Annotated in this window: 118 protein-coding genes, 1 other RNA gene, 4 pseudogenes and 1 other annotated feature (2 of these 124 only partly in view); of the genes and pseudogenes, 38 read left to right on the top strand and 85 right to left on the bottom strand. The window is 47.6% G+C overall.

What is annotated here, in order from left to right; all coding sequences use genetic code 11:
- Positions 1-106, top strand: the final stretch of a protein-coding gene (comER, locus tag C7R91_RS18205; protein ID WP_047072615.1) for a late competence protein ComER. It extends 728 nt beyond the left edge of the window; the window shows 106 of its 834 coding nt (coding positions 729-834); the start codon falls outside the window, past its left edge; it ends in the stop codon at positions 104-106.
- 94 nt (positions 107-200) lie between these two features.
- Here the strand turns inward: comER and leuS are convergent, their stop codons facing one another.
- The 9 genes from leuS to C7R91_RS18250 form a co-directional block, all read right to left on the bottom strand.
- Positions 201-2,618, bottom strand: coding sequence for a leucine--tRNA ligase (leuS, locus tag C7R91_RS18210; RefSeq protein WP_047072618.1), 2,418 nt, complete (start codon positions 2,616-2,618; stop codon positions 201-203).
- 131 nt (positions 2,619-2,749) lie between these two features.
- Positions 2,750-2,995: a binding site (T-box leader), on the bottom strand.
- Positions 2,996-3,034: 39 nt separating this feature from the next.
- Positions 3,035-3,784 carry a class I SAM-dependent DNA methyltransferase gene (locus C7R91_RS18215; RefSeq protein ID WP_047072620.1) on the bottom strand — a complete coding sequence of 250 codons (750 nt, stop codon included), beginning with the start codon at positions 3,782-3,784 and terminating at the stop codon, positions 3,035-3,037.
- A 6-nt stretch (positions 3,785-3,790) separates the two neighbouring features.
- The gene (gene rsfS / locus C7R91_RS18220) at positions 3,791-4,147 is read right to left on the bottom strand and encodes a ribosome silencing factor (RefSeq protein ID WP_047072622.1); all 357 of its coding nucleotides are present in this window, start codon (positions 4,145-4,147) and stop codon (positions 3,791-3,793) included.
- On the bottom strand, positions 4,147-4,737 hold the full coding sequence (gene yqeK / locus C7R91_RS18225) for a bis(5'-nucleosyl)-tetraphosphatase (symmetrical) YqeK (RefSeq protein ID WP_047072624.1): 591 nt from the start codon (positions 4,735-4,737) through the stop codon (positions 4,147-4,149). Before yqeK ends, rsfS begins: the two co-directional genes overlap by 1 nt.
- Positions 4,721-5,314: a nicotinate-nucleotide adenylyltransferase gene (locus C7R91_RS18230; RefSeq protein ID WP_047072626.1), complete on the bottom strand. Its 594-nt coding sequence runs from the start codon at positions 5,312-5,314 to the stop codon at positions 4,721-4,723. Before C7R91_RS18230 ends, yqeK begins: the two co-directional genes overlap by 17 nt.
- A 14-nt stretch (positions 5,315-5,328) precedes the next feature.
- Positions 5,329-5,619, bottom strand: coding sequence for a ribosome assembly RNA-binding protein YhbY (gene yhbY / locus C7R91_RS18235; protein ID WP_007727776.1), 291 nt, complete (start codon positions 5,617-5,619; stop codon positions 5,329-5,331).
- A gap of 29 nt (positions 5,620-5,648) precedes the next feature.
- Positions 5,649-6,500 carry a shikimate dehydrogenase gene (locus C7R91_RS18240; protein WP_047072628.1) on the bottom strand — a complete coding sequence of 284 codons (852 nt, stop codon included), beginning with the start codon at positions 6,498-6,500 and terminating at the stop codon, positions 5,649-5,651.
- A gap of 74 nt (positions 6,501-6,574) precedes the next feature.
- Positions 6,575-7,696 carry a ribosome biogenesis GTPase YqeH gene (gene yqeH / locus C7R91_RS18245; protein ID WP_047072630.1) on the bottom strand — a complete coding sequence of 374 codons (1,122 nt, stop codon included), beginning with the start codon at positions 7,694-7,696 and terminating at the stop codon, positions 6,575-6,577.
- Positions 7,693-8,217 (bottom strand): YqeG family HAD IIIA-type phosphatase, encoded by a 525-nt coding sequence (locus tag C7R91_RS18250; protein ID WP_047072631.1) that lies wholly within the window; start codon positions 8,215-8,217, stop codon positions 7,693-7,695. Before C7R91_RS18250 ends, yqeH begins: the two co-directional genes overlap by 4 nt.
- 214 nt (positions 8,218-8,431) lie before the next feature.
- On the opposite strand from C7R91_RS18250, the gene C7R91_RS18255 reads away from it, so the two are divergent.
- The 3 genes from C7R91_RS18255 (at position 8,432) to C7R91_RS18265 (ending at position 10,747) form a co-directional block, all read left to right on the top strand.
- Positions 8,432-8,980, top strand: a complete 549-nt coding sequence (locus C7R91_RS18255; RefSeq protein WP_174769379.1) for a TetR/AcrR family transcriptional regulator — start codon at positions 8,432-8,434, stop codon at positions 8,978-8,980.
- A gap of 106 nt (positions 8,981-9,086) precedes the next feature.
- Positions 9,087-10,304, top strand: coding sequence for an MFS transporter (locus tag C7R91_RS18260; protein WP_047072633.1), 1,218 nt, complete (start codon positions 9,087-9,089; stop codon positions 10,302-10,304).
- Positions 10,301-10,747, top strand: a complete 447-nt coding sequence (locus C7R91_RS18265) for a GNAT family N-acetyltransferase (protein ID WP_047072635.1) — start codon at positions 10,301-10,303, stop codon at positions 10,745-10,747. Before C7R91_RS18260 ends, C7R91_RS18265 begins: the two co-directional genes overlap by 4 nt.
- 51 nt (positions 10,748-10,798) lie before the next feature.
- Here C7R91_RS18265 and C7R91_RS29740 read toward each other — a convergent pair whose 3' ends face one another.
- From C7R91_RS29740 to C7R91_RS18295, 6 genes are all read right to left on the bottom strand, one after another.
- On the bottom strand, positions 10,799-10,987 hold the full coding sequence (locus tag C7R91_RS29740; RefSeq protein WP_083995171.1) for a hypothetical protein: 189 nt from the start codon (positions 10,985-10,987) through the stop codon (positions 10,799-10,801).
- 13 nt (positions 10,988-11,000) lie between these two features.
- Positions 11,001-12,053: a DNA polymerase IV gene (locus C7R91_RS18275; protein ID WP_047072637.1), complete on the bottom strand. Its 1,053-nt coding sequence runs from the start codon at positions 12,051-12,053 to the stop codon at positions 11,001-11,003.
- 73 nt (positions 12,054-12,126) lie between these two features.
- Positions 12,127-12,567, bottom strand: a complete 441-nt coding sequence (locus C7R91_RS18280; protein WP_047072639.1) for a peroxiredoxin — start codon at positions 12,565-12,567, stop codon at positions 12,127-12,129.
- Between the two features lie 17 nt (positions 12,568-12,584).
- Entirely contained in the window at positions 12,585-13,076 is a 492-nt protein-coding gene (locus tag C7R91_RS18285; protein ID WP_047072641.1) for a hypothetical protein, read from the bottom strand.
- Positions 13,077-13,248: 172 nt separating this feature from the next.
- Entirely contained in the window at positions 13,249-13,986 is a 738-nt protein-coding gene (locus C7R91_RS18290) for a gamma-glutamyl-gamma-aminobutyrate hydrolase family protein (protein ID WP_047072643.1), read from the bottom strand.
- Between the two features lie 27 nt (positions 13,987-14,013).
- Positions 14,014-15,639, bottom strand: coding sequence for a peptide ABC transporter substrate-binding protein (locus tag C7R91_RS18295; protein ID WP_047072933.1), 1,626 nt, complete (start codon positions 15,637-15,639; stop codon positions 14,014-14,016).
- A 111-nt stretch (positions 15,640-15,750) separates the two neighbouring features.
- Here C7R91_RS18295 and C7R91_RS18300 point away from each other — a divergent pair, with 111 nt between their 5' ends.
- A complete protein-coding gene (locus C7R91_RS18300) occupies positions 15,751-16,563 on the top strand; it encodes a serine hydrolase (protein WP_047072644.1) in 813 nt (270 codons plus the stop codon).
- 104 nt (positions 16,564-16,667) lie between these two features.
- Here the strand turns inward: C7R91_RS18300 and C7R91_RS18305 are convergent, their stop codons facing one another.
- From C7R91_RS18305 to C7R91_RS18320, 4 genes are all read right to left on the bottom strand, one after another.
- Positions 16,668-17,963 (bottom strand): phytoene desaturase family protein, encoded by a 1,296-nt coding sequence (locus C7R91_RS18305; RefSeq protein ID WP_047072646.1) that lies wholly within the window; start codon positions 17,961-17,963, stop codon positions 16,668-16,670.
- 280 nt (positions 17,964-18,243) lie between these two features.
- Positions 18,244-19,374, bottom strand: a complete 1,131-nt coding sequence (locus tag C7R91_RS18310; RefSeq protein WP_047072648.1) for a virulence factor — start codon at positions 19,372-19,374, stop codon at positions 18,244-18,246.
- 162 nt (positions 19,375-19,536) lie between these two features.
- Complete coding sequence (locus C7R91_RS18315; RefSeq protein WP_236697949.1) at positions 19,537-20,394, bottom strand: GNAT family N-acetyltransferase; 858 nt, start codon at positions 20,392-20,394, stop codon at positions 19,537-19,539.
- Between the two features lie 25 nt (positions 20,395-20,419).
- Entirely contained in the window at positions 20,420-21,178 is a 759-nt protein-coding gene (locus C7R91_RS18320) for a DUF4931 domain-containing protein (protein WP_047072651.1), read from the bottom strand.
- 202 nt (positions 21,179-21,380) lie between these two features.
- On the opposite strand from C7R91_RS18320, the gene C7R91_RS18325 reads away from it, so the two are divergent.
- On the top strand, positions 21,381-21,626 hold the full coding sequence (locus tag C7R91_RS18325) for a hypothetical protein (protein WP_012685685.1): 246 nt from the start codon (positions 21,381-21,383) through the stop codon (positions 21,624-21,626).
- A gap of 78 nt (positions 21,627-21,704) precedes the next feature.
- Positions 21,705-22,076, top strand: coding sequence for a L,D-transpeptidase (locus tag C7R91_RS18330; protein ID WP_047072653.1), 372 nt, complete (start codon positions 21,705-21,707; stop codon positions 22,074-22,076).
- A gap of 48 nt (positions 22,077-22,124) precedes the next feature.
- Here C7R91_RS18330 and C7R91_RS18335 read toward each other — a convergent pair whose 3' ends face one another.
- The 4 genes and pseudogenes from C7R91_RS18335 to C7R91_RS18350 all read right to left on the bottom strand — a co-directional run bounded on the left by C7R91_RS18335 (position 22,125) and on the right by C7R91_RS18350 (position 26,204).
- Positions 22,125-22,352 carry a hypothetical protein gene (locus C7R91_RS18335; RefSeq protein WP_047072655.1) on the bottom strand — a complete coding sequence of 76 codons (228 nt, stop codon included), beginning with the start codon at positions 22,350-22,352 and terminating at the stop codon, positions 22,125-22,127.
- Between the two features lie 90 nt (positions 22,353-22,442).
- Positions 22,443-24,359 (bottom strand): ABC transporter ATP-binding protein, encoded by a 1,917-nt coding sequence (locus C7R91_RS18340; RefSeq protein ID WP_047072657.1) that lies wholly within the window; start codon positions 24,357-24,359, stop codon positions 22,443-22,445.
- 265 nt (positions 24,360-24,624) lie between these two features.
- Positions 24,625-25,349, bottom strand: a pseudogene (locus tag C7R91_RS18345) (NAD-dependent deacylase).
- A gap of 99 nt (positions 25,350-25,448) precedes the next feature.
- Positions 25,449-26,204, bottom strand: a complete 756-nt coding sequence (locus tag C7R91_RS18350) for a cupin domain-containing protein (RefSeq protein WP_047072661.1) — start codon at positions 26,202-26,204, stop codon at positions 25,449-25,451.
- 179 nt (positions 26,205-26,383) lie between these two features.
- On the opposite strand from C7R91_RS18350, the gene C7R91_RS18355 reads away from it, so the two are divergent.
- From C7R91_RS18355 to C7R91_RS18380, 6 genes are all read left to right on the top strand, one after another.
- Positions 26,384-27,169, top strand: coding sequence for a metallophosphoesterase family protein (locus tag C7R91_RS18355; RefSeq protein WP_047072663.1), 786 nt, complete (start codon positions 26,384-26,386; stop codon positions 27,167-27,169).
- A 170-nt stretch (positions 27,170-27,339) separates the two neighbouring features.
- Positions 27,340-27,768: a disulfide oxidoreductase gene (locus C7R91_RS18360; protein ID WP_047072664.1), complete on the top strand. Its 429-nt coding sequence runs from the start codon at positions 27,340-27,342 to the stop codon at positions 27,766-27,768.
- 3 nt (positions 27,769-27,771) lie between these two features.
- Entirely contained in the window at positions 27,772-28,242 is a 471-nt protein-coding gene (locus tag C7R91_RS18365; protein ID WP_047072666.1) for a thioredoxin family protein, read from the top strand.
- A gap of 178 nt (positions 28,243-28,420) precedes the next feature.
- On the top strand, positions 28,421-29,290 hold the full coding sequence (ctaG, locus tag C7R91_RS18370) for a cytochrome c oxidase assembly factor CtaG (protein WP_047072668.1): 870 nt from the start codon (positions 28,421-28,423) through the stop codon (positions 29,288-29,290).
- Between the two features lie 33 nt (positions 29,291-29,323).
- Positions 29,324-29,935, top strand: coding sequence for an SCO family protein (locus tag C7R91_RS18375; protein WP_047072670.1), 612 nt, complete (start codon positions 29,324-29,326; stop codon positions 29,933-29,935).
- Positions 29,936-29,941: 6 nt separating this feature from the next.
- Positions 29,942-30,703 (top strand): FixH family protein, encoded by a 762-nt coding sequence (locus C7R91_RS18380; RefSeq protein ID WP_047072671.1) that lies wholly within the window; start codon positions 29,942-29,944, stop codon positions 30,701-30,703.
- Between the two features lie 59 nt (positions 30,704-30,762).
- Here the strand turns inward: C7R91_RS18380 and C7R91_RS18385 are convergent, their stop codons facing one another.
- Both C7R91_RS18385 and C7R91_RS18390 read right to left on the bottom strand, forming a co-directional pair.
- Complete coding sequence (locus C7R91_RS18385) at positions 30,763-31,095, bottom strand: transporter (RefSeq protein WP_083995156.1); 333 nt, start codon at positions 31,093-31,095, stop codon at positions 30,763-30,765.
- Between the two features lie 146 nt (positions 31,096-31,241).
- Entirely contained in the window at positions 31,242-32,408 is a 1,167-nt protein-coding gene (locus tag C7R91_RS18390; protein WP_047072935.1) for a UDP-N-acetylmuramoyl-tripeptide--D-alanyl-D-alanine ligase, read from the bottom strand.
- Between the two features lie 154 nt (positions 32,409-32,562).
- On the opposite strand from C7R91_RS18390, the gene C7R91_RS18395 reads away from it, so the two are divergent.
- Both C7R91_RS18395 and C7R91_RS18400 read left to right on the top strand, forming a co-directional pair.
- Positions 32,563-33,630, top strand: a complete 1,068-nt coding sequence (locus tag C7R91_RS18395; protein WP_047072673.1) for a CapA family protein — start codon at positions 32,563-32,565, stop codon at positions 33,628-33,630.
- A gap of 150 nt (positions 33,631-33,780) precedes the next feature.
- Positions 33,781-34,749: a GNAT family N-acetyltransferase gene (locus tag C7R91_RS18400; RefSeq protein WP_047072674.1), complete on the top strand. Its 969-nt coding sequence runs from the start codon at positions 33,781-33,783 to the stop codon at positions 34,747-34,749.
- 70 nt (positions 34,750-34,819) lie between these two features.
- Here C7R91_RS18400 and C7R91_RS18405 read toward each other — a convergent pair whose 3' ends face one another.
- The 4 genes and pseudogenes from C7R91_RS18405 to C7R91_RS18420 all read right to left on the bottom strand — a co-directional run.
- Positions 34,820-35,323 (bottom strand): CarD family transcriptional regulator, encoded by a 504-nt coding sequence (locus C7R91_RS18405; RefSeq protein WP_047072677.1) that lies wholly within the window; start codon positions 35,321-35,323, stop codon positions 34,820-34,822.
- Between the two features lie 102 nt (positions 35,324-35,425).
- On the bottom strand, positions 35,426-35,893 hold the full coding sequence (locus tag C7R91_RS18410; protein ID WP_047072678.1) for a DMT family transporter: 468 nt from the start codon (positions 35,891-35,893) through the stop codon (positions 35,426-35,428).
- Between the two features lie 21 nt (positions 35,894-35,914).
- Positions 35,915-36,319 (bottom strand): annotated as a pseudogene (locus C7R91_RS18415) (Crp/Fnr family transcriptional regulator); the annotation flags it as partial.
- Positions 36,312-36,719, bottom strand: a pseudogene (locus tag C7R91_RS18420) (DUF1648 domain-containing protein); the annotation flags it as partial. The pseudogenes C7R91_RS18415 and C7R91_RS18420, both read right to left, overlap by 8 nt.
- A gap of 107 nt (positions 36,720-36,826) precedes the next feature.
- Between C7R91_RS18420 and C7R91_RS18425 the strand changes: the two are divergent.
- The 3 genes from C7R91_RS18425 (at position 36,827) to C7R91_RS18435 (ending at position 38,839) form a co-directional block, all read left to right on the top strand.
- On the top strand, positions 36,827-37,657 hold the full coding sequence (locus C7R91_RS18425) for a DUF2935 domain-containing protein (RefSeq protein WP_047072680.1): 831 nt from the start codon (positions 36,827-36,829) through the stop codon (positions 37,655-37,657).
- A gap of 144 nt (positions 37,658-37,801) precedes the next feature.
- Entirely contained in the window at positions 37,802-37,990 is a 189-nt protein-coding gene (locus tag C7R91_RS18430) for a hypothetical protein (protein ID WP_047072682.1), read from the top strand.
- Between the two features lie 114 nt (positions 37,991-38,104).
- Complete coding sequence (locus C7R91_RS18435; protein ID WP_052773429.1) at positions 38,105-38,839, top strand: DUF2935 domain-containing protein; 735 nt, start codon at positions 38,105-38,107, stop codon at positions 38,837-38,839.
- Between the two features lie 235 nt (positions 38,840-39,074).
- On the opposite strand, the gene C7R91_RS18440 is transcribed toward C7R91_RS18435, so the two are convergent.
- Entirely contained in the window at positions 39,075-39,464 is a 390-nt protein-coding gene (locus C7R91_RS18440) for a hypothetical protein (protein WP_047072686.1), read from the bottom strand.
- 238 nt (positions 39,465-39,702) lie between these two features.
- On the opposite strand from C7R91_RS18440, the gene C7R91_RS18445 reads away from it, so the two are divergent.
- From C7R91_RS18445 to C7R91_RS18460, 3 genes are all read left to right on the top strand, one after another.
- Positions 39,703-39,948, top strand: coding sequence for a hypothetical protein (locus C7R91_RS18445; RefSeq protein WP_047072688.1), 246 nt, complete (start codon positions 39,703-39,705; stop codon positions 39,946-39,948).
- Positions 39,949-40,642: 694 nt separating this feature from the next.
- Positions 40,643-41,071, top strand: a complete 429-nt coding sequence (locus tag C7R91_RS18455; RefSeq protein ID WP_047072690.1) for a NucA/NucB deoxyribonuclease domain-containing protein — start codon at positions 40,643-40,645, stop codon at positions 41,069-41,071.
- Positions 41,072-41,225: 154 nt separating this feature from the next.
- Entirely contained in the window at positions 41,226-41,906 is a 681-nt protein-coding gene (locus C7R91_RS18460) for a hypothetical protein (protein ID WP_047072691.1), read from the top strand.
- 185 nt (positions 41,907-42,091) lie between these two features.
- Here C7R91_RS18460 and C7R91_RS29900 read toward each other — a convergent pair whose 3' ends face one another.
- Entirely contained in the window at positions 42,092-42,181 is a 90-nt protein-coding gene (locus C7R91_RS29900; protein WP_307723628.1) for a GNAT family N-acetyltransferase, read from the bottom strand.
- A gap of 997 nt (positions 42,182-43,178) precedes the next feature.
- Between C7R91_RS29900 and C7R91_RS29410 the strand changes: the two genes are divergently transcribed.
- Positions 43,179-43,325 (top strand): hypothetical protein, encoded by a 147-nt coding sequence (locus C7R91_RS29410; protein WP_162837765.1) that lies wholly within the window; start codon positions 43,179-43,181, stop codon positions 43,323-43,325.
- 85 nt (positions 43,326-43,410) lie between these two features.
- On the opposite strand, the pseudogene C7R91_RS18475 reads toward C7R91_RS29410, so the two are convergent.
- Positions 43,411-43,801, bottom strand: a pseudogene (locus C7R91_RS18475) (recombinase family protein); the annotation flags it as partial.
- Between the two features lie 147 nt (positions 43,802-43,948).
- Positions 43,949-45,139 carry a hypothetical protein gene (locus C7R91_RS18480; protein ID WP_047072694.1) on the bottom strand — a complete coding sequence of 397 codons (1,191 nt, stop codon included), beginning with the start codon at positions 45,137-45,139 and terminating at the stop codon, positions 43,949-43,951.
- 735 nt (positions 45,140-45,874) lie between these two features.
- Between C7R91_RS18480 and C7R91_RS18485 the strand changes: the two genes are divergently transcribed.
- The 3 genes from C7R91_RS18485 to C7R91_RS18505 all read left to right on the top strand — a co-directional run bounded on the left by C7R91_RS18485 (position 45,875) and on the right by C7R91_RS18505 (position 48,724).
- Positions 45,875-46,342 carry a hypothetical protein gene (locus tag C7R91_RS18485; protein ID WP_047072696.1) on the top strand — a complete coding sequence of 156 codons (468 nt, stop codon included), beginning with the start codon at positions 45,875-45,877 and terminating at the stop codon, positions 46,340-46,342.
- Between the two features lie 373 nt (positions 46,343-46,715).
- On the top strand, positions 46,716-47,183 hold the full coding sequence (locus C7R91_RS18490; protein ID WP_047072698.1) for a hypothetical protein: 468 nt from the start codon (positions 46,716-46,718) through the stop codon (positions 47,181-47,183).
- A gap of 1,220 nt (positions 47,184-48,403) precedes the next feature.
- Positions 48,404-48,724: a DUF2834 domain-containing protein gene (locus C7R91_RS18505; RefSeq protein ID WP_047072700.1), complete on the top strand. Its 321-nt coding sequence runs from the start codon at positions 48,404-48,406 to the stop codon at positions 48,722-48,724.
- Positions 48,725-49,166: 442 nt separating this feature from the next.
- Here the strand turns inward: C7R91_RS18505 and sigK are convergent, their stop codons facing one another.
- Positions 49,167-49,877 (bottom strand): RNA polymerase sporulation sigma factor SigK, encoded by a 711-nt coding sequence (gene sigK / locus C7R91_RS18510; protein ID WP_047072702.1) that lies wholly within the window; start codon positions 49,875-49,877, stop codon positions 49,167-49,169.
- Positions 49,878-50,060: 183 nt separating this feature from the next.
- Between sigK and C7R91_RS18515 the strand changes: the two genes are divergently transcribed.
- Positions 50,061-50,258, top strand: a complete 198-nt coding sequence (locus tag C7R91_RS18515) for a hypothetical protein (protein WP_047072705.1) — start codon at positions 50,061-50,063, stop codon at positions 50,256-50,258.
- 20 nt (positions 50,259-50,278) lie between these two features.
- Here the strand turns inward: C7R91_RS18515 and C7R91_RS29750 are convergent, their stop codons facing one another.
- Genes C7R91_RS29750 through C7R91_RS18530 form a run of 4 tightly spaced genes read right to left on the bottom strand, consistent with a single transcriptional unit; the run spans position 50,279 to position 52,545 of the window.
- Positions 50,279-50,470 (bottom strand): ankyrin repeat domain-containing protein, encoded by a 192-nt coding sequence (locus C7R91_RS29750; protein WP_308812366.1) that lies wholly within the window; start codon positions 50,468-50,470, stop codon positions 50,279-50,281.
- Positions 50,422-50,736 carry an ankyrin repeat domain-containing protein gene (locus C7R91_RS18520; RefSeq protein ID WP_236697945.1) on the bottom strand — a complete coding sequence of 105 codons (315 nt, stop codon included), beginning with the start codon at positions 50,734-50,736 and terminating at the stop codon, positions 50,422-50,424. Before C7R91_RS18520 ends, C7R91_RS29750 begins: the two co-directional genes overlap by 49 nt.
- 37 nt (positions 50,737-50,773) lie before the next feature.
- Positions 50,774-51,202, bottom strand: a complete 429-nt coding sequence (locus C7R91_RS18525) for an immunity 22 family protein (RefSeq protein ID WP_047072706.1) — start codon at positions 51,200-51,202, stop codon at positions 50,774-50,776.
- A 17-nt stretch (positions 51,203-51,219) separates the two neighbouring features.
- Positions 51,220-52,545, bottom strand: a complete 1,326-nt coding sequence (locus C7R91_RS18530) for an SMI1/KNR4 family protein (protein ID WP_047072707.1) — start codon at positions 52,543-52,545, stop codon at positions 51,220-51,222.
- 184 nt (positions 52,546-52,729) lie between these two features.
- On the opposite strand from C7R91_RS18530, the gene C7R91_RS18535 reads away from it, so the two are divergent.
- The 3 genes from C7R91_RS18535 to C7R91_RS18545 are packed head-to-tail and all read left to right on the top strand — an operon-like array spanning position 52,730 to position 57,065.
- Complete coding sequence (locus C7R91_RS18535) at positions 52,730-54,430, top strand: molecular chaperone HscC (RefSeq protein WP_047072708.1); 1,701 nt, start codon at positions 52,730-52,732, stop codon at positions 54,428-54,430.
- Positions 54,430-56,325 carry a J domain-containing protein gene (locus tag C7R91_RS18540; protein WP_047072710.1) on the top strand — a complete coding sequence of 632 codons (1,896 nt, stop codon included), beginning with the start codon at positions 54,430-54,432 and terminating at the stop codon, positions 56,323-56,325. The genes C7R91_RS18535 and C7R91_RS18540 overlap by 1 nt, the downstream gene beginning before the upstream one ends.
- A 20-nt stretch (positions 56,326-56,345) precedes the next feature.
- Positions 56,346-57,065: a DUF1266 domain-containing protein gene (locus C7R91_RS18545; protein ID WP_047072712.1), complete on the top strand. Its 720-nt coding sequence runs from the start codon at positions 56,346-56,348 to the stop codon at positions 57,063-57,065.
- An 88-nt stretch (positions 57,066-57,153) separates the two neighbouring features.
- On the opposite strand, the gene C7R91_RS18550 is transcribed toward C7R91_RS18545, so the two are convergent.
- The gene (locus tag C7R91_RS18550; RefSeq protein ID WP_047072713.1) at positions 57,154-57,720 is read right to left on the bottom strand and encodes a GNAT family N-acetyltransferase; all 567 of its coding nucleotides are present in this window, start codon (positions 57,718-57,720) and stop codon (positions 57,154-57,156) included.
- Positions 57,721-57,916: 196 nt separating this feature from the next.
- Complete coding sequence (locus C7R91_RS18555) at positions 57,917-58,981, bottom strand: HD-GYP domain-containing protein (protein ID WP_047072715.1); 1,065 nt, start codon at positions 58,979-58,981, stop codon at positions 57,917-57,919.
- A gap of 176 nt (positions 58,982-59,157) precedes the next feature.
- On the opposite strand from C7R91_RS18555, the gene C7R91_RS18560 reads away from it, so the two are divergent.
- Positions 59,158-59,649 carry a Mov34/MPN/PAD-1 family protein gene (locus tag C7R91_RS18560; protein WP_047072716.1) on the top strand — a complete coding sequence of 164 codons (492 nt, stop codon included), beginning with the start codon at positions 59,158-59,160 and terminating at the stop codon, positions 59,647-59,649.
- Here C7R91_RS18560 and C7R91_RS18565 read toward each other — a convergent pair.
- The 9 genes from C7R91_RS18565 to C7R91_RS18605 all read right to left on the bottom strand — a co-directional run bounded on the left by C7R91_RS18565 (position 59,561) and on the right by C7R91_RS18605 (position 69,299).
- Complete coding sequence (locus C7R91_RS18565) at positions 59,561-61,387, bottom strand: peptidoglycan D,D-transpeptidase FtsI family protein (RefSeq protein WP_047072719.1); 1,827 nt, start codon at positions 61,385-61,387, stop codon at positions 59,561-59,563. The two genes, C7R91_RS18560 and C7R91_RS18565, sit on opposite strands and share 89 nt — an antisense overlap.
- A 107-nt stretch (positions 61,388-61,494) precedes the next feature.
- Entirely contained in the window at positions 61,495-62,139 is a 645-nt protein-coding gene (udk, locus tag C7R91_RS18570) for a uridine kinase (protein WP_047072721.1), read from the bottom strand.
- A 51-nt stretch (positions 62,140-62,190) separates the two neighbouring features.
- Positions 62,191-62,826, bottom strand: a complete 636-nt coding sequence (locus C7R91_RS18575) for an O-methyltransferase (RefSeq protein ID WP_007727930.1) — start codon at positions 62,824-62,826, stop codon at positions 62,191-62,193.
- 106 nt (positions 62,827-62,932) lie between these two features.
- The gene (gene mltG / locus C7R91_RS18580; protein WP_047072724.1) at positions 62,933-64,033 is read right to left on the bottom strand and encodes an endolytic transglycosylase MltG; all 1,101 of its coding nucleotides are present in this window, start codon (positions 64,031-64,033) and stop codon (positions 62,933-62,935) included.
- A 147-nt stretch (positions 64,034-64,180) separates the two neighbouring features.
- Positions 64,181-64,471, bottom strand: a complete 291-nt coding sequence (locus C7R91_RS18585) for a DUF1292 domain-containing protein (protein ID WP_005832492.1) — start codon at positions 64,469-64,471, stop codon at positions 64,181-64,183.
- A gap of 5 nt (positions 64,472-64,476) precedes the next feature.
- The gene (gene ruvX, locus C7R91_RS18590; protein ID WP_047072727.1) at positions 64,477-64,893 is read right to left on the bottom strand and encodes a Holliday junction resolvase RuvX; all 417 of its coding nucleotides are present in this window, start codon (positions 64,891-64,893) and stop codon (positions 64,477-64,479) included.
- Between the two features lie 9 nt (positions 64,894-64,902).
- Positions 64,903-65,163 (bottom strand): IreB family regulatory phosphoprotein, encoded by a 261-nt coding sequence (locus C7R91_RS18595; protein ID WP_007727936.1) that lies wholly within the window; start codon positions 65,161-65,163, stop codon positions 64,903-64,905.
- A gap of 110 nt (positions 65,164-65,273) precedes the next feature.
- Entirely contained in the window at positions 65,274-67,922 is a 2,649-nt protein-coding gene (gene alaS, locus C7R91_RS18600) for an alanine--tRNA ligase (RefSeq protein ID WP_047072728.1), read from the bottom strand.
- 312 nt (positions 67,923-68,234) lie between these two features.
- Positions 68,235-69,299 (bottom strand): AI-2E family transporter, encoded by a 1,065-nt coding sequence (locus tag C7R91_RS18605; protein ID WP_047072731.1) that lies wholly within the window; start codon positions 69,297-69,299, stop codon positions 68,235-68,237.
- Positions 69,300-69,678: 379 nt separating this feature from the next.
- Here C7R91_RS18605 and C7R91_RS18610 point away from each other — a divergent pair, with 379 nt between their 5' ends.
- The gene (locus C7R91_RS18610) at positions 69,679-70,365 is read left to right on the top strand and encodes a TerC family protein (RefSeq protein ID WP_047072733.1); all 687 of its coding nucleotides are present in this window, start codon (positions 69,679-69,681) and stop codon (positions 70,363-70,365) included.
- Positions 70,366-70,482: 117 nt separating this feature from the next.
- Here the strand turns inward: C7R91_RS18610 and C7R91_RS18615 are convergent, their stop codons facing one another.
- The 7 genes from C7R91_RS18615 to cymR all read right to left on the bottom strand — a co-directional run bounded on the left by C7R91_RS18615 (position 70,483) and on the right by cymR (position 77,454).
- On the bottom strand, positions 70,483-70,677 hold the full coding sequence (locus tag C7R91_RS18615; RefSeq protein WP_229088206.1) for a hypothetical protein: 195 nt from the start codon (positions 70,675-70,677) through the stop codon (positions 70,483-70,485).
- A 27-nt stretch (positions 70,678-70,704) separates the two neighbouring features.
- Positions 70,705-70,911, bottom strand: a complete 207-nt coding sequence (locus tag C7R91_RS18620) for a YrzR-like zinc ribbon domain (protein WP_007717618.1) — start codon at positions 70,909-70,911, stop codon at positions 70,705-70,707.
- A gap of 34 nt (positions 70,912-70,945) precedes the next feature.
- Positions 70,946-71,425 (bottom strand): PRC-barrel domain-containing protein, encoded by a 480-nt coding sequence (locus C7R91_RS18625; RefSeq protein ID WP_047072735.1) that lies wholly within the window; start codon positions 71,423-71,425, stop codon positions 70,946-70,948.
- A gap of 74 nt (positions 71,426-71,499) precedes the next feature.
- Entirely contained in the window at positions 71,500-73,761 is a 2,262-nt protein-coding gene (gene recD2, locus C7R91_RS18630) for an SF1B family DNA helicase RecD2 (protein WP_047072736.1), read from the bottom strand.
- An 80-nt stretch (positions 73,762-73,841) separates the two neighbouring features.
- Entirely contained in the window at positions 73,842-75,506 is a 1,665-nt protein-coding gene (locus C7R91_RS18635) for a methyl-accepting chemotaxis protein (protein ID WP_047072737.1), read from the bottom strand.
- A 172-nt stretch (positions 75,507-75,678) separates the two neighbouring features.
- Positions 75,679-76,824 (bottom strand): cysteine desulfurase family protein, encoded by a 1,146-nt coding sequence (locus C7R91_RS18640; RefSeq protein WP_047072738.1) that lies wholly within the window; start codon positions 76,822-76,824, stop codon positions 75,679-75,681.
- 210 nt (positions 76,825-77,034) lie between these two features.
- Positions 77,035-77,454: a cysteine metabolism transcriptional regulator CymR gene (cymR, locus tag C7R91_RS18645; protein WP_017247589.1), complete on the bottom strand. Its 420-nt coding sequence runs from the start codon at positions 77,452-77,454 to the stop codon at positions 77,035-77,037.
- A gap of 97 nt (positions 77,455-77,551) precedes the next feature.
- Between cymR and C7R91_RS29415 the strand changes: the two genes are divergently transcribed.
- Complete coding sequence (locus C7R91_RS29415; RefSeq protein ID WP_162837766.1) at positions 77,552-77,725, top strand: hypothetical protein; 174 nt, start codon at positions 77,552-77,554, stop codon at positions 77,723-77,725.
- Between the two features lie 16 nt (positions 77,726-77,741).
- On the opposite strand, the gene C7R91_RS18650 is transcribed toward C7R91_RS29415, so the two are convergent.
- The 7 genes from C7R91_RS18650 to C7R91_RS29420 all read right to left on the bottom strand — a co-directional run bounded on the left by C7R91_RS18650 (position 77,742) and on the right by C7R91_RS29420 (position 85,560).
- A complete protein-coding gene (locus C7R91_RS18650) occupies positions 77,742-79,100 on the bottom strand; it encodes a replication-associated recombination protein A (RefSeq protein WP_047072740.1) in 1,359 nt (452 codons plus the stop codon).
- Positions 79,101-79,106: 6 nt separating this feature from the next.
- Positions 79,107-79,862: a tRNA threonylcarbamoyladenosine dehydratase gene (locus C7R91_RS18655; protein WP_017247587.1), complete on the bottom strand. Its 756-nt coding sequence runs from the start codon at positions 79,860-79,862 to the stop codon at positions 79,107-79,109.
- Between the two features lie 93 nt (positions 79,863-79,955).
- A non-coding RNA gene (ssrS, locus tag C7R91_RS18660) (6S RNA) lies at positions 79,956-80,138 on the bottom strand.
- Between the two features lie 51 nt (positions 80,139-80,189).
- The gene (gene aspS, locus C7R91_RS18665; protein WP_047072742.1) at positions 80,190-81,980 is read right to left on the bottom strand and encodes an aspartate--tRNA ligase; all 1,791 of its coding nucleotides are present in this window, start codon (positions 81,978-81,980) and stop codon (positions 80,190-80,192) included.
- A 24-nt stretch (positions 81,981-82,004) separates the two neighbouring features.
- Positions 82,005-83,279, bottom strand: coding sequence for a histidine--tRNA ligase (hisS, locus tag C7R91_RS18670; RefSeq protein ID WP_047072743.1), 1,275 nt, complete (start codon positions 83,277-83,279; stop codon positions 82,005-82,007).
- Between the two features lie 491 nt (positions 83,280-83,770).
- On the bottom strand, positions 83,771-85,294 hold the full coding sequence (locus C7R91_RS18675; RefSeq protein WP_047072745.1) for a coproporphyrinogen III oxidase: 1,524 nt from the start codon (positions 85,292-85,294) through the stop codon (positions 83,771-83,773).
- A gap of 95 nt (positions 85,295-85,389) precedes the next feature.
- Entirely contained in the window at positions 85,390-85,560 is a 171-nt protein-coding gene (locus C7R91_RS29420) for a hypothetical protein (RefSeq protein WP_162837767.1), read from the bottom strand.
- Positions 85,561-85,715: 155 nt separating this feature from the next.
- Here C7R91_RS29420 and C7R91_RS18680 point away from each other — a divergent pair, with 155 nt between their 5' ends.
- Positions 85,716-87,617 carry an N-acetylmuramoyl-L-alanine amidase family protein gene (locus tag C7R91_RS18680; RefSeq protein ID WP_047072746.1) on the top strand — a complete coding sequence of 634 codons (1,902 nt, stop codon included), beginning with the start codon at positions 85,716-85,718 and terminating at the stop codon, positions 87,615-87,617.
- 239 nt (positions 87,618-87,856) lie between these two features.
- Positions 87,857-88,351: a DinB family protein gene (locus tag C7R91_RS18685; RefSeq protein ID WP_047072940.1), complete on the top strand. Its 495-nt coding sequence runs from the start codon at positions 87,857-87,859 to the stop codon at positions 88,349-88,351.
- Between the two features lie 73 nt (positions 88,352-88,424).
- Here the strand turns inward: C7R91_RS18685 and C7R91_RS18690 are convergent, their stop codons facing one another.
- The 8 genes from C7R91_RS18690 to C7R91_RS18725 all read right to left on the bottom strand — a co-directional run bounded on the left by C7R91_RS18690 (position 88,425) and on the right by C7R91_RS18725 (position 97,653).
- Positions 88,425-88,976: a short-chain dehydrogenase gene (locus tag C7R91_RS18690; RefSeq protein WP_047072748.1), complete on the bottom strand. Its 552-nt coding sequence runs from the start codon at positions 88,974-88,976 to the stop codon at positions 88,425-88,427.
- Between the two features lie 22 nt (positions 88,977-88,998).
- Positions 88,999-89,436, bottom strand: coding sequence for a D-aminoacyl-tRNA deacylase (dtd, locus tag C7R91_RS18695; protein ID WP_047072750.1), 438 nt, complete (start codon positions 89,434-89,436; stop codon positions 88,999-89,001).
- A 51-nt stretch (positions 89,437-89,487) separates the two neighbouring features.
- Positions 89,488-91,659, bottom strand: a complete 2,172-nt coding sequence (locus C7R91_RS18700; protein WP_047072752.1) for a RelA/SpoT family protein — start codon at positions 91,657-91,659, stop codon at positions 89,488-89,490.
- Positions 91,660-92,041: 382 nt separating this feature from the next.
- On the bottom strand, positions 92,042-92,554 hold the full coding sequence (locus tag C7R91_RS18705; RefSeq protein WP_047072754.1) for an adenine phosphoribosyltransferase: 513 nt from the start codon (positions 92,552-92,554) through the stop codon (positions 92,042-92,044).
- A gap of 12 nt (positions 92,555-92,566) precedes the next feature.
- Positions 92,567-94,915 carry a single-stranded-DNA-specific exonuclease RecJ gene (gene recJ / locus C7R91_RS18710; RefSeq protein WP_047072755.1) on the bottom strand — a complete coding sequence of 783 codons (2,349 nt, stop codon included), beginning with the start codon at positions 94,913-94,915 and terminating at the stop codon, positions 92,567-92,569.
- Between the two features lie 164 nt (positions 94,916-95,079).
- Positions 95,080-96,003, bottom strand: a complete 924-nt coding sequence (secF, locus tag C7R91_RS18715) for a protein translocase subunit SecF (protein ID WP_083995160.1) — start codon at positions 96,001-96,003, stop codon at positions 95,080-95,082.
- Positions 95,993-97,231: a protein translocase subunit SecD gene (gene secD, locus C7R91_RS18720; RefSeq protein ID WP_083995162.1), complete on the bottom strand. Its 1,239-nt coding sequence runs from the start codon at positions 97,229-97,231 to the stop codon at positions 95,993-95,995. The genes secF and secD overlap by 11 nt, the downstream gene beginning before the upstream one ends.
- Positions 97,232-97,416: 185 nt before the next feature.
- Positions 97,417-97,653 (bottom strand): post-transcriptional regulator, encoded by a 237-nt coding sequence (locus C7R91_RS18725; protein WP_047072757.1) that lies wholly within the window; start codon positions 97,651-97,653, stop codon positions 97,417-97,419.
- Between the two features lie 87 nt (positions 97,654-97,740).
- Here C7R91_RS18725 and spoVB point away from each other — a divergent pair, with 87 nt between their 5' ends.
- Entirely contained in the window at positions 97,741-99,327 is a 1,587-nt protein-coding gene (spoVB, locus tag C7R91_RS18730; RefSeq protein WP_047072758.1) for a stage V sporulation protein B, read from the top strand.
- A gap of 3 nt (positions 99,328-99,330) precedes the next feature.
- On the opposite strand, the gene C7R91_RS18735 is transcribed toward spoVB, so the two are convergent.
- Positions 99,331-100,044 carry a DUF421 domain-containing protein gene (locus C7R91_RS18735; RefSeq protein WP_047072760.1) on the bottom strand — a complete coding sequence of 238 codons (714 nt, stop codon included), beginning with the start codon at positions 100,042-100,044 and terminating at the stop codon, positions 99,331-99,333.
- 68 nt (positions 100,045-100,112) lie between these two features.
- On the bottom strand, positions 100,113-101,090 hold the full coding sequence (gene corA, locus C7R91_RS18740) for a magnesium/cobalt transporter CorA (protein ID WP_007717563.1): 978 nt from the start codon (positions 101,088-101,090) through the stop codon (positions 100,113-100,115).
- Between the two features lie 130 nt (positions 101,091-101,220).
- Between corA and C7R91_RS18745 the strand changes: the two genes are divergently transcribed.
- Positions 101,221-101,637, top strand: a complete 417-nt coding sequence (locus C7R91_RS18745) for a TIGR04086 family membrane protein (RefSeq protein ID WP_047072761.1) — start codon at positions 101,221-101,223, stop codon at positions 101,635-101,637.
- 49 nt (positions 101,638-101,686) lie between these two features.
- On the opposite strand, the gene yajC is transcribed toward C7R91_RS18745, so the two are convergent.
- The 9 genes from yajC to C7R91_RS18790 all read right to left on the bottom strand — a co-directional run bounded on the left by yajC (position 101,687) and on the right by C7R91_RS18790 (position 109,083).
- Positions 101,687-102,007: a preprotein translocase subunit YajC gene (gene yajC, locus C7R91_RS18750; protein ID WP_047072763.1), complete on the bottom strand. Its 321-nt coding sequence runs from the start codon at positions 102,005-102,007 to the stop codon at positions 101,687-101,689.
- Positions 102,008-102,025: 18 nt separating this feature from the next.
- Positions 102,026-103,156 carry a tRNA guanosine(34) transglycosylase Tgt gene (tgt, locus tag C7R91_RS18755; protein ID WP_047072764.1) on the bottom strand — a complete coding sequence of 377 codons (1,131 nt, stop codon included), beginning with the start codon at positions 103,154-103,156 and terminating at the stop codon, positions 102,026-102,028.
- A gap of 117 nt (positions 103,157-103,273) precedes the next feature.
- Positions 103,274-104,302, bottom strand: a complete 1,029-nt coding sequence (gene queA, locus C7R91_RS18760; protein WP_047072766.1) for a tRNA preQ1(34) S-adenosylmethionine ribosyltransferase-isomerase QueA — start codon at positions 104,300-104,302, stop codon at positions 103,274-103,276.
- 43 nt (positions 104,303-104,345) lie between these two features.
- On the bottom strand, positions 104,346-106,280 hold the full coding sequence (locus C7R91_RS18765; RefSeq protein WP_047072768.1) for a SpoIID/LytB domain-containing protein: 1,935 nt from the start codon (positions 106,278-106,280) through the stop codon (positions 104,346-104,348).
- 158 nt (positions 106,281-106,438) lie between these two features.
- Positions 106,439-106,657, bottom strand: a complete 219-nt coding sequence (locus C7R91_RS18770; protein WP_047072769.1) for a DUF2905 domain-containing protein — start codon at positions 106,655-106,657, stop codon at positions 106,439-106,441.
- Positions 106,654-107,652, bottom strand: a complete 999-nt coding sequence (gene ruvB, locus C7R91_RS18775) for a Holliday junction branch migration DNA helicase RuvB (protein ID WP_012685582.1) — start codon at positions 107,650-107,652, stop codon at positions 106,654-106,656. Before ruvB ends, C7R91_RS18770 begins: the two co-directional genes overlap by 4 nt.
- 4 nt (positions 107,653-107,656) lie before the next feature.
- On the bottom strand, positions 107,657-108,274 hold the full coding sequence (gene ruvA, locus C7R91_RS18780) for a Holliday junction branch migration protein RuvA (RefSeq protein WP_047072771.1): 618 nt from the start codon (positions 108,272-108,274) through the stop codon (positions 107,657-107,659).
- Positions 108,271-108,771 carry a crossover junction endodeoxyribonuclease RuvC gene (ruvC, locus tag C7R91_RS18785; protein ID WP_047072773.1) on the bottom strand — a complete coding sequence of 167 codons (501 nt, stop codon included), beginning with the start codon at positions 108,769-108,771 and terminating at the stop codon, positions 108,271-108,273. The genes ruvA and ruvC overlap by 4 nt, the downstream gene beginning before the upstream one ends.
- Before the next feature lie 120 nt (positions 108,772-108,891).
- On the bottom strand, positions 108,892-109,083 hold the full coding sequence (locus C7R91_RS18790; protein ID WP_047072775.1) for a hypothetical protein: 192 nt from the start codon (positions 109,081-109,083) through the stop codon (positions 108,892-108,894).
- 132 nt (positions 109,084-109,215) lie between these two features.
- Here C7R91_RS18790 and C7R91_RS18795 point away from each other — a divergent pair, with 132 nt between their 5' ends.
- Positions 109,216-110,301: a hypothetical protein gene (locus tag C7R91_RS18795; RefSeq protein WP_236697946.1), complete on the top strand. Its 1,086-nt coding sequence runs from the start codon at positions 109,216-109,218 to the stop codon at positions 110,299-110,301.
- Positions 110,302-110,386: 85 nt separating this feature from the next.
- Here C7R91_RS18795 and C7R91_RS18800 read toward each other — a convergent pair whose 3' ends face one another.
- A complete protein-coding gene (locus tag C7R91_RS18800) occupies positions 110,387-110,959 on the bottom strand; it encodes a BofC C-terminal domain-containing protein (protein WP_047072779.1) in 573 nt (190 codons plus the stop codon).
- A gap of 215 nt (positions 110,960-111,174) precedes the next feature.
- Between C7R91_RS18800 and C7R91_RS18805 the strand changes: the two genes are divergently transcribed.
- Positions 111,175-113,163 (top strand): bifunctional 2',3'-cyclic-nucleotide 2'-phosphodiesterase/3'-nucleotidase, encoded by a 1,989-nt coding sequence (locus C7R91_RS18805; RefSeq protein WP_047072781.1) that lies wholly within the window; start codon positions 111,175-111,177, stop codon positions 113,161-113,163.
- A 55-nt stretch (positions 113,164-113,218) separates the two neighbouring features.
- Here the strand turns inward: C7R91_RS18805 and C7R91_RS18810 are convergent, their stop codons facing one another.
- Together C7R91_RS18810 and C7R91_RS18815 are read right to left on the bottom strand one after the other, a co-directional pair.
- Positions 113,219-114,247 carry a YutH/CotS family kinase-like spore coat protein gene (locus C7R91_RS18810; RefSeq protein ID WP_047072783.1) on the bottom strand — a complete coding sequence of 343 codons (1,029 nt, stop codon included), beginning with the start codon at positions 114,245-114,247 and terminating at the stop codon, positions 113,219-113,221.
- A gap of 11 nt (positions 114,248-114,258) precedes the next feature.
- On the bottom strand, positions 114,259-114,832 hold the end of the coding sequence (locus tag C7R91_RS18815; protein WP_083995164.1) for a LysM peptidoglycan-binding domain-containing protein. The gene runs 1,070 nt beyond the window's last position; only the last 574 of its 1,644 coding nucleotides appear in the window; the start codon falls outside the window, past its right edge — the gene reads right to left on this strand; it ends in the stop codon at positions 114,259-114,261.

Here is a 114,832-nt window from a genome sequence, read left to right on the forward strand (position 1 = left end):
AGAAGGTATTCCCGGTCTTTTCGCCCAAGTATTTCGTCGTACACAAGCAAAGTTTGCCGAGGATAAGGAACTGGTTGCGCGAAAGTTGAACAATCAGCCGCATTAGCGTACGACCATATAAGCGTTGATTGACGAAAAAAGGAGTGGACACCTGTCACTCGCAGGCTCCACTCCTCTTCTTTTTTCTTGCCGTCCTTTTCTTAACGAACGACGATATTCACCAGTTTGCCTGGAACAGCGATGACTTTGACGATCGTTTTTCCTTCGATCAGCTCTTTAATCATCTCGTTGTTTTTCGCCATCTCTTCCATCTGTTCTTTCGTTGAATCAGAAGCAATGAGCAGCTTCTCTTTGTTTTTGCCGTTAATTTGCAGGACGATTTCTACCTCGTCTTCAACCAGCTTCGCTTCGTCATACGTTGGCCATGCTTCGTATGCCAGGCTCTCGCTGTGACCGAGTTTTTCCCACAGCTCTTCACCCAAGTGCGGAGCGATTGGAGACAGCATTTTTACAAAGTCCTCCATGAATTTCTTCGGCAGAACTTCTGCTTTGTATGCTTCGTTAACGAATACCATCAACTGAGAGATACCTGTGTTGAATCGCAGGCCCTCGTAGTCTTCCGTTACTTTTTTCACAGTTTGGTGGTACACGCGCTCCATGCCAGCCACGTTGGAGGTTTCCACGATTTTTTCGTTTAGCTCACCGTTGTCACCCACAAACAGACGATATACGCGATCCAGGAAGCGACGTGCGCCATCCAAGCCTTTTGTCGACCAAGCGATCGAAGCATCCAGTGGTCCCATGAACATTTCGTACATGCGCAGTGTGTCGGCACCATGGCTGTTGATGATATCGTCTGGATTTACGACGTTGCCTTTGGACTTACTCATTTTCTCGTTGTTTTCACCCAGGATCATCCCTTGGTTAAACAGCTTTTGGAATGGTTCCTTGGTTGGTACGACACCGATATCGTACAGGAACTTGTGCCAGAAACGGGAGTAGAGCAAGTGCAGTACCGCATGCTCTGCACCACCAATGTAAATGTCGATTGGCAACCATTCTTTCAGTTTGTCTGGATCAGCCAATGCCTTGTCGTTGTGTGGATCGATGAAGCGCAGGAAGTACCAGCAGCTACCCGCCCATTGCGGCATCGTGTTTGTCTCACGGCGCGCTTTCATGCCTGTTTCCGGATCGACAGTGTTAACCCACTCCGAGATGTTTGCCAATGGCGATTCACCTGTACCGGATGGTTTGATTTCTTTTGTTTTTGGCAACACGATTGGCAGTTCGGATTCTGGAACGACTTTCATCGTGCCGTCTTCCAGATGGAGAATCGGAATTGGCTCACCCCAGTAGCGTTGACGGCTGAACAGCCAGTCGCGCAGACGGTACGTTACCTTCCGATTTCCTTTGCCTTCCGCTTCCAGCCACTCGATCATTTTGCTGATAGCCTGTTCTTTGTTCAAACCATCGAGCATACCGGAGTTAATGTGCTCTCCATCTCCTGTATACGCTTCTTTGGAGATATCTCCACCAGCGATTACTTGCTTGATTGGCAGATCGAATGTTTTCGCGAACTCATAGTCGCGTTCGTCGTGGGCTGGAACCGCCATGATAGAGCCTGTTCCGTAGCTGATCAGCACGTAATCTGCAATCCAGATTGGCAGACGCTCGCCGTTAACCGGGTTGATCGCATACGCTCCGGTAAACACTCCTGTCTTTTCTTTCGCCAGATCAGTACGCTCCAGATCGCTCTTGCGCTTCGCTTGATCCAGGTACGCTTCCACTGCTTCTTTTTGAGCTGGTACGGTAATTTGCTCAACCAGCTTGTGCTCAGGAGCCAGTACCGCATAGGTTGCTCCGTAGAGAGTGTCTGGACGAGTCGTAAAGACGGTAAAGGATTCGTCATGACCTTCGATACCAAAGGTTACTTCTGCCCCTTCAGAACGACCGATCCAGTTGCGTTGCATTTCCTTGATGCTCTCTGGCCAATCCAGTTCATCCAGGTCAGCGAGCAGTCTTTCCGCATACGCAGTAATTTTCAAGACCCATTGTTTCATTGGGCGGCGTTCTACTGGGTGTCCGCCACGCTCACTTTTTCCGTCAATGACTTCTTCGTTCGCCAAAACCGTTCCCAAAGCAGGGCACCAGTTTACAGCTACCTCGTCAATATAAGCCAAGCCGTGCTCATACAGCTTCGTAAAAATCCATTGTGTCCACTTGTAGTAATTCGGATCGGTTGTATTGATTTCGCGATCCCAGTCGTAGGAAAATCCGAGTGACTTGATTTGGCGACGGAAGGTGTTGATATTGTGCTCGGTGAATTCTGCCGGATCGTTTCCTGTATCGAGCGCGTACTGCTCCGCTGGCAAACCAAACGCATCCCAGCCCATTGGATGGAGAACGTTATATCCTTGCATCCGCTTCATGCGGGACAAAATATCGGTAGCCGTATAGCCTTCCGGATGTCCTACGTGCAGGCCAGCTCCAGATGGATACGGGAACATGTCGAGTGCATAAAACTTTTTCTTGCCTTCATCCTCGGAGGTTTTGAAGGTCTTGTTCTGCTCCCAATATTGCTGCCACTTCTTTTCGACATTTTGATGACTGAATACCATGGTAAAGCACTCCCATCTTAAAATAGGTGAAGATACGAAAACCTCTATCGAGGATTGCTCAAGGATGAGCGATCGCGTATTAGCGGAATGTTTTCCGTATAAAAAAACCTCACATCCCAGATCGCACTTGCGAAAGGGACGAGAGGTTGTTAACATTCCCGCGGTACCACCCAGATTGGCAAATGACTAAGCATTTGCCCACTTGTTTCATCCGTATCGGGGATAAGCCGCTCACCCTTACACAGTCACGGCGTAAATGACCTTGGGGGCAAGTGCTGGGAGGTGAGTTCAGATAGATCCGGGTTGACTTGCACCATCCGTCAACTCTCTGTGAATGCTCGAATCCTATTCCTACTATTCCTCTTAAACGCGTCGAAATCTGTAGTTATAACGCCATTATAGTCAATCCGAACCAATCATGTCAAACTTTTCGGCTTGCGGGCTGAGAAAAATAGGCGCTCACTCGCTTCATGCGGCGGCAAATCCGAATAATCAGCGGTAATGACGATGTCAGTGAAGCCGGCATCTGTCAGCCAACGCATCAGTTGGACAGGCTGGTAAGCCCGTTGCCAATGCTCTTCTTCCATCCGCTCGTACAATCCGTTTGGCTGACGAATGAAAAACGTTAACTGATGCTCTACCTCTAGTCGCAGCGGGTCGCAATAACATTGCCAAATGTACGAAACTTCATCTTCTACATGTGTGAATGTCTCGTCTCCGAATATGTGCAACATCTTGTACGGACTGTGCACATCAAACAGAAAGCTCCCACCAGGCGCGAGATGAGCGAAAACACGCTTGAACGTTTCCTGTACATCCGCTTCTTCTGTAAGATAGCTCAATGAATCACACAAGGAGATGACCGCATCCGCTTCCGGCAAGGACAGCTCCCGCATATCCTGCTCCACCCACGCTACATCCACTTGCTCCTGTCTCATTTTGTCATAGGCGATCGCAAGCATTTCTGTTGAGAGATCCACTCCAGTAACACGGTATCCCCGCTTGGCGAGTGGGATCGCAATCGTGCCAGTCCCACAGCCAAGATCAATGACCCGCACAGGCTTCTCTCCCTTTGCCCAATGACGCTCGACCCAGTCAAGCCACTGGTCATAAGGAGTATCCGCCATCAGCCTGTCATATACAGCGGCCATGTGTGCGTATGCCATCTGACCTTACCCTTGCGCGCTGAAGGAAACTTCCTCTGCGTCCTTCCACAGGCGCTCCAGGTTGTAAAACTCGCGATCTTCGCGATGGAAAACGTGAATGACGATATCGCCCAGATCAACCAGTACCCAGCGACCTTCATCCGCTCCCTCGATACCGCGGACGTCAAAGCCGTTTTTGTGGGCTTGATCACGGATTTCTCGAACAATTGCCTGTACTTGACGCTCGTTGTTTCCGTGGCAAATCATGAAATAGTCTGCGATCACGGACAGCTTTTTAATATCGAGCACCTTCAAGTTCTCTGCTTTCTTGTCCTCTGCTGCCTTTACAACCAACTGGGCCAAATCTTCTACTGTTTTAACCATCAAAACCCTCCTTCTCTCCCTTTGCGGGAAACCAAATCGTTATAGGCCGTTAATGTCAACGGGAAAACCGTCTTCTGCTTCTCTATCAAAAATTGAATCGTGCCTCCCAAGGCGAGTGCCAGGGCGGCATCCAAATCATACATGGCTTTGGCGCGAATAAAATCGACACCAGGGTAATCCCGGTTTGGTTCTATATAGTCTGCCACACAAACGACTTTTTCTAACAGGGACATGCCAGCCCGACCCGTTGTGTGGTAACGAACGGCTTGTAAAATATCTGCATCCGTTACACCTAGATCAGTCTGGATCACAATGGCTGCTGCAAAGGCGTGCCACAGCTCTTTTTCCCCTTCCAAAAGCTCTGTAGGCATATCGTGGCGAACGAGAATCTCGAACATTTTTTCCACAGGCCAGCACTTACAGTAATCGTGCAACAGACCAGCAAGCTCGGCTTTGTCAGGATCAGCCCCGAATCTCTCTGCCAGCTCGCGAGCCGACGCAGCGACCCCAAGCGTGTGCTTGTAGCGTTTTTCATGCATTTGTTGCCGTACGCGAACGAGAAGTTCTTCCCGATTATCCAAAAGTCTCATAGATTCGGTTCTCCTTTATATAGCGCTCCACGGCATCAGGCACAAGATAACGGATGCTTTTCCTGGCAGCTGCCTTCTCGCGAATCATCGTGGAGGAAATGTCCCAAACAGGCATCTCCACAAATGTGACGTCCTCGCTCGAATTTAGGTCCAGTTCGGTTCCTGGCCTCGCTAGACCTATAAAGCGTACCATATGAATCAGCTCTTGGTACTGGTACCATTTGGGCAAGATTTTTACCATATCTCCCCCCATGATAAAGGAAAACCGGCAATCCGGGAACTGCCTGATGAGCTGAGCCATCGTATCATAGGTGTACGATGGACCTTTTCTTTCGAACTCCACATCTGTTACACGAAACACCTCGTGATCAGACACAGCAAGCTGAACCATTTGCAAGCGGTGATGCGCCAGCGTCAGACTTTCTCTCTTTTTGTGTGGTGGAACATGTGTAGGCATAAACCAGACTTCATCCAGGCCCGCTTGCTCTCTGGCTTGTTCGGCCGCCAGCAAGTGCCCGCAATGAATCGGGTCAAACGTTCCTCCCATGATCCCTACTTGCTTGATTGGCTGTCTCATCGCATGCAGGTCACTTATGGCAGCTTGATCGTCTTGTTCTCCCGAGACTCTTTGTACAAGACAACTGTATGGCCAATCAACTGCACAAGCTCTGCTCCAGCGCCTGCTGCCAGATCTTCTGCCACTTGATGTTTATCGTCATTATTGTTTTGCAAGATCGCTACCTTGATCAATTCACGTACTTCCAACGCTTCTTTGATCTGCGTAATCATATTTTCGTTTACGCCGCCTTTTCCTACTTGGAAAATCGGGGTGAGATGATGTGCTTCTGCGCGCAAAAAGCGCTTTTGCTTGCCGGTCAACATCGGCAATGCCTCCTTTTACATCCTGCCAATCAGGTTGTTTTCTTTAATTGTTGCAAGACGACCTCACGCATAACCCCAGTCGGTGCTCGTTCTCCCGTCCACAGCTCGAAAGCCAGTGCACCTTGATTCACGAACATGCCGATTCCGGAATGAACAGTGGCTCCGATGGCACGCGCTTCTTTGAGCAGACGTGTTTCGAGCGGGTTATAAATCAGATCGCTCACGGTTAAACCAGAATGAAGCCATTCTGCTGGCACAGGTGTCTCCTGCACATTTGGCAGCATTCCGATCGATGTCGTATTAATCAACAGCGAAGAATCCGCGATAGCTGCTTCACCTTCGCCCTGTTCTACGATTTTCGTAGGCACAATCGTTCCGACATGCTCAGCCAATACGGCGGCTCTTTCGCGGGAACGATTAATGATGCGAATTTCCTTGACTCCTTGTTCAGCCAAGGTAAACGCGACTGCACGGGCAGCGCCTCCAGCCCCTACCATGGTTACCACTTGCTTTTCAAGAACGATTCCCGTCTCTTCCACAAGCGAACGAACATAGCCCATACCATCTGTGTTATAGCCGATCAAGCGCCCATCACGAGAAACGACGGTATTGACGGCACCGATGCGTTTGGCAAGCGGATCAATTTCATCCAGCATCGGCATGATAGCGACCTTGTGGGGGATCGTGACGTTAATCCCTTTCAAGCCTAACGCGCGAATACCCGCAACTGCATCTTCCAGATTTTCCGGTTCCACATCGAACGCAGCATAGGCAAATCCCAACCCGGTCTCTGAAAAAGCTGTATTGTGCATCATCGGTGATTGCGAGTGGGAAACTGGATGCCCAAACAGGCCAACCAGTTGTGTTTTGCTTGTAATCATGGAGCTTTTCCTCCCCGGACGTCTCTCTATAGCATATGGCAAGGGGCAAGGCTAACTCGACTTTTTTGTTTAAGCTAGATCAGCCCTTTGCGCATCCCAACACTTACGCCTTTAGGTGCATGCACGACAACACTCGCTTCGTGTTTTCCTTGAATGCTGACCCAGCCCAAACCGGAAATTACGATGTCAGTCGTCGTCGTGGACTTGTTGATTTTAAAGGTGTGCTTCACAAATGGTGGAAGTGCTTTCGCAGCTTCCTCCCCTGTTGGCGGCACCAGCAAGGTTCCATGGTGCTTTTGCATCACTTCGTCTGCTTTCTCCAGCTTCGTCCGATGAATGTACAGGTCGTTGTCGACATAGATGATGAACGGCTGTCTTTCTCCGCGTACGAAGTCGATCCGGGCTAAACCACCCAAAAAGAGCGATTGTCCATCATCGAGCTGATACACCTTGGAGTTGATCCGGCTAGTCGGGGTAATCTTTCTCAGATCGGTCGGGGATACCATATGTCCAATCTGGTCGCGATTAATGATCCCCGGCGTATCAAAAATGGAGCGGTCATCCTCGAGCGGAATCTCGATTTTGTCCAGTGTCGTTCCAGGGAATGGAGAAGTCGTAATCTCCAGCTCAGCCGCACCATAGTCATGCAAGATGCGGTTGATCATGGTGGACTTTCCTACGTTGGTCACACCGACAATGTAAACATCTCGGCCTTTGCGCAGCTCTCCAATGCGATTCAACAGTTCATCGATATGAAGTCCTTTTTGCGCGCTGATCAGTACGACATCCTCCGGGCGCAGTCCGCGTTCTTTTGCTTCGTGCTGCATCCAGTTGCGTACGCGGTTCAGGTTGATGTTTCTCGGCAGCAGATCAACCTTGTTACCCACGAGCAAAATCGGATTTTTCCCGACAAAACGTGGCAAACCTTTGAGCCAGGAGCCTTGGAAATCAAAGATATCGACAACCATCACGACAAGAGACTCCGTAGAACCGATGCCATCCAAAATCTTGAGGAAGTCGTCATCGCCCATTCCAACGGGAGCTACTTCATTATAATGCTTGATACGATAACACCGCTGGCAAATGACTACCTTTCTGCCAAGCGCGGACTCCGGTGCATAGCCAGGTTTTTTTGCATCTGCTGTCTGAATGGCAATCCCACATCCAGCACAAGAGCCATGCATTTGTTCCGTCATGCTTTTCTCCTCCACGAAACCATTCCTTTCCTCTCCATCCAATTAAGGGCCACACGCTCCATCTGACGATTAAAGCGCGTCCAAAAACCATCCGTCTGGGCTACAGGAACGACCAGGATCGTATGAAATCCTAATCGATTTCCTCCCAGCACATCGGTAAACAATTGATCGCCAATGACAACGGTCTCAGCGATGGTTACATTCATCTGCCGCACTGCCTGCAAAAAGGCACGGTTTGTCGGCTTTTTGGCCGCATAAATAAACCCGAGATTTAATGGGGCACAGAAGCGGTCTACACGCTCCTTGTTGTTGTTGGAGACAACCGTGACCTGTATGCCAGCCTCATGCATGCGAGCAAGCCAGTTGATGACCTCCTGGGTTGCATGTGGCCTGTCCCATTCCACCAAGGTGTTATCCAAGTCTGTAATCACCGCACGGATGTTATTTCGTTTCAATTGATCTATGTCAATGTGATGGATTGATTCGACGAACTGACTAGGCATCAGCTTCTCTAAAAACACGGGGCACCTCCAAATGATGTGAAGCAATCAACCGCGATTTCGGCACCTACTATACCATAATCGACCACTTGGTTGCAAAACAAAAAGCATGATCACCACTTGCCTTGCTCTGTCATCCAGTGTAAAATGGCGTTACCAAGAAAACTGTTTTTGTTTTTACAGTTTTCTATTATGCTGTTTTGGCTGGGGGTCGATTGCAATTAGAAACCGGATCATGAAAGGTTTTATTGAAGAGATTCGCGATAAAGGCATGAAATTTTCCATGGATGATTTGGCGAAGCGGCTTGGGATCAGTAAGCGCACGTTATACGAGCACTTCTCATCCAAGGTGGAAATTCTGGAAACGATCATTCAGCAGTCCTTTGAAGAGGGCGATGAAAAAACACAGCAAATTCTCGCAGACGACAGTCTCTCTCTTATTGATAAAATCAAAGGTGTCATGATGGTTTTACCGACACACTATGAATTTTATGATTTGCGCATCCTCGAACAGATGAAGCGATATTATCCTGAGCAATATGCCCAAGTCGAGGCTTCTCTATCCGAGGATTGGCAAACACTTCGCGTCCTTCTTGAGCAAGCGATTCGAGAAGGACTCATCATCAATATGGACGTCACGCTCATGCTGAAGGTTATTGTCGATGCGTTGAATTCTACACTCGACCAGCGCTTTTACATGAAAAACCAGATTACAGTCTCAGAGGCGCTCTCTGCTATTGTAGATGTCCTCTTGTTTGGGTTGGTACCAGCGGATAAACGGTAACAAATGACTCGTGGTCATTCCACTATCTTTGGAAGACCACGATACCGTTTTTTGCAAGAAAACCAATAAAACAAAAATAGTTTTTATAGTTAAGAGGTGTTTTATCATGTCCATTTTTACACAAATGACCAAACAACAACGAATCGGACTTTTGTTTGTCATCCTGATCCTTTTCATCGACATGCTGCTGTACAGCTTGTTGATTCCGATTGTTCCTTATTTTACGGAATTGCTTGCGCCCTCCTCGACCATAATGGGCGTGCTGTTTAGCAGCTATGCAGTCGCGATGCTCATTGCCACCCCCATTTTCGGGCCGATATCCGATCGGGTTGGGAGACGGACAATGCTTTTGATCGGCTTGCTCGGTCTCGTCGCTTCCACGTTTTTGTTTGCTTTCTCTGAAACAATGGCCTTGTTGATTACCGCGCGTTTTGTTCAAGGTATTGCTGCTGCGGCTACATGGCCAACTGCTCTTGCCCTCTTGGCGGATTTGTTCCCATCCAAAATGCGCGGAGCTGTAATGGGAATTGCATTGACGGCGATTTCGACCGGTACATTGCTCGGAGCGCCGATTGGCGGATGGTTGTTTGAAATCAGCGACCATCGCATGCCTTTCCTGGCAGCAGCAGCCTTTACCGCGATCAACATTGTGCTGGTTTACTTGTTCTTGAAGGAAGACACGGCGAGAACTGTCAGTGAAAAGCTTCATGTCGGTGGATTCATCCGCAATCCGCAAGTCATTTTTATCGCTGGAATCGTCCTGTTGGCCGAGATTTCCCTTTGTTTGCTGGAACCGACGTTGCCCGTATTTTTTACAGAGAAGCTCAGCATGACGCCGACAACCATCGGTCTTTTGTTTGGGATCATGACACTCGCCTACGGACTGATCGCCCCAGTTTCCGGCTCCCTTTCCAGCCGCATGAATCCGTATAAGCTCATGTTTGGGGGAATCATGACGCTGGCTGTGTTTCTGCCATTTTTGGCGTGGACGGACTCCCTCTGGCAGGCAATGCTTGCAATGGCATTGGTCGGGGCTAGTATTGGCTTTACCTTATCACCTACCTTGGCTACGTTGGGGGCCATCATTGACCAAGGAGGAAGCGGCGCATACGGCACGGCGTACTCTCTCTTTAATATGTTTCACGGAATCGGAATGGTGGCAGGCCCACTGGCAGGGGGAATTTTGACGGATTTACTTCCTGTATCCTCTGTCCTCCTGATCGTGGCAGCATCCATCCTTGGCTTCGGCATTTTCCTTTTTGTCCAATTAAAAGCAAGCAAATCCGCCAGTCATTACACCAAGGAAAGCGAGATGAAATTTTGAGCTTGTCTATTCGTGAAATTACGAAAGAAAATTGGCGCCAAATTGCCTGCTTGACTGTAACGGAAGGTCAACAAGCCTTCATTGAGAGCAACGCTTTTTCCATCGCCCAATCGGGTTTTGAACCGGAATGGGTATCATGCGGTCTGTATGATAAGGATATCGCTGTCGGTTATGCCATGCACGGAATCGATGTAGAGAATGGCCGAATTTGGCTGGATCGCTTTATGATTGATAGCAGCCATCAGGGTAAGGGTTACGCCAAAAAGTTTCTGCACATACTCGTTGAGGAAGTGTGCAGACGATATGGCTGTACGCGCATTTACTTGAGTATTCATCCTGAAAACGAGTTCGCTCGCAAGCTGTATGAGTCGTTTGGCTTTGCCTCAAATGGCGAAATGGATGGTCCGGAGGAAGTGATGGTCCTCGACCTGACATATGAATAGAACAGGCACCTCCTCTGTCGGTACTGACGAAGGGGGTGCCTCTTTATGTCTTTATGGTTGACTTTTACGTGCTTCCATCAGTCTCTTGACCTTCTCTGTCGGAGTCCAGCATTGGAAGCGATAGTCCGGACGAGTCTCATAGGTTAGACGAGAACATCGATAGCTGACTCCGCCCGAGCCTTTCTCCACACGAAAATGAATACAGGTCGCACAGCAATGAAAGGAATTCTCTGTCTCCACCATTCTCCCTCCCTTACTTCCCCAGCTTCCACGAAAACATTGAGAGCTGTTCGTACCGCTCCCCTTGCTGCTCGGCAAAATTCGAAAAGCCTACGCCAACTAATCGAACGCCCGCTGTATAGTCAAAGGCGTCGAGCAAATCATCCAACAGTTCCTGCCAGTTAGCCCCAGCAATAGCCTTATGCTGCTTGGTCCGTTGGGTAAAGTCCGCGTACTTGATTTTGAGCGTTATCGTCTGGGGCTCGACCCCTTCTTCGCGGATGTCCTCTTCGACCTCACGCAAAAGGGATGTGGCAATCGGAGAAATCGCATCCCTGTCAAACAAATCGAAGGGCAGTGTCGTTTCGCGGCTCAATGATTTCGGAGCGCGGTCCATTTCGATCTCGCGGTTGTCTTCCCCTCTCGCCCGGTAATAGAGGGAACGACCGAACTTCCCAAATAACGTAGTGGCTTCATCGATTGAAAGCCGCCAAAAATCCTCTACCGTTTCAATCCCCTTTTTCGCGAGCAGCTCTTGTGACTTTTTTCCGACTCCATGCAAGGTGCCAATTGGCAACGACCGCAGCACATCCAGAGCCTGCTCTGGTCGGATGATTACAAAGGCATCCGGCTTTTTTAAGTCACTGGCAATCTTAGCCAACGACATATTGTAGGAGAGTCCGATGCTGCAAGTAAGTCCGGTCTCCCGTTTGATTCGTCTCTTGATATCGCGGGCGATGGGTACCGCATTCTCATAATGGGACACGTCTAAATAAGCCTCGTCTAGACCCACTGTTTGATAACGCTCTGTATAAGAAGTAAATATCTGTCTGACTTCAGCAGATTTTTCAATATAACGGTTATAGCGGACAGGCAGATAAAAGCCTTGCGGACATTTTTTCCTCGCCATGGCGACAGGCATTGCGGAACGAACACCGTATTTGCGTGCCTCGTAGCTACAGGTCGATACGACACCGCGATTGCCAGTTCCCCCGACAATGACCGGCTTCCCCCGCAATTCAGGGCGATCTAACTGCTCTACACTCGCAAAAAATGCGTCAATATCCAAGTGAAGAATTTTTTTCATAGGGATACCCACCAAACATACATTCTCATTTCTATTATCCCTGTTTTGTTCCATTGACGCAAGCGAGAACGTCCTAAGCCTGGTTTTCGATTACTTGTAGCAGCTCTGATACTGGAGGATTTCCTTTTTTGGCATATAAGATTGTTCCGTTTTTTCCGATGATGTACACGATGCGTTGCTGAAAAAACAACCCGAGAACTTTTCCAACATCGTACGCTTTTCGAATGGATTCATCTTCATCCATGATCAATGGAAATTCATAGCGGAATTTTTCTGCAAATGAGCGCTTTTTGTCCATAGCACCTGGATTGACACCAAAAACGACCGTATTTGCTTGTTCGATTTTGGCGTAATGATCCTGGACTGCACATAGCTGTTTCGTACAAATCGGGGTATCATCTCCCGGATAGAAAATGAGGACGATATTTTCTTTGCCGATGTAATCCCTAAGATTAATGGTTCCTTTTGTGCTCGCCGCCGTAAAGACGGGAGCCGAGTCTCCGACCTTTAACATTTCTCTCACCTCTATGCTCAGTATACAGGGGCTTCCGGAATGTCAAAATTCATTCTCCCATCCCGATACTTTGTGAACGGATCCTCCTCCTCCCCCATAATCCATACCTTTCCTTCCCATACATGTACGGTTTCAGCATATTCAAATCTTTGTCCACTCTGCTCAACTTCAAGCTTCATTTCAAGAAAGGCAGTATGCCCATCTTCGTATCTAATCTTTGTGATCTCAAAGTTTTTCATTTTATACTGTTGAGCTTGTAAGAAGGCGATCTTTTTCATGTAAAATTCTTTCGCTTCCTGTTCACTTAACATTGTGCCATCAACTGGATGCCTGCCGTTTGCATCATACAGATAAAGCGTCTCGAAAGCTGTTGCGTAGTCTTCATCGATAAGCGCTTGATAATACTTCGTGGTTATCATTTTCATGTCGCGTTCAGCAAAATACTCTGTGAAGAGGAACCTTGGAAAAATGAGCAGAAAAAGCAAAATAACTACAATTATTTTCTTCAAAAACTCACCTCACAAAAATCCATTCTCTTACGTGAAGTTCGATTCTGCCTGTCATTTATCCTTGTTTGACTACACTTCTACCATTGGCATGAGCAACCCGTACGCGGAAGCCCTCCCGCATGCAAAAAAACCGCTCTGGGCAATCCCAGAACGGTTTCTCACATTTTCTATTCTATTTAGTCGCTTGCAGCTTCAACTGCTTTACCCGGGCAACAAATGCCTCGGCAATCTTCAACATGTCGTCGTCGTGTGCCCACATCCGTTCTGGATGCCACTGTACGCCTACATGTAGCCCGTCGAGGCTTTCCATCGCCTCAATCACACCGTCAGCCGCGCATCCTGTGACTTTGAAGCCCGGTGCTATGTCTTTGACTGCTTGGTGGTGAGAGGTGTTCACGAGCACCTCTGTCTTTCCGAGGGCATCCGCTACAAAGCCAGGTTGCAGCGTAATCTTATGCGCCCCGTATTGCCGTGAACCCCTCTGCGCATGCTGCAGCGCTCCTGGTACTTGGCTCGGGATATCTTGAATGAGGGTGCCGCCACACGCCACATTCAAAATTTGCATCCCGCGGCAAATGCCGAGAATTGGCTTTTTCAGCTCCAGCGCAATCTTGATAATCTCAAGCTCTGTGATGTCTCTTTCGTAATTGATATCGCCCAACCCTTGCAGCGGGTCTTCACCATACAAATGCGGCGCGGGATCTTCACCACCAGACAAAATCAAGCCGTCCAGGGATTCGATCATCTCACGAAACGGAGCATCCTGAATCGTCAGCAGTGGCAAGATCAGTGGAGTACCGCCACTGCGCGCAATTCCGTTCACATAGCCTGAACCTACATAGAAAAACTGGTCGAGATCGTTCTTCGGGAAATACATTTTCGTACAAGCCACACCAATGATCGGACGCACGCCAGTCACTCCCTCATAGACTCATGATTACTTTTGATTGGAAGCGTACTTGAAGTCGATGAACCCGAGTGCATCTACTACCACATCTTTTACGCTATCCTGCTTCACCCACGCATAGGTGAAATAGTAGATTGGCAACGCAGGCATTTCATCCATGACGATTTGTTCAGCTTTCTTGAGAATTTCCTTGCGCTTCGCTACATCCCCTTCTTTGGCAGATTGGGCGAGCAAATCAAGGAACTCCTTGTTTTCCCATTTGGATGTATTGAGTCCACCCTTGAAGACTTCCAGGAAGTTGATCGGATCGTTGAAATCGCCAATCCAGCTACCACGGCCAATTGTGAAGTTTCCTTGCTTCATGTCCTCACGGTGAACCTTGTTCTCTTTGTTAACCAGTTTGACTTCAATGCCAAATGCTTTGCGCCATTGATCCTGGATGACTGTCGCAATACGTGAATTGACCTCTGACGTATTGTATGCAATCGTGATCGATGGCAACTCCTTGATCCCCGCTTCTTTCATACCTTCTGCCAAGAGCTTCTTCGCGGTCTCTACATCGCCGTCTTTGATGTAACCCTCTGGCGTGAGTGCCATGGTCGGCGGGAGAATACCCGTCGCTGGCGTGCTCTTGTATGGTACGACATTATCGGAGATTTCCTGACGATTAACTGCCGTAGCAAATGCCTGACGAATCTTTTTGTTGTCAAACGGCTTTTGCGTCGTATTGAAAATGTACCAGTACGTACCCGCTGTTGCTTGAGCTTGCATCTTTCCGGATTCTTTCAGAGCATCCAGCGCATCCAGTGGCAAATCGCCAAGTGGTGAACCTGCCCAATCCAGATCACCTTTTTCAAACATCGACAGCTCTGTATTGGCATCCTCGATCATATTCAACGTCAGCTTCGACAATTTGACGGCGTCCTTATCCCAGTAAGAATCGCTCTTTTCGAATTCAATCTTTGATTTGTGCTCCCAATTTTTCAAGGTGAATGGCCCGTTTGTAATGTACGTCTCTGGCTTCGAAGCCCACTCTTTGTTGCCCTCAACTGCTTTTTTGTTGACCGGGAAATAGGTGACAGACGCAACCAGTTCCGGGAAAAACGGTGCCGGGTTTTCCAGCGTAACAACCAGTGTCTTGTCGTCTGTTGCCTTCACGCCTACATCTTCGGCTTTTGCCTTGTTGGCGTTAAAGGCTTGCCCATTTTTCAAATAGTACATCTGATACGCGTAACTGGAAGCGGTTTTCGGGTCGAGAACCCGTTTCCATGCGTATTCGAAGTCATGAGCCGTAACCGGATCTCCATTGGTCCATTTGGACTCCCGCAGATGGAAGGTGTACGTGAGACCATCAGCAGAAACCTCGTACTTCTCTGCGACCGCCTCTTTTAGCTCGCCTTTTTCATTCAAGCGCAGGAGGCCATCAAATGCTGCACGGGCAACAGACATCGAAGGGATATCTTCTGCCAGTCCAGGGTCGATCGTGCTTGGCTCACCAGTGTTCAGGTTAACCTGCATCGCTTGGGGGGCGCTACTCTGCTCCTGCTTCGCACCTGTCGTCTCCCCCGTGGTGCTTGCTTGCGGTGTTCCACAACCAGCGAACGCTAAACTCGTTAACAGAACAGCACAAAATGATAGTTTCTTCCACTTATGCAACAGCAAAACCCCCATCTTAGGAATAATTCTTCTTGATTGTTAGGAGCATGACTAAATAATATTATCTTGAGAAAATTTTGTCTACATCGAAACAAAAGGAGATGGGTCTACATGTTATCCAGTCTTTTTGCCCAAATATCCAGTCTAATCAAGGACGCTGGAGGGGAATGGGGAATCTTTTTCGAAGATTTGCAAACCGGTGAAACATTATCCATCAACGAAGACCAACGCTTCTATGCGGCCAGTGTGATCAAAGTCCCGATCATGACAGCTGTTTTTGCAGAGGCGTACGCAGGCAAGTTTGCCTTAGAGGACAGGATCAAGCTGCGTGCAGAGGATCTCGTTGGCGGTGCAGGTGTTCTTCAGCATATGACTCCCGGCACTGAATTTACGATTCGCGACCTGGTTACCCTGATGATCATCCAAAGCGACAATACAGCGACGAACATGATGATTGATCTCGTCGGAACAGAGAGCATTCGAAACGCGATGCAAAAAACCGAAATGACAAACAGTCACTTCTACAACAAGCTCATGGTCGTCCCGGCCGAATTGGAAGGATACAATGAGGTGACGGCTAAAGACATGGGAAGCCACCTCCGATACTTGGCAACAGGAAAAGTCATCTCCTACGACAGCTGTTTAAAAATGATCGCCATCTTGAAGACTCAGCAGCACCGTGACCGCATTCCCTTCCTTTTGCCTGACCCGGACGGCGATGTGATCGGGATGATTCCGAAATGGGAATTCGCCAACAAGACTGGCTCTGTAACCAAAATCACGCATGATGTCGGCATCCTCTACATCGGTTCTCATGCTGTCACCTTGTCCATTTTAAACAAGGGACTCGAGCAAAAGGATGCTGCAAACGTCATGGCGCAAATCGGCAATCTCGTTTATCACGTATATAGTCAGAAGGCGTAATCCATGTGGCCTGCCATCTCCATTGGCGGGCTTTTTTTAAAACGCTGAAGGAGAAAAAACAAGCAGGCATTCCTTTCTCCAAGGAACACCCGCTCGTGATCGACCTATTCTTTTTCCAAAATCAGCTTGGCAACGTTCATTGCGCTAGAGAAAGACAGCTCAGACAGCTGGCCTTGTCCTTCACACCAGTCACCCGCGAAGAACAGGTTGCGGTAATCCGGCATGAAAATTGGCATTGGCTTCTGATTCATGGTCCACTTGATCTCCTGTACGACTGCACGAGCAGAAACGCGCGGCACAACGAGTTGTTCACGCCAGCCTGGGAAGTGCTTGTCATACAGGTTTTCAATCTCTTGTTTGCGGATTTCGGCCGCTTCCTTGTTTCCTACTTCATCCTGACGCATGTATGCAGTCGCCTGCAGCAACTGCCCGCCTTCAGGTACACAAGTGCGGTCATAATACGAAATATCGGTAATGAAAATATTGTTTGCTTTTTCGTAGATGTAGGAGAACGGTACGTCAATTCGTTCTTTCAAGCCAATGTCATACACCATAACAACCGTTGGCTCGTATTCAGCATGCTGTGCAATCGCATGCTCCAGGCGCGTCTCCGCAAAGACCTTCGCCATCTCCTTCGGCGGAATACAGCAAATAAATTCATCCGCCGTAAATTCTCCCTCCGGTGTCACCACTCCAACCACACGATCGTTCTCTACTTGGAACTTTTCTACTTTGGTTTTGATCAGAATCGTACCTTGATTTGCTTCAATCACACGCACGAATTCATTGATCAATGCTTGCCAGCCGCCACCGATATACGCTACCGGTTTATTCGTTGTAAACAAACGGCTGTAGTACTCAAAGAATACGTCAGAAGGAATCTTTTCAGGCTCACGTGTGAAGAAGTTGGAAGAAGCAAGCGTCAACATCATTTCTCGCACTTCTTCGTTGACTTGCTTTTTCTCCATCCACTTTTGAATCGACATATGTGGATGGCCTTTCTCCATTTTTAGCATCGTTTTCAAAATCTCAAACGTGAACAATACTTTGTCCATGCCTTTTAAGAGCTTCGTTTGGAAAAGTCCTTGTACATTCGCCGGAACTGCAGTCAGATCGCTACCAATATCGTACTTGGCTTTTGTCGGATTGAAATCCTGCCAATCGATGTTCAGACCCAATTCTTTTTCAAACGTTCTCAAAACGGAGCTGTCGCGAGCATAAATGGCATGGGCACCGAAGTTGAAGTTAAATCCTTTGATCTTCAGTGTAACCGCACGTCCACCCAATTGACCGCGTTCCAAAACTGCAACTTTTTTGCCTTTCGACGACAGGTAGGCGGCACTGGAAAGACCAGCAAGTCCCCCACCTACAATAACAACGTCATAGTGATTGGTTGTCATACACAATCTCCCCTACGCACTAGCGATGTTGATACATAAGCTAAACCCTATCCTAGTCTAAGGGATGGATAAGGTGGAAGTCAACTATTATTGAACTGTGTCTATTTTTATACTGACTTATACCAATATTTACCTAATAAACCAACTTGTTTACCGCTCTTCTTGAAGCAGTATGCCCCGCTATTCGCCGTATATCCAACCAACAAAAACACGTACAAAAAAGCCCCCTGTAACAGTCATCTGCTTGATAGAGGGCTCATATGCAACTGGAAGCAGCGAACTAATCGTTTCGGCGAGTCATTTGCTGCCAAACGGTACCGCTAGCCGCCTCGCCGCTTTCAATGCGCTGCACGGCCATTTGGACTTGCAAGCTGACCTCGAACTCGGGATCGTTCTGTGCGGCACGCAAAGCGTCCAAGGCGGTTTCATCCCCCACCTCAAACAAGTAGCGAGCAGCGCGCCAGCGTACCAGCTTGTTTTTATCCTTCAACGCCTCACACATCGGCAGAATTGCGCGCGTATCACCTAAGTCAGACAAGGTATCCCCCGCTGTGCGTCGTACAGAGACGGATTCATCGCGGAGCGCTTCAAACAGCAGCGGGAAGACGTCATCCCCGCCAATCATGCCCAGATACACAACCGCCAGCCTGCGAATCGACGGCTTGCCATCACGAAGCGCTTTTTCCAAAACAGGCAAATCCGCTTCAGTAGGCTCCATCCGATCCAGTGCTTCATATCTTTTTTGCCAATCCGGATCATCGAGCATCTCTAGCGTAACGACTTTCTTTTCACGCACGACTGGCTCCGGAGTTTCCCCTGGACCAAGCGCCATGGCCTGTTCCACGATTTCTTCCACACGGCTCTGCGGATAGGAGGCATCGACTTCCAATGCGACCTCCTCGCCAATCTCGCGCAAATCGCCATAGCGCACGCCATGCTCGACCCATTTTCGCTCCATGATGAGGTTGGGCGAAGCGGATCCGGCACGCACAGCTGCCTGTCCAAAACGCTCTGGCAGCGCCGCACGAATCTGTTCCGTTCCCATCGTCACTTTGACCTGCATCGGTACACCGCGGAACATTTGAATGTACACTTGCGCCTCTCCAAATGCCCCCGCATCCTCCGCAGACATGTCAGGAACAGCCGCTCCTCCGCCTGCTTGCAAAACCTCGCGCGCGACAGTCAAAATACGCTGCCAATCTGCATTGGACTTTCGCTCCAGCGCGAGAAAGTCTGCCGTATGAAAAATTGAGGTAACCCCTTCGATCTCCAAGAGCTTGTTCATGAGTTCGGGTGCTTTACTCGCATCTTTCTTTGTATACACATGTTGTACCCCATCCGGCAAACGCTCGTCTACATTCAGCTTCATGACGTTTGGACTCGGCGTCGGTTCGATGGACAACAGTTTCATAGTGAGTCACTCCTTATTATGCATGTTCAAAAAGTCACGAACACCTCGTGATCAAAAGACGGCTTTTTGAACAACCTTTTTACAACACTGCTTGCCCTTCTATCGTAGCATGGAACTTCATTCGTTTTCCAACCCGAGAGATCGTGAAAAGCAGTTTGCCCGCTACAACGCCAGCTTGTAGTAATCATTGGCTGACTTTACAAAAAAGCCGCATGATTCATACAGCCCCAGAGCATTGCTGTTTTCACAGGCTACCTCCAGTGATACATCTTGATATCCCTCTTCCTCCAGCCTCTCAATCGTTTGTGCCAAAGCCTGGCGTCCGTATCCTTTTCCTTGGTAATCTGGGTGGACACAAAATCCATAAATAAACGCCTTGCCCTCATCCTTGTTCACGCTTATTTTGCCAATGGCCTTATCATCGACAATCATCAAATGCGTGGTTGCCTTAGGATTACCCGCCATGTTTTCGGCCATTTCCCTCGCGCGTTCTTCCTCCATTTGAAAACCATGGACGTTTAGCCAAATCAATGTTTCGTAGTCACTGGCGGTCTCCGGTCGAAGCAGCACGTTTCCTGAGACCGTTGCTCTTTGTTTCTCTCCTAAATCCATCCAATATTCCGAGAATTGATATTCCCCGCCGATTCGCTCCATATATGACTTGCCGTTTTCCGAATCTCGCTGAACGATAAACAACTGCGCCGGAATCCCTCTTCGTCTGCATGCATCTGCGGCTTGTGCTTGCAACGCTGTGAATATGCCTTTTCTTCGGTAGGCTGGGTGGACCATGCCGCTCACTTCTGCCTCACCGCCATGAAACACGTAGAGCCCTAGAAAGCCAACCAGCTTTCCATCCGCATAGCATACAAAGTCTTCTTCATGCTCTCCTGAACGCTTTTCCAGCATCCCCGGGTTTACTTTGAGATCAATCCCATCCTGCTCATTGCAAATCGCAACCAGCTCTTTAATCTGTGCCAGTTCCTCTGAGGACAGTGTTTTTCTTGCCGTGATCGTATACATCAAAGCGCACGCACCCTTTCTATGATTAGAAGTATCGTCGTTGCAATTCTGCGACCATATCTTCCAAATTATTAGCGACCTGCGGAATCGAATAGCCTACGAAAAGAGGTGAGGTAACAAACCTCGGAACCACTTTGGCGATCAGCTTTTCTCCCCAATGGTAAAAGAAAAAATTGTAGCTTTGGTTACGCGGATTGACATGAGTCAGTATCCAATGTGCTAAAATTTGTAAGTAGTCTGCCATTTTCGGCAGTCTATCCAAGTCCGATAGAATGACATTGTATTCAAAAAAACCCGCACGCGGATGCGTAGACAGATTGCATTCAACCCCTGCCTCTTGATCGATGGTCATGCCAATAAAATCACTGTCTTTTACTTGATCCAGATAGTTGTAGTCGTTTAATCCGACGATCTGCATGTGCGGATGACGGATGCTCCCTCCGGAATACGGACCGTGGTTTTTGAAAAACAGAACGGAACGATAAGATTTGCTTTGCTCCATTTCAAGCCACTTCTCTACCCCGAATGCCAGCAATGCTCGTACATGTTCCTTGGAATAAACAGACCAATCCCCTTGGCATTCATCCGACTCAATCAAAACAGTTTGATGTGTATCCTCCAGAACAGGGAATTTGTTCATGAGCCAAATCATGGAGCCCCGCTGCTCCAAAACATCGGTGAGACTGTTTCGATCACAAAAAGGACAGGCCGTTTCTGTGTTGTTTACACTCACTGGCTTTTTTCTGCCGATTTGCATGTTAAAGTGCAAGTGCGTCTGCTTCATTCCCTTGTCCCTCCAGTTTGTGCTTACTTCCACTTTACACGCATTTTCTGGGAAAATCATGACGTTTTTTGCCCAGACGACACTTTTGCACCCTCAATTGGGCTGCCTATTTTTCAATGCCTGTGGCGTTTGTTTCTTTTTTTATCTCAAATGTTTTACATACAATGGGAAGCAGTGAAACCTGGAAAGGTGTTGGAAATGGATGGAGAGATCATTTTATTATCCTGTTAGCTGGAGCGAGGCCCAACATTACAAAACGTTGCTTGATCAAGAAGGAGTCCCCTATGAAATTCAATCCCCGCTCGATTTGCCTGTCTTGGAAGAAGGTAAGCTCGCCATTGTCTTTCCTTCCATTCCTTTACGGATGTACGTCTGGGTGCGAACCTTGTTCTATCGTGACGGACTGCGCTATCCGGATACGTTTTCGTTAGATTTCAAATTACATTAATCATCAGAGGAAAGGTACCAGTTCCGTTGGTTTTCATAAGATGGTAAGAGCGGCATTTCGTATCGTTTGTGGGGGGAGGTGAAGAAGCTGCCGTCCTACAACATCCGCATCTCGATTGCGAGGCTACGTCTCGAGCTATTCGATGGAAACCAACTCATCCGCTCTTATCCTGTTGCCCTGGGCAAAATTGCCACATCGACACCACGAGGGGATTTTACCATCATCAACAAAGTCCCCCATCCGAACTCCTATCCGGGAGGTCCTTTGAGTGTATTCGGCACCTTCTGGATGGGACTGAGCAAGCCTCACTACGGCATTCACGGCACGAACAATCCTTCCTCGATCGGCAAGTATGTATCTCGCGGCTGTATTCGCATGTACAATAAGGACGTGAATGCTCTGGCAAAAATCGTGCCCATCGGTACGCCCGTTCGAATCCGACAGCAATAAACATAGACATGCAAAGACCCGCCTCTCTAATTCCAAGGCGGGCCTTCTTTACATAAGATGAGTCTTTTTCTTTTTCGTTCTTTCCGCTTCCGTTTCATCCGCTTCCAAGTATACAAGAAATCTTCTCGCTTGCTTGTACATGATCGATAACGTCATTTCCCTGATCTTGTTCATGATCACTTCTTTATCCTTTGGATGAACTTCGGAAGAGAGCTGTTGTTCTTGCAGCTCCAGGTAAGACATCACCCATTCCGGGTCTAACTTATAGGCAGGCAACGACAGCGACTCCTCTACTCTAGTAATCTACTCTAGTCTACAGGTGGAAGCGCCGCATTCCCAGCCCTCAATTACTGGCTACACCACTAATTATTTCCCTTGCTCCAATTCCTCTACCAATGCAGATAATTCCGCCCAACGCTCAATGGTTGCTTCCAGCTCTGTCGCCACTTGCTGTTCTTCTGCATAGAGCTTTTCAATTTTGCCGTAATCGCTGCCAGATGCTGCAATCTCTTGCTTTAGCTTGGCGCTGCGCTCTTCCAAAGCCGCGATCTTGCCATCAATCGAATCCCATTCCTTCTGATCCTTATAGGACAGCTTGCGCGTGCGATTGTTGCCGCGATTAGCGCCGCTGTTGCTTTGCGTCTTTTCTGCCTGTTGATCCGCTTCTTGCACCTGTGTTGCTTTTTCCTGGCGTCTTTCTTCCAGGTACTCGGAGTAGTTGCCGTAGTAATGACGAATGTTTCCTTGCCCCTCAAAAGCAAACAAATGGTCAACGGTACGATCAAGGAAATAGCGGTCATGCGATACCGTGATGACTGCGCCTGGGAACTGCTCGAGATAGTCTTCCAAAATACTGAGCGTCTGAATATCCAAATCATTCGTAGGCTCATCTAAAAACAGTACATTTGGCTCTCCCATCAGCGTCCGAAGCAGATAGAGACGTCTGCGCTCTCCCCCAGACAGACGGGAAATCGGTGTCCATTGCATATGTGGTGAAAACAAGAACCGCTCCAGCATTTGCGAAGCCGTGATCGATTCACCGTTGCTCGTCTGAATGACCTCTGCGGCTTCCTTTACATATTCGATGACGCGCAGCTTTTCATCCATCTCGACATTATCCTGCGTATAGTAAGCGATTTTAACGGTCGTCCCGATTTCCAATGAACCGCTATCCGGTTGAATTCTTCCTGCGAGCATGTTCAATAGCGTCGTTTTTCCGCTTCCATTTGGCCCGATAATCCCCACACGATCACCTGGCAGGACAATATAGCTGAAATCGTTGATCAGTTTTCGCTCACCGTACGCCTTATGGATGTTTGTAAGCTCGATCACCTTTTTGCCGAGACGGCTGGCCCCGAGTGCCATTTCCATCTTGGCAGCAGGTCCATCTACGACTTTATCTCGCAACTCCTCAGCACGTTGCACACGCGCCTTTTGTTTGGTCGTCCGCGCTTTTGCTCCGCGACGAAGCCATGCCAGCTCGCGTCGAAGCAGATTTTGCCGCTTGCTCTCTACAGCCGCTTCATTTTCTTCACGCTCCGCCTTTTTCTCCAGGAACATCGCGTAGTTGCCTTCATAGCTGTAGAGTTTGCCGCGATCCAGCTCAAACGTGCGGTTCGTCACGCGATCCAGGAAGTAACGATCATGGGTGACGAGCAGCAATGCACCCTTGTATCGGGACAAATACTCTTCCAGCCACTCGACTGTCTCATTGTCAATATGGTTCGTAGGCTCATCCAAAATGAGCAGGTCTGCTGGTTGGATCAAAGCACGTGCCATTGCTACCCGCTTTTTTTGTCCACCAGAGAGCTCTCCTACCTTTTGCGAGAAATTGTGCAGGCCAAGTTTCGTCAGAATCATTTTGGCTTGCGTATTGCTCTCCCACGCATCAGCCGCATCCATCCTGTTTTGAACAGCAAACAAGCGCGCTTGCTTTTTCTCGTCGTCAGGCGATTCCTGAACAGCCTCTAGCGCTGTTTCATAATCACGCAATAGCTGAATGAGCGGAGAATCACCGTAAAATACTTGTTCCAGTACTGTGGAGTTTTCGTCAAAATCGGGATTTTGCGGCAAATACTCCACATGGAAATGATTCGCGTGAACAATTTTCCCGTTATCCGCTGTATCCAAGCCCGCGACGATTTTCAAGAGCGAGGATTTTCCCGTCCCGTTTACACCGATCAGACCAATGCGCTCTTGCTCGGCAATATGAAAGGAAATGTTATCAAACAATACTTTTTCTCCATAGCCCTTGGAGAGGTTTTCTACTGATAATATTTGCATGAACGTCACCTGTTCTTTTCTATTTGCTTATCGAGAAGCCATATGAATCTTACCCTCGATGGTATCATGTTTTTTGCGCAAGCTCTAGGGTGATTCAAATGGATGGAGTAAATATTGGAATGTTTTTCATATTAATGGTAAAATATTGAATACTCAGTAATAATGGAACTTGCACGAAAATAAAATAGGAAGCGTCACTAGCAATATGGCATGTCAACGAGTCCAAACAGAAGAGGCGTACTCTTTTCATCGAGCACGCCTGCTTTTATTCTCCTAATGACTGTCCTACTCTTTGCAGCACATTGCCGATCCGTTCATTTTGGATGACCTCATCTGCCCACGCATCCAATGGGGTTGGTTCCTGATTGACAATGACTAGTTTGGCTCCTTTTTCTTTTGCATGCTGCGGAAACCAATTGGCTGGACTCACGGTAAGTGAAGAACCTAATACGATGAACAAATCGGCTTGTTCCGTCCACGAGATGGCCTGGTCGACTTGCGATTGCGGCAATGATTCGCCAAACAGGACAACACCCGGGCGCAAAAATCCTCCGCATGTGCAAATTGTCCCTTTATCCTCCAGATAGCGTGTGTTCGCATATTCGGTCCCGCAGGCAAGACAGCGGATTTTTGCAAGGGAGCCATGGAGTTCAGCTACAGCCAAGCTTCCCGCCGCTTGATGAAAGCCATCTACATTTTGTGTAATAACTCCATGAACCAATCCACGCCGCTCCCATTCAGCTAAGCATTCGTGCCCGGCGTGTGGCTTGCAAGACAGTAGTCCTTGAATGCGCATCTGATAAAATTCCACAAACGCTTCCCGATTCTCCATCATCGCGCGTGTACTCGCGAGTTGCATCGGATCTTTGCCGCGCCATAGCCCAGACTGTGAACGAAAATCAAGCAAGCCACTCTCTGTCGACATGCCTGCTCCGGTGAATACAACGGTAAAGGAAGATGTCCGCAACCATGTGCCAGATGATCCATCATGGTCTCCCCTTTTTCTTTGAAAATGTTCTTCTCCTGATTGTAATAGAAGAACACTGGATTTGGGAGACCTGGCGATCAGGACACTATCTGTCTTTCCCTTCAATAGGATGGATAAACGGATTGTGGCGGATATCCGGTATCGTAGGGATTCGTGCCGTATTGCGGATATCCGGTCGGCTGTTGATAGACTGGGTGCTGTCCATACCCACCCTGTTGCACATAGTTGGCATCGTAGTAACCGTAGCTGTCTGGCAACTGGCCCGAGTAGCCATAGTACGGGTAGTGGCTGGAAGCAGCTCTATCTGGCAACTGCCCCTGCTGCTGACATCCTAATGGCGGGCCAATCACAACTGTTTTGGTAATAGGTGCAAGCGTTTCTTTTACCTTTGCTTCGTCTAAACAATACGTATGTGCCCACACACTCGCTGGAGTCAAGCGCAAAATATCGGAGCCAAAGATCACCTCAGGAACAGGCGCATCAAAAATAGCCAGTAGATGCGTGTCGTCTGTCAAAGCCATTTCATAATGCCACCAGCCCTGCGGGATATTGGCAACTTGCCTCGGTTTAATATGGTAGTTGAGCAATTGATTGGTAAAAGGATTGATCAAGGATACAATGGCCTCACCAGCGATGCAATACACCAGTTCTGCTGCATTTTGATGAATGTGTGGCTCGACAACATTTCCGGTTGTCAGGAAAATATCCAGCAGCGAGCTGTTGCCCAATGTATTTAATTGTGCGATCCCCAAGGCATCGATGAAATTGCGATCGTCCTTTTTGAAAAACAGATTATTTCTCATATCGTACGTGAACTGAGTATTTGGCGAAGTATAGTCGCGATAGGAAGTAGCCATCTGTCGTTTGATCCTCCCACCCGAATGGGTATTTGACTCATTATGCATCTCTATTCCCGTTCACAAAATAGGTGCACCCATTTATACGCCCGAGAAAGAGACACACCCTTTCACCCTCCACTTTGCACAAACATATCCTACTAAAAGGCATAACGGGTAATCGAGGAGGGTGATCTTGTTTGGCTACTTATTTAGTCTCCGACATACATGGTCAGAATCAGGCATTCCAAAAAGCGCTGCGGGACGTTTCCTTCTCCCCCCAAGCTGGTGATCGTCTGTTCGTATTGGGGGACATGATCGATCGAGGACCTGAATCAAAGGAAGTATTGCTCGATTTACTCGCTCTTCGACAGGCGTATCCTAACCAAATCTTTCTCATAAAAGGCAACCATGAGCAAATGCTTGAAGATTGGCTATCCGGCAACGGCAACCCGGAGTTATACCTGCGCTACAACGGCGGTGATGCCACCATACGTTCTTTCTTAGGGAATCACCCGCTTCGGCGGGCTTTTCTTAACCGGATGCCTTCTTTACCGGAACAAGAAGAAGCGCGACAATTCATCCTTTCTCGCTATCCAACAATTTTGCCAGCCTTGTCGTCTCTTCCTTTGTATATAGAGCTGCCCGCCGATCCGCGAACAGGAGCTCCAGCTGCACTTTTGGTACACGCAGGCATTCGACCCGGCATCCCCTTGCCGGAACAAAATCCGCAAGATTTACTATGGATTCGCGAGCCTTTCTACCTTTATTATGATGGAGAACTCCCTGTCATTTTTGGCCATACCCCTGTTCCAGGATTACCTCAATACGCAGGCAGCGGTCCTTGGCGCAGAGACAATATGGTCGGTATTGATGGTGGCGCAGGATATTGGCGCGGCGTCATGTTAGTCGAGTGGCCTTCTCTTCAAACTATTTTCGTACCGATTCGGGATAGGCAATCCTCTCCACAAGTACGGGTTTACTAATCTTGCTCGGAAAACTGGGAGCTTTCGGACTGGTGCTCCTACCTGCTGCAAGCGCATCGGGTAGTGCATCCAGTATGATGCAGGAGACAAGCCCATCCGTTCAACAAATTATTACTTTTTATAATCTACTTTCGATTTGTAATATGTTAAGATATGGACGAGGTGTTTATATGAAACGTCAGCAAATCGTGGAACAAGCCATGTTTGCCGCATGGGGAGTCTCCCTCATCGCAACAGGAGGCAGTTTGTTTTTTTCAGAGGTCTTAAAGTACATACCGTGTGACCTGTGCTGGTACCAGCGAATCTTGATGTACCCGCTCGTCATCTTGCTCGGGGTTGCTTCCGCTAAGAAAGATGACAAAATCGCGTCGTACGCCTTGATTCTCTCCATCATCGGAGGACTCACATCGCTGTATCATTACTCGATTCAAAAAATACCTGCCCTGCAAGATCTCGGCAGCGCTTGCGGCATTGTGCCATGCAACACGGATTATATTAACTGGCTAGGGTTTATCACTATTCCGTTCCTTGCTCTCATTGCCTTCACCTTGATCAGCATCCTGCTTGTCATCGTAATGAAAAATGCAAAGGAGAAATGATTCATGAAGAAAGTCATCTTTCTATCCATCCTTGTGGCTGCGCTCCTGATCGGTGCGATCGTGTACGCTGACATTTCGAACCGTCAGCTTGCGGAAGGAAACCCTTACGGTAAAGCCAATTTGCACCCCGCTACTCTCGAACAATTGAGTGACCCGCTGTACGATAATCTCATTATGCCTGATGAGCTCAAAGGTAAGCTCGATAATCAGGAGGACGCGTTTGTTTACTTTTACAGCCCGGTTTGTGAGCATTGCAAAGCAACTACCCCCGTCCTTGTACCGATCGTGAAAAGCTTGGACATCGATATGAAAAAGCTCAATCTGCTAGAATTTAACGCCAGCTATGGTGAATACAACATCGAATTCACTCCGACCCTCGTTCATTACAAAGGCGGCAAGGAAGTAGCCCGACTCGTCGGAGGACGCGAAGCAAGCGAATGGAAAGCTTGGTTGGAGGAACAGAAAAAATCATAACGTGTGGCAGCCTCCCTCTTTTCTTTGCGGGAGGCTCCTTTTTTATTTGGACATACGTGACAAATATGTGAAGAATTCCGTTCCCTTGGAAGAAATAGCCCGAACGAGTCATTAGGCTTTTCCAGTTATTTGCCTATAATGAGTACTGGGGATAATCCTTGAAAACGGAGGTAATCGCATGACCCTCACTTATTTCACTGAAACCTTTGGCTTTCGGGCGACATGGAATCCAGAGCTGATTCTTTTGACTTTCTTGATTGGTCTGGCTTATTTCTCACTGACTGGACCATTACGCCAAACTTTTCAAGATTCCACACCTGTTACACGCAAGCAAAAGACTTTTTTTACTCTCGGCTTACTTGGTTTTTACTTTAGTATGGGAAGTCCCTTGAACGTAGCTGGGCATTTTTTGTTTAGCGCCCACATGCTGCAGCAATCGTTGCTTTATCTCGTAATGCCCTTGCTGCTCTTGGCAGGGACCCCGTCCTGGTTGATCCGCTCCCTGTTTTATCGCCGGGGGCTCAAGCTTTTCATGCGTATAGCGAGTCACCCGATACCTGCTATTCTCATGTTTAATGCCCTGTTCTCGTTTTACCATATGCCTGTTATTTTAGACTTGGCAATGAACAACCTGGCCCTACATAATTTGATTCATTTACTGCTGCTGGTGGCTGCGATTTTGATGTGGATGCCCGTTGTCGCACCGATACCGGAAATTCACCGTCTGTCCGAACTGCAAAAGCTTGCCTACATCTTTGCTAACGGTGTTTTGATTACGCCTGCATGCGCACTGATTATTTTTTCAGCAACACCTTTGTATACGACATATGTAGACGGTCCTTCCATGCTCTGCGCTCCATTCTTTTCCACGCCGATCGACAAATCGATGTTCGCCGTTCCACTTCTCCCTCTGGAGGATCAACGGCTGGGCGGAATTGTGATGAAGCTCATGCAGGAGCTGACGTACGGAGTCGTCCTGGCTTACATTTTCTCTACCTGGTATCGAAAAGAAAAGAATCAGGAAGAGGACGGCCTCCTAACGCCATAGCCAAAAGAATCTGAAAGGAGGCGCTACACACACGTGGATATCGCCCCTGCTACCGCTATCCGAATCAGACGGTTGCTCTTGTTGTTACCGGTCCTTGTCCTTGTTGCTCTTGTCGCTTCTTGGTTTTGGTTCGGGCCAAAAAACACCCAGGCGAAATTGCCTGATGTGACTCTGCAAACCATTGATGGACAACCTTATTCGCTAGCACCGCAAAAGAAAAAGGTTCGCTTGGTGGAGTTGATTTATACCCGTTGCCCGGATATCTGTCCCACGACAACGGTAAAAATGGTTCAGCTGCAAAAGCGCTTGCTCGAAGCAAACCTGATGGGGCAAGACGTTGAGTTTTTGACCATCACGATTGATCCGCAAAACGATACCCCGGATGTCATGCGTTACTATGCCAAGCAATTGGGGATTCAAGAAAAAGGCTGGAACCTGCTTCGTGGTGATGACGAAACGATCAAATCGGTTACAAATTCGCTTGGCTTTTTTGCCAATAAGATGGATGATGGATTTATCTCTCATACATCGAGTACGTATCTCGTGGATGATAGCAATGCCGTCATTCAAAAATTCGGCATGGGTGACGATTTTGATCCCGAACGAATTTATCAGGAACTGTTGAAATTGAAAAAGGAAGGGTAATCCAACATGAAACGTACGATGATTCTGCTCTTATCCATGCTTATGCTCCTTTTAGCCGCTTGTGGAAAAGAGACCGAGCAACCAGCTTTTCAACCCGGAGCTCCAGTTAAAGCTGCCTTTACATTGGAACCAAAGGAGCTTGTAGCGGGCGACACAGTTACCTTCTCCGTTAAAGTCACACAAGACGGCCAACCCGTAGATGACGCCAAGGAAGTGAAATTCGAATGGTGGAAAGATGGGCAAGAAAAGCATGAAACGATCCCGGCTTCGCTGCAAGGAGACGGTGTCTACACGGCCCAACAAACCATTAGCGAGCCAGGTTCTTATTTTGTCTACTACCATGTAACAGCACGGGATTTCCACAATATGCAGAAGACCCCGTTTACCGTTAACAGCAAGACTGGGGCGACGCCATCCGCACCTCAAGCTGACGCAGGTCAGTCACACGATCATGGGGCGGCAGGTCACACGAACGGGGAAACCGTTGATTATCATTTCTCTCCAGCCGACAATATTCAAGTCGCAACACCAGCTGCTCTCACTGTTCATCTGATGAAAGACAACAAAGCGTTGGACAAAGCGACAGTCAAATTCGAGTTCTGGCGGGGAAATGACGAGAAGCACAGCTTCGTCGATGCAACGGAAACTGCGGCAGGCCAGTATGAAGGCAACGCACAATTCCCTACTGCCGGGGATTATACAGTGAAGATCCATGTGGAAAAAGGAGACATACATGATCACAAGGACTTCTCACTCTCCATAAAATAAGTCCTTCAAAATAAAAAGGCCATCCTCCCGGGGAATGGCCTTTTTGCTCATGAATGGCGCTAGCATGTAAAATAGGCGATTCGATCCAAGTCTGTCCCGTAATACTCCCATCGATATCCTCTCCAGCGATAGCCGGTTACAGAGTGACGACTGACATAGACGGGGTAAAACCAGAAAGAGCGACCATTTCGCAGCCAAACGTACGTGTAACGATATAAACAGGGATAGAATCCGCCAGCATCAATCCGGCGTGTTCCCCCATAGCCTCTTGCTCCCGGTGCACTTGGCGTCCTGCTCGGTGGAGGACCTGGTGGCGGAGGGGGAAAACCTCCCGGGGAACCTGGATAACCTGGGGAACCTTCTGGACCGCCAGGGGGAAATTGATATGACATGACGTGTCACCTCCTACTAGTCTCCCTATAGGAAATGCAGCAAACGCACAGATGGTATGTGCGTTTGCCCGCCGTCATTCACCTATTTTTTCCGCAATAGCCTGTATATAAATCCTTGTCTGCCCCCCGCAAGCGTTCCCGCTCTTTCACCCTTTCCCAATGCTTTGATTGGCAGTTACCCTACACAAAAATTGTACAGTCTCTCCCATTTTCAACCGATTTGAACCTTTTACGAGAAAGGCTGTATTTGGCTTCAGCTGTTTTGCTAGACGCCGATGCAAGCCTGCCTTACTCAAGCAATGCCTCACCCGATTTGCCGGAAATCCGGAGCGAATCGCTGCTCTTGCAATATACCTAGCACTACTTCCCAGCGTATATAAATAGTCTACATTTTTTTGACTCAAATATCTCCCGACATCCTCATGACCTTTTACGTCGTATTTGCCCATTTCCAGCATGCTGGCGAGCACGGCGATCTTTGTGGTATGCCCGACCTGGCTTAGCACATCAATCGCTGCCTTGGCCGCATCCGGATTCGAGCTATAGGTATCATCCAGCACCTGAATGTTATTCGCGAGCCGATAGCTGGTAAGGCGTTTTCGCTGTCCGCGAAACTGACTTAACCCGCGACGAATGTCATCGACGGGAATCCCCATCGTATGTGCGACTGCGATAGCAGCCAATGCGTTGTATAAATTATGCTCGCCAGGAATAGGAACAAAAAATGACTCCTTTTCTCCACGCAAAGAACATTCGAATCGAAACCCATTGCCTTCTATTTTCGTTCGCCCCGCCTTATAGTCCGCCTCCTGCTCCTTGCCAAATGTCACGATTTTTCCCGTGAACGACCCCAGGTAAGGCTGTTGAATAAACTCGCGAGAATAAGGACAATCCCAATTCAGAAAAATGGTGCCCGTGGGTTTCATATGGCGAATTAACTCCGTTTTTGCTAACGCCAGCTGCCTGGCATCACCGCCAAAATTTCCGATATGAGCCGTTCCAATATTCGTGATGACTCCCATCGACGGCTGGATGATTTTGCAGTGCTGGCGCAAATGACCGCTTCGATAAATTCCATACTCAAGCACTACGGCCTTGTGCTCGTCCCGAATTCTTTTGGTATGCGCTCTTGTATTTCCCAGGAAGTTCTTGTTGTACATCGATTTATATGTGGGCATGCGCAGATTCAGGATGGTGTAGATCATTTCCTTTGTCGTGGTCTTCCCTGCGCTTCCCGTCACAGCGATAACTGGCTTGTCGAGAATCAGCGTCTTTACAGGTGCTACAGCTCTTCTCTTCTTTTTCACGGGTATCACCCCTTTGCCTCGTTCTTCTTCTCTCGATCAGCTTTCCTATTGTATGAACGACATAGACAGCCTGTATAGACCATTATCTATGAAAACGTTCCGCTACTATCCAAATCAGACGGACGACTTCTGGAATAGAGTAGGAGGGGAGGTGAAGCGCATGAAAAAGAAGGCCACCATCGCCGCTGTAGGCGACATCCTGATGTGGAAAGAGCAGGTGGCAACTGCCAGACTGCCTGGTACAGATCAATTCTCTTTTACAGATATGTTTCACCCCGTGACACCGATTCTCTCAGCGGCAGATCTCACAATAGGCAATTTAGAAACCACTTTTTCCGGGAAAACACAGCCCTATCAAATCGGTTCGGCACGAACCGGTTACCCTCGCTTCAACTGTCCAGATGAATTGGCTCGGGACTTGAAAACATCTGGATTTGACGTATTGACTACAGTGAATAATCACTGTCTGGATGGCGGGGTAACCGGACTATGCCGAACCCTTGATGTTTTGGATCGATACAAGCTTGCCCATACCGGAACCTATCGAAGCCCCGAGGAGGCAAATACCTACCTGATCAAGGAGGTAAACGGCATTCGCATCGCCCTGCTTGCTTACACCTACGGGACAAACAAGCAGGTGATCCCCGCTCATACGCCATGGATCGTACGACTTCTTCATCTTGACACGATATTATCCGACCTGAGAAAAGTCCGTCCTCTCGTCGACGTTGTGATCATCTCCCTTCATTTTGGGATTGAATTCCGCTATACTCCAACGACTCGCCAGCGGCAGCTCGTACAAAGCCTGCTCGACAACGGTGCTGATGTCATACTCGGCGCTCACCCACATGTTCTGCAGCCTGTTGTCACTCCGAGTATCATGACTCCTCACGGGACAAAAAGACAAACATTGGTCGCGTATTCTTTAGGTAATTTTATATCAGAGAAAATGCTCTCGTTTGATCAATCACAGTGCGGGGCAATCCTTCGATTTACTGTCGAAAAAGATGAGAGAAATCAGATCTCACTCGAGCAAATTTCGGTCATCCCGACATTTTCGCAACGATATGTGAGTCAGGGACGTATATGTTTTCGTGTCATCCCCATGCGTTCCTATCTGAAAAGCCCTGATCTGTATGTGCGCCCCCTGCAGAGAAAAAAGCTCCAGTTGCTGTGGAGTCGCGCCATCCGCATCATAGGTAGAGCGCGGGGTGTATTAATTGAATAACACTGGAGCAAACGAGGGAGGGGGCAGTGCGCTCCCTACCCTTCCTATTTTTCTACATAGACGACGATTGACGATTCACAGAACATTTTGGTAAAATCCCCTTGTAACTAACGAACTTATTTTAGATAGTTACAAAGGAGAGATGACTGCATGATCACCGTTCGCCGTATCCCCTCGGAAGATTTACCTGCATTTCTTGCCTTCCCGGACCACCCTGCGTCTGTTCGGAATGATATCGCTGCTTACCTCGATAAAATGTTCACACAAGGAGCCATGCGTCAGGACTGGTGCTTCGTTCTGGAGGTACAGGGTAAGATCGCTGGTCGTCTAGCCTTCTGGACATTGCCTGGCAGTAAACAAGCGACAGATTTGGTATTGTGGGAGCTTCCATGGAAAGAAACAGAATGTGTTTCGCTCGGCTCTCATTTCTTACGCGAAGTCTTTACACTCATGGCAGGGAATCTTTCGGAGAAAATCGGCTATGTTCTGGATTCACCTTCCTCCCCTCCCCATTGGCAAATGGACCCCCAAGAGCGTAGAAATGTTCTGGAAGCGCTCGGCTTTCGGATTAGCCGGGAAACAAACCGCTTCGAATGGCATGCTCCGATTGAGACAACTGCTATACCGCCAAACGAAGCGCATGATCCGATCGTGTACCGCAGTCTTCCTGAAGTTGGCGAGGCTGCCTTTGTGGATGCCATCATGCACGTCTCGCAATTCACCCATGATCAACAGATTACAGAGGAGCGCTTGGAAAAAGGCCCTCTAGCCCAAGCGCAGGAAATGTTCCAAGACTTGCAACAAATGAAGTACGAACCGGAATGGTGGCAGCTTGCCTATACAGCAAAAAATGAGCTCATTGGATTTTTGATGCCTACGGTCAGCCCAACCTTTGCTACGATTGGATACATAGGTGTTCTCCCCAAGCAAAGAGGACACGGCTATATAGATCAATTGCTGAAGCAGGCCACAGACGTTCTTGTCCAAGCAGGCGAAACATACATCCGCGCGGATACCGATATTAAAAATACACCAATGGCCAAAGCCTTTTTACGTGCTGGATACCAGCAGTTTGCCAGTCGCCAAGAATTTTCCCTCAATCATGGCTTGCGGCGCTAACGGACATACAAAAAAAAGGGGGCGATTGCCGTAACAATCACTCCCCTTACTTCCCTTGTATGGACAATATTTATGGGACAATTTCAGACATTTCTTCTGGGCATACAGCTTGCTTTAGCAATTCTGTTGCCTGTTCCGTATCTACGTCTTTTACCAGTTCAATCTCACTAATGAGGAGCTGCTGCGCATTATCCAGCATCACTTTGTCACTCGTGCCCAATACTTTTTCTTTACTCATACCAACCAAATCGCGAATGACCTCAGATTGCTCGTAAATATCGCCACTCTTCATTTTTTCTGTATGAAGCTTGTAGCGCTGCGCTGCATTCAAGGCGGTGTCGCGTTGCCCCTCTCGCAGGGCGGCCAAAACATTCTCCAAAATGTCGGCTTCGACCACCTTTCGAATACCAAGAGCGGACATCTTTTCAACCGGGACCATGATGTTTAACTCTTTCAGCAGCATGTTGAGCACATAATAGAGGTGTTTTTCACCCAGAAATTCTTTCTCCTCCATCGCCTCAATTACGCCTGCCCCGTGCATTGGATAAAAAACCTTGTCTCCAACTTGAAACATACGTCCACCTCCTTCAAAGCAATCTATATCTATTATAACACAAAAATTGAATTTAAAATTTTTTATTTTATCATGACGTTTAAAATTAAGTCAACAAAAAATTTACATCTTACTCATAGAGCGTTTCTGTTGCCATTCGCCACCCAGTTTAAATACGATCACACCCCCGACAATGACCAGAACCCCAAACAATTGCGTAAACGTCATCGGCACTTGAACCAGCCCTAACCAGCCGATTGAATCCGACCATAAAGCAAAGCCAAGCTGGGCAGTGAGAACGATGGAGATGGCATACGTAGGGCCAAGCAGCCTCATCCCTTGCACCAGACAAAAGACCACCCCAACGCCGATCATGCCGCTGAACCAGTACCACGGCTGCATAGCTGGAAGCGAAAACAACTGATTTCCTTCAAAAATGAGGCCCATCGTCAAAGACGACAGAAATCCCATCCCTAGCACAAGAGTCGTCGTAGACCATGTTCCTGCCTGTTCACTTACTTTCCTGTTGAAAATATTTTGCAGGCTGACCAACAAGCCAGCCACTAACGCGAAGAATAGCCCGACTACCATGATTTTGCCACTCCTGTCTCATTATTCGCTTGGAGTCCCGCTCGCCACTTTAGTTAAACCTTCCTTATCCTTGATCAGCAGGAATCCATTGGCACGCTCAATCAGTCCCTCCTTGCAGAACTGTTGAATGACCCGATTCAAATGTCTGTAGCTCGTTCCAATCATATTCGCTGCATCCAAGAGATTGCTCGTACTGATCTGTTCTTTGTTGGCAGAATCCCACTCTTCTATCGGAACGGACAACAAATAACGAGCGAATCGTACTTCTACTGGATACAGAAGGTTGATGCTTAATGTGTTGGACTTCACACAAAATTTGTGCGTAATGATTTGCAGTAAAAATTGCAGGAGTGGAGCGTAGTCTGTTCCGTATTTTTTCAACCAGCGATAATGAATCCCGATCATCTGAACAGACGAGGCCGCCTCCCCATCCTAGAGCAATGGAAACCGACTCCAACAAAATTAAGGAAAAAATAATTAAGCAACTATTTTTTATTTGGTTCACGATTTTTCGACTGTGCAAATAAAACTGCTCGGCATTCGATTCAGAGAAGCGTGCAGGATAGTTATGGAGCTCCGGATGTTTTTCGAGCACCTGCATGAGGAAAATGATAAAGACGCCAATCCCAGGTAAAAGAAGCAGTTCCCATTTTGAGCCCCAGCGATCTACTTCCCCCAAAGCATTGTAATGAGCAGGCACCTCGTCAGGAAGCTTATTCCATGCAAAGACTAAAAAGAGTAGTGATCCCACGAAAAATAAACAACCAACTACATCCCATAACCATTCGCTGCCTGTCTTTGGTATATTAGTGATTGGTCTCTTCATATTCTCCCCCCTTACTGCTGCTCCTCCTACAAGTATTTTACCATTTATGTCCATTTGGGAGTCAAGGTCAATCCGTCACACACTTCTGGGCGTTCTTACATATCTTGATGTGGAGTAAGGAGGGAACAACAGTGAAAGATCCTTTGAGGGAAAGTATGTTGTTTGAACACCGTTTCTGGCTACAAATTCTGGGCGACCATGCCCGCTTTATTTTTCAATCACTTGCTCCGATTGAAGAGCAGGAGATTGAAAGAGCCCTATACTTTATCGTGTCATTCGATAATTTATTGGATAACGCCAGGCAGAATCTGTCTTCCGATGAACTACACGCACTCAATCAGCAGGCAAGTGAACTCACGCAACAATTGCGCGATTTTAAACTCCACCTTCTGGAAAGGCACCTCGTCAGTAAAATATCGATTAGTCTTCCCCCGACGTTTATCAACCACATGGTCAATGAACTAGAGGAATATGAACGAATTTTGCATGCTTTTCTCTCCGGAAGCTTGCCACCTGCCAATCACCCGGTAGAGCTCCACCTCCTGTGGCTATCCGATGCGATCGGACATGCGGCCTCCATCACTTCCCTTTTGGACATGGTGGAAAAAGATTATCAGCTTAAAAGTGAACAATTTACCAAACAGTTCGAGCATTTTTACCTAAAAGCAGTGGAATTAGCCGGGTATCTCCGAACAAACTTGAATAACTTCCCGGCACTACGCCGTTTTAACCATCAAGCAGAAATGGAAATGAAGCTTTTTCAGGTATTCTTGCATGAATTGGAAGAGATGCGGATGCGCGATGAATTGCTTGGAGTTTTCTCCCCGCTCATGGCCGACCATATGTCTCGAGAAGAATGCTACTATTTGATGAAGCTATCTGAGGTTTCCGACGTGCAATCACCAGACTGTTTCCCCACCAGACCGCGCATCGAGTAAGAGATTAACCTTGTTTAGAACGGGGCGAAAGCTAAAGGCTTTACGCCTCTTTTCCCTTCCTTCTTGGCGGCATCCACTCATGCATAAGCAAGCAAGAAGCTGTCCTCATAGCATATAAAGTACCAACGTTAAGGGGGAAGTGTCATGGATCCGATTGAGCATCATAGACGGAGAATGCGTCATCACTTGCGGCAAGCAGATCGTTATCGCTCTCTGGCTTTTGAACATCGCCATGATCGCATGCGTCATCATACCTTTCGAGAAAGAGAACACTTCCATCGCATGCGGGCCCATCACCACAGAACGCAAATGCACTCGATGCGTCGTTTTTGACTTGGAAAACTCCCGTTACAGGGAGTTTTTTTATGGACAAGCCAGAAAACGCATTCTTTTTTTGATTCTGTGCTCATGCCCATTCACAAAACTGGGTAAACGCATATACGCATCATGAAAGAACATTCCCTGTTCCTCAAATTGGGTTTTAACTGCGAAGACACAAAATTGATTGAAGAAGCGAATCGCTTTTACAGCATTTTTGAAGAAATTGAAAGCCAAGCCCTTGCCTTTTCTTCTGACGTAGACCCTCAACGAATCTATGACTTTAATCAAATCGTTCACAATGCTGCTTCCTATATTTGGGCCTTTAAACGCAAAGTACTCGGACTCATTATTCGTTGCAAAATCGGTGGTAACAACTTTCCGCTGTTGGTCGATCACGTGAGCAGGGAAGCTGCCTATTTTCGGAATCGATTAGAACAACTGAATACAGGCAACCTTGATCCCTTACCTGATGCGGTGATTAATGAAAATGTCTTCTTCCTACGCATCATGGCTGACCATGCGAAATTTATTAACCATTTGCTCGATCCTTCCGAAAGAAAGCTAGTGGATCAAGCCAGAGAATTCAGTCATGATTTTGATCAATTATTGTTCCAAGCTCAGGATCTTGATTCCATGCGCCCCCAATCTCAAACGAAACCGCTACTGAATCAATTTGTGGATCAAAATCGCGTATCCGTTCGTCAATTGCGTGACTTCAAAAAAACAGCTCGTGATTTGATTGAGGAATGCAAAATTAAGAGCATAATCCCCCCATTGCTGGCTGACCATGTATTTAGAGAAGCCTCGCATTTTCTAGAGATTTTAGATGCCTTTGAGGTATCCCTTACACACGCAAAGTAGCGAAAATTCACCCGAAAGATTGTCACTTTGTGCAAAGTGTAGCTTGCGGGTGATTGCTATTGATGCGTACCTGGGAGCAACGATTAAGCGATTCTGCGGATGCTTCGTCCATACCATTCATTAAACAGCTTAATTAACGCTCGCTTTTCAATATAGGATACTTAAACCCGTCTACATAAAACAGGCTCTATCAGAGTCGAGCCGGGGTTTAACGGTATAACGTACTTTTTAACTTCTATGGTTCCACATTTGCAAACATCTCCAAAGTAGCTATAAGAATGTCTTTCTTTTTAGTATAGTAGTCTAAATATGGAGTACCTATTAGCGCCGCCCCTTCAATCATTGAACAAAAATCATAAACAGGTATAGGGCGTCCGATTCCTAGGGCAGCACCTACTGTCGATAGTAATGCCAGTAAACGAACCGGGTTCCATTCCCATTCCAAGAGTTGAAGAAGTTGGATGGCACTAGAAGCTCTTTTCGTTTGCTCGAACGTATATACTTCGGGGAATCGCCCATCCGTCTTGTAGGCATGGAAAAACTCGTTGTAGTAAGCTTCTGCTACGAAATCGATATCGCGGTACATTTCTCTAAAATCAGTGTAAGGTTGACTTTCATTGTTCATTACTGCCACACGGAACCTTTCATATAGGATGAAGTCATTGTATCAGAAAAAATTGGTAGTAATAGAGTATGGAAAAATTAAAAGGGAAATTATGTTAATACTTTATTTTAGATCCATATCACCTGCTAAATCGATTGGGCTCATGCATTCTCCTTTGCAAAATTACCGATGTGGTAAGTGCACTCAGTCAGACTATCTGTTAAAATTGTTACAAAAAGGGAATAATTGGTGATCCTTTATGAAAAATAGACCTCTTTGGTTCTACATCTTTTCAGTAGTTGCTCTTTCTATTTCCGTACTGAATATTTTTACACATGCGGCTTTCTTAAGAATAGTAACGATGATATGCCTTGCCGTTGTCATGGTTTCTTTAGGAACATTTGAACTGAAAAAAAACCGTAAGATGGCCTTTGCTCTGTTTGGTGTGGCCGTTTTTCAAGTTTTCGTGTTGGCAGAGATGATTTATGTCGCTGTTACAAAATAACTGTCTGGTTGAAATACGATTCACAAGGTTTTCTTGTGAGCTACTTGTAAAAATCGTTTTAAAGATGTTTGGTAATTTAAACCTTCAAATATCATTTGTTTTCTTTTGACACGTATTAAAAGCCCTCATAGAACGTAACTAAGAAATTTGGGGAGAAGCTTTGTGGCTTCCCTCCGGATGTGTCGTTTGAATTTGATCTGGCGCTTGAATTATCATTTGAATTTCTCCTTATTTAAAAGTATTTTGCGCTACGCTATTTTTTTTGGTTCCCCGTACTATTGATTCGTACAATCATCCCCTCCATCTGCGTTTTAACTAATCCAATAAGAGCTTCTTGATCAGCTAGCAAATAGAAAAGCCACCCGGCATCCGAGTGGCTTCATCCTATTTACTGGTCTGTATCACTTCTTTTTTGCGCTCATCGAGGATGTGTATATGCTGGTAATTTTTATTAGACTCCAGCTTGAGCTGCACAGCGTCTACCACTTCGACAGATTCTGTGCCAAGAACGTTAGCCTTAATGAAAAGTACATACGATAATCAAAGTTAATTCGCTAGAGGTACAACTCGGGTAACCATAAGAATCCCCGCCCCTGAAAAAGGCTTACAGAGGATTATAGGCCATAACAACGCTTCGACATAATACTTAGCGGTGTTATTATTGAAAAAGAACATATATTGGAGGACAAAAAGCATGACACAGAAAAAAATGCTGATGTTGATTGTGGTGCTGCTGATTGGCGCCGCCTATCTCTTTGGACTTGTGCCAATAGAGAACAAAACAGTCAGCAACGGAAACGCAGACCATACTATTGTCTTTCCGTCTGATCGATACCCTCAGACTGCAAAGCATATCAAAGAAGCGATTGCCTCTGGGAAGTCAGCCATATGCACAATTGACCGTAATGGAGCAGATGAAAATCGCCAAGAATCACTCAAAGGCATTCCTACAAAAAAGGGGTTCGATCGAGATGAATGGCCAATGGCTATGTGTGCTGAGGGAGGCACAGGAGCACATATCCAATACATAACACCTTCAGATAATCGAGGAGCTGGATCGTGGATTTCCAATCAACTAGAGGATTTTCCCGACGGAACCAAGGTTGAAATCTTGGTCAAATAAGGTCTCTGTTTTGTGCACCCGCAGATTCCTGATACGGATAAACATTTTACAGTAAAGAACCCGTTCCTTTAAAGAGGACGGGTTAGCTATTTAGACCGTTCGACCTGATCTAGGTTGCCTTTTGCTTCTTTTACCAATAAGGAGGACATAATATATGGATTGGCTGATAGAGATACCGTTCCCCACTGGAGAGAATCGGGTAGATACAAACGTCGACTTCTCATTTAAGAGATTCGAGTCAAGCGGGCTTCAGGAACCTCCCGATTTTATCCATGATATCGTCCTGCAATGGGCCATCGCTCCTTTTGTTGTTCATGAGCAAATTGCTTATCGGATTCCGGCCCACAACGATCCCGAGATAAAAGAATATGCTTCCGTCAATTTCACCAGCCTTTTTACTAAAGTACGGGGAATATATACGAATGGAAAGTTGGAAGAAATCAGGCTGGAAGACTTAAAGCCGAATATAAAAAGTTCTTTTATCGAATCGGTCATAAATACAAGTAAGATTGATCCTCTGGTAAGCGATTTTTATCTACAGGGAGAATGTGAGCGTAGTAATCGCCTAAACGTAAAGCTGTTCCAAATAAACAGGGATTCCTTTATCAAGCAGACTACCTACCTAGCCCACCCGGATCACAAAAGGCTCTGGGACTTTATTAATAGACCATTCAAAACGAGTGCCGAGGTCACCATATCCCCAACGAACTGGGGGCTCAGTGACGACCTGCTAGAATCCCCCTTTCTCGTATTTCTCTCACGCTATGCGAGTGAGGTTGTTTTAACGGTGAACGAAAAAGATCGGAATGTTACTATGGTTTCATTTAAAGAGTAATCAGGCCCACGCTAATACAGTTTTTATCAAAATAAAAGTCGGTTTTCCTGTTCTCAGGATTACCAACTTTTTGTTTTTTTGTATTCAGCTATCGTCTCCCGTTAGCGTAAACTTTTTTTCATTCTAAAATTCATCAGTTTAGTGCTATTGCATTCAACGATTTGCGATTTTACTACGATGTACGATTAGACATAATTTTTCGGCTTCAGATTCAGTGTGTCTACCAATGCAGTAGCAATTCCTTGCCCCTGATGCTCTTTATGAACAAATAGCATCCAGGTAACCTTGTAAACTCATGTCAGAAAAGCCCACCATATAACCATTCATTTCAGCAACATATGAAATATTAATAGCTAGAGCTTGAAGCCCAAGCATTTACTTGTTCTTGAGTATAGTCTTGCTTATTTATAGTATGTACGGCTTCATAAAATAAAGTGATGATCTGGTCAATATCCGTCTCATGAAATCTTCGAAGTAGCAATGAAACTCCCCCTAGAGTATAACGTAGCTACGACTCATGCCGGTAGCCGCGTCTTGGTTGTAGCATCGTTCCCCCGATAGTTTAAGTTCATTTATTCAACTTTTACCTAGTTGAGAAAATGGAATACACAATAAGCAGTACCTCAATACATTAATCCTTTATAGGGTCTTTAAATCAAAATTCAAAACGCATTATATGGCTCATATCTTTGAATCCTTGCATTTCATATAAAGTAAGAGCACCAGTATTTTTAGACAATACATTTAACTCCAAGTAATCTAATTTACAATACTCAGCCCATTTTTATGCTTCTAATAACAAAGCTGAACCAATTCCTTGCTTTTTATATTTATTTTCAACAATTATATCTGTAATATAAGCAAATTTATGTTCAATCAAACACGTATATGATGGTGTCATTAATTTTGAATGAGTAAAAACCCTGCGATAACACGCCTTTTTTAAGTAATACAATCCTGCAAATAGTGCACTGGTGGGATACACGAATGCAAAAAAGTTCCAGATGGACAAGATAAAACAGGTTCAATAATAATCTGCTTAACTGGACTGGCCTTTATTTATTGCTAACTAGCCTGGATTACGGTTTATCCGGTTTCCTTTATTTGGCTATTAGGATTTGGACTGTTTTTACATCCTTCAGCAAAAACGACGAGTAATTTTACATATTGGAGCTTGTGATCATTTAAAAAATTTCTAGTGTGTTAGATAAAACCATAGATGGAGAGGATAACTATCGTTACTCTTGAAAAACTCTTCAAGGAGGGAACGAATTGGGGAAATATCGCTGTTACTACTGTGAACGTGAAACCGACAGCGTTCGCCAAATCACGTTTTTCCAAGGTAAGCAGGATCGCGATGAACTATTATGCGATACCTGTCATGCTGATTGGATCGAATCCCTAAAGAGTGAGCCATAGGCAGGGTAACGATTCCCACTCCCACCCTTAGTGAATGTGCTATGGGGTGGGTCTTTTTTGCCCATTCACCCACGGCCTTGTCTTGCTTTTCTCTTCTTCCACGACTCATTCGTTCATTGATTTCCACGCATGCTGGAAAAGCGCTGTCCTTCTGGAATCTTGGCGTATTCGCCATTCACGAATACGAGCTCAATCCCGCGTTTATCAAATTCATCTGTTATAAGCAGCTGGTTCATTAGCTTACGCGATAAACGGTCAGGGTCCAGACAAACAATTTTTGAAATGACACCGTCCTTCACGTCTTGTCTTAGCCTTGAGAGAGCCGATCGATCTAACAACTCGCCTGATACATCGTCAACATATTCAGCAGCTTCACTCGTCGCTGCCTTATTCCTGCATTCCCTTAACTGATCGTCGAGGATGAATCCGCTCTTGGCTTGTTCTTCTGTACTCACCCTGGCATATATTCCGATCATACGGCTTCTCCCTCCTGTCGAGAAGATATACGCGAACGGCTTGTTAAAAGTAGTGAGCAAACATGAAAAAAGCACCACACGGGTGCTATTGTTTGATAATTGTATCGATAATAATACTTTAGATAAAGTTTTAGACGCGTCGAAAGCTCACCGAATATGATCTAGAACGCTTTTCATGACCTGCGGCGAGTCCTGCCGATCGAATAAATTATAGCGGGCCTTGACTGTTTGATAGACCTGATTCAGCGCTTTTTGGCTCTTCGTTTTCCGGTACTCGCTCACAAGTTTAGTAAAGGAAGGATGCCGGATTACGTCTGTTCGCCAGTCCCACACGCGCGGTTTTTGGACTTCTCGCCGGACCTGTTCCACCATCTCCAGTACTTTAGGTGCAAGAGAGGCGCTGAGCTGCGTTTCGGCCTTCTTCTTCTCTGGAAGATCAGACAGCATCACGTAGTTGGGAAGGGAAGACAACGGCTTGTTGTTAACATGCAACAATTGGCCTGAATAGTTGTGCACGGCCTCTAGCAGCATGTCTTGATTGACTTCGTATTGAAAATACTCCCATCCAGCCGCCGTTTTTTTGCTCGGCAAAAACAGATGGGTGAAGTCGAGCATATTTGTGTAGTATGGCTGAGATTCCGGATACACATACCCTTTTGTATCGACCTGGAATCCCGGCACTCCCACCTCTACTGCCCAGCGGACCGCTTCACTTTGGCTGTCCTTGGGAGCTACACTCCCCTTATAAGGTCTAACTTTTTTGTACATGCGGTACAACGTCTCCGCAACATATTGCTTCGTAAGCCGTTGGTCTTTCAGTTCCTCAGGCTGTACGTACCCCGCCTGGACAAGTGCGTTTATCCGCGCATTTAGTTCCATCTCTCCCCGCTTTTGTCGCAGCTCGCCTCCCCATTGACCAGATGCTTGCTGCTCCAATATTTGCTTGTTGATCGCGGCCGGATCGTAACCTTGGGGATAGACGGGGTCCAATATCCCGATCTCATTGTACATGGCCAGCAAATACCCATTTTTAGAGACGCTGAATTCATCGATCATGAAACCGCGCGGTGTGTCTGTACCGTTAAGGTCGCCGACGATTTCCGTGAGGCTTTTTCTGTTTTTGTCCAGGATGCTGGCTGGGTGAGGATTTTTGATCTTGAGCGCCCCTTTTAGGAGAAAATGAAAAACTTCTTTTTCTTCCAGCGTATTGACCGTGGGCATTTTGTAGGCAATGCGATAAGAGGCCGCCGTTGCCGCTTCTGCCTCTTGAATTGGATAGGCGATCTGCCCGACAGACAGAACGGCTGCGATTGCAGCGGTAAACACAACCTTTTTCATGATTTGTTACCTCCTCAATGTGGCAAACGTATCGGAAAATGATTCACGGGAGTTTGCAAATACATTTGTTAGACGCACCCTTTTTGAATAAAGTTACATCGCACCCATGCACCCCTATTTCCCTGGGGATAGCCAACCTTCGGACAGAAGTCTCCACCGCCAACCAATCCTTAAACCTATTGTGGTCACAGGCTTTAGAGGGGGTGCACCAGGTAATTCTGCGCACTTGTAACAGGATCAGCGTATTCGAATAGGAGCAGCACTGGACAAGCGGCGAGGACTGGATCTGTTGCTAATGAGTCGCCCGTGTCCAGTACTTCTCATAATCGTTAGGCTGATCCTGCCCTTAGAGTAAGGTTTGGCTTCAGGTGGAGACCCCTGCCGAAAAAAATCCCAGAATAACATTAAACAACACGATTGTATTATTTAACAGCGCGTGTTATGATGTTTTTGTAATAAATGGGATTAATTGGAAAATGGTATCGTTTAAATATCGGTTACCATGTCCACTCCCCCGTTACCTTGCTTCTCTTCGATAAAGAAGGAGTGTTTTTCGATGAAATAGTTTCTGACTAGTTTAGCAACACTGACACTATTGACTTCAGCCGTACCTGCATTTGCACAGGAGGGACAGCAATCACCTGCAAAGCAAATTTCTCTTATGTTAAAATGCGATCTCTTTCCTCCGTTTTGTAACAAGAAAAGGTATTTACTAAATTTCAGGAGGTTTCATTTATGAAATTAAAGAAACTGATTTCAACGCTTGGACTTACGGCCTGCCTAATTTCGATGTCATCTTCAGCATTCGCTATGGGTGATGCCAGAGAACCTGATAGTTTTAACTCACCGAATTATTTTCAAGGAATTGGGGATAGTTTTGAAGGTACCTTTTACAAATCATATCCAGATTTTGAAAGACCAATGGATCATGACTATTTTCAATGGACAAACGACACAGGCCAAGGAAAAGCATTTTATATTAATTTCGACACCTATCAAAATCGCAGCCTAGACTATATGATTCGTGATATGAGTGTTGGTGGTCCAGCACAACAAGTGTTTAAAGATACTGGACGCGAAACCTGGTATGTATATTTGCCCGCTGGCGAAAAAATTAAAATCCATGTTTCTTCCCAAGATGCAATAAGAGTTGACCCCAATGTGAAATATATTATTGCCTTGAGCGAGCGTCCTTGGTGGTAGAATTGTAGCAAGATTTAGAGGGCTGCTAAAACGTGGGACAAGCAGTTCCTCTAAATCACTTGCTTTCCAACTGTACAATTGTAATGTTAAGTTAAATTCGTACGATCCCAGACTCTCGCATATTTCAATGTCTGGGCGTAGATTACATTCAAGTCTTCCCTTGTGATGTCGTACCCATGTCCTTATAAGCTTCGATCAATTTCATTTCATTTTTTACATAGTCAGCAGCCTTGTTGCCCCCGCCTTTTCTACATCGATTTGTCAGTCCCCTTATCCAAAAATATTTCTCGGCTTTTGTTGTCAGTTCCATCTAAACCTTTAAGGGATGGTTTAAAATCCATTTTGAACTAATATTCAGAAAGGATGTTTTAGAATGTTATTAAAAAGGTTGAAAAAAACCACTCTTATGCTAGCTTCATTAATGGTAATTGCCTCTCATGTGCCTGCTGTTTCCTCTGCAGGAACTAAAGTAACTGCAACTGCATCTAACCAAGGTAATAACCGACCTTACGTGAAAATCCTCACCCCTCCTTCAAACAAAAGTGAGAGCCCGACTATCTATTTCAATGAGCAGCCAAAAATACAGTGGTTTCAATCTGATCCAGATAACAACACCGTATTTAAAACTTTCTGGGTTCTTGTTTATGATAAGAACTTTAACAACATTTATAGCTCCACTGTTCTACCGCAAAACACAAGCAATACTACCAATTCTTTTGAAATTCCAGTCACTCTACCTAGAAATCAAACTCTTTACATAGCCGTAAGTGTCCAAGATGAATCGGGAAACTGGAGTTGGACAGACGACGGGATGCACTTCATGTATATCCAAACTCCTTAACCTATTTTTGGTGTCCATTGAGTTTTCAATGGGCTGGCTGTCGAGAAAGTCGGTAGCCATTTTTATTTCACGCTATTTAAAACGACAATATCAAGTATCTCTGACGTTGAATGGGCTACAATTGAAGTTAGTGGGAACTTAGGATATCAACTTAAATTGGAAAAGCAACCTGCTACAAAGAAGACATTCAGAGGTTAATTGATATTCTTGAGAATCGAATACCGCATACAGAACGCTTTGAATCGAATAACATTTTTTCAGAGATTAAATATGGACATCAAAATCCACACCCACCCAATCTCCAGTAAGCATGCTTTCGCATTCTAACGGGGCGAGAACTCATTCCTTACTCCTCTGGCATTCAGGTTGATGTTGTTTTCGACACAGATTCTCATCGTATTTACTGGCCCTTTTATTAAAGGGCTTTTTTCAATAACTATTGTGGTAAATTAAAGGTAAACTACCAAAGTGAAGACACCGAGGAATTCAATTCTGTATTCGGTGTTGATTTTAAGCCCGAAGATTTAACCATATCGCTAAAAGAAGTAGCCATGTTCGTTGATAGATGGGATGAAAACAAAACATATGAGGGTAATTTATACTGATTTGATTATGTTGTCTCATACATTCCAATAGTTTTTAAGAACAAGAAACTTGGCTGGTATAAACTACTATTCAATCTTGACGGAGAGATTTTTGATGATTTCTTCGTCATTGACTAAGTACACATTTTGTTACTATGAACAAAAATCTGACGAACTTTAGGTGATAAAATGGGCCTTACACATGAATTTTACTTAGTACGAAGTGAAAACGAAAATGAACCACTTGAGACGGTAGTTTTAAGTGATAACCTTGTCCTCTACATCTGGGACTCTCTTCGTTGGGTCCCCTCCTTTAATTCCTCAACCCAAGAAAACCAAACTGGCTTAAATTACCACGGCATTACAATCATTCGTCATGAAGGTGCGAACCTTCTCAAAGACATTTGTTTAAATTGGTCACGGCTGTTTTCTCTGGCTCCTTCAACCTTCCGGCTAACCGGAGACTTTGTTATAGATGAGAATGGGAATGGTGCCTACGAGAAGTGGAATTGCACCAGAGATGATCTGACTAACGTGTAGATTCCTGAAATTGTAAAGAATTTACTCTCGAACGAATTGAAGTGGACTCTTTACCTACTGTATAATATCCCCAAAAATAAGGGTGGGAAGTTGAGAATGAAAAACCTATATTTGTTACTGGCAATTTTGGGAGCAGTCTTGCCTTACAGTTATTTCATTCCGTTCCTTCGTGCAAATGGATTAGATATCAACCTCTTTACATCGGAACTTTTTGCAAACAACATTTCTTCTTTTTTTGCAACCGATTTTCTTATCTCATGCTTAATTTTCTGGGTATTTCTTTTTCAAGAAGTTAGAAAACATCACATTAAGCATTGGTGGATTTACATCGCCGCAACTTTAACTGTTGGTCTATCGTTTGCTTTTCCTCTGTTTCTTTACTTCAGACAAAAAACAATAGAAAAGAAGGATAACTAACTATCGTTACCCTTGAAAAACTCTTCAAGGAGGGAATGAATTGAAGAAATATCGCTGGTATTACTGTGAACGTGAAACCGACAGCGCTCGCCAAATCACGTTTTTCCAAGGTAAGCAGGATCACAACGAACTATGGTCCGATACCTGTCATACTGATCGGATTGAATCCCTAAAGGGTGAGCCCTAGGCAGGGTAACGATTCCCGATCTTTATTCCAACTTTAGACTTTATATCAGGTGGAATGCTTTCAAATGAATCAGATGTTACGATTATTTTTAAAAAATAGATGTAGCGTCGTTCTAAGAACCAATATCGGCATAGTACAGATACAATCATTTTGAGGTTATTCGCACAGCAATCACCCGTAAGATGGTCGGCTTAGTGAATGCCAATCTTACGGGTGATCTTTTTCCAAATGATTTTTCCTTTACTCCCTTAACTTTTATCTTCCTTGTGGCTGTTTCGTCCGATAAAACTCATTAAACAACTTCATTAACGCTCGCTTTTCGATACGGGATACATACGAACGAGAAATGCCCAGCTCACGCGCAATTTCGCGCTGTGTCTTTTCTTTGTCCTGATCCAGCCCAAACCTGCCAATGATCACCTCTTTTTCGCGCTCATCGAGGATGTGTATGTGCTGGTAAATTTTATTGGACTCCAGCTTGAGCTGCACAGCGTCGACCACTTCGTCGGTTTCTGTGCCAAGGACGTCGATTAAGGTGATTTCATTGCCTTCTTTATCCGTCCCGATTGGATCGTGCAAGGAAACATCTTTTTTGGTTTTTTTCAAACTTCTCAGATGCATGAGGATTTCATTCTCAATACAACGCGCAGCATACGTAGCCAGCTTGGTGCCCTTATCCACCTGATAACTCTCGATTGCTTTGATCAGGCCGATGGTACCGATGGAAATCAGATCTTCACTGTCCTCACCCGTGTTCTCGAATTTCTTCACAATATGCGCCACCAAACGCAAATTGTGCTCAATCAGCTTGTTGCGGGCGTAAGGGTCGCCTTTGGCCATGAGTCGGAGATACTTTTCTTCTTCGGTGTCCTGAAGCGGTTGCGGGAAGGCATTGTTCTTGACATAAGCCACAAAAACGAGAAGTTCTTTAAAAACAAGGGAAAGCGCCGCGATAATGCTGGACATGGCTGCCACCTCCACGTCTGGAATAGCTTACTTCTATCCTTATGTGGGCGGTCGCCCATGCGTGCCTGTACGCAGGGAGTTGTTGTCGATTAATTCACTGTTGCTTGTATGGTAAAGGATTGCTTAGAAAAAACGGGATATTTTGGTAAAATAGAACGAAACGAATGGTTGGAGTGATCACCCATGTTAGAATTTGGCGCCGTATCGCTCGAATGGGGTACTTTACTCTTTCAGCTTTTTGTCTTCTTCATGCCTTTAGCCCTTATCATTGCTTGCTGCCTCTTCATCGTAAAACGCACCGCAACCAAGCAAAAAGCCTTCGACGAGCTGGAAAAACGCGTCGCGGCACTCGAACAAGAAAGAAAGCGTCCGAAATCATAACGGACGCTTTCCTTTTTCCTCTATTCAAATAAAGCCATCATCTCTTCGTCTTCTCTCTCGCGTGCTATATCGTATGGTGTTTGCCCTTCCCTATCCTTTTTGTTAGGATTCGCACCTTTAGCCAGCAGTAACTCTACCACATCCAAACGCTCCTCCCCATCCGCTACCTGCGTGTGCAGCGGAGTACTTCCATCATGAGCGCTGGCATGTATGTCTGCACCGTGCTCGCAACCTCTGGATAGAGCGTGATATGCAGCGGGGTAATACCCTCATCGTTTTTCGCATTTACATCTGCACCCTGTGCGACCAAATACGCAATGAGGTCAACATCGTCTGTCATCACAGCGCCATGCAGTACGGAAAACTCATACTCATCCTTTTCATGCAGCAATTCTGGCTGTTTCGTAACGATCTTTTTTACGAGCTCAATTTCTCCCAGTTCAGCTGCATCGTATAAATCTGCGAAACGGTAAGCCATGTCTGTCTCCCCTATCGTATGTATTCCTCCCTGCTCCTTACCGCTCCTCTGTCTCAAACACAAGTTTGGCGAGCAGGACCAGCGGTGAATCTTTTTCTTGCCCGCCCTCAGTAAGATCGAACAATTTTTCGTTAATCGGACCGTACCGCGATTCATTGCCGTACAGCAAAATCACATGTGGGTACTTGCCAATCTCCTCTGTTAGCTTTTTCGGCCATTCTTTTCTATCGAGTGTTGCATTCATCGCATATTCGTTTTCCAAATACGTCAAAAAGTCCGCTCTGGCCTCTGCATCCTGTACCTCATGCACTTCAAAAAAGTCCTCGTCTACCCATTCAAGGCCCGACGCTGTTAAAAAGCCAGACGGTATCACTTCCCCATTCTCATCGTAAACCGGGGTCAGAAAATCTGCTAGCTCATCAGAAGACTGCAAGGTTGTTCCCCATACCGTTACCACATTTCTCACGGTCTTTCCCCCCTCGTCTAATGCTTTACTGTTTCCAAGGAAGTGCGAATGCGATCTACCCGCTCCTTTTCCTTGCGCAGAATAGCTTTCTCGTACGCTACATCCAACAACCGATTGATTTCTTCCCAATTCGCCTCACCGGAAGGCGATTCACCGCTTGTCAGCATTTTCCCCCAAGCACTTAATGCAATCTGCCGCTGTGCTTCATTTCCGTCCAGCCAACGAATCAGATCATTCCATTGTGGACGTGACACCGCGAAAAGCTCATCCCAGCCTTCAATCGGGTACGCTACATGCGGTTCCATCCACAAAATGACTTCTCGGGAGCGAAAGTGATGCAAATGACTGTTGGCAACATATCCTACCAGACTTTCTTTTCTGGCAACGATATCGTCCATTTCAGCCAAAACTCTCTGTAAGCCCTCTTCTTCCGGCAAACAAGCTGCCGTAACATATGCACGTAGGCTTGAGCCTATCCGTTGAAAATGTGGCCCGGACTCCCATAGGGAGCGCACCCAGCTCTCTGCCTTCTTGCCAACTGTATCGACAATGAGCTGGCACCAAAGCAGCAGATTGCTTGATGACGTTTCCTGCTCGATTTGCTCCACCCATTTATGCAAAACCCGCTCCCAATCGTACTGAGTAAATGCCTCTTGGATACGTGAATCTCCAGCACCATGCATTTTTGCAAACATGACTAGCTTCTCGAAATCTTGTACTGCCTCTTCAAAGGTTAGCGTCCGATAGGATTGCAGCCATTCTTTCCACTCTTGTGCGACTTGCCCCTCGACATCGAGCCCATCTGCACCAGCGAGTGCTTCATAATTCCAGCACTCTGCCCCAATACAGCCCAGCTCCGTGACTCGCTCTACGAACTCTGTGAAGCTTTTGCCGAGCAATAGGAATTCGTCTGTTTCATGCCCCCAGGAATAGACGGGCGGGTCATCCACGCCTGTCGACAAATCGATGAGAAGCATGTCGCCATTCCCGCCGACGTGAAAACAGAGATACCTTTTCTCGTCCTCACTCTCTTCGTCCCCACCAAAGTACGGCCACTCAAACGCATCCAATGACCATCCCAAATCCCCACTGAGCGAAAAAGGGTCTAACGCTCGAGATGGCAACGACCAATTTATTTGAACCTGACTGCTGCCCGCAAGCAAAATAGTCCGGATCGTCGCGGGAAATCTGATCCCGAGGCTTTCCTCTCTTCTCTCGATTTCTTCCAGCCTTGCTGGTGGTTCTATAGTGAGCGGCCAAACCTGAGCACCTTGTTGCTCCATATCATGCATAAGTAACTTCCACGTTTCAAACCACTTTTCCATTCGCTGCTGCATTGGCATAACGACCTCTCTCGTCTGTCGTTTTCTATCTTAGGAATTCTATATCTATTTTCGTTATCTAAAATTCGATTTCATATCCTACTAAAGCACCAATTATATCCATTTTTTTCATGGTAAAATGATCTATAAAGTCTCTATTTTTACCGATATTAGTAGAAAAAACACGGAAAAGAGGACCTAGCTAATGACCACCATTGGAATTGATTTGGGCACGACGAACAGTCTGGTTGCCTACTGGACTGAGAATGGACCCGTGCTCATTCCAAACGCGCTCGGAGAAACACTGACTCCTTCTGTGGTCAGCGTCGATGAGAATGGCGAAATCTTGATTGGCAAAATCGCCAGAGAGCGCCTCTTGACTCACCCAGATCGGACAGCTTCTACCTTCAAACGGTTTATGGGGACAGAAAAAAGGTACCAACTAGGAAGATATTCCTTTTCTGCCGAAGACCTTTCCTCCTTTGTGATTAAATCTTTGAAGGCAGATGCAGAGGCTCATTTAGGGCACCCCGTTTACGAAGCGGTTATTAGTGTGCCTGCCTATTTCAACGACACACAACGCAAAGCGACCAAGCGAGCAGCAGAGCTTGCTGGACTAAAAGTGGAGCGTTTAATCAGCGAACCGACAGCCGCCGCGATCTCCTATGGGCTCCATCAGGAGGAATCCGAGACACAGTTCCTCGTATTCGACTTAGGAGGCGGTACGTTTGACGTTTCTATTTTGGAAATGTTCGAAGGTGTGATGGAAGTAAAATCAATCGCTGGAGACAACTTTTTGGGCGGCGAAGACTTTACCGATCTGATTGCCTCTTATTTTATAGAAGCCCATCGACTCGATATCAACAGTCTGGACAGCAAAACGCGTTCGTCCATCCACAAACAAGCTGAGTTGTGCAAGCGCTCCTTATTTTCCGACCAAGAAGGGAAAATGAGTGTCAATATCCAGGGAGAACTGGTTGTAACAACTCTCAGCCGGAATCAGCTGGAAGATCTCGCGTTTCCTCTGCTGCAACGACTGCGTCAGCCGATCGAGCGTGCTTTGCGAGACGCATCCATCTCCCCTCAGGAACTAGACGCGATCGTGCTTATTGGCGGGGCAACTCGGATGCCGCTTATTAAATCCATCGTAAGCAAAATATTTGGTCGACTGCCCTATTCCCATATTAATCCCGATGAGGCTGTTGCATTGGGAACAGCGATTCAAGCAGCGCTCAAGGAACGCAACGAAGCGTTAAACGAGCTTGTATTAACAGATGTTTGCCCATACACACTTGGTACGGGAATTGTACAAACCATGGCAAACGGCAAACACGAGGATGGCTACTTCTTTCCGATCATCGAACGCAATACGCCAATCCCGGTCAGCCGGGTAGAACGGCTGTACACCGTTCTCGATTATCAACGCGCTATTCTCGTTGACGTGTATCAAGGCGAAAGCCGACGCGTCGAACATAACCTCAAGCTTGGCGAACTGAATATAAAAGTTCCCCCTGCCAAAAAGGGCGAGGAGTCTATCGATGTTCGTTATACATATGACATCAACGGGATTCTTGAAGTCGAAGTGACTGTCGTATCTACAGGAGTCAAAACCAAGGCCGTCATCGAAAAGAATCCGGGTAGCCTTTCAAAAAAAGAAATTGAGGAGCGTTTTCAAGCTCTTCAAAACATTAAGATCCACCCCAGAGAACGAACCGAAAATCGATTGCTTCTGGCAAAAGGCGAGCGTATGTATGAGGAAGCGTTGGGCGAAAACCGTATGATCATTGCGAATTACTTACGCCGCTTCGAAAGTGTGCTGTCCACCCAAAATGAAAGAGACATCGCCAAAGCAGCAGAAGAATTGAAGCAGCAGCTGGAAATGTTTGAAGGGTGGATTGAGTATTAATGGGGATTTGGGAGATTCTCGGGATTGAACCAACGGACAATCCTGCCCAGATAAAAAAGGCTTATGCCAAAAAGTTGAAGGTGCACAATCCTGAAGTTGATCCTGAAGGCTTTCAGCAATTGCGAGAGGCGTATGACCTCGCCCTGAAGTACACGCGCAATCCCACCCAGAATCGTCTAATCGAAGAAACGCCTATGCTGGAAAGAAGACAGCCTAACTACGATCCACCGCAGCGGCTCACACAGGAAATCTCCATTCCCCAGCGGTACGATTTTACGGAGAGCTACGATCATTCCGAACGCTCCATGAACCCCGATGATATGGTGGAGCGTTTTTTTCGCCGTGCACAAGAGTTGTACGATAACTATCACGAACGAATCCAGCTTGAAAACTGGCGTGCGTTGCTGAATGACGAGGCCATGTGGAATGTCGGCTGCCATCAACTCATCGATTCGCGATTTCTTCACTTTTTAGAAGAGCACTATCACTTGCCTCATGAGGTGTGGAAGCTGCTCGATTCCCATTTTCAGTGGCGGGAGAAATCAGAAAAGCTCGCAGGCCAGCTCTCTGGACGTTTTGTCGCTTACCTGAACGGTCAGCTCAATCAGACCATGACACTACGCTACCACTCTTTTGGGAACCGCGAGGACTTGGATATTGAAGCGTTTCTAGAATGGCGCAGCGATGCGTTATTTGCCCTCATGGAAAATGATTGGGAAACGGCTCAGAAGTCTTTGGCAAAAGCCCATGCACTGTACGCTCTTGACCCCGATTTGATCCGTTTACAGGGCGAATATTTTTTGCGAACCGAAAATAAGATTCGGGCCTTTCATACCTTTGATCAATTGATACGTCTTGATCCAGATAACATCGATGCGTATTTGTATCGTGCCCGACTTTTCCTCGAAAAGGGAGATGCCGTCGAAGCGATCAAAGATTGCCAACAAATCCTCACTCGCATGCCAGAGCTGTGGGACGCTCGCAGCTTGCTAGGGAAAGGCTATCTTCAGCTGGGCGAATGGGAGAAGGCTCAAGAGGTTTTTCAGGAGATGCTTTCGCATAATCCCTCCGATATCGAAGCGAAGATATGCCTGACGCAAATACAGTCTCCGTTTGACAGGATGACTGAACCAGCTGCGAACAAGCAAGCCAAGGCCGCTAGGAGAAAAACCCTGCAAGCCCTCGGACTCCCTGGCAGGCTAGCAAGGTTCCGGCAATTTTTTGCTATCTACACGAGACGTAACCTTTGGACGATTATTTTTCTCCTTCTGCTCCATTACGCTATGTTTGCTGTCGTATCCATGAAGCTGGAGATGACTTCGGAGCAGATGCTTGACTCCTTGGTTAATAAATTCTGGCCTGTCCAAATAAAGACAATGGACGAGTTGAAACAAACTCCACTTGGCTACCAGGTGGAATTTACATTGACCAAAGCTTCTTATACCAATATTCTCCGCGTCTATGACACAGAGAAGCATCCCGAGCCAAAAGCCGAGTTCATTCCTGCCGCCAAAGCCGAAGAACGTGATCTGTTAAACTCTAACACCGGCTATGTAAATGTGGGTTATCTGGATCAACAAGCGATCATTGTCATTACAGATTACGACCATGCCAAAGAAATTCATGACAAGCAATCCATTACGATGCGAGGAACACTCAAGGCAATGCCGGATGGCGAGATGTTGCCTGTCATTGTGAAAGCTTTGGAAAAACGCAAGCATCCCTACCAGACGCTTCTCGTGACCGATACGTATATCAATGCCAAGCCTGACTTGGAGGAAAAAGGATGGGCGGGATCATGGCTTTTGGGCATTCTCGCGATAATTTCCATGTTGTATTACATCCGCATCATTCGTGAGATTTCCAAAACTCGCAAAGCATTGACATTCCACTAAAGGAGGCAGAGAGAACTTCCATGACAAAAGAAGCAGAAAACGAAAAAGAGATCGACCCACGGTTAAGCCGCTACTTGCATGCTCTCTCCTCTGTTTGTCTAAATCAGAAGCGGCTCGCGTATTATTTGGCCATCCACGAATACAACCGCCTGCGCGATACGTTTTTGCGGCTTCGTATTGATAACAGATGGGATACGGGAGATGCCACTAAAACGCAAGAGCGCTTGGCTTGGTTTCTGGAGCATGGGCGAAGAGCTGAATTTGATCAGCATCGCCACGTATTATCTGCACTCGACGCTGCCAATCGTTCCAACTACATTGCGTCCTTAAAAAAAGGCGATATGGAGTCAGCCCGGCAGTTGATCGTGTACTCGTACATGAACAGACTCCCACAAGCCGGCATTGCCGCCTTTGATTACGCCTGGTATCTCATTATTTGCAAAGCAGGCGCCCAGCAGTCCTATCTTCCCAAGGCAGATGCCATAGAAAGCATGCTGGACGTAGCCAAGCGAATCCAACTCGCCTACTCGAGCTGGGAAGAGTATTTATTTGCCTATGCGTGTGGCAATCTTTACGACGAAGCAGGTGCGTCCAAAAATACGAGTAAAGCAACCGAAGCTCATATTTTGAAGCTCCTGACGGGTACGTACAGTCCGATCCGTGAATTTGATTGGAAGTTTGATCTCACTCCTTACGTGCCCTCACCCCAAGTAGAAAGCGTGCCTTCTTTTAACAGCTAAGCTTACGAAAAAACGTTTCCCTCGGACTTTTCGCTTTATCCAACGGGAAACGTTTTTTATTCTAGTAGCAAGCCTCGATAGAGATCTCTTACGCCTTTTCCGATAGGTCCTTCACCATGTGACTCAATTTATGCCCGCTTACGATTACTGTCCCATCCTCACGATAGCCGAGCGATTCATACAGCTTACGCGCACGCGGTTTTTCCTCGTCAACGAGCAAAGCGATTCGGTCATGCCCGCGCTGAATCGCTTCTTTTTCAAAAGCATCCAGCAGAAGTGATCCGATCCCCTTCCCTCTGCATGAGGAATCAACCGCGACAGAATCCAAATAAAATTCGTCATCCTTTGCTTCTTTTACAAGCGTAATCGTCTCACCAGTCAAACGTTGGACATGCTCAACGAAGGGGCGATCAAGCACCTCTGTTTGGCTCCCATGATAAAAGAGTGCCAATCCTACCGGTACATCTCCATCCATGGCAATCACCGCGTTTTCGTAGCTGAGTCGGTTGTTTTCCTTCGTAAAAAACTCCTCCATCATACGAATCGCATCCGCTGCCTCCGTTGCACCTGTCAACGTATGCGCGATATCTCCAATGGCATCATAAATTAATGGGGCAGCAAAAGCTGCGTCTGTGGGTTCCGCTTTGCGTATCATGTGTTTCCTCCTTGCGTTTCGAGCATTCGCACGACACGTTTCGTTTCTTTTCGTTTCTTTGTCTACCATGCACACTTTCATTGTGTCACAATCTGGCAAGCTGATCGAGCTTTCCCAACAATCGTTCACAGATCAGCAACAATGGAACCGCTCTCATTTTCTAAGAGCGGTTCCATCTTTTTCGCATCGACTTTCTTTAGCCTATCATTTTTTCAATCGTCAGCTTGCGATCATGCCGCAAATCGAGAAATTCACCCATTCTTCTTACCAACGGACGCATCGGTTCATCTTGATGAATAAGAATTACTTCTACTTCTTCCCCGCTACTCAATTTCGCCTTCGCGCCTACGTACAGCAAGGCAATGTAGCGGACAAACTGCGCAACGATCTCCACGTTCAACGTGCCGCTACATGCTTCCTTCCAGAGGAGTTGTGCCGCCTCAAATGGGGACGACCTCCCTTTGTACACACGATCAGAACAGATCGCATCAAACATGTCGGCCACGGCGAGCACCTGACATTCGATTGGAATGCTATCGCCTTTTCTTTGCTCCGGATAGCCAGACCCGTCGAGTCGCTCGTGATGCAGCAAGGCACACAATGCCAAAAGCTCAGACCCACCCTTCATCTCACGGATTATCTCATAGCCGAAGACGGTATGCTTCTTCATAATCGCAAATTCCTCTTCAGTTAGCTTGCCTGGCTTCAGCAATATTTCCTTCGGTACCCTCATTTTTCCAATGTCATGCAAAAATCCGGCTGTTCCCATGAATGCTACTCGCTCTTCATCCCATTTCATCAAGCGAGCAATGAGCGAACAGAGAATGCCTACATTTAATGAATGGCGGTATGTATAGCTGTCTGCGCCTTCCAGTACGTACAAGTTCCGGAACAGCCCCAAATGCTTCCTCGATTTTTCTGCTACATCAAAAAAGATGTTGGAGAAATGATCAAGACTTGGTGCCCCGCCAACTGTCAGTTCATCGAAGAGTATTCTCGTTTTGTCGAGGGCTTGTACATAAGCTGCAACGGTCTCAGAATCTGCCTCTAGTTGGAATAGTTGAGAAGTAACTTCCTCACCGGTTCCCTCTGTAAGACTCTGTATGATATCAACCTCACGGACTCGTTGCTTTTGCAATAGGATCACATGGGCAGGCGTGATCGTCGTGTTTTGTCCCAGCAGCAATATTCCTTGTTCCGTGTACACATCAGCCGCTAATACTTGCCCAATCAGTGAGAGATCAACAGTTGCTAAAGGCATACAATCAACCTTTCCAGTCTCCGTCTTTTTACTCAAATTATAGAAAGGAAGCGGTTGAGTTACAATCCCTTTTTCGACAATTCATAACTTTGCTGGAGCCCGGGACGTTTCATTATTCGCATACATAAGATATCAAGCAAATGTCAGTGGTTTGATCAAGGAGGGACGAACGTCTCATGACGACGCTGTACATCACACCAAAAGCGTGGAAACAGATTGAGCAGGCCGTACGAAAAAAACCCTCGCTGGAAACAGGAGGGATCATGATGGGATACCCACTTGGTGAGGATAGATGGGTCGTAACGTATGCAAGTGAACCTGGCCCAAATGCAATTCACCAGCCACATTCTATATTTTTCGATGACATGCATCTCAAAAAGCTTGTCCGCAAATTAAGCAGGCATCGACAATGGAAATATATCGGTGATTGGCATAGCCATACGGTAAAACGCCTATCTCCCAGCAAAGGTGATAAGAGAACCATTTGGGCAAAAGCGTCGCAGTCCATGTACATGTCCTCTTCTCCCCTCATGCTGATCGTCGGACTGGGTAAAAACAATCAAATTAACGCAAGAGGCTTCATCCTCGGAAATACTCTTCGCGAGGTTGGGAAGATTGAGCTGTATGATCGGCAAGCTCAGCAACAGCTCGGTGAAAAAGCTCCATAGCCTGATTTTTTCCCCAGCTCGGCTGATTTTCTGCCACGACACAAATGGCGTACCGTGGCTCTTCTAACGGAGCGTACCCGAGAAACCACAGATGGTTGTTTCCATTCACATCCCCGATTTGTGCAGTCCCGCTTTTGCCTGCCACCTGCCAAGCGGAATTCATGAGCATCTGTCCTGTTCCCTCTGTGACGACTTTGCGCATCATTTTTCGCAATTTGTTGGCTGTGACGTAGTCAATTCCGTCCAAAGAGAGCTCCTGCTCGGGGAATGTATGGAACGATTGACCATTTCGGTATGCGATCTCTTTTACCAGCCGTACTTGAGAGCTTTGACCGCCACGCAAAATCGTTACCATCATATTTGCTGCTTGCAAGGGGGTAATGCGTACATCCCGCTGACCGATGGCGCTTTGAATCAGGACGCCTTCATCGTCGCGGGATATACCCTCTGCAAAGACTCTACCCGGCTCTTCGCCATCCAGCTGCTTGAAGTTTTTGATTTTATACAGATGAGGGGTGACATGCCCCACTTGAGTGGTCAAGCCCAGCTTTTTTGCATATTCCTCCAGCTTGGCTCCACCCACCATCTTGGCGATATGGGCAATCGCAATGTTGCAGGATTGGGCATACGCTTCCTCCAATGTCACACTGCCGTGACCTTCTTTTTTCCAGCAGGAGAATTGGTACTTCCCGTACTCCCCTGTACATGTGAAACGGTCAATGGGAGAAACGATTCCTTCCGCCAAGGCGGCTGCTGCTACGACGGTTTTATAGACAGAACCAGGCGGGAGTTGTTTGAATGCGCGATTCTTCCAGTCGCTCGTGTTTCCTGTAACATTCGTTTGATCATAGGTAGGGCGGCTCACAGCTGCAAGAACGTCGGCTGTTTGTACGTCTAAAACGACGATACTGCCCTCTTTGAGACCTACTTGGTCTGCTGCTGCCTCCATGCTTCTCTGGATTCCTGCATCCAAGGTGGTTGTTAATGACAACGGATAGTATTGATTCGACTGCTTCGTATAGCGAATATCCAGCCCTCGGAGCGGTTGCCCGTGCCCATCTACATAATAAGATAAGACAGACGGCTCTACCCCCTGTAAAAACCGGTCAAAGCTTCGCTCCAGACCAGATGCCCCCAGTGTGCTCTCGGCATTCATTTTGCCGCTTGTCCATTCATCTGGATACAGCTTCTGCACCATGTCGGGATTTTTATGGATAAAACCAATCAAATGCTTGGCTACTTCATCAGCGCGGTATCGCTCTGTCACCGCCAATGCCACAACTCCTGGGATGGCAAGGGCATTGATTTCCTCGGCCTGCCGCTCGGTGAGCATCACCAGCTTTCCGGACTCCTCTCGCATGAGCAGTGGTACTTTTGCCTTTTCCATGGTCTCCGACAACCGTTCCTTGGATTCTCCAGTTATTTGAGCCAACCGCTGCAAGCCATCTGTTCCTTGCAGGCTCCCACGCGCCAACGGGAACAAGATCAAGGCGAGATGCTCTTCTCCGGTAAAGGCGTACCCATTCCGATCCACGATATCGCCACGTCCGCTATGCAGTACGATGCTTTGCTGTCTTTGCTTTACTGCTGCCTTTACCAAGTCAACGCCATGCCGAGAAAACCGATGGGGCGATCCGAGTTGAATCCACCACAAGCGCACGACCAAACCGAGCCATAACAACGACATAGACAGCAATACAAGAAAATGACGTCTTTTAATTCGTCGATCTAGCTGCATCGAATTCCCTCCCTGGCTTTTTTCACCAGTATTGCCGGAATGCACGCGACAGAAACAACGAACAAAGAAAAAAGCACACCGTACGTCACGGGTGCGCTTTTAAGTGTTTAGGATTGATTGGTGAATTGTTGCTTCTCCAATAAAATATTGCTGATCTTCGTGGACAACAGATCCAACGCTACTCGGTTGTAGCCGCCCTCTGGAATGATGACGTCTGCGTATCGCTTGGTCGGCTCAATAAACTGCAAATGCATCGGTCGAACGACGTTTAGGTACTGTGTCACGACAGAATCGAGAGAACGACCGCGCTCTTCGATGTCACGTACAATTCGGCGTGCAATTCGCACATCCGCATCGGTATCGACGAATACCTTGATATCCATCAAATCACGAATCCGCTCATCCTCCAGAATCAGCATTCCTTCCAGAATGATGACATCCTTCGGATCGACTTGGATTTGCTCCGGCTTGCGGTTATGCACCTTGAAGTCGTAGATCGGTTTTTGGATCGCTTTTCCTTGCATCAGCTCCTGCAAATGCGCAAGCAACAAATCGTTGTCAAAAGCGAAGGGATGGTCGTAGTTAGTCAACGCCCGCTCTTCTGGGCTTAAATGGCTTTGATCCTTGTAGTAGGAATCCTGCTCAATCATCGTTACACTATCATTTTGGAACTGGCGGTACAGCTCCTTTGCTACAGTCGTTTTTCCAGAACCACTGCCTCCCGCTACCCCAATCAATACGGGGTTACCCATGCTTCATGTCCCCTTCCTCATGATGCTTTACACATATACGACCCTATGTTTTTACTTCTTTTTCATACTGATGGCCAACCCGTCTCCGACTGGAATAAATGTCGTTTCTAAATCAGGACGCTCCATCAGATGCGAATTATAAGAAAGCAGCTTGTCCACCATCGGACGCTGGCGCTTGCCCGCTTCTTCAGGGGTCGCCACCAGTCCTCGGAACAGGACATTGTCGCTGATTACCAAACCGCCTTCACGAAGAAGCGGTAGATATAAATCGAGGAATACTCGATACTGCCCTTTGGCCGCATCGATAAACAAGCAGTCAAATTGATACGACTCCGGCAGCCCTAAAGTGGCATCACGTGAGAGTATTTCCACACGATCTGCACAGCCTGCTTCTTTTATATTTTCCCGTGCTCTCACCAATCGATCTTCATCTATGTCCATCGTGACAATTCGCGCTTCCGGTGCAGCTTCTGCAAGCCAAATGGTAGAATAGCCAATTGCCGTACCCACTTCAAGAATCGCTTTGGGACGATGCAGCAATAACAACATCCGCATGACTTGAGCGGAAGGGAGCTGCACAATCGGAATGTTTTCCTCTGCCGCCTCCTGCTCCAGTCGTTTGAGCAGCGGGGAACGCTCGGGAACCAGGCTTGACACGTAGTCGTCAATTGCCGGATTGGTAATCATGATTTCACTCCTCTTTCGTTACAACCGAATTATTATAGCACAACTTAGGAAAACTTGGCTACGTCAAGCACTGTTGACCGCATACAAAAAAAAAGAGGAAACCTGGTTAGTTTCCCCTGCTTTTCTTATCATTTGCTTCATGCTCTTGCAGTGTTTTGGAAAAGTAATGCTCGGACGTTCCGTCTTTTTTCGTCACGTAGAAAAAGTAATCGTGTTTGGTCGGATTGACGACTGCTTCAAGCGAAGCTCTGCCAGGGTTGGCAATCGGCCCAGGTGGCAATCCAGGATTTGTGTACGTGTTGTACGGGCTTTTTACTTTTAAATCCTCAAAGGTCAGACGATCCCGTTGTTTGCCAAGAATAAACTGGACGGTAGCATCAGCCTGCAACGGCCACTTGTCGCGAATCCGATTGTAGTACACGCCTGCAACAAGCGGACGCTCCTTGTCTACTGTTACTTCACGCTCAACAATTGATGCAAGATTAACTGCTTCATCCATTGTTAAATCGCGCTGCTTCAACTGCTCTGTCCACTCTGGCTTCCATTCCTTTTGGAATTGAGCCAGCATACGCGAGACGACATCATGTGCCGTAGCGTCTTTGTCCACCTCATACGTTTCGGGGAACAGATACCCTTCCAGACGGTGTTTTCGGTCTGCTTGCTTCGGTATGGCTGCGACAAAAGGATAGTCGGGGAATGCACCTTCATTTACTTCTTTTAAGAATGCTGCCTTCTCTACAATGCCTTCTTTATCGAGATGATCGGCAATTTGTTCGACATTCCAGCCTTCTGGGATCGTAAATCGGTTCGCATTGATCACCGTATTACCTTCCACCATGGCGGTCAGTATCTCGTCGATGGCTTGGCCAGTCGTAAATTGGTATTCTCCCGCCTTAAGTTCAGGCGCCATCCCTTTATACTTCACGTAGTAATTAAATACATCGGCATTTCGGATCAGACCTTGTTCTTCTAGTAGTCTACCGATCTTTTGTACGGATGAACCGGACGGAATCGCCACGTTCTTCACCGTCTGTTCACCAGCAACGGGCTGTAATTGCTGGTACACGTACCACGCTGCTCCTCCCGCCGCCAAAATGATCAACAACAAAAAGGCAACCAGCCACATTACAATTCGTCCGCCGCGTCTGCGTCGATGCTTCTCTGGGCGTCCGGGGTTAAAATCAGGCTTCGCTGACATTGGTTTCAAGCTAGAAATCCTCCCTTTAGGGTCTCTTTATCTCCATCCCATCCATTATACAAGAGGCTTATCCAACTGTCACTTCATGGGTGATTTTGGCGAAAAAGGACATAAAAAAAGAGCCCGCCAGTTGCGGACTCTCTTTCCACGAGTCTATTAAATGCCGTCTTTCTCCAAATCAGCGATCAATGTTTCGAAGGTAGCTTCTACTTGCTCCCACTCTTCATCATCCTCGATTGGCTGGAGCATGTCTGTACCGTCATAACGCAGGAAGTGAACCTCGTACTCTTCTTCCTCTTCCTGATCTACTGGTACGAGCACCAAATAGCTGCGGTCTTCAATGTCAAAAATGTACATGATACGAAAATCTCGCGGTTCCTCGGTACCTTCTTCCGTCAGCGCGATCACATCGCCCACTTCGAACTCTTCCATCATCTCTTCACTCATTGTGGTCACCTCGATTTCGCGTCCAGATATCCTTGGAGGATTAAAGTGGCCGCCATTTTATCTATCACTGTCTTTCGCTTTTGACGGCTGACATCAGCAGAGATCAGCATACGCTCTGCCGCCATCGTCGTCAAGCGTTCGTCCCACATGTGGACAGGAAGAGACATGCGTTCCTCCAGAAGCTTGCCAAATGCTTGACACATTTCAGCACGCGGGCCTATGGTTCCGTTCATGTTTTTGGGCAAACCAACGACGAAAGCCCCAATTTGATACTGCGAAACTAATTCGCTCAGGCGGGCAAGATCCTTTTCCTTGGATTGTCGCTTGATGGTCTCTACTCCTTGCGCAGTCCAACCCAACTCATCGCTGACAGCCACTCCAATCGTCTTGTCGCCTACATCCAACCCCATCAATCGTGTCATCGTTAAGGTCTACTTGCGCTCTGACAAGTAAACGGTCACCAACTCTTCTATGATTTTGTCCCGTTCCAATTTGCCAATCAGGCTCCGCGCGTTGTTGTGGCGTGGGATAAACGCCGGGTCGCCAGAAAGCAAGTAACCGACGATCTGGGTGATCGGGTTGTATCCTTTTTCCTGCAGGGCTTTGTACACCTCTGTCAATGTTTCTTGGACATCCGCCGCATTCGCTTCCTTGGGCACCGTGAATTTCATGGTATTATCCAACGAACTCACAATCAACACCTCGATTTCCTTTGAGACTCTTTTGGGTACATACTCTTCTTTGTATTCGACTCGGATTTAGTTTACTCCTGTCGATTATACAAATTTCTCTTGCAATCGCACTATTTCGCTACTGCTTGACTCTTCACGAAGTCAACCACCGCATCCAGTGCTTCTTGCAGCTTGGATGGGTCCTTACCACCGGCTTGTGCCATATCAGGACGTCCACCGCCGCCGCCGCCGCAACGAGTTGCGACTTCCTTGATGATCTTGCCAGCGTGAATGCCTTGATCCATGAGATCTTTGGTTACACCCGCAACGAGGTTCACCTTGTCGCCATCGACCGCACCCAAGACAATCACAGCGGAGCCCAGCTTGTTTTTCAGCTCATCCACCATGCCGCGCAGGTTGTCCATATCGACAGCGGAAACACGTGCAGCGAGTACATTCATACCGTCTACTTGTTGGAGTTTATCCGTCAAAGACGCTGCCTCGATGTTCCCCAGTTTTGCACGCAAGGACTCGTTTTCGCGCTGTACTTCTTTCAATTGTTGTTGCAGACCTTCTACACGTGCAGGTGCTTCTGCCAGCACCGGTGCTTTGAGTGCTTGCCCCACTTCTTTGAGCGTAGTGAACTGCTGGTTCAAGAACTGATATGCGCCGCGTCCTGTTACTGCTTCGATCCTGCGCGTACCTGCACCGATACCGCTCTCGCTAACCAGCTTGAACAGACCGATTTCCGCGGTATTGTTCACATGGCATCCACCGCACAGCTCCAGGCTGTATTCGCCCACTTTTACAACGCGTACAACGTCGCCGTATTTTTCACCGAACAACGCCATCGCACCCATCGCTTTTGCCTCAGCCAATGGTTTGTTGGAGATCTCGACACTCAGGTTTGCCCACACTTTTTCATTCACGATCGCTTCGATACGCTCCAGCTCTTCTGGAGTAATGGAGCTAATGTGAGTGAAGTCAAAACGGAGACGCTCTGGTGCTACCAAGGAACCTGCCTGATTGACATGCGTTCCAAGGACATCCTTGAGTGCTTGATGCAGCAAGTGAGTCGCTGTATGGTTTTGTGTGATAGCCAGACGTGCTTCACGGTTCACTTCCGCGCGAATCTCATCGCCTTTGCGCAGGGTACCTGCTTCGACGATGACGGAATGTACATTTTGACCCATTGGTCCTTTTTGTACATCTGTCACTCGTGCTTTCACGATATCAGAAATCAGGAAACCTTCGTCATTGATCTGACCGCCGCTTTCTGCATAGAAAGGCGTTTGGCTCAGAACGACTTGTACAGTTTGACCTTCTTCTGCTTCTTCTACCAGCTGGCTGTCCAAAATAATCGCTTCAACCTTACCTGTTGCTACCAATTCAGTATAACCAACAAATTGGCTCGTAACCGTCAAATCAGACAATGGACCACCTTGGATTTGCATGCTGTCAACATCTTGACGTGCTGCACGTGCACGCTCACGCTGTTCCTCCATCGCTTGATCAAAGCCATCGCGATCGACAGTCAGCCCTTGCTCGTCTGCGAAGTCTTCTGTCAAGTCAACAGGGAATCCATACGTATCGTACATTTTGAACACGTCTTGACCAGACAGTTGTGTCTTTCCGCTTTCTTTTGCTGCTTTTACCATGTCAGACAGGATCGCCAGACCATCATTCAGTGTCTCGTGGAAACGCTCTTCCTCGGCACGAATGACTTTTTCGATAAACGCACGCTTTTGGACAACCTCTGGGTAGAATTCGCCCATCATCGTGCCGACTGTCTCAGTCAAGCTGTACAGGAATGGCTTCTCTACGCCCAGCTTTTTCCCCATACGTACGGCACGGCGAAGCAGACGGCGAATGACATAGCCACGTCCTTCATTGGATGGCAGCGCACCGTCACCAATCGCAAACACAACCGTACGTGCATGGTCAGCGATTACCTTCAGAGCTACATCCATCTCAGGGCTTGTTTTATACTTCACACCGGAGATTTCCGTGGTCTTTTCGATCAGCGGGAACAGCAGGTCTGTCTCAAAGTTGTTGTCTACGCCTTGGATGACAGACGCCATGCGCTCAAGACCCATCCCCGTATCAATGTTCTTCTTAGGCAGCGGCGTGTAGGTACCGTCTGGATTGTGGTTGAACTGAGAGAATACCAGGTTCCATACTTCCAGGTAACGCTCGTTCTCCCCACCTGGGTACAATTCTGGGTCGTTCGGGTCGTTTCCGAATGCTTCTCCACGGTCATAGAAAATCTCCGTGTTTGGTCCACTCGGGCCTTCTCCGATATCCCAGAAGTTGCCCTCCAGTCGGATGATTCGCTCTTCTGGAACACCGATTTTCTTGCTCCACAGCTCAAATGCTTCTTCGTCCTCTGGGTGAATGGTAACGGAGAGCAACTCTGGATCAAAGCCGATCCATTTTGGGCTCGTCAAAAACTCCCATGCCCATTCAATCGCTTCTTCCTTGAAGTACTCACCAATAGAGAAGTTACCCAGCATTTCAAAAAAAGTATGGTGGCGAGCAGTACGTCCCACATTTTCAATATCGTTGGTACGAATAGACTTTTGCGAGTTCGTAATACGCGGGTTGTCCGGGATGATGCGGCCGTCAAAGTATTTCTTGAGAGTCGCCACACCGCTATTGATCCACAGAAGGGAAGGATCGTCGATTGGAACCAATGGAGCGCTAGGCTCAATGCGATGTCCTTTTTCTACAAAAAAGTCGAGGAACATCTGGCGGATTTGATTGCCTGTCAGTTTCTTCATCTACATTCTCCTCATCTAAAAATAAAAAAAGCCCCCATCCCCTCAGGGACGAGAACTGATTTCTCGCGGTACCACCCTGCTTACAGGCTCGCTACACGTTTCTGAGTCAAGGCCTGTCGCTTAAGTGGCGTCTAACGGTGCCAAGCCGCCGGGTTTTGCCCGGTCTTAGGAGTAGCCTTCTGCTGCTCTTCTTTTGGTCGCCCTCTCAACCATGGAGCGCCCTCTCTGTAAAAGGTCTGCAACATACTCGTTCCCTCATTGATTTCACATAAATCACTTTGTCCATATTATAAATATTTTACCTGATCACTGTCAACTTTCATGCATCATGACAGCAATTCGGCTGATGACCACTTTGCAAACGACAAGAATTGGGACCGCAACGATAAGCCCGACGATCCCTCCTACAGTCTCCCCCACCAGCAGTGCCAATATAATGAGAAGCGGGTGCAAATGCAAAGAACGTCCAACGATGTTGGGAGACAAAATGTTCCCTTCGACGATTTGAATGATGAGATTGACAACGACAACGAGTAACAGTGTCTTGGTGGAAATCGTAATCGCGATCACAACTGCCGGTGCCGCCCCAATCAATGGTCCGATGTACGGAATGATGTTCGTGAGACATACGAATGCTGCCAGCACAAAAGGATACGGCATGCCGATCCACCAGTAGCCCAAGTATGCGAAAACGCCTACTATTAGAGCGACCATCATTTGTCCATGTATGTATTTGCCCAAGGATTCATTTATATCCCGCAGGACAATCAGCACTTGCTTCCGATAAGCCTTCGGAACAATTGACATCCCCGTCTCATGCAGTTGCTTCATATCCTTCAAAAAGTAAAAAGCGATAAACGGCACGATAGCAAAAGCAAACAGCTTTCCCATCGAATGCCGAGCGTTGTCTACTATTTTCGCTACTGAATGAGACATCCCCTCATTTGACTGGATGATCACCCGGTCCACACCCTTCGAGATGCTATCCGGCAAAAAATATTTTCGTGCCTCCCACTCACTCATCCATGTATAGTACCAATCCATCAGGCGGGGAATATCGTCTGACAGCTCCACCAATTGTTTCGTAAAAACAGGGATAGCGTTAATGATCGCAATGGTAATCACCAATACAAATGATCCATATATGAGCAGGACTGCCATCAAGCGCGGAACCCTTCTTTTTTCCAACAATTGCACGACCGGATGGAGCAAGTAAGCAATGACGAGTCCCAATATAATGGGAACGAGCACTTCCTTTATGAGCGAAAAAAACTGTGACAGGACTGGTCGGAGCAGCCAAAGCAGATTGCCGATGACCAAAAGTGTGATGACCCAAACAGCAGCTGCAAATAGACGACTTCGCCGAAGTTCATCCACGTTCCCCAACTCCTCCCTATTTGCCTACATCTTTTTTAGCTTGTCTCATTCACATAAATTTCATGTAACCTATTGACACACAATTTCGTGTTCAGTAGTATGTAATTACAAGAGGATATCTCCAAAGGGGAGTAGCTTTTTCGCAACATAGTCGTCATTACGGGATTTTTCCCCGGCTATGTTGGCAACATTTTCGTAAATGTTGTAAGCAAGACCTTTGCCGACCAGGTAAAAGGTCTATTTTTGGTTTTTAAATGACCTTTTCCTGTACCGGGAAAGGTCGTTTTCTTTTTCGCCCCTTTACACACACTATAGGAGGTATCAAGAAAACGGCCAGCGGATTATTCGCTTCCAAAATGGATTAGGAGGAGGAAGAGAAATGGATTTATTGTTAACACCTGAGTTCTGGACTGCATTACTATCTATCGTTATCATCGACCTAGTGCTGGCCGGGGACAATGCCCTCGTCATCGGGATGGCGGCTCGTAACCTGCCTGCTCATCAGCAAAAGCAAGCGATCATCTGGGGAACGGTTGGCGCAATTATCATTCGTGCATTGGCGACACTTGCTGTCGTTTGGTTGCTGAAAATTCCTGGTCTGCTGCTTGTAGGTGGTTTGATTCTCATTTGGATCGCCCTCAAGTTGCTGATTCAAGATAATGGTCATGAGAATATGAAGGCAAGCGGAACACTTGGAGCAGCGATTTGGACGATTATCGTAGCCGACACAGTAATGGGCTTGGATAACGTTATTGCGGTTGCTGGTGCAGCACATGGTGATTTCCTTCTGGTAGTTATCGGTTTGATCATCAGTGTTCCGATCATGGTATGGGGTAGCACATTGATCTTGAAGCTGATCGAGAAATATCCGATCGTTATTTATATCGGTTCTGCAGTATTGGCGTATACCGCTGCGGGCATGGTAACGAACGAGAAATTCCTCGCACCATTCTTCACTGCTTACCCTTGGGTGAAATGGGTGTTCATCGTAGCTGTTGTGGTTGGTGTCCTGTTGATCGGACGCATGAAAAGCCAACAGCAAAAACGCTTGGCAGAACAATCTTAACGCAAAGCAAGGCTCCGTCGTTTCCGCGACGGAGCTTTTTCATGTAGGTCGAAAAAAAAAGCACCCGAACACAGTGTATGTTCGAGTGTTTACTTACGTTCCAATTCACATGTTGTGTTAACGAGTAACGGCACGCATCAGCTTGCGTCCTGATTTCCACATACGAGTTACATCACGCATGGAGAAGGGCAACTGATTCCAATTCAGTGAAAACCGACTGCGACGTCGCGGAGCCAACCAATAGCCAATGATCGCCACAATTCCGCTTGTGGCCAGAACCCGCAACAGGCTTCGAGTGAACAAGCGTGCCACCTCCATTGGTTTTGCCGCTCAAATCCACTACATATTCAAGTGAGCGGTTACTGTCTGATCCTCAATAAACAGATCGTTGAGCGAATGCAAGGATCCATCTTCCTCAACTTGGTAGACAGAAGCGATCTGCTCATTGGAAACGCTCATTTCTATAAAGCAGTTCCAGCAATAGTATTGATTGGTTCCAATCTTTCCTACGTCTTTGGAACTGCAATTCGGGCATATGACACGCATCACGCTTTTCCTCCCTTTCACGCCTGGCCACGAACTAGTCCGGCACGATCAGGTTTTCTTCCCCGATGATAACGGATGCTGGTGCAGGGAGGCGCTTTCTACCTTCCGTAATATCTGCAAACCAGCCATTCGATAGCTCGTACCCTACAAGTTTCTCCCAGTTGGCTGAAAAGTAAACGTCTTCCAGCCTCCCCAAACACTCTCCGGATGCGGTAATCACCGCTTTTCCTCTTAACTTCGTCTTTCCCGTCACAATGCCGACAGGCTCTAGTCCGGCGAGATGAGGTAAGGGCGTGATCGCGTCTTTTCCCGATACGGTAAGGCAGGACTCCCCGACCGCATGAATATGTTCGGTAGGAATATAGGTACCTGATTGGAACCAGCCCTGTTCGCTCAGCAAGACTCCTCGTACATGCCAAGTGGAGTCGCAAAGAATGTCACGCACGGTTCCAATCGTCTCCCCTGTTTGGAGGCAAACAACTGGCAAGCCGACTGCATCCATTGCCTTGCGCATGTGGGACATCCCCCTTCCGCCTTGTTAGTATCAGGCGAAATGGACACGTCCATTCGGCGCAAATGGTTCCAACTTCACTCTTGCTTTAGCCGTTCCTCCAGGTAACTGTACCGTACGCCCTCCTCATCAGACTCTACAGCAGCACGGAACGCATCCGGCTCTCCACACATGATGAGGAATGATTTGCTCCGGGTAATCCCGGTATAGACCAACTTGCGTCTGAGCATTCGGTAGTAGCTCTTGACAAACGGCATGATCACAATCGGAAATTCGCTGCCTTGAGACTTATGAACCGAGCAGCAGTAGGCAAGCGTCAGCTGATGGTAATCCGAACGCTTGTACACCACTTCCCTGTTATCAAAGGCAGCGACCAGCATCTCCTGGTTCTCCGCATTTTCATTCGGGAAAAAGATGGCGACGATCTCACCCATGTCACCGTTAAACACCTGTTCTTCAGCATTGTTCACCAATTGCAGAACCTTGTCTCCTGTACGGAAGGTCGTCTCTCCGAAAGTAACCTCACGCTTTTGAGGCGTTTTCGGATTAAACAGCTCCTGCAATTCTTCATTCAACCGGTTCACACCGGCATTACCTTTATAGATAGGGGCTAATACCTGAACATCTTTTGCCGTATATCCTTTTTTTACGGCTCCGAAGCAAATTTGTTTCACTGCTTCCGGAACTTCTTGTGGCAAACTTGTGAAGAATCGTCGATCCGGGGTAGTGTGAAGCAAATCTGCCGGTACATTCCCCTTGCGTACATCATGGGCCAACCGAATAATGGTAGACTCTTCTGCTTGCCGATAAATTTCTGTCAGCTGTACCAACGGCAGCAATCCAGATCGGATCATATCCAACAGGACGTTGCCCGGTCCTACGGAAGGCAACTGGTCAGGGTCACCTACCATGATGATCTGCATGTCGTCTGGGACCGCACGAAACAATTGATTTGCGAGCCAGATATCGACCATGGACATTTCATCCACAATTAATAGTCGGCCACGGATTGGGTGCTCTGCGTCATGCTCGAAGCTCTCCCCTTTGTAACCGAGCAAGCGATGGATGGTCATTGCTGGTAAACCCGTAGTTTCTGTCATACGTTTTGCTGCACGTCCAGTAGGAGCCACAAGAACGATCGGGAACGGATTTTCTTCGTTGTATTTTTTCAAGTCCAAAGACAATCCATGGAGCTGAGAAAAGACGCGACATATCCCGCGAATCACTGTCGTTTTCCCCGTACCAGGTCCCCCTGTCAACAGCATCAGCCCCGCTTTGATCGCCTGTTCAATGGCATCACGCTGCGTCTGGGCATACGTAATCCCCAGCTCATCCTCGACCGCCCCTAATGCACGGTAAAATTCCGATGTCGGGAACGTACCGAATTCATCCCGTGCAGCGAAATGACGCAGTCTTTTGGCTAGACCGAGCTCGGCAAAAAACAGGGAGGGCAAATACACCCGCTCATCTTCCCAGGCAATTTTGCTCGACACAAAGAGTGCTTCAACTGCCAGCTGAATATCTTCTCCAGAAAAGACGTGCCCCCCGCACTCTTCAAGAAGGCGCAGCGTTTTTTCACAAAGCTCCTCTACAGGCAAATAAACATGCCCTTCTGAATACGATGCCTCCTGCAACACAAAGAGGGCCGCCGCCTTCACACGTTCTTCAGAGGAAGCAGCGATTCCAGTTGCTCGTGCAATGTCATCTGCCCGCTTAAAGCCGATTCCTACGACATCCTCAATCAACCGGTAAGGCTCTTCCTTCAGCACTGTCATCGTTTCCAGCTTGTAGGTCTGATAAATACGCAGCGCCATGTTCACACCAATGCCGAAGTCGTACAAGAAAACCATGGCACTTTCCAAGGAACGATGCTCAACTACTGAATCATAGATCGTTTTGGCACGTTGTTCTGAAATGCCTGGTACCTCAGCCAATCGCTCCGGGAAGTCCGCGATAATCGACAGCGCATCTACCCCGAGCTGCTCGACAATTCGTTTGGCCATCTTCTTTCCGATCCCTTGAAACAAGCCACTGGCTAAGTAGCGCTCAACCCCAGCCAATGTTTTCGGCGTTTCACGTTCATAGCGCTTTGCTACGTATTGCTGTCCAAAACGAGCATGTGTTTTCCATTCACCGTAAAAGGTGTACAGCTCATCTGGATGCGGGCGAGGAAAATTACCGACAATAATGACTTCCGATTCTTTAATCGATTCGGTAGTCTCTTCTATCTTAAGACGGATAACTCCGTACCAGGTTTCTTCATTGTAAAAAATTTCTTGAGAAACAAATCCTCGAATATAGTTTTCCGCAAACAGCGAGATTGACTGCTGCTCGTCCATCTAAACGCCTCCTTACATAAAAACCGTTCCAGAAAGGAAAAATCCACTTCTCTTGAAAGTGGATTTCTCATATGCTCGTCTTAAATTGTAAATCGTTTTACTTGTTCTGACAACTGCTCGGCCATTTTCGCAAGCATTTCGGATGCTGCTGTCATTTCCTCAGACGTTGCTGACTGTTCTTCAGATGCTGCTGCCACTTCCTGCGTATCTCTGGCCGCTGTTTCCGCAAGTCCAGCTATTTTTTCGGAGTGACTCACCAATTGGACTGTATCGCGATGAATCGCTTGTGCTGCATCGTTCATACGATGCACTTGCTGGCTGACGTCTTGAACGGCCACTAATATTTGCTGGAAGCTGTCTCCTGCCTGAGCCACTCCTTCCCGTCCATCCTGTATAGCGACTGCAGTCGTTCCCATTTCCGATACAGCGGCGAGAATATCAGTATGGATCGAATGAATCAAGCCTGCGATCTCTTCTGCAGCCCCGCCCGATTGCTCAGCCAGCTTACGTACCTCCTGGGCAACAACCGCAAAGCCTCGTCCCTGTTCCCCCGCCCGTGCAGCCTCGATGGCGGCATTCAGAGCCAATAGATTGGTCTGGTTGGATATTTGACGAATGGTCGTGATGATTCCGATGATTTGCTCAGATTGAGAACCAAGCTCCCGGATAACCTGCTCCGTGCGGCGGGCATGATCGGTGATTTGATCCATTTCTTGTACGAGCTCTTGCAGCTTTCCTTCCCCAACCTGTGCCAAACGATTCGCGTCTGTCGCATCAGCATTGACTTGAGAGGTTGAGGCTGCAATAAGTTGGATATCCCCACCGATGCGAGACAAAAAGCGTACTGTATCCGTCACCGTTTGTTTTTGTAGTTCGGAACCTGTAGCAATTTCCGAAGAAGCCATGGAAATCTGTTCGGAAGCACGCGCACTTTCTGTCGCACTCGCTGTTAATTCCTCCGAGGCTGCCGCGACCTGTTGGGCTACTCGCTGCACCTCGTTGACCATACTGCGAAATACTCCCATCATCTCATTGTACATCGATGATAATTCCCCAAGCTCGTCCCGGGAACGGACGGTAACTTGCATGGTCAAATCTCCGGTCTCTGCACGTTTCATTGCCGAAACTAGCTCTTTTAGCGGTCGTACCAGCTTGTTGACAATAAAAATGCCTGTGACCAACGCTAAGCTAGCACTGATCAAGTTGAGGAGAAACATCATCGGACGACTGCTCTCAATCGTCGTCAGTAAATCATTCTCGTAGCTGCCAATGACAAGAATCCACCCGTTCGGCAGCTGCTTATACGCCGCCACTTTGGTAGCGCCTCCGAATTCATATTCGATCCAGCCGTTTTTTTGAGCGAGCATGACTTGCGTGAATTGTTCATTCGCCAAAGAGGTATTCTCGACTTTCGGATCTGGATGAAAGATGGCGATTCCACTCGCATCCAAGATATAGGCATAGCCAACCATGCCATTTGGCTTGTAATATTTTTCGGCCACATCGCGTGTTATTTCGTTAATTTTCTGTCTGTTTCCCTCACTATTCGTTGCATCTTGAGCGTAAACAGCCAGCTCATGTGCCTTTATTTCCGTTATGTATTGCAAGTCAGATACAGCCAGCTTGTATAGCGCGCTGCGCGCATTTTCAAATTGGATATAGCCGACGACCATTAATGGGAGCATGGTTAGGATGAGTATCGTAAACACCAGTTTGTAGCGAATAGAGTAGCGTCTGGCCAACATGAAAGTCCTCTCCTTATCGGATGATCCGAATTGTATAGTAGTTCTTCAGGATTAGTACTACAGCATCATCTTACCATTCTCTTCCACAATTCACCACAAACTCCAATACGAAAACCGCTTTTGCTCAAATGAAAAAACCGCTTGGCTTCATCCAAACGGCTTTCATCCTTCGTTATTCGCGTACCAAGCGCTTCACAATCGCAGCAACCGCTGTAGCAGCCTGCTTCGCTTCTTCCACCGTATTCGTAATCCCAAAGCTGAAACGAATGGCTGAGTGAGCAATCTTCTCTTCCAAGTGCATTGCTTTTAGAACGTGTGACAGCTCTAATGATCCGGATGTACAAGCGGAACCGCTCGCTGCTGCAATCTTGGCGATATCCAGATTCATCAGCATGGTTTCTGTATGGGCACCAGGAAAGGACACATTTAAAATATGTGGCAATGCCTGCTCGCGATGTCCATTCAGGCAGAACGTAATTCCTGCTTCCTGCCAGACTGCGATCATCGTTGCTTTCATCTGTTCATACTTTTCAACCCGGTTCGCCATTTCCTCGCGAGCGACCCTTGTTGCTTCTGCAAACCCAACAATCCCGGCCAGGTTTTCCGTACCTGCTCTGCGTTTGCGCTCTTGTGAACCGCCGTGCAAAATCGGGGAAAACGGAACCTTACGCGCTAAATACAAAGCGCCGACTCCTTTTGGACCATTAATTTTATGGGCGGATACCGAGAGCATATCAACCGGCAGCTTCCGTGCATGGACTGGCAGTACACCAAAAGCCTGTACGGCATCCGTATGAAAAACAATCCCTTTTTCACGCAGGAAGGTACCGATTTCCTCGATGGGCTGGATCGTTCCAACTTCGTTGTTCCCGTACATGATGGACACGAGTACCGTATCCGGGCGAACCGCTTGTTTCAGGTCTTCCAAGCGGACCATGCCTGTCTGGTCAACAGGCAAGTACGTCACTTCAAAACCTGCCTGCTCTAAAAATTCACAAGCATGCAAGACTGCATGGTGTTCGATTTGCGAAGTAATAACGTGACGACCACGTTCGCGCTGTGCCATTGCTGCGCCGATGATTGCCATATTGTCCGCTTCTGTCCCGCCACTCGTAAAAATGAGCGATTGCGGATCAGCATCCATAAAGTCGGCTATCGTGTCTCTCGCATGCTCCAACGCTTTTCGCGCTTCGCGACCTGCACCATGGACACTCGATGGATTACCGAATACTTGCGTCAAATAGGGAGTCATAGCAGCAACTACCCGCGGATGAACCGGCGTAGTAGCTGCATGGTCAAAATACATTAGATCTGACACTGCTGTCACCTTCTACCAACTTATAGTACGTGTTCAAAAAGTCGGCTTTTTAGCACCGAGAAGATGGCGAGAACCGAACGAAGGAGGAGCGCAGTGTAGGTAATCTACATGAGCACCAGACTTCGGAGGTGAGCGCCATATTCGATGTCGAATTAGCTTTCTGAGCTACTTCGTGATCAAAAGACGACTTTTTGAACAACCTCTTATATTCTAGATGTAAAACATATAATTATCGGCAGGACCATCGTCTTCAAAACTGATCAAGTCTTGAAGGGAAGTCGAATCCAGAACAGCAGAAATACTATCCCGAATACGCAGCCATAAAAAGCGCTTAGCCGGATCTTCTTCCTCTGCAAATTCCACAGGACTGATCGGTCCTTCCAGCACACGAATCACATCGCCAGCAGAAATCTCATCCGGCTGCTTTGCCAGAACGTAACCTCCATATGCGCCACGAATGCTTTTTACCAAACCCGCATTACGCAGAGGTGCAATCAATTGCTCCAAATAATGCTCGGACAAATCGTGTTTTTGGGCGATGCTCCGCAGGGAAGTCGGCCCTTCTCCGCAACGGTTGGCCAATTCCATCATGATCGTCAGCCCGTAACGTCCTTTCGTTGAAATCTTCACGTTAACAACTCTCCTCTTTGTATCGGTAATACGCGCCCGCCCCCTACATGTCTTCAGTATCGCGGGACACACTAACATCTTAGGGGGTGATATGCAGATGACAACGAACAAACGCTCGGAACGAGGTCGCAACCACCCGTCCGACACCTTGTACGACCAACCCGCAGGCACGATTGCTCACAAAGCCCGTTACGGTGCGAGTGAGCAGAGCAAACAGCCGAATGAAAACGGTGATTTGCCCAATAAACCAGGCGGAAATGTCCGCACTTAACATGTTAGCTCCCCCATTAATCGGGGGAGTTTTTCCTTGGCAATCCACGTTCATCCATCTTCTGTCTTTCTTCCTGGAAGCGGCGAATGTGACGCTCATAGCCATGGTCCTTTGGCTGGTAGAACGAGTAGTTTACACCGTCAGGCAGATACTGTTGAGGTACGTACCCATATGGATAGTTATGCGGATACAGATATCCCTGACCGTGTCCCAGCTTCGCAGCTCCCTTGTAAGCAGAATCTCGCAGATGAATTGGCACTTGCTTGTGGCCATCCGTTCGGATACGATCCAACGCAGAATTAATTCCGTTGTAAGCGGCATTGCTTTTGGGTGCGGTTGCCAGATACGTCGTTGCTTGTGCTAAAGGGATACGCCCTTCAGGCATCCCCACCAATTCTACCGCTTGAAAGCAGGAAATCGCAACTGTGATCGCTTGCGGGTCAGCATTTCCGATGTCCTCTGAAGCCGAAATAACCAAACGGCGAGAAATGAACCGCGGATCTTCTCCGGCATCAATCATTCTTGCCAACCAGTATAGAGCTGCGTCCGGATCAGAACCACGAATGGATTTAATAAAAGCGGAGATCGTGTCGTAATGGTTGTCCCCACTCTTATCGTAGCGTACAGCCCTGCGCTGAATGGATTCTACGGCGACGTCCAATGTCACCGTAATTCGTCCATCCGCTCCTGGTTGCGTTGTTGTCACCGCCAGTTCCAATGCATTCAGCAAACGTCTGGCATCCCCTTCTGCGTATTGGATCAAATGCTCTGCCGCTTCCGGTTCTACGGTGACGAATAGCTCCGCCAATCCGTTTTCTTCATCAGTAAGCGCCCGATCCATGACCTGCTTCAATTCCTCATGAGAAAGCGATTGAAGAGAAAATACTTGTGAACGCGACAAAAGCGCCGGATTCACCTCGAAAAAAGGATTCTCCGTCGTAGCGCCGATCAAAATAATCGTGCCTTCCTCCACATAAGGAAGAAGGGCGTCCTGTTGTGATTTATTGAAGCGGTGAATCTCGTCTACGAACAAGGTTGTCCGTTGACTGTCCATGACGAGCCGTTCCTTTGCCGCATCTACCACTTTGCGAATGTCAGCGACACCGGCGGTTACGGCATTTAACTCGGAGAAATGCGTACGTGTGGTTCGGGCAATGACTTTTGCCAGTGTTGTTTTCCCTGTTCCTGGAGGTCCGTAAAAAATGACAGAGGACACTTGATCTGCTTCAATTGCGCGTCGAAGCAGCTTTCCAGGAGCCAAAATATGCGATTGCCCGATTACATCCTGAATCGTTTGCGGCCGCATCCGCGCAGCCAATGGCTTCTGTTTGCCGCCACCCTGCTGGTCAAAGGCAAACGTAAATAAATCATCCATGTTCCACTATCCTTTTACAGGCTGCCATTCCAAAATATCTCTTGCCACTACACTGGCCAAAATTAAACCAGCTACAGAAGGCACGAAAGCATTGCTCGCTGGAGGCATCCGTACTTTGCTAATCGGTGAATTCGGATTGGAAACGATCTGTTCGCGTACATCTACACGTACGGTTACGGGAATCTCACGGGAATATACAACTTTTACCCCTTTGTAGATACCGCTTTTCCGCAGCTCACGACGAATGACCTTTGCAATCGGATCATAACTCGTTTGGGAAATATCGGCAACCTCAAAACGGGTCGGGTCCATTTTGTTCGCCGCACCCATGCTAGAAATAATAGGGATATTGCGACGCTTCGCTTCCTTAATCACATGGAGCTTCGCGGACATGGTGTCCATCGCATCCACGATGTAATCCAGTTCATGCTCGAATAGCGCATCCGCTGTTTCTTCATTGTAGAACATATTGAGAGTTACGACCTCGCACTCTGGATTGATCGTCGCAATACGCTCCTTCATGAGCTCAGCCTTTTTTTGACCGACTGTGTTCAGCGTCGCATGGATTTGGCGGTTGATGTTCGTGATGTCTACTACATCCTTATCTACCAAAACGAGCTTGCCTACACCTGTACGCGCGAGCGCTTCTACTGTAAAGGAGCCGACTCCGCCAATTCCTAATACAGCAACGCGGCTATTTTTCATTTTTTCCAAACCTTCGGGACCGAAGGCCAATTCACAACGAGAAAATTGATGAAGCATATTTCGTGTCACCTTTCATTCGCAAGCGAGATTATTGTGATTGTTCAACACGGACTTATAGTCAATCGGAAAAGTAGGATTGAAGGAGAAAAAAGGAGCCCCATTATGCCGTGTTGCTCCTTAGTTTTGAACCTGCTTCATCGCAGGTGGGTGTCTTGCCGAACTGTTACAGACGTCCACTCTAAGGAGGCATGCCTTTACAATCACGGACGAAAAACTCCCTAAACAAACTTTGTGGCTCAAAACTATCGGATGTCACGGGCATCGCAGGGCTTTCATCATAAGTATTACCAATGTATCAAAGAGCAATGCAGTTGCGCAAGTCGATTACGCTTCTACCTTTTCTTCTTCTGTGACAATTGTTGCAATGGACAGCTCTTTCAATTGTTTTCCGTCTACTACATCTGGTGCGTTTACCATCAGGTCGCTCGCACTTGCTGTTTTCGGGAATGCGATGACTTCACGCAGGTTGGTGCGGCCAGCCAAGAGCATGATCAGACGGTCCAAGCCAAGAGCGATTCCACCGTGTGGAGGTGTACCGTACTCGAATGCATCCATGAGGAAGCCGAATTGTTTCCGCGCCTCTTCTGGTGTAAAACCAAGTGTGGTAAACATTTTTTCTTGAACTTCGCGCTTGAAGATCCGCATGGAACCTCCGCCGAGCTCGTATCCGTTGAGAACCATGTCGTACGCTTGAGCGCGCATTTGACCTGGATCGGTGTCGAACAGGTGCAGGTCTTCGTCTTTTGGACGTGTGAACGGATGGTGCAGAGCGACGTAACGTTTTGCATCCTCATCCCACTCAACCAGTGGGAAGTCTACTACCCAGAGGAATGCGAACTGGCTTTGGTCAATCAGACCAAGTTCAGCACCCAGCTTGGAGCGAAGAGCACCCAGTGCATCTGCCACTACTTTTGGTTTGTCAGCAACGAACAGGAGCAAGTCGCCTTCTTCTACCGCCAAGCGTGCTTTCATTTCGTTAAGCTCTTCTTCTTTAAAGAATTTCGCAATTGGCCCTTTGACCTCGCCGTCTTTGAAGCCGATCCAAGCCAAGCCTTTCGCGCCATAACGGGAAGCGAATTTGCCCAAGTCGTCTGCTTCTTTGCGGGAGTAGTGTCCGCAACCTTTTGCATTGATCGCTTTTACTTGTCCGCCGCCAGCTACTGCTGCTGCAAACACCTTGAAGTCGCTTGTCGCAACCAGATCAGATACGTCTGTCAGCTCCATGCCGAAACGTACGTCTGGTTTGTCAGAACCGTAACGTGCCATTGCATCCGCATATGTGAGACGAGGGAATGGAGTCGGTACGTCTACGCCAATCGTTTGCTTGAATACGTGAGCGACCATCTTTTCCATCATTGGCAGAATTTCTTCCATAGACAGGAAAGAGGTTTCAATGTCCACTTGGGTAAATTCAGGCTGACGGTCAGCACGCAGGTCTTCGTCACGGAAGCAACGAGCGATTTGGTAATAGCGCTCCAAACCGGATACCATCAAAAGCTGTTTGAACAGCTGTGGCGATTGCGGCAGTGCGTAGAACTCGCCTGGATGTACACGGGAAGGCACGAGGTAGTCGCGTGCGCCCTCAGGAGTGCTCTTCTGGAGAATAGGTGTTTCTATTTCCACGAAGTTGTTCTCATCCAGGTAGTCACGGAATGCTTTCGCTGCTTTGCTGCGCAAAACCAGGGAGCGTTGCATTTCTGGACGGCGCAAGTCCAAGTAACGGTATTTCAAACGAACTTGTTCATCTACATCGATCTCGTCTTCAATCAGGAATGGAGGTGTTTTTGCATCGTTCAAGATTTCGATTTCAGAGATGTGCACCTCTACTTCGCCGGTTTTCAGCTTCGGATTGACTGCTTCTGGTGCACGGTTTACCACTTTCCCTTTTACAACCAGTACGTATTCGCTACGAACCTTGTCGGCTGCTTCCCAAGCCTCTTTGTTGTACTCTGGGTTGAATACGATTTGGACGATGCCAGTGCGGTCACGGAAGTCAATGAAGATGACGCCTCCGAGGTCGCGACGCTTTTGTACCCATCCGTTCAGTACGACTTCCTGACCAACGTGTGCTGTTGTTACTTCTCCACCATGTACGGTGCGATATTGCCAAGACATGATCATTTCCCCCAACGATTTGTTTTATTGATTTGCTTTTGCAGCGAGTACCGAAACGAGTTCCTCGCGTTTCACTTCTTGTTGCTCGCCTGTTGCCATTTCCTTCAGAACAACTGTGCCATTCGCCAATTCAGACTCACCGATGATCGCGGTAAAGCGAGCCTGTAGACGATCGGCTTGCTTCAGCTGTGCCTTCATTTTCCGATCCAGATAATCCAGCTCAGCCGCAATCCCTGCTTGGCGCAATTGGTCGACGAGTACGAAGGCTGTTGTTTTCGCTTCTGGTGTCTGCACCACTACGAAGCAGTCGATGCCACCCGAGATCGGCAGTTGAACACCTTGCTTTTCCAGAGCCAACAGCAGACGCTCGATACTGAGTGCGAAGCCGATGCCCGGCATATCGTCGCCGCCCAGCTCTGCAACCAGTCCGTTGTAGCGCCCACCGCCACAAAGCGTTTCTACTGCACCGATCTCCGCCATTTTGATTTCAAATGCGGTCAGCGTGTAATAGTCCAAGCCGCGAACCAGACGCGGATTTACATGAAACGGAATATCCAGCGCGGTCAAGTAGTCTTGCACGGCTTTAAAGTGTGCCGCGGATTCTTCGCTCAAGTAGTCCAAAATGGACGGAGCATCCATCGTCAGTGTTTTGCACTTTTCATTTTTGCAATCGAGCACGCGCAGCGGGTTGCGATCGATACGAGACTGGCAATCCTCGCACAGCTCGGAGCGAACGCCATTCAAATGTGCGAGCAAATGCTCACGGTGACGCGCCCGGTCTTCTACCGTACCTACGCTGTTCAATTCCACCGAAAGTCCTGTCAATCCGAGCTCCTGATACAGACGAATCGCAAGGCCAATGACTTCTGCATCGATTGCTGGATCGCTCGAACCGATCGCTTCTGCACCGAATTGGACGAATTGGCGATAGCGGCCTGCTTGCGGACGCTCGTGACGGAACATCGGTCCTAAGTAGTACAGCTTAGTAGGCTGATTAGGCACACCGTACAGCTTGTTTTCCACGTAGGAGCGGACAACACCCGCTGTCCCTTCCGGACGCAGCGTGAGAGCATCCGTACTGCGCGGATTGGCTACACTGTACATTTCTTTTTCCACGATATCCGTGGTCTCGCCTACACCCCGTTGGAACAACTCTGTGCTCTCAAACAGCGGCGTGCGAATTTCCGCGTAATTGGAGCGGCGACACAGATCGCGGGCCTTGGCCTCCACGTAGTGCCATAGCTCTACAGTACCAGGCATGATATCCTGCGTACCGCGTGGGATCTGGATTCTTGTCATTCCTCTCGAACCTCCATGTCTTTTCAAAAACTCGGGCTAAAGCCAAACCTTCAGGATCAAGGAACCTTTCTTTATGAACAAATAAAAAAGCCCCTCGTCTCCTGACATTTAGCAAATCGCCGCATGTCAGGGACGAGAGACTGGTTATACTCCCGTGGTGCCACCCTGTTTGAATAGCCCTGCAATCACAAAAGGCTATCCCACTTATTAGCCGTTAACGCCGGCACACGCCTGCCAGTTACTGGGGAAAGAGATTTCTTTCAGCCGTTCACTGCGGTCTTCAGGGATGTCATTCACCAAGCCGTTATACGAAAGCACTCTCAGCCACGGCGCTTTCTCTCTGGGCATCCGGTTCCTGGATACTTGTTCCCATCATCAGATCATTTCGTATTCAATAAAAAAGCTTAATGTGAATCATAGCAAACCCGCCAACAGCCGTCAACAGGCGCTCAAATAAAACTTTTTTTAACAATCAACAGTATATCCATCACTTACTTGCCAGATACCTGTCCAGTCGCTCTCGCACCCGAATAGATGTCATCCAAGTCACGGAGCTTGTTTTCGACCAGAACCTTGTACGTGTCATTGTACGTTTTCGGGTCCTTCGGATTCGGAAAGCGCGTCAGCTTGCCACTTCCTGGAGCCATCAGCTTGGATACTGCACCACAGCCGAGACCAAGAATAGTTTGTACCTCTTCCATGATCATGATGTTGTAGATGCTCTCCTGCCCTGGCTTGGCATACCCGACATTCTCCAGATTTCCCAAAATGTTTTTCTGACGATACAAATAGTACGGGTCATAACCGTTCGCCGCTGTCCACTCGGAGGCCATCTCCATCATCTTGCTAATTTCATCGCGACTGGCGACCTTGTAGCGCTCCTTGTTCTGCGTCATCTCAGATGCTCTCTTAAAAGACAGCGTATGCACCGTCAGTGAGGCAGGCATCAGCTTTTCTACCTCTTGGAGGCTGTGCGCCAGCTCGGCTACACCTTCGTTTGGCAGCCCAATAATCAGGTCCATATTAATATTAGTCAAGCCCATCTCCATAGCCAGATGGTATTTCTCAATCGTCTCTTCGACGGTGTGATGGCGTCCGATTGCCTGAAGCGTCTCCTGCGTAAACGATTGAGGATTAATGCTGATCCGATCCACTTCCCACTGCTTCATCACATCGAGCTTTTCGCGTGTGATCGTGTCGGGTCTTCCCGCCTCAACCGTCAACTCACGCACATCCCCCATGTGTGGAAACGAACGATGCATCGTCTCAAACAGCTGATTCATGTCATCTGCGGTAATACTCGTAGGGGTGCCGCCGCCGAAATAAATAGATGTGATCCGTTGGTCATTCGCCCGAAGCCACTCTCCCATCCGCTCCATCTCGTAATGGAGACCTTCGAGAAACGGATTAACCGAAGCCGTATGACTGCGAATCGCGTAAGCAGGAAACGTACAGTATGCACATTTCGTCGGACAAAAGGGGATACCGATATATACCGATAGCTCACGGTCAATCTGATACAAATCAGGCACGACGTAGAGTTGCTTGTCTACGATTTCTTGCAAAAGCTTTAGCTTGTATGGACGCAAAATCACATCCTGCTGCAATCTCTTATGTGCTTCCTGTCTGTCTACACCAGCAGCGTTCAACTGATGTAGCAGTTTCGTAGGGCGTATCCCTGTCAAAATTCCCCAGCCTTGCTCCATGCCCGTGTATTCTTCCAGCATCAATAACAGCGCATAGCAAAGAGCTTGCTTGGCCGTCTTTTTCATCGCTTTTTCCTCACGTGCTACGTAGTCTCGCTCCACCTGATGGGAGATGCTTCGTTTGCCATCATATAACTCTCCCGAAGCTACGACTCCATTTTCATGCACGGTCAAAGCCAGCTTGATTTTCAAATCAGCCTCATTTGTCCACTGGGGCACAAAAGTGAGCGCTGGATCTTCATAAAATAACGCGAGAATTAAGGAGAGTTCCCGCTCGAATGCGTGTCCCTCACATATGATCTGTATCATGGAGTTCACCTGCTTTTTTCAAAAATGCCACTCCTCATCATAGCCGACGAGAATTACTCGGGTCAACTAGACAAGTTGTGGCATCATGTGCAAGATCATTTCCGTTTTTGTCGTGGATGTTGGATATCCCGCAAGCCCGGATGAAAATCTTGGGCCATTTCTACATTTTGTAGTGACGTTTCTTTCTCTAAATCGTCTTGAAAATCAACAGACAAAAACTGCCGATTCAATCCTTGCGCGAATGTTTCCTTCTTTGACTGTCTCACGATGAATTCCTCCTGAAAAGCTGCGTGCGCTAGCGTCTAGTAAAATCTAGTATTGCCTTGGCTACTGAAAAGCAATCAGGGAAGTCATGCTGAACTTTGTCGTTTTTTGCAGGAAAAAGCAGGAGAAATAGCGAAGTGATTATTTTGGTAAAAACATGCAAGATCGCGATGAATTCAAAAAGCTACGTATTTCGGAAAGGATGTCTATCGTGTTTGTTCGTCAAAAGATCCTGAGGAGTATCCTGACTGTAGTCTGTGCCATTTCCCTCCCCGTTTCTGCAGCCTGGGCCGCCGGTTCTGTTCAGGTCACCGTGGACAAGCTCAATGTCCGTTCAGGTCCCAGCCTCCAAGACGCAATCGTCACTACACTGCCGAACAAAACTGTGCTGCCCGTCATCTCTACCAAAAATGACTGGATTCAAGTAAAGCTTCCGAACGGTCAAAGCGGTTGGGTAGCGAACTGGCTCGTCAGCTCACAGCAACAGCAACAGCAACAACACCAGAAACCAGCAACTGTATCTGCCAAGCAAGTAGAGAGCACCACAACGAATCTCAATGTTCGTTCTGGACCCGGTCAGACATATGCAGTCGTACAAACAATCAATCCAGGTACGCGTTACCCCATCGTGCAAACGAATGGCGAATGGCTCCAAATTCAACTCAACGCAGGAACAAAGGGCTGGGTCGCAAACTGGCTTGTAAAAGAAGTAGGTGCGGGACAAGCAGTTTCTCCTCCTGCTACCGTTAGTACACCCCCAACGACCAATCCAGCAGGCACAGGCTCACAACCGAAGCCTCCTGCCGTACAAGGAGCCAGCCTAATCTTGGATTTCGCTCCGTACGTATACGCCACGCCAGATGCCAGTACACCTGCTATCGGCCAACTACATGCGGGCGAGAAAATCACGGTCTTGAACAGACAAAATGGTTGGATTCAATTCCCTTACGATGGAGTCAACGCTTGGCTCTCCACTGATCAAACCAACCCGAACACAAGTCAACCGACTCTGCCCGAAAATGGAAATGGAAACACGCAACCCCAAACTGGACAACCATCTTCTTCAAGTCAATCCGCCACAGTAAAAACGGACGGATTGAATCTGCGCAGTGAACCGAACACAACCAGTGCCATCCAAGCTACACTTCCAGCCGGAAGCAAGCTGACTGTTTTGGAAAAACAAGAAGACTGGTACCGCATTAACACGGCGGACGGAAAAACTGGCTGGGTGGCAGGCTGGCACATTACGGTGAACCAACCAAGCATGCCTACTCCGAGTGGCCCATATGTGACAATCATGAATCCAGATACCAATGTTCGTTCTGGCCCGAGTACCGATCACCCTGTTATCAAACAGGTACAGCCTGGCGAAAAATACGGGATTGCCAATAAATCAGGCGAGTGGTTCCAAGTAAACTTCCCTGATGGCTCCACAGGCTACATTGCAGGCTGGCTCGTTTCTGCTAACGGTGCACCAGCAGTGGTACGCAGTAATGATCTTGCCGGCAAAGTCATCGTCGTCGATGCTGGACATGGTGGCACAGATGGTGGTTCAACTGGCTCCAGCTTCTCTACTTTAGAGAAAACGGTCAATCTGCAAGTATCTCTGCTCCTGCGAAACAAGCTGGAAGCGGCAGGTGCCAAAGTCGTCATGACACGGGCTGATGATCGCAAGCTGACCCTGCAACAGCGCGTCGATATCGCGATTCAAAATCAGGCTGATATCTTTGTCAGCGTCCATCATAATACGCATCCAAACTCTGCAACGAATGGCTCGATTATTTTCTACTACAGCCAAGGTAACTCTAGCAAGCTCGCCTCCCTGGTTCAAACGGAGCTGGTGAAAGCGACGAACTACAAGGACATGAATTATCGATACGGAAACTATTTCGTTCTACGCGAAAACCCGGTGCCATCCATTTTGGCCGAGATCTCCTTCTTATCCAACTATAACGATGAGATTCGCGCACGTTCCGAGAAACAGCAGGATCTTGCCGCAGAAGGTCTGTTCAAAGGGATTGTCCAGTACTTTAATACACAAAGCAATCAGGGAGGCTGATCCCTCTCTTACAAAAACCCCCATGCGAAAGAAGCTGGCTCAAGCTCTCTCGTATGGGGTTTCTTTTATGACGCATCTGATCGCATCAAGGCAAGACAGGCAGGAATTCCCAGAAGATTTGCGAATATCATAAGTCATCGAAAGGAGTGATGACGGATGAAAAACAATCACAATATCAGTAATCGGACGGTATGGACGCAGGTGATCACAAGTTAACCTTTGAAAATGGAGTGATTTCTATTAAAACTATGTTTGAGTACAATTGGATGGTTCGTGAAGAATGGCTGAAATGGTGTGAGGATGTCCCGATAGAAGAATTGCTTCGTCCGCGCATCGGGGGTGTCGGGGGTATTTTGCATACACTGTTCCATGTCATCGATGTAGAGTGGAGCTGGATTCAAGTCATGTTGGGACGGCCTGATTTTCAAGATAGCTTCAACCTTTACAACCGGTTGGAAAAGGTTCGTGAGCTAGAGGCGACTTTTCGCCCGGATGTGCTTCAATTTTTGCGCAATTGGGATGAAAGTATGGAAACAAGAGCCTTTCAGGATACGAAGCCAGACGGCAGCATCGCTACGTACACATGGGGTGAGATTATGCGGCACATGATCGCTCATGAAATCCACCATGTCGGACAGCTATCGATATGGACACGAGAAATCGGGAAAAAGCCAATTTCTGCGAACCTGATCGGCAAAAATCTGATCCTCCCTACAGCGAATTACATTCACTGACCCGATTTAGTACTGAAACGACAAAAACGATTGCCGAATGCAATCGTTTTTTGTTTTTCGCTTCACGAATGGATTACTTCGCTGGGCGTTTTTCCCACGGCTCGACCTGACCGACGATTATTTGTCGTTCCGTTGTTTGCAGAGCGTCAATCACCCCAGCCGCAATTTCATCATTCGTTAGCCAGCGTGAATGCTCACCTACACATGTAAACCCAAGGATGATCCGTCGATAATTACAAACCTTTGAAGTAGGCTCTGAGGGGGGATTTTTCCAAGCACCGCTCCCACAGACATGCAGCAATTGCCACCGTTTCTCGGGACGTGACAGTTCTTCTACGATCACAGGCAATGCACGCGGTGCAGTCGAATGAATCCACGCGACAACCACATCCATCGGCCCTCTCTTCTCTACGAGCTCGGCCATAGCCTGACGCAAACCGTCTGTCTGATGATAGTCTTGAGGCAGCATATGAATCGACTCTGGATGGATAGAACCGTCTCTGATACGACTTAATTTGACTGGATCACGACCAAGCACGGTTACTTGATAGCCTTGGCGGGCCAGCCATCGGGAGACCTCTGTAAGCATGCCACTCGCACCGATCACCAATGCTTCTTGCGCCATGTTTTCATCCCCTTGGTTGTGTTTATGATTCCACAATCAATGTGACAGGACCATCATTTAACAGACGTACGTCCATCATTGCGCCAAAGCGTCCTGTTTCCACCTGGAGCCCTTTTTCCCGCAGCTTGGCGTTAAATAGCTCGTACAGCGGTTCAGCCTGCTCTGGTCGTGCGGCAGCCATGAAGTTGGGTCTTCTGCCCTTTCTGCAATCGCCATACAGCGTAAATTGCGATACGGACAAAATTTGACCACCCTTGTCTAAAACAGAGAAGTTCATTTTGCCTTCCTCGTCTTCAAAAATACGTAAGTTCGCAATTTTGTCTGCGACAAATTCAACTTCTTTTTCTGTGTCTTCATGCGTAATTCCTACCAGCAGCATTAAGCCGTGATCAATTTGTCCGACGATCTCTCCTGCTACGGTAACACTCGCTTCTCTCGTTCTTTGTACGACAACCCTCACACTGGCTCATCCTTCCTGTTAGCTAAACAAGAACACCCAATCCACGAGGGATCAGGTGCTCAGTATCCGGCGAACCGAATAAATATCCTTGATGCGCTTGATGCGCTCTACTACCTTCAACAGATGATCCACATTGCTAATCGAGATAGTCATATGAATCGTTGCTACTCGATTTTTATCGGACTTGCCACTGACAGCCGCAATGTTCGTCTTTGTCTCAGCCACAACCTGCAATACATCGTTTAACAGTCCGCTCCGATCATTGCCTGTGATCTCGATCTCTACATGGAAATTATGTTTGAAATCGGTATCCCATTCGACATCGATCAGGCGCTCTGTACATTCGTCTGTCAGTACGTTCGGACAGTCCAGTCGATGCACCGATACTCCACGGCCTCTCGTAATGAAACCGATAATCTGGTCGCCTGGAACAGGTGTGCAACAACGAGAGATACGGACGAGCAAATTATCCAAGCCACGGACTTTGACGCCAGACTCACTCTTGGCAGAACGATTTGCTGGATTCGGTTTGACCTCAGGAATGGTCGGGTTTTGTTCTTCGCGCTCCCGACGGAGTTTGTCTAGGAGACGAGTCGCAATTTGCGAAGCCGTAATGCCGCCATAGCCGACTGCGGCAAACATGTCTTCTGCCCCTTGAAAATTAAAACGGGCTGCCGCTTCCTTCAGGTTTGTTTCCGTCATCGCTTCTTTTACATCAAAGCTGCGCGACTTGATCTCCGCTTCCACCATCTGCTGACCTTTGGCGACGTTCTCTTCCCGCTTCTCTTTTTTAAACCACTGCTTAATTTTATTGCGAGCATGCGCGGATTTGGCCATCTTTAGCCAGTCCTGACTAGGACCGTACGAATGCTTGGAGGTCAGGATTTCGACGATATCGCCTGTTTTCATCGCATAGTCGAGCGGTACAATCTTGCCGTTGACCTTGGCGCCGATCGTCCTGTTTCCTACCGCAGAGTGAATGCGATAGGAGAAGTCCAGCGGTACAGAACCTTTTGGCAGCTCGACTACATCGCCTTTTGGCGTGAAGACGAAAACCGTATCAGAGAAAAGATCCTGTTTGAGACTCTCCATGAACTCTTGCGCGTTCGGAGCTTCTTCCGATCCACCTTCGATAATCTCCCGCAGACTGCCCAGCTTCTCTGCAAACGAGCCTTGCACAATGCTTTTGCCTTCCTTGTACGCCCAGTGAGCCGCGATCCCGATCTCTGCTGTCTGGTGCATATCCCACGTGCGGATTTGCACTTCCAATGGCTCACCTTTTGGCCCAATCACTGTGGTATGAAGAGATTGGTACATGTTCGTCTTTGGCATGGCAATGTAATCTTTGAACCTGCCTGGCATCGGCTTCCACAGGGTATGCACGATACCGAGAACGGCGTAACAGTCGCGGATGTCATTCACGATAATCCGCAACGCAAGCAGATCATAAATCTCGTTGAACTGCTTGTTTTGTCTCGTCATCTTTTTAAAGATGCTGTAGATATGCTTCGGACGACCCGAAATTTCTGCCTCGATGTTTAACTCGCCCAGCTTTTCTTTGATCGTATCCGATGCTTCATTCAGGTAGGCTTCGCGCTCCACCCGTTTCTTTTGCATCAAATTCACAATCCGATAGTACTGTTGCGGATTCAAATACCGAAGCGCCGTATCTTCCAGTTCCCATTTGACGGAAGCGATCCCCAAGCGATGAGCGAGTGGCGCAAAGATTTCCAGCGTTTCATCGGAAATCTCGCGTTGCTTCTCCTCGGACATGTGCCGAAGTGTCCTCATGTTGTGCAGACGGTCTGCCAGCTTGATCATGATGACACGGATGTCCTGTGCCATGGCAACCAGCATCTTGCGGTGGTTTTCGGCGAGCTGTTCTTCTTTGGACTTGTATTTAATTTTTTCCAGCTTGGTCACTCCATCTACCAGGAGAGCTACATCCGGTCCGAACTGCTCACGGAGATGATCAAGCGTAATGTCGGTATCTTCCACGACATCATGCAAAAATCCAGCCGCAATCGTAACGGCATCCATGTGCAGGTTTGCGAGAATACCCGCCACGGCGATTGGGTGCATGATGTAAGGAACGCCTGATTTGCGTATTTGCCCTTCATGCGCTTTTTCGGCAAGCTGATAGGCACGTGTAATCAGGTCCAAATCCGATTGTGATAAATAGGTGCTTGCTTTTTTTACTACCTCATCAATGCCGGTAATCATAGTTCCCTTCCCTTATCCTCTCAGTAAAATAACCTCGTTCGAGGCCTTCTCACGGAGGAGCGACCGCATTATAGCGGAAAGTTTCACCGAAGTATTGCCGGAAGCAGACGCTGAGGCACTTCGTGATGCGCTCCGGAAAGTTTAAGCCTGGACGCATTTCGCACTGTGAAGCACTTGAACTTTCCTATACGTCTAGAAAACTTGGGCGTTGCCAAGTCTTTTGGCGCAGGCGAAGGCTTACTTGCACGTATCATGTCTGTCTATTTCATACTATTATCTTGTATGTCGTTCGTCTTGTAAAGCTGAATTCCCCTGTAAAGTATGTACAGCCGCAGAAAAAAGAAAAAAACGGGCAATTTACCCGTTTTCCTTGTTGCATCAATTAATATTGAACGAGCGATTTGACAGGAATATCCCCTATTTTGCTACGTCCATCCAAGTAGGACAGTTCGATAAAGAAGGCAGCTCCTACTACTTTGCCTCCGAGTTGCTCAATCAAATTGATTGTTGTCTCAATGGTTCCACCTGTCGCCAGCAAATCGTCTGCAATCAGAACGCGCTGCCCTGGTTGGATTGCATCTACGTGTACTGCCAGTGCATCTTTTCCATACTCCAGGTCGTAATCCGCCTTGATAGATTCATATGGCAGCTTGCCAGACTTGCGGATCGGCACAAAGCCAATTCCCATTTCGTACGACAAAGGCGCACCTACTACGAATCCACGAGCTTCTGGACCCGCAATCACGTCTGCTTGTACTTCACGTGCGAAGACAGCCAAGTCTTGAATCGCAGCTTTGTAAGCAGGGCCATCCTTCAACAGAGTAGTGATGTCTTTGAAACGAATGCCTGGCTGTGGAAAATCTGGGATAACACGAATGTATTGTTTAAAATCCATGAAAAATTCCTCCTAAACGGTGGTTGGTTCCACCAATTGATGAAGCGCTTGAATCATTGCATCAGAAGAAGAAAGCAATAAATCCGTAGCAAGCTGTGCCTCTTCCTTCCAATTCGCATAGAGCACAGAGCTCTCGAGCGGCCTTTTCGCAGTGTTGGCCTGCAGCGTGTACTGCTCGGCCTCCTCTACCAAAAACTCCAGCTCCATAAAGATGGCGATCATGCCGTCCAATAGATTTCTTTTCCATTGTAGCTTTCTGGCCAATGCATCCATATGGATTTTTTTAACAGTTGGCACCTGGACGAAAAACTGGTACAACTGTTTAAAATGATCCCGGCCCGGACAGGAAAGCCGCTCCATTCCTAAATCCGGATCGCCAAACAAACAGTATATGCGCTCCGCTTGTTTGAGCAAGACACGAACCACTTCCAATTCGGAACGGCGCGTCGGCAGATCATACAAAATCACATTGGAAGAGGCTGTGATATTCGTCCCTTCTCGACCAACCACGAACAAAGAATTCACCTGATCGCTTGTCGCTTTCGCTGCCAAAGACGCATAGCTTTCCTCGCGAAACAGAATGGTCACCGAATTTGATTCTGCCATCACTTGCTGCCATTTCTCTATCTTGTCACGGCTGCCTCGCCAGTCAAATACTTGCTGGTGTCCAACAGACAAATCACGGATCGTCAGCTGAGGCTTTCGATTTCCGTTCCATTCGTTTACAGACAATTCCCCTAATACGTGAAAACGAGCTTTGGGCGTTACTCTCTTTGTTACATGTGCCCAGTTGAAGCCAATTGCATCCAATGAGGTCCCCGCTTTGCTCAATGTACACTTCAAATGATTGTCATCTCGCCCAATGGTGCGCATACCTTGTGTCTCTACTTCTTCTAACAAAACGAGCGGTGTTGGATTCCCCATTCCATATGGGGCAAGCTGTTCGAGTTGCTCCGCTGCGGTCAAGCTGATCTCTTCCATGCTCATCGCAACGTCCACTTTGGTCATCGGCGTGAAGTCTTCAGCGGACAACCACTCCCCAGCGAGCTCGTTTAATTTTTGGCGTAATAAGTCGAGATTTTCTACAGGCAAGGTCATCCCCGCTGCCATCGTATGACCGCCATAGTGCGGTAGCCACTCCTTGCAGGCAGTCAGCCCTTCATACATATCAAAACCTGCAATGCTCCTCGCCGAGCCTTTTGCCGTTCCTTTTTCCGGATCGATGCCAAGCACAATCGTTGGACGGTAAAAAAGCTCAACCAATCGGGAAGCTACAATCCCTACCACGCCCACATTCCAGCCTTCTTGAGCCAGAACGAGAACATTGTTCTGGTCAGGCGGGTACAGCTCATTCACCATCTGTACAGCTTCCTCAGTCATCGCTGCCACGATTTCCTGACGTTCGCGGTTTAAGTCGTCCAGCGCCTGCGCACATTTCTCTGCCTCGTCCATATCCGAAGTCGTCAGCAGTTTCACAGCGGATTCAGCCGTCTCCAGCCTTCCACTTGCATTCAGACGCGGTCCAAGCGCAAAGCCTACATGTCCCGCGGACAACTCGGTATCGGCCAACCCACAAACTCGGATTAAGGCTTGCAGACCAAGGTTCCTTGTATGATTTAAGCGCTTTAATCCTGCTCGAGCAAGAATGCGATTTTCATCTACCAACGGCACCAGATCCGCTATCGTCCCCAATGCAGCCAAATCAGCCAAATGCAGTGGCGGCTCCTTCAGCAAGGCATGCCCCACTTTAAAGGCGACCCCCACTCCCGCCAACATATCAAACGGGTACGAACAGCCGGGCTTCTTGGGGTTAATCACAGCAAATGCCTCCGGGATGATTGCCGGAGGTTCGTGATGGTCGGTTACAATGACGTCAAGACCCAACTGGTTCGCGTACGCTACCTGTTCGACTGCACTGATCCCTGTATCGACAGTTATGATCAGCTTATAGCCGGTTTGATGCAGATGCGCCAAGGCGTCTTTATGTAACCCATACCCTTCTGTAAAACGGTTGGGAATGTAGTAGTCAAAAACAGCGCCGAGCTGGCGCAGTAGATGTACCATTAGCGATGTGGAGCTAACCCCATCGGCGTCGTAATCGCCGTATATGCAAATCGGTTCTTGCCTTTGAATGGCTTGTTGAATGCGATGCACGCTTTGTTCCATTCCATCCAGCAAGAAAGGGTCATGAAACAATTCTGGACCGGCTTGCAAAAAATCACGAGCCTTTTGTGATGTATCAATGCCACGTATCACCAGTAGCTTGGATACGAGCGGAGTAAGCTGGCAATCTGCGGCAATACTAGCAGCAAGCTGCTCATCATAGGTGGCCAGTTTCCAGCGTGTTTTCGCTTTCAGCATGGGCTTTCCTCCAATCCTCATTCATTATAGAGGATGGAGCAGGAAGCTGACAACTGCATAAAACATACCGTTTTATGCAAAACTCTCATACTCCTTCAAACTGAGGCAAATACAGAATCAGAGAATAGAAAAACCGCAGGGTTCACCTGCGGTTTCGTCCACCTCTACACTACTTCTTTTTTCTTTTTCATATTCCGCTCTTTCAAGTTCACCCATACTTGGGCAGCAATAAAGATAGAGGAATACGTACCACTCACCAGACCGAACAGCAGGGCCAAGGAGAAGTTTTGAATGCTCTCGCTTCCCAAAACAGCAAGTGCAAGAGCTGTGAAGAATACAGTCGCTACCGTGTATACAGAACGGCGCATGGTTTGCCACAGTGACACGTTCACCAAATGTTCCAATTCAGGAATTGTCTTAGATTTCATCGTTCTCAAGTTCTCCCGAATCCGGTCAAAAATAACGATTTTATCGTTAATTGAGTAACCCAAGATCGTCAGAAGCGCTGCAATAAAGGTAATGTCTACCTCCAACCCGAGGATGGAGAACAGTGCAATCGGAATAAACACGTCATGCGCAAGCCCCACGACACACGCAATACCGAACAGCCATTGGAAACGAATTGCGATGTAGATGGCAATTCCGACAGCAGCAATCGCAACCGCAATCCCTGCTTTTTTCACCATCTCTTGCGCAATACTCGGATCAACCGACGAAACCTGCTTCGAGACCTGCTCACCATATTTTGCTTTGAGAGCCATTTCCACTTTCATCAGTGTGTCGGATGAAATGGTTTGGTCAAAACGTGTATAGGCCTGACCTTGATTTTCACCATACGGAGTGACCTTGCTGAAATTCACATTAGGAACCTCTTTCTTGATCACTTCTTCTATATCTGTCGGATTGAATTGTTTTCCAATGAATAGATCCAAGCGAGTTCCTGCCTTAAAGTCAACGCCAAGGTGAAGCCCTTGAAATAGCGTAAACAGAAGGCCGATGATAATAATCATAGAAGAAGCGATGAAAAACTTCCTGCGATTTTTTACGATGTCAAATCTGATTACAGTATGGTCTTTATCATAGCTCACGGATCTCACTCTCCTTTACCCCGAACCAGAACGGCTTTTTAAACATGTTGGAACGGACAACCAGCCAGAGGAGGAAGCGAGACCCAAACACGTTGGTAATGATACTTACGATAATCGTCATCGCCAATACAACAGCGAAGCCTTGTACGGAGCTCGTCCCGAAAAAGAACAGTACGCCCGTTGCAATCAGCGTCGTCACGTGAGCATCGATAATCGTAATCAAGGAACGGCGTTCACCCGCACGGAAGGCAGAGAGGACAGTCTTGCCAGAACGAATTTCTTCTTGGATGCGCTCATAGGTAATGATGTTAGCATCCACGGCAATTCCCACGGCCAAAATAAATCCAGCAATACCCGGCAGCGTCAGGGTTGCATGCATCCAGTCGAGTACGAGCATACAAAAATAGGTAAATCCAGCCAAAGTAATGTTCGCAATCATACCTGGCATACGGTAAACAACTACCATGAAAATAAAGATCAGCGCAGCTCCGATATACCCTGCATATAAGGTTTTCTCCAGAGCCAGGGTTCCCAAGGAAGCACCCACGGAGGTTACTTGCTTCTCAATCAGTTTAGCTGGCATCGCACCGGAATTCAGCAGATCAGCCAATTCCTGTGCCGATTCCTGTGTGTAATTTCCAGTAATCTGCGCGCTACCACCAGTAATGACTGATTGAATGGTCGGATTAGTTTGCATCGTCTCATCCAAAAAGATCGCCATTGGCTTGTGCAGGTTTGCACGTGTAACGTCTTCTAGCTTCTTCGGCTCAGAGAATTTCAGGGTAACGAGCGGGCGTTTCAGCTCGTCATAACCAACTGCTGCCCCGTTTGGAGCCAAGTCACTTCCTTGCAGCATAATCTTGCCATTTTCATCACGGAATGTCAGATGAGCTGGCTTCCCGATCAACTCGCGAAGCTTGTCCTGATCCGCTGTTTGTGACGCGATTTGAACACGAATCCGGTTTGGCAATTCGGTTGTGGTGACTGGCTCTGCCACGCCACCGATGTTAATCCGTCTTTCAATCATGTGAGCTGTTGATTTCAAAAGCTCGATATCAACTTTGTGCCCAGCCTCGAGAGGCTCTACCTCATACAGAATCTCAAACCCGCCCTGCAGGTCCAGACCGAGTGTGATGTTTCCTGCCACCTGCTTGGTCGTAGTTGCTACAAGCGTAGCCAAAAGTCCTACAACGACCAGAAACAGGAGGAATCTTCCCCATTTAATCATAGTAGTAATACCCCTCTTTCCTAACAGGGTCCCGTCCTAGACGAGAAACCAATATGCCCATTATAACGAAGTACAAAAAAACGTGTCAATTATTGCTGGAAAGGTGAACCATGGTAACCAACCCCTTGCGTTTTTCGCGACATGTACGTATACGAAGAGGGCGGCCGGAAGTTTCTATAAAATCACTAAGAATTTTTGTACATTTGAATCATGAGGTAATTCATATACTTGTTTGGCTTCAAGGACAAAATGTCGTTGACAAGCTGGTGGATCGGCGGCATTTCTTTATAGCCGTTCGTGACACATTCCCAAACGTCTTCAGGTGCCACGTTATCGTACCCCAAAAGAGCAAATTCCTCTGCCTTGCTTACACAAAGACTTACGACTTGCCCATACCATTCCTGTTTTTCCGCTTGGTCCATCCCAATTTCCCCCTCAAAGTAGTCATGCCGACAGCGGCACGTCCATATTCTTTACTGAGTGAATTTATCCTTGCAAAGGAGCCTTCCATGAAACAATCCTTCTTTTACGGAACGGTCATCCTCATTATTGCTGGTGGCATCACCAAAGTGTTTGGCTTTGCTCACAGGATCGTGTTGTCGCGCATTATCGGAGCGGAAGGAATGGGGCTTTATCAGATGGTTGTGCCCCTTTTATACTTTCTGATTACTGTGACGACATTCGGACTTCCGGTCGCCATTGCAAAACAAGTGGCAGAGACGGAAGCAGCTAATAATCCGCGGCTGACTCGCCGATTTTTGTTACTAGCCTTGTCGGTCGCCGGCGGGATTAGCCTCTTCATTTGCGTCCTGCTCCTCTTGTTCTCTCAATGGATTTCCGGAATGCTATTCGCAGACCCTCGTGCACACATTGTTCTGCTTGCAGCTATTCCGGTCATCCCGATTTCCGGCATTTCTCTTGTCCTGCGAGGATACTTCCAAGGCAAGCAAAACATGATCCCTACTGCCGTCTCTCAACTTGTGGAACAAGTCGTCCGAATGGCACTGGTCGTTGTCATGACGATGTCGTTTCTTTCGGCAGGCATTGAGTACGCCACAGCAGGGGCTGTCGCCAGCATTATTTTTGGAGAAGCCGCCGGACTCTTGTACATTCTCTGGCAGTATCGTAAAGGCAGCAAAAAAGCAGCAGCTCAGCTTCTGGATAAGCCTCTTTTCATGACGGTTTCAGCAAGCAAACAGAGCTTGTCACAGCTCATCCATGTCGCACTTCCTGTCACGCTTAGCCGCGTCATCGGCTCCATCGCTTACGTGCTAGAGCCGTTGCTCGTGCCATACGCACTCGTCATTGCAGGATTTACCACCTCGACTGCTACTGGTTTGTACGGACAGTTTGCCGGGATGGCCGTTCCTTTGTTGCTTTTTCCCACTTTTTTAACGTATTCCTTGTCCGTTTCCCTCGTTCCTGCCGTGGCGGAAGCGGCCTATCAAAAAAATGCTCCACTCGTGCATCGCCGCATTTATCAAGCCATGCGGATTACACTCGTCATCGGAGCACCTTGTACCGTCTTGCTCACCATTTTTGCAGAACCTTTATGTGTCCTGCTCTACGGCAATGAGTATCGAGAGGTTGGCGTGCTGCTAAAAGAGCTCGCACCGTTCTCCGTCTTCCTGTTTTTCCAAGCACCGCTTGCAGCTGCCTTGCAAGGTCTCGATTACGCTCAGGTCGTCTTTCGAAATACGCTGATCAGTGCTATCGTCAAAACTGTCGCCATGTTTTTTTTCACGGCACATCCAGCATTCGGCATTCACGGTGCTGTCATTGCTCTTAATATCGGCATTACGCTTGGGACATTATTGCATTTTGCCAGCCTGATTAAAAAAATTGGTTTTACGATCGACTTTCGGGAATTCGGCAAAATCGCAGTCGCCATGCTGCTCATGGGTTATTCCGGTTCCTACATTGCCAGGTATTGGTTTATGGACGTATCGATTGGACAGCTATTGACTGCAAGCACCTTCATTAGCACCTTGCTGTACATTGTCCTGCTCGTCGCCATGCGCGTCTTGGGCAAGCAAGATGTGCGACGCATTCCGTGGATCGGCGAACAACTCGCCGTGTTCTTCCCTCGCCGCTAGCGCTTATTGCAGCGGCTTGTCTTTTTTGTCCAAATACATGATGCCACGCTCGTCAACGCTGCAAAAAGAAACCTCTCGAATGTCTTTGATTCCGTATTTCCTGATTTCTCGTTTCAGCCAAAGCTCGTTTTGCCCGATCTTGTTCAATGCTTCCGTTCTCACCTTGCCATCGAGAATCAATGGGATAGGAAGACCTCTGTACGAGACAGGACCGACCTGTTGCTTCTTCATCAACGAGAGATCTTCCCTCGTAACCTTGTCTTTTTGCTCCTTTAAAAACACACTCATCTGTCCAGTTGGCTCCAATAACGCAAATTCAACATCGGCAATGTTTTTTACGTCTTTTTGCCGCAGATGCACCATCAAGTCATCCATATTCAATCGATTGCGACGCATCGCATGCTCCCTGATTTGCCCATTTTCTATAATCAAATCGGCAGAGCCGTCCACTGTATCGCGGAATTTCTTGCTCTTTAATGACACATAAGCGAAGACGACTTCCAATAAGGCAATCAACAGCATCGGCAAATAAAACCGAAGAGCAGGCTTATCCACATCCTCAATTGCCAGTGCAGCCATTTCTGCTAGCATAATCGAGATGACCACATCAAAAACGGACAGCTTTCCCAATTCCCGCTTTCCCATCAACCGCACTAAAATCAGGAGGAAAAAATACGAGAAAAGGGTGCGAAGTAACACCATTGTAAGATTATCCACTTTCGCTGCCCCCCAAAGAACATTTGATAGTAGTGTTCAACAGGGGGCAGGGAAAGTATTAGCACCAATTACAGCCACTTTCGCTTGCGGAAAATGTGAAGCATGGCAAACGTCATGGCTAGCATAATCACAAGTGCCACGATCAGCATATACGGTTCTGCTTCTTCACCCAGCCATGCGAAAGTATTCATCCCGAATAGTCCGGTGATAAATGTCAACGGAAGGATGATCGTGGAAATAATGGTAAGAACCCGCATCGTCTCCGTTGTTTTGGCACTAATGATGGTGTAGTACGTATCCAACGCACCGTTAACCAGATCACGGAAGGTTTCCGTTGAATCCGAAATCCGCTCCAAGTGGTCTGTTAGGTCGGTGTAGAACGGAACGTTTTCCTCGGAAATATCGAAGGAGTAACGGCCGTTGACGTTCGCGAAAATTCTCTTTTGCGGCATGATCACACGCCTGATTAAAATAATCGTTCGCTTCAACGCCAGGAACTCTTCGGTAATTTCCTCCATCTGATGCTCATAAATCTCGTCCTCCAGCTCGTCAATCCGCACACTAATCCGATCAATAATAGGAAAATATTCATCGGTAATCCCGTCTACAATAGCATACAGCAAATAGTCAGGACCTCTGTTCAAGTAAGAAATGTTACGGTGACACATGGCAGCGATCCGACCGATGGTATTCATCGGGGACTTGTGGATCGTCACGATGTAGTTAGGGCCGAGAAAAACGTTCAGTTCTACCGTTGTGATCTCGTCATCGCTTTCTTCATTGTAACGCAGGGCGTGAAAAACGAAGAAATAGTAGTCATCGTACTTGTCTACCTTGGCACGTGGACTGACGTGCAGGCAGTCCTCAATTGCCAGCGGGTGAAAGTCAAAAATCTTGGCAATATAGGGCAGTTCATTGTTTCCCACATCATACAGATCGATCCAGAGCAAATCCTCTGGTGATTTCAGCCATTGATCCTTCGTTGCAAGATCAACGTCGTGAAACATCTTCTGTTCAGAGTGGTTATAAAAGTACGTTTTGATCAATCTTCCTCACCCCCGTCTTGTTCCCCATCCATCATACGAAAATTCCTATCAATGTTCAACGCGAAGATGAATACGTGAGCCAAGCCTCTCATATAGATGTACAAACACTTCCAATAAGGGGGTACATACCGTGCGAAGTGCATCCACCTCTGTACTGACCGGTCTATTGTATACGACATGCCTTGTTTTAATTGGAGCGTTGCTTGCGACCCTGCTCCTAAGCTTCACCTCGATACGGGAAGGCACGCTGCCCTATTTTACGTATGTGATCAATGCTATCGCGCTCTTGATCGGGGGATTCGTCACCGGACGTCGTTGTGGTGGCAAGGGCTGGTACTACGGCGGACTTACCGGACTCACTTACTTCCTCTTCATCCTCTTGATCGGCTTCCTCGGCTTTGACGCCCCAATGCAATGGGGGACCTTCCTGTTCTTGTTCGGTGCTTTTGGAGTGGCCGCGTTAGGTGGGATTCTCGGCGTGAATTCGGCCAATTCCAACAACAAGCATAAAGGCGGTAAACCTAAAGTTATCAAGCCTCGCCGCTAAAACAAGACAGAAAAAAGCAGGTGGATCACCCACCTGCTTTTCGCATGTATTATTTGGATTCTTCTTTTGTTTCTTCGCTCTTCGCTGGTTCACTCTTAGCAGGTTCGTTGCTGGAAGAAACTACGTTGTTGATCGCGCCACGATCGAAAGTAACGTTTACGTTGTGAGCAATGCGCAACGTAACAGTATCATCAGACAGGTCTTGGATTGTTCCATGCACTCCACCGATTGTTACGATCTTGTCGCCTTTTTTCAGAGCAGCAAGCATAGCGTTGCGTTGTTTTGCCTTCTTTTGTTGCGGACGAATCAGCAAGAAGTAAAAAATCGCAAACATGATGATAATCGGTAAAAACTGAGTCAAGCCATCCATGAAAAAAATCCCCCTCGATTAAAAAGATCTATCTTCACCCAATCCATATTGAGCGAAAAACTGGTCGCGGAAATCTTGCAAGCGGTCTTCGGCAATCGCCTGACGCACCTGTTCCATTAACTTCACCAAGAAGTGCAGGTTGTGGTAGGTAGTTAACCGGATGCCAAAGGTTTCCTCCGACTTGACCAGGTGTCGGATGTAAGCACGTGTGTAATTTTTGCAGGTGTAGCAATCGCAATTTGGATCAAGCGGGGTAAAGTCGCGCGCGTATTTTGCATTGCGGATGACCAGTCTTCCCTGGCTTGTCATGCATGTCCCATTGCGGGCAATTCTTGTCGGCAACACACAATCAAACATGTCGACGCCGCGGATCGCTCCCTCGATAAGAGCATCTGGTGAGCCAACCCCCATCAAATAGCGGGCTTTGCTTGTCGGAAGCAGTGGAACGGTATGCTCCAGCACTTCGTACATCAAAGGAAACGGTTCTCCCACGCTCAAACCGCCGATCGCGTATCCTGGGAAATCCATGGAAACGAGATCTCGTGCACTTTGTGCGCGCAAATCGTTGAACATGCCACCCTGAACGATTCCAAACAACGCTTGTTCGTTTGGACGAGTATGCGCCTTCAGGCACCGCTCTGCCCAGCGGGTTGTTCGCTCCATTGATTTTTTTACGTAATCGTACTCCGCAGGATAAGGAGCACACTCATCGAATGCCATGAAAATATCAGCACCCAACGCGTTTTGAATCTGTGTCGCCTCTTCAGGACCAATAAACAGCTTCTCTCCGTTTAGGTGGGAACGGAAGGATACTCCTTCCTCCGTGATCTTGCGGAGGTTACTAAGGCTAAATACTTGAAAACCGCCGGAATCAGTCAGAATAGCACGGTCCCAATTCATAAAGCCGTGCAGTCCGCCTGCCTCTCGAACAATTTCATGCCCTGGACGAAGAAACAAATGGTACGTATTACTAAGGATGATGCCCGCACCAATCGTTTTTAACTCCTCGGGGCTCATCGTCTTTACTGTCGCTTGTGTACCGACAGGCATAAAGACAGGGGTGTCAATCGTCCCATGAGGTGTATGTAGCTTACCGAGACGTGCACCAGTTTGCTTGCATGTTTTGATTAACTCGTAGCGTACAGCCAAATCTTTGCACTCCTCAAGCTATGTATGTAAGTCTTACCTATTATAGAAAAACTTCTGGATGAAGTAAACCCACCTGACTAATAAGTATACACTTATACAGGTGGGTTGTTCACATTTTTATAAAATTAGCATCGCATCGCCAAAACTGAAGAAGCGATACTCCTCTTTCACAGCCGTTTTGTAGGCACGCATCACATTCTCTTTTCCAGCCAAAGCACTCACTAGCATGACGAGCGTAGACTTCGGCAAGTGGAAGTTAGTCAGTAGCCCGTCCAGGATGGAAAACGTGTAACCCGGATAAATGAAAATATCCGTCCAACCAGAAGTTGCTACCAGTTTTCCTCCATTCGCGCGCCCTACTGTCTCCAATGTGCGACAGGATGTCGTCCCGACAGCGATTACTCTTCTACCCTCTGCTTTTGCCTGATTCACCAGCTCTACTGTTTCCTCGGGAATCTCATAGTACTCCGCGTGCATGACATGCTCTTCCACGGAATCCGCTGATACAGGGCGAAAAGTCCCAAGTCCAACATGCAGGGTCACGTAAGCCAGCTGTACGCCTTTGGCAGCAATTTGCTCCAAGTACGGCTTTGTGAAATGGAGACCGGCTGTCGGAGCTGCTGCTGAACCGCGCTCCTTCGCATAGACTGTCTGGTAACGCTCACTGTCCTCCAGTTGCGCGTGAATATACGGAGGCAAGGGCATCGAGCCTAATTGGTCGAGAATTTCATAAAAAATCCCCTCGTACAAAAAGCGCACGATTCGTCCACCTGTCTCTGTCACATCTTCACAAACACAACGCAAAAGACCGTTACCAAAAACCACTTCTGTCCCCTGCTTCATCCGCTTTCCGGGCTTCACCAGCGTCTCCCAGCGATCGTCACCAAGTGACTTCAACAAAAGGATTTCTATTTTCGCACCAGTCTCCGCCTTTTCTCCAATCAATCTGGCAGGCAAAACGCGGCTGTCATTCATGACGAGTACGTCCCCTGCTTGAAGGTGATCGATTAAATTGGTAAATTGCTGATGAGCGACATTGCCTGTTTGTTTCTCTAACACGAGCAATCTCGATGAAGTTCGGTCTTCTAGCGGGTGCTGGGCAATCAAATGCTCCGGCAAATCAAAATCAAATTGTTGCACGTCCACGAAATCGTTACTCCTTTTTGCGGTAGATCTTGTGGCAAACGACTTACTTTTCGATTGTCACATCCTGGTAGTAGTGTTGCAAGATATCTTTGTAGTCATACCCTTCCTCTGCCATCGCACGTGCTCCGTATTGCGAAACACCAAGTCCGTGCCCAAAGCCAGTACCACGGAAGATGAATTGCGAACCATTGATCTTTTCCACTTCAAACTTCGTGCTACGCAGAGGGGAGCCACCTTGTTGAAAAACAGAACGGAAAGCATCTGGTGAAGAAACAACGATTGGCGTCCCGTTTGCTTCCATCGCAATCACACGCCCAGATGGACCGCGTCCTGTCACTTTCAGGCTCGTTACGCTTCCTGAAATGCGCGGAGCTTTGTTCTTGTCATGCGCGGCATTGATCATGGCTGCGATCTCTGTAGCGGTGAACGGACCGCGCGTCCACGAATACGCATTTTCTTCTTTTACTTCTGAGAGAATCGTTACCTCTGCGCCAGAAGGCAGAACGGATAACACACGATTCGTCGTTGTACTTGGACCTGAACGCAAATTCGTATTCTCAGTCGAAATGACCGCTATTCTTTGTCCCGCTGAATTGCTCTGGCCTGTTTCGGTTACCAGATCACTTCTTACATAGCCGAGCGTACCGTCTGCTAAAGCCACGCGATACCATACGCTCGCATTGTCCATTGGATAGGTGTCTTTACTCTCGACAGATCGCAAATAAGGAACAGGATTGCCCCATACTTCTGTACCGTCCGCCGTCATACCGCCTGCATTGGAATAGAAGAGCGACTCGGCTGGTTTGCCTTGGTAGTAAATGATTTCGCCTTCTGTCTTGTCGACAGCCTCACGCACATCATCAGACTCTTTTGTATAGCCGTAATACGCCTGTTCAAAAACCGTATCGGACACATTGGCAACGCCATACTTATTGCCTTGCCACACAGCACGAGTTCGCGACAGGACCGCCTGTGTCTTCAATGCTTCCATCGGCCAGCCTGGAGCCATTTCAGAGCCAACCACTCCATACAGATACTCTTCCATCGAAAGCTCATTTACTAGTGTTAAGTGACCATTGTATTCTGACAGCTCCATCTCACCGCGATATGTACGCTGCTCTCGTTCTACAACGCCAATCACCGATTCATCCCCTGCTTTATTCGCTTCAACTGTCAGCTTAACTTGCGGGGAGAATACATACTTCCAAATCACTTCATCCGGTGATCCGTATACATCCTGCTTCAATATAACATAAGATTGGCTGTCTGGCTCCTGATAGGAGAAAGAAGGAAATGCGGCGTTTGCTCTTCGTTTCAATTCTTTCACGGCATCAGGACTAACCTCGTCACCGATCCAAACCGCATATTTGACTTTGTCCCCATCTGATACCATTACGGGATAAGCAGGAATACCTGCTGCTTCAAATGACGCTTGCCATTCTTGTGCTTCCGTTAAGCTTTTGAATTTACCCGCTTCGAGTCGATGCGGACCTTTTACCTGCGGATTCTGCCCGATTGCTTGGGCAACCGTTTTTGCCTGATTCGCAGCAGCCTGATACGTGTCATACGTTCCGCTTACAACCTGATAGACGGTCTGCCCGTTACGTTTTGCCACCTGGATTGAGCCCTCGTATTTGCGTTGGCTCATTTGCTGTGCAATCTGCTGTGCGCGATTCCAGTCACCTGTTTCAGCTACGATCAGATGATATTCATCAACCCGGTAACGAGTTGCATCTCCCTTTAATTCGGGTAAATCTGTCTTGCCTTCGGGTCCATTGAGCACGACTTCCATTCCATTTTCAGCAGTCAGCGTAATAGAAGGAACTACTCCCCGATAGCCTTGTCCTGTATCCACAAATAGCGCAACTCTAATATTGTCGCCGGCTGCCTGCGCTGGTACTTGTCCTCCTACGAGAACTACTGATAGCAGGCCCACCGAAAGGACTTTCCCCATCCATTTCTTTCTCATGTCGTCCATTGTCCTTTCTCCACCTGATTTTCAACAAAAATTGGCATGTCTTCCCATGTTTTTCGACAATCACAGGTTAATCTCCTGCCTTTTTCGTAAAATGTGACCAAACGCCCACACGCAAAAAAACCACCGGAACGACTAGCTCCGATGGCCTTCACACTTGCCTATTTAAACAGCCGGAATAAATACATGCCAAGAGACAGGACGATGCTAATCACAATACAAGTCACAATCGGAAAGTAGAACTTGACGTTTTCCTTTTCTACCACGATATCTCCCGGCAAGCGCCCCAGCGGCAAAAATCTGCCTCCTACCTGCCACAAAAGACCGATTATGATTAAAGCAGCACCACCAATAATGAGTAGCTTGGCTACAGGATTCACGATTTCATCTCCCGACCAAAGTGTTGGTACGCACTCGGGGTGAGAACCCGCCCCCGCGGCGTCCGCTGCATAAAGCCAATCTGCATAAGGTATGGCTCGCAAACATCTTCCACCGTTTGTGACTCTTCTCCGATTGTTGCTGCGATCGTATCCAGTCCGACCGGTCCACCGTCAAAGCGATCAATAATCGCTAGCAACAATTTGTGGTCGATATGATCGAGACCGCAGGCATCCACTTGCAATCTTTCCAGTGCTTCTTTGGCAATCTCTGTCGTAATGACACCTTCGCCTTTTACTTGGGCAAAATCGCGGACCCGCTTTAACAAACGGTTTGCCACCCGAGGTGTTCCACGTGAACGTCTGGCAATCTCCTCTGCTCCGCCTTCTCGAATGACGACCTGCAGGATGTCGGCTGCCCGCGAAACGATAAAGGTCAGTTCCGGGACTGTATAAAACTCCAGGCGATTAACAACCCCAAAGCGATCTCGAAGCGGCGCGGACAGCATTCCAGCCCGCGTCGTAGCCCCAACCAGTGTAAATGGTGGCAAATCCAAACGGACACTGCGAGCACTTGGCCCTTTACCAATAATGATGTCCAGCGCAAAATCCTCCATAGCCGGATACAAAACTTCCTCGACGCTTCGGTTGAGCCTGTGAATCTCGTCAATAAACAGGACATCACCTTCTTGCAAATTCGTCAAAATCGCTGCCAAATCACCGGGACGCTCAATTGCAGGACCGGACGTCGTGCGGATATTCACACCCAGCTCATTTGCAATAATTTGCGACAGAGTCGTCTTCCCCAGACCAGGCGGACCATACAGCAGTACGTGGTCCAACGACTCTTTTCGCATTTTGGCAGCTTCAATAAAGATTTTCAAGTTTTCCTTCACATGCTGCTGACCGATGTATTCATTTAAATAGCGAGGACGGAGGCTCAGCTCCGCCGCATCTTCTTCCCAATTCATATGCGTCGTGATGATCCGAGAATCCAAAATCCTACCCCCTCATGAGCAACGCAAGCCCTTGTTTGATGAGCTTTTCTACACCATCGCCCTCTTTTGATTTCTCAGACAGCGTGTTTCTGATTTTTTGCAGTTCACCATCAGAGTAACCTAGTGCAGTCAATGCATCGAGTGCTTCGTTCAGTGCGGACACAGCTTGCTCCCCTGCTGTCAAATCACCCGCTGCAACAGTCAAAATCGCAGATGGTGTGTACCCTACCAATTTATCCTTTAAATCGAGGATAATGCGCTGGGCCGTCTTTTTCCCAATCCCCGGAAATTTCGTCAAATAGGTAACATTCTCCTGTTGAACCGCCATCACCAGCTGCTCAGGCGTCGCCGCAGCCAAAATAGCTAATCCGCCCTTTGGACCGATTCCGCTAACATCAAGCAGCTTGCGGAACAAATCGCGTTCGTCACGGGTAGCGAAGCCGTACAGCAGGATGGCATCTTCACGTACATGGTGGTGGGTAAACAATTTGGTTTTGCTGCCTTCATACCGAACGAATTGGTACGGGTTTGGGCAAAACAGTCGATAACCAATACCGCCAGTTTCGAGGACTATGTATTCCGAATCGAGATAACTAAGTGTACCTTCTACAAAATCAATCATTTCTGAACCCCTTCCGAAATGGAAATGAACGCGCGAAACTGTGCGTGCGTAATGGCAATGCCCAATGCGTCCGCCACATCGTCAGGCTTTGGTACTTCTTTTAACCGCAATAGGAGCTTCGTCATTTCCTGTATTTGCTTCTTTTCTGCTCCCCCGTATCCAGTCACGGCTTGCTTGACCTGCATCGGGGTATATTCATAGACCGGCACACCAGCCAGCTCTGCCGCAAGCAAAATAACCCCTCGCGCTTGGCCAACGGTAAAGGCCGTCGTCACGTTTTTATTAAAGAAAAGCTTTTCGACGGACATTTCATCGGGACGATATGTTTCCAGAAGGCTCTGCATTGCCTCAAAAATCTGTTTCAATCTAAGCGGTACTGGCAATCCTGCTTCTGTCTGAATGCTTCCATATTGGACGGGACGCAATTGGCTGCCCTCTTTATCCACAACCCCGAAGCCAACAATCGCAATGCCAGGGTCAATTCCTAAAATGCGCATAGTCCACTCTCCGTGAGCAAAGATTCTACTCTCTACTGTAACACAAAGCACTCAAAAAGCGAACGTGTATTTCCATATAAAAACCCGCTCCTTAGAAAGGAACGGGTTATACGGCGTCTGTTAGTGTTTGTTCATTCCGAGTGAATCCGACACATCATGCTGCATGTGGGCATAGTCATCCACGCCACTCTGCATGTGCTCTTTGATCTTGTTGATCTGTTGGTAATTGAGCTTGTTGTGCCCTTGGTTCAACTGAACGTACAAACGCTGATGGAACTGGTCTTTGTAGCTACCTCTAGGCATGGTAGACATGGTCTAAAGACTCCTCCTTCGATCACCGTATGAAATCAGTATGGCGTAAGCGCATTGGCGTTATGATACCAAGATTTACGCCACATGAGCCAGACATCTTATTGAAACGATAAGATGTGGAGGTGTTGGTTGTTGCGAAGCAAAATCCTTATTTTTTGTATATATTTTTTCGCAATTGCACTGTCCATGCCTTACTCTGCGCTTGCCAAGGCCAAGAATGACATCATTGTCACCGTTTCGGTGTCACCCGAGTCCCCCTTCAAAACAACCATATCCTTCCGTGATCAAAAGCAGCTTACGAAGCGGTTATTGGGCTCTACCACAGAAATCGCCTCCTACAACCCACACTGGGTACGTGCTACATTGACCGTAAAAAAACGAATATATGTATATGATCACGATGGCCAGCTATATGAAAAAGAAATGCCTCGTCGTTATGTATTGACAAACGATGTTCGCCAGAGGATCGAAGAAATGGTCAAGTCCGTAGAGGCAGTCCATTTTGCACAAGCCATTCCCTGGGAACAGGTGAAAAAAACGTTGAAACGGATGGAGTTCGGTACCGTGATTGATTTAGAGACAGGACAACGTTTTGATGTCCAGCGCAGAGCAGGCAGTCGCCATGCCGATGTTCAACCGTTGACGCGCAAGGATACACAGATCATGAAGAACATTTATCAGGGAAAATGGTCGTGGAAGCGCAGAGCCATTCTGGTAGAGGTAGACGGCACTTATTTTGCAGCATCCATGCACGGAATGCCTCATGGCGCTGGTGCGATTAAAGGAAATGAATTCCCTGGGCATTTTTGCATCCACTTTTTCGGCAGCTCCACCCATCGAAGCACCGAGCCCGATCCGAGTCACAGCATGATGATTCTCAAGGCTTCCGGAGCACTTGCGGCTACAATAAAAGGGGCGTCTCCTGAAGAGCTGGTCGGCTATTTCCTCACCGCTCTGCATGAGCACGACACCCACGCGATGCGGATGACAACAGATGGTTTCACGCTTCCAGAAGGGCTGTCTTCGATCGAGTCTGTGCGATCGTCAGAAATCATCATCCCATCAGACGAGCGCGGGCCCCTCTTGATAGAGGTACCTGTTCGACTCTCATACATTGCCCGGGAAGGTGGTAATTTTCGAGAGACATGGGAGTTTCTTTTGCGCCGCGATGTCCCGGGAGAACGCTGGCGAATTATTGCGATTGAACTGAATCCATAGCAACGGAAACAAAAATCCCTTTCCAGTCCAATACGTGCTTGTTACACGAAAGGCTCGAAAGGGATTTCTTTTGGTCCACCTGTTTTCATTGGCCACTCCATTGGTATTCGCCATAGGTGGACAATACACTGTTATACTCTGCCAAATTACGAATGCGAATCCCCCGTTTCAGATTCTCCCATTCCTCTTTTGGCAGACTTGCTTCCATTCTCGCAGTATCGATTCGATAAAAGGTTTGCACGACATCTTGTTCAGCAGGCAGACCATGAAATAGGGCAAGCATGCCGTCCGCAGCTATTCCGATATGTCCATTCTCCTTGCACGCTGGCGCTATATCCTGCTCGCGTTTCATTAAGATCATCTTGACAGGCTCTGCTTGTACAATTTCCCATCCATTATAGTTGCCCATGACATCTGCCAATTGATTGGTATGAACTGATACATGTTCTTCATCTCGCACCCCACACAAATAATGGCGAGCTAAAACCAACTCATACGACGGACCCGCAACTACATCTGCTTTGCCTGCAAGGTTTACTAAGCGCGCAAGACCTGAATCGTTTCCGTCTTTACCGACTAACACGATACCCACTAGGACGCCTGTAGCTAATGCTGCACCCCACGTCGCGTAAACCATCCACTTTTTCTTCTCAGTCACATAGAACCCCTTCTTTTATAGGCTTTTCTTCCTATCATTGCCACAAAGAAACAGGGACATACGCGACTAAAGGTGGATTGACCTTCTATTTTTTTATTTTTGTCAATACAAAAAATTAATATACTATTTGATCTAGCTATCTATCCAGCCTTCGAATCTAATGATAAACTATTTTTGCTTGGCATTATTGTAAACTTATGGAGGTCATTTCAAACATGAAAAAAACGAACAAAAAAATGCTGACTGCTTTCCTCCTCAGCACTTCTTTGGTTGTTGGCGCACTCTCTTTTCCTCTTACTCCAGTAAGCGCGCAAACAGGTTCTGTCCTCAAGCTCCGCCTGTTGGAAACGACAGATATCCACACCAACATCGTGAACTATGACTACTATCAAGACAAAAACACAGACGAGTTTGGCTTCGCAAAAACAGCCACATTGGTCAAAAAAGCACGAGAAGAAGTGAAAAACAGCATCCTGATCGATAACGGTGACTTATTGCAAGGAAACCCATTGGGCGACTACGTGGCAAAAATCGACCCGTTGAAAGCTGGAGATACTCACCCTGCTTACAAAGCAATGAACCTGATGGACTATGATGTTGCCAATATCGGTAACCACGAGTTCAACTTTGGTTTGGAGTTCTTGGACACCAGCTTGAAAGGTGCGAAATTCCCTTACATAAACTCCAACGTCTATGTTGACGACAAGGACAAAAACCCTAACAATGACAAAAACATGTTCACTCCTTACGAAATCCTGGAGCGTACTTTTAAAGATGAGAACGGCAAAGATGTAAAACTCAAAGTAGGCGTTATCGGTTTTGTTCCTCCTCAAATTATGCAGTGGGACAAGGCTAACCTGGAAGGAAAAGTAATCGCGAAGGACATCGTAGAAACCGCCAACAAATTCGTACCTGAAATGAAGAAAAAAGGTGCGGACATCATCATCGCAGTTCCTCACTCCGGAATTGGCCCTATCGAGGGTGGTCCTCAGTTGGAGAACGCTAGCTACCAGCTGAGCAAAGTAGATGGTATCGACGCGATCTTGTTTGGACACTCCCACTCCGTATTCCCTGGCCCTGGATTCGATAAAATTCCAGGCATTGATGCAGAAAAAGGAACGCTCAACGGTAAACCAGCCGTTATGCCTGGCTTCTGGGGTAATCACCTCGGCGTGATCGACCTGACGCTGAAACAAGAAAACGGAAAATGGAAAGTGGCTGAGTCCGCTACAAAAGTAGTTCCGATCTATGACAAAGCTAACAAAGCATCCTTGGCTGATGCAGACAAAGCTATCGTAGATGCAGTAAAAGAAGATCACGACAAAACAGTTGAATGGGTTCGTTCCGCTGTAGGGAAAACCTCTTCCCCGATCTTCAGCTATTTTGCACTTGTGCAAGATGACCCATCTATCCAAATCGTAACGAATGCACAAAAATGGTTCGTTGAGAAAAACGTGAAGGGTACAGAATACGAAGGCATTCCAGTTCTGTCCGCTGGTGCACCATTTAAAGCAGGTGGCCGCAACGGAGTAAGCTACTACTCCAATATCCCTGCTGGTACAATCGCCATCAAAAACGTATCTGACCTGTACATTTACCCGAACACATTGAAAGCGGTTCTGGTCGATGGAGCTACGGTGAAAGAATGGCTGGAGCGCTCTGCTGGACAGTTCAACCAAATCGATGTGAAGAAAGCAGATGAGCAACCACTCATCAACGAGTCTTTCCCAACGTACAACTATGATGTAATCGACGGTGTTACTTATCAAATCGATGTTACACAGCCATCCAAATACGCTGTAGATGGAAAAGTAGCAAACAAAGATGCAAACCGCATCAAAAACCTGTCTTATAACGGCAAACCAGTAAAACCTGAAGACAAATTCCTCGTCGTTACCAACAACTACCGTGCAAGCGGCGGCGGTGCGTTCCCAGGTCTGGATGGCAAAAACATTGTAATCGATTCTCCAGATGAAAACCGTCAAATCGTAATTGACTACATCCTGAACCAAAAAAATATCGACCCAGCAGCAGACAACAACTGGTCTTTTGCTCCAGTAGATGCGAAGCTGAACGTTACATTCACTTCTTCTCCTGACGCGAAACCATTCGCTGAAAAAATGTCCAATATCAAGTTCATCAACGTATTGGAATCTGGGTTCGCGAAATTCTCTATTGATCTGTCCAAGCCTGCTTCCAAGTAAGCTTGTCAACAACACAAACATCCCTCTTTCGAGAGGGATGTTTTGTTTTATCCGACTATCCAACAAAATGGTAATGACCCCATGGAGAGCGCTGGAAAATTCGTTCTCCATCGTTTAAAAAGCGTTGGCGATTCGCCATCATTTTGCCTTCCATTTGGATCAGCTGCATGACGCCCTTCATGTGGTAGCCTGGGCGCTGACTATACAAGCCAGTTACCTCCCGCAAGAAATTATCCGGATAGCGAAGCAATTGATGAACAGCCCAAATCTGGGTATCAGATAAATAGTTGACGTTACTATAGGCTTCCATCGCTTCCACAAAGGAATCCATGCGGTACTCTTGCATCAATAGCATACGCGACATCAATTGTACAAGGTCAACAAGCTGGAGATCATGACCTACTGTATCAAGGTCAATCAAATAGCAATTGCCTCGCTCCGTAAGCAAAAAATTATGACTCGCCACGTCTCTGTGTGCGAGTGTCCCCCTCTCCATGGCTAAAAACATTTCTGGCGTCAAAGGCAGCTTGTAGGCAGATTGCAGCAGTTCGTTGCCATCCCGAAGGACGTGATCTGCCTGTTGGGAAATGAGTTGCTCCAGTTTGTTCTGGGGTCCCTTCTGTTCAATCGACCACATCAATCGCTCAAAGTATTCCAAGCGGCTCTCCCATTTATCTAAAAGAGCCGGTTTTCCTTCATACGCATAGGAATGAGCAATAGGAAACCCCTGAGCTGCGACATGAAAACGGGCCAATGTTTCTGCTGTTTTTTTAACATCGAAAAGAGAAGCGTTATCTGCTTCATGCCCATCAATCATTTTCATGATGGTGTAATGACGGTCTTCGTATGCAAAAATTTTGGACCCTTCCTGACTCGCCACATACTGCACCGTATGATGAAAGCCCTTTTGATGTAGTGCATCTGCTAACTCTGTCACCCACACAGCTTTTTCGACCTGCTTATATCCTTTGAGTATCCAGTGGCCCCGGTCTGTTTTTAACAGGTTGACGTTTCGCTTCGGCTTCACCCCGTAGATTTGACAGCGAAAAGCCTTTTCAATGGTGGATAAGATTTCTTTGTTCATCCCATACCCTCTCAGTAAGAAGAGGATTCTTCATGCCCATCTCCCCAGTTCGGCCAAACCCCTTGTTCAGGCATGGAAGCCATACACGGGGAAGGTGGGAACATCATGTTATTGTGAATCCCCTGTGGAGAACGATTGTACTTGCCCTTTCGGCCTCTGTACTCCGGGACTTCAGAAGAACACTCACATGATGATGACTCCACTGGTTCCGGGCACACAGGCTTCTTCGCTCGTGGCCGCTTTAATGGCATGGGTGGAAATGGTGGCGGGCATGGATAAGGAAACGGCATCGGTCTGATCGGTGGCGGGACAATCGGTCGTCTATTTGGATAAAACGGGCCAATCCACGGGTTTCCGTACGGTGGGCAAGGCGGAAATGGCGGGAATGGTGGCATGAACGGAGGTGGGAATGGCTGGAATGGACGCACCTGTGGCGATGGCCTGCGGTCTTGCTCTGGACTTACCCTCGTCGATGGCTTTAGCTTCTGCTGTGGACTCACTTTTGAAGACGGCTTGAGCTGCTGTTGTGGGCTCACTTTTGAAGGTGGCTTGAGCTGCTGTTGTGGGCTCACCTTCGTAGGCGGC

This window comes from Brevibacillus formosus, assembly GCF_003013405.1.
Lineage (GTDB): Bacteria > Bacillota > Bacilli > Brevibacillales > Brevibacillaceae > Brevibacillus > Brevibacillus formosus.

Excerpts from the sequence above, each read along its gene's own strand:
- leuS (WP_047072618.1), bottom strand. The coding sequence starts at position 2,618 with ATGGTATTCAGTCATCAAAATGTCGAAAAGAAGTGGCAGCAATATTGG.
- C7R91_RS18215 (WP_047072620.1), bottom strand. The coding sequence starts at position 3,784 with ATGGCATACGCACACATGGCCGCTGTATATGACAGGCTGATGGCGGAT.
- rsfS (WP_047072622.1), bottom strand. The coding sequence starts at position 4,147 with ATGGTTAAAACAGTAGAAGATTTGGCCCAGTTGGTTGTAAAGGCAGCA.
- yqeK (WP_047072624.1), bottom strand. The coding sequence starts at position 4,737 with ATGAGACTTTTGGATAATCGGGAAGAACTTCTCGTTCGCGTACGGCAA.
- C7R91_RS18230 (WP_047072626.1), bottom strand. The coding sequence starts at position 5,314 with ATGAGACAGCCAATCAAGCAAGTAGGGATCATGGGAGGAACGTTTGAC.
- yhbY (WP_007727776.1), bottom strand. The coding sequence starts at position 5,619 with ATGTTGACCGGCAAGCAAAAGCGCTTTTTGCGCGCAGAAGCACATCAT.
- C7R91_RS18240 (WP_047072628.1), bottom strand. The coding sequence starts at position 6,500 with ATGATTACAAGCAAAACACAACTGGTTGGCCTGTTTGGGCATCCAGTT.
- yqeH (WP_047072630.1), bottom strand. The coding sequence starts at position 7,696 with ATGACGGAACAAATGCATGGCTCTTGTGCTGGATGTGGGATTGCCATT.
- C7R91_RS18255 (WP_174769379.1), top strand. The coding sequence starts at position 8,432 with ATGAAAGGTTTTATTGAAGAGATTCGCGATAAAGGCATGAAATTTTCC.
- C7R91_RS18260 (WP_047072633.1), top strand. The coding sequence starts at position 9,087 with ATGTCCATTTTTACACAAATGACCAAACAACAACGAATCGGACTTTTG.
- C7R91_RS18275 (WP_047072637.1), bottom strand. The coding sequence starts at position 12,053 with ATGAAAAAAATTCTTCACTTGGATATTGACGCATTTTTTGCGAGTGTA.
- C7R91_RS18280 (WP_047072639.1), bottom strand. The coding sequence starts at position 12,567 with ATGTTAAAGGTCGGAGACTCGGCTCCCGTCTTTACGGCGGCGAGCACA.
- C7R91_RS18300 (WP_047072644.1), top strand. The coding sequence starts at position 15,751 with ATGTTATCCAGTCTTTTTGCCCAAATATCCAGTCTAATCAAGGACGCT.
- C7R91_RS18305 (WP_047072646.1), bottom strand. The coding sequence starts at position 17,963 with ATGACAACCAATCACTATGACGTTGTTATTGTAGGTGGGGGACTTGCT.
- C7R91_RS18310 (WP_047072648.1), bottom strand. The coding sequence starts at position 19,374 with ATGAAACTGTTGTCCATCGAACCGACGCCGAGTCCAAACGTCATGAAG.
- C7R91_RS18315 (WP_236697949.1), bottom strand. The coding sequence starts at position 20,394 with ATGTATACGATCACGGCAAGAAAAACACTGTCCTCAGAGGAACTGGCA.
- C7R91_RS18320 (WP_047072651.1), bottom strand. The coding sequence starts at position 21,178 with ATGAAGCAGACGCACTTGCACTTTAACATGCAAATCGGCAGAAAAAAG.
- C7R91_RS18325 (WP_012685685.1), top strand. The coding sequence starts at position 21,381 with ATGGAGAGATCATTTTATTATCCTGTTAGCTGGAGCGAGGCCCAACAT.
- C7R91_RS18340 (WP_047072657.1), bottom strand. The coding sequence starts at position 24,359 with ATGCAAATATTATCAGTAGAAAACCTCTCCAAGGGCTATGGAGAAAAA.
- C7R91_RS18350 (WP_047072661.1), bottom strand. The coding sequence starts at position 26,204 with ATGGCTACTTCCTATCGCGACTATACTTCGCCAAATACTCAGTTCACG.
- C7R91_RS18360 (WP_047072664.1), top strand. The coding sequence starts at position 27,340 with ATGAAACGTCAGCAAATCGTGGAACAAGCCATGTTTGCCGCATGGGGA.
- C7R91_RS18365 (WP_047072666.1), top strand. The coding sequence starts at position 27,772 with ATGAAGAAAGTCATCTTTCTATCCATCCTTGTGGCTGCGCTCCTGATC.
- ctaG (WP_047072668.1), top strand. The coding sequence starts at position 28,421 with ATGACCCTCACTTATTTCACTGAAACCTTTGGCTTTCGGGCGACATGG.
- C7R91_RS18380 (WP_047072671.1), top strand. The coding sequence starts at position 29,942 with ATGAAACGTACGATGATTCTGCTCTTATCCATGCTTATGCTCCTTTTA.
- C7R91_RS18385 (WP_083995156.1), bottom strand. The coding sequence starts at position 31,095 with ATGTCATATCAATTTCCCCCTGGCGGTCCAGAAGGTTCCCCAGGTTAT.
- C7R91_RS18395 (WP_047072673.1), top strand. The coding sequence starts at position 32,563 with ATGAAAAAGAAGGCCACCATCGCCGCTGTAGGCGACATCCTGATGTGG.
- C7R91_RS18400 (WP_047072674.1), top strand. The coding sequence starts at position 33,781 with ATGATCACCGTTCGCCGTATCCCCTCGGAAGATTTACCTGCATTTCTT.
- C7R91_RS18405 (WP_047072677.1), bottom strand. The coding sequence starts at position 35,323 with ATGTTTCAAGTTGGAGACAAGGTTTTTTATCCAATGCACGGGGCAGGC.
- C7R91_RS18410 (WP_047072678.1), bottom strand. The coding sequence starts at position 35,893 with ATGGTAGTCGGGCTATTCTTCGCGTTAGTGGCTGGCTTGTTGGTCAGC.
- C7R91_RS18425 (WP_047072680.1), top strand. The coding sequence starts at position 36,827 with ATGTGGAGTAAGGAGGGAACAACAGTGAAAGATCCTTTGAGGGAAAGT.
- C7R91_RS18430 (WP_047072682.1), top strand. The coding sequence starts at position 37,802 with ATGGATCCGATTGAGCATCATAGACGGAGAATGCGTCATCACTTGCGG.
- C7R91_RS18435 (WP_052773429.1), top strand. The coding sequence starts at position 38,105 with ATGAAAGAACATTCCCTGTTCCTCAAATTGGGTTTTAACTGCGAAGAC.
- C7R91_RS18440 (WP_047072686.1), bottom strand. The coding sequence starts at position 39,464 with ATGAACAATGAAAGTCAACCTTACACTGATTTTAGAGAAATGTACCGC.
- C7R91_RS18445 (WP_047072688.1), top strand. The coding sequence starts at position 39,703 with ATGAAAAATAGACCTCTTTGGTTCTACATCTTTTCAGTAGTTGCTCTT.
- C7R91_RS18455 (WP_047072690.1), top strand. The coding sequence starts at position 40,643 with ATGACACAGAAAAAAATGCTGATGTTGATTGTGGTGCTGCTGATTGGC.
- C7R91_RS18460 (WP_047072691.1), top strand. The coding sequence starts at position 41,226 with ATGGATTGGCTGATAGAGATACCGTTCCCCACTGGAGAGAATCGGGTA.
- C7R91_RS29900 (WP_307723628.1), bottom strand. The coding sequence starts at position 42,181 with ATGCTATTTGTTCATAAAGAGCATCAGGGGCAAGGAATTGCTACTGCA.
- C7R91_RS18480 (WP_047072694.1), bottom strand. The coding sequence starts at position 45,139 with ATGAAAAAGGTTGTGTTTACCGCTGCAATCGCAGCCGTTCTGTCTGTC.
- C7R91_RS18485 (WP_047072696.1), top strand. The coding sequence starts at position 45,875 with ATGAAATTAAAGAAACTGATTTCAACGCTTGGACTTACGGCCTGCCTA.
- C7R91_RS18490 (WP_047072698.1), top strand. The coding sequence starts at position 46,716 with ATGTTATTAAAAAGGTTGAAAAAAACCACTCTTATGCTAGCTTCATTA.
- C7R91_RS18505 (WP_047072700.1), top strand. The coding sequence starts at position 48,404 with ATGAAAAACCTATATTTGTTACTGGCAATTTTGGGAGCAGTCTTGCCT.
- sigK (WP_047072702.1), bottom strand. The coding sequence starts at position 49,877 with ATGTCCAGCATTATCGCGGCGCTTTCCCTTGTTTTTAAAGAACTTCTC.
- C7R91_RS18515 (WP_047072705.1), top strand. The coding sequence starts at position 50,061 with ATGTTAGAATTTGGCGCCGTATCGCTCGAATGGGGTACTTTACTCTTT.
- C7R91_RS18520 (WP_236697945.1), bottom strand. The coding sequence starts at position 50,736 with ATGGCTTACCGTTTCGCAGATTTATACGATGCAGCTGAACTGGGAGAA.
- C7R91_RS18530 (WP_047072707.1), bottom strand. The coding sequence starts at position 52,545 with ATGCCAATGCAGCAGCGAATGGAAAAGTGGTTTGAAACGTGGAAGTTA.
- C7R91_RS18535 (WP_047072708.1), top strand. The coding sequence starts at position 52,730 with ATGACCACCATTGGAATTGATTTGGGCACGACGAACAGTCTGGTTGCC.
- C7R91_RS18540 (WP_047072710.1), top strand. The coding sequence starts at position 54,430 with ATGGGGATTTGGGAGATTCTCGGGATTGAACCAACGGACAATCCTGCC.
- C7R91_RS18545 (WP_047072712.1), top strand. The coding sequence starts at position 56,346 with ATGACAAAAGAAGCAGAAAACGAAAAAGAGATCGACCCACGGTTAAGC.
- C7R91_RS18550 (WP_047072713.1), bottom strand. The coding sequence starts at position 57,720 with ATGATACGCAAAGCGGAACCCACAGACGCAGCTTTTGCTGCCCCATTA.
- C7R91_RS18555 (WP_047072715.1), bottom strand. The coding sequence starts at position 58,981 with ATGCCTTTAGCAACTGTTGATCTCTCACTGATTGGGCAAGTATTAGCG.
- C7R91_RS18560 (WP_047072716.1), top strand. The coding sequence starts at position 59,158 with ATGACGACGCTGTACATCACACCAAAAGCGTGGAAACAGATTGAGCAG.
- C7R91_RS18565 (WP_047072719.1), bottom strand. The coding sequence starts at position 61,387 with ATGCAGCTAGATCGACGAATTAAAAGACGTCATTTTCTTGTATTGCTG.
- udk (WP_047072721.1), bottom strand. The coding sequence starts at position 62,139 with ATGGGTAACCCCGTATTGATTGGGGTAGCGGGAGGCAGTGGTTCTGGA.
- C7R91_RS18575 (WP_007727930.1), bottom strand. The coding sequence starts at position 62,826 with ATGATTACCAATCCGGCAATTGACGACTACGTGTCAAGCCTGGTTCCC.
- C7R91_RS18585 (WP_005832492.1), bottom strand. The coding sequence starts at position 64,471 with ATGAGTGAAGAGATGATGGAAGAGTTCGAAGTGGGCGATGTGATCGCG.
- ruvX (WP_047072727.1), bottom strand. The coding sequence starts at position 64,893 with ATGACACGATTGATGGGGTTGGATGTAGGCGACAAGACGATTGGAGTG.
- alaS (WP_047072728.1), bottom strand. The coding sequence starts at position 67,922 with ATGAAGAAACTGACAGGCAATCAAATCCGCCAGATGTTCCTCGACTTT.
- C7R91_RS18610 (WP_047072733.1), top strand. The coding sequence starts at position 69,679 with ATGGATTTATTGTTAACACCTGAGTTCTGGACTGCATTACTATCTATC.
- C7R91_RS18620 (WP_007717618.1), bottom strand. The coding sequence starts at position 70,911 with ATGCGTGTCATATGCCCGAATTGCAGTTCCAAAGACGTAGGAAAGATT.
- C7R91_RS18625 (WP_047072735.1), bottom strand. The coding sequence starts at position 71,425 with ATGCGCAAGGCAATGGATGCAGTCGGCTTGCCAGTTGTTTGCCTCCAA.
- recD2 (WP_047072736.1), bottom strand. The coding sequence starts at position 73,761 with ATGGACGAGCAGCAGTCAATCTCGCTGTTTGCGGAAAACTATATTCGA.
- C7R91_RS18635 (WP_047072737.1), bottom strand. The coding sequence starts at position 75,506 with ATGTTGGCCAGACGCTACTCTATTCGCTACAAACTGGTGTTTACGATA.
- C7R91_RS29415 (WP_162837766.1), top strand. The coding sequence starts at position 77,552 with ATGACAACGAACAAACGCTCGGAACGAGGTCGCAACCACCCGTCCGAC.
- C7R91_RS18650 (WP_047072740.1), bottom strand. The coding sequence starts at position 79,100 with ATGGATGATTTATTTACGTTTGCCTTTGACCAGCAGGGTGGCGGCAAA.
- C7R91_RS18655 (WP_017247587.1), bottom strand. The coding sequence starts at position 79,862 with ATGCTTCATCAATTTTCTCGTTGTGAATTGGCCTTCGGTCCCGAAGGT.
- aspS (WP_047072742.1), bottom strand. The coding sequence starts at position 81,980 with ATGTCTTGGCAATATCGCACCGTACATGGTGGAGAAGTAACAACAGCA.
- hisS (WP_047072743.1), bottom strand. The coding sequence starts at position 83,279 with ATGACAAGAATCCAGATCCCACGCGGTACGCAGGATATCATGCCTGGT.
- C7R91_RS18675 (WP_047072745.1), bottom strand. The coding sequence starts at position 85,294 with ATGATACAGATCATATGTGAGGGACACGCATTCGAGCGGGAACTCTCC.
- C7R91_RS18680 (WP_047072746.1), top strand. The coding sequence starts at position 85,716 with ATGCAAGATCGCGATGAATTCAAAAAGCTACGTATTTCGGAAAGGATG.
- C7R91_RS18690 (WP_047072748.1), bottom strand. The coding sequence starts at position 88,976 with ATGGCGCAAGAAGCATTGGTGATCGGTGCGAGTGGCATGCTTACAGAG.
- C7R91_RS18700 (WP_047072752.1), bottom strand. The coding sequence starts at position 91,659 with ATGATTACCGGCATTGATGAGGTAGTAAAAAAAGCAAGCACCTATTTA.
- C7R91_RS18705 (WP_047072754.1), bottom strand. The coding sequence starts at position 92,554 with ATGGATTTTAAACAATACATTCGTGTTATCCCAGATTTTCCACAGCCA.
- recJ (WP_047072755.1), bottom strand. The coding sequence starts at position 94,915 with ATGCTGAAAGCGAAAACACGCTGGAAACTGGCCACCTATGATGAGCAG.
- secD (WP_083995162.1), bottom strand. The coding sequence starts at position 97,231 with ATGATTAAATGGGGAAGATTCCTCCTGTTTCTGGTCGTTGTAGGACTT.
- C7R91_RS18725 (WP_047072757.1), bottom strand. The coding sequence starts at position 97,653 with ATGGACCAAGCGGAAAAACAGGAATGGTATGGGCAAGTCGTAAGTCTT.
- spoVB (WP_047072758.1), top strand. The coding sequence starts at position 97,741 with ATGAAACAATCCTTCTTTTACGGAACGGTCATCCTCATTATTGCTGGT.
- yajC (WP_047072763.1), bottom strand. The coding sequence starts at position 102,007 with ATGGATGGCTTGACTCAGTTTTTACCGATTATCATCATGTTTGCGATT.
- C7R91_RS18765 (WP_047072768.1), bottom strand. The coding sequence starts at position 106,280 with ATGGACGACATGAGAAAGAAATGGATGGGGAAAGTCCTTTCGGTGGGC.
- ruvA (WP_047072771.1), bottom strand. The coding sequence starts at position 108,274 with ATGATTGATTTTGTAGAAGGTACACTTAGTTATCTCGATTCGGAATAC.
- ruvC (WP_047072773.1), bottom strand. The coding sequence starts at position 108,771 with ATGCGCATTTTAGGAATTGACCCTGGCATTGCGATTGTTGGCTTCGGG.
- C7R91_RS18790 (WP_047072775.1), bottom strand. The coding sequence starts at position 109,083 with ATGTCTACCATGCCTAGAGGTAGCTACAAAGACCAGTTCCATCAGCGT.
- C7R91_RS18805 (WP_047072781.1), top strand. The coding sequence starts at position 111,175 with ATGAAAAAAACGAACAAAAAAATGCTGACTGCTTTCCTCCTCAGCACT.
- C7R91_RS18810 (WP_047072783.1), bottom strand. The coding sequence starts at position 114,247 with ATGAACAAAGAAATCTTATCCACCATTGAAAAGGCTTTTCGCTGTCAA.